The sequence below is a fragment of the Mycobacterium sp. D16R24 genome (assembly GCF_002013385.1).
Taxonomy (GTDB): domain Bacteria; phylum Actinomycetota; class Actinomycetes; order Mycobacteriales; family Mycobacteriaceae; genus Mycobacterium.
In genome coordinates this window covers 1-110,497 of the sequence record NZ_MAEV01000027.1, presented here as the reverse complement: position 1 = coordinate 110,497, position 110,497 = coordinate 1, and the positions used below count along the sequence as shown (strand labels likewise).

Sequence of the window (110,497 nt, the reverse complement as noted above, 5' to 3'; positions counted from 1 at the left end):
CGTATACGCCTTTTACTTCAAGCGTCAACACGCGCGGTCAGCCCCCACGCCGCAGAACGGAGGCCGCCTCACACACCGCCGAGGTAGTCGCGTTCAGTGTCGAGGACTCGAACTTCCAATGCTGCCAATACAACGGCACATCGAGATACCGCCCCAGCGCCAGGTCGACAAGGCCGTCGCGATCCAACTGCTCGGGCATCATTCCCCAACCCAGCCCCACCCGCAGCGCCTCGGTGTTTCCGCCGGCCGTCGGCACATAGCGCTCCGGCACCGTGACATCCCGGCGAAAGATCTTGCGCAAGAATTGGTCCTGGAGGGCATCGTGCCTGTCCATCGCATCATCGGGGCCCGCCGGACGGCCCAGATCCCCGAGTCGAGCAGCCCACCCGGAAGGTAGTCCGCGACGTACTCCGGTGATGCCATCCCGACGTACCGCATGGAACCCAGCGGTTCGCAGCGGCAGTTCCGACAGACTCAGCCGGTCTCTGTGGGCTCGTCGCCGTCGAGACGGCGCACCCGAACGGAGCGTCCCACGTACCGATCCCGGAACGGCTTGCTAGCAGCAGGACCCGCCGTGAAGACGAATTCAGGTCCATCGACCCGTCGTCCGGTCTCGCGATCAACCAATACCGGCTCGGCCTCCACCCCGGTGGCCGCGTCGACAAGGACCATGCTGCGCCGTTCCGGCTGCAACCGCGCATTACCCCAGGCGGCCAAGGTCACGATCACCGGACGCAACGAACGGCCAAGTTCGGTGAGAAGGTACTCGTGTCGCACGGGATTTGTCTGATAAGGCCGTTTCTCGAAGATTCCCACCTCGACCAGCCGCTTCAGCCGAGCGGTCAGCAGACTCGTTGAGACACCTAGGTTCTTCTGAAACTCGTCATAGCGGGTGTAGCCGTCGAACGCGTCGTGCAGGATCAGCAGCGTCCACCATTCCCCCACAAGGCCGATAGTTGCCGACAGCGGGCATTCTCGATCTTCAGACCGAATTCGTTCGCTCACTTTCAATCCTAACGGCTTGACTTCCATTTTAGAAGTAACTAACTTCTATTTCAGAAGTCATGCTACCTCCAGGAGAAGACGTGAACCGTATAACCCCCGCAGCAGCCGACAAGACAGAACTCTCGGCCGTCGTGTCCAACTATCTGGCCGCGTCGGAGGCGCGCGACATCGAGGCGATCGTCAAATGCTTCAGCCAGGACGCCGAGGTGCTCGATGAAGGCAACTTCATCGAGGGCCGAGACCAGATCCGGCGATGGCGTGAGGACGTCGCGGCGGCCTTCGAGTACACGGCAACCATGACGAGCGTAACGGCGCTTCGTGAGGAGAAGGGGACTCACCGCTACGCCGTGTGCATGCATCTGGAGGGCAATTTCCCCGGTGGCCAAGCCGACCTGAACCACACCTTCGCCGTCCGAGACGAGCACATCGTGAGCCTTCGCATCCTGCCCGCAAGTTCATGACCATGACATTTCGCTCGCAGATGGGTTCGTTCGGAACCTGGCTACACCCGCGCTACGGCGACGCGGCCCGCGCCGAATTCGCCTCCGAGGCAGAGGATCTGGGATATACCGTAGCTTGGTTGGGCCTCGGGCAGGCTTCGGTCACAGACCTGGAACCCGTCGAACGGGCCCTTCAGGCCACCTCAACGCTTATCGTGGCGACAGCGATCGTAAACATGTGGACCAATGACGCGGACGAGATCGCCGCGTCTTACCATCGAATCATTTCCAGCTACGGCGATCGGTTCCTGCTGGGCATAGGGATCGGACACCCAGAAGTGGTCTCGTCGTTCCAGAAGCCCTACACCAAGATGGTCGACTACCTGAACCGGCTGGAAGCCGCCGGCGTCCCGGCCGATCGGCGCATCCTGGCGGCGCTCGGGCCGCGCGCACTCCGACTGGCCGCCGACCGTACCCTCGGTACCCATCCATACCTGGCGGTTCCAGAACACACACGCGCGGCGCGTACAGCACTGGGATCCGGCGTAGTGATTGCGCCTGAACAAACGATCGTTCTGGACGACGACACTCAGGCGGCCCGCGGGATCGCCAGGGCATTCGTGTCCGATCCCTACCTATCGCTCAGTAACTACACCAACAACTGGCGGCGCCACGGTTTTGACGACTCCGATCTCGATGCGGACGGTAGCGACCGTCTCATCGATGCGTTGGTTCCACATGGGGCGGCCCAATCCGTTGCGGCTCGACTGCGCGAGCACCTCGGCTCCGGCGCTGACCACATCGGCATCCAATTGCTCACCTCGAACAGCGAGAGTCCAATGCCCGGATACGCAACCTTGGCGCGGGAACTCTTCAACGCCTGAGGACTGTCAGATCAGACATCCACCGCCAATTGCCAGAACTGCGCCCGTGAAGAACGATTCCACGTCGGAAGCCCCTACAGCGGACGCATGACCGCCCACGGCCCACCCGGCCATCGACTGTTGCGGTATCCCGCCAAGAACCGCACATTGGCCGACTCGACCTATAGGGCGTGTGTCCATGCTTCGAAGGACCAGCCCCGATCCTCAACTACCTGTCTCGCCCCACAACGCACGGCATTAGTTTCAGTTCTGTCACTGTGATGGTTCAACCATTCGCATTATCCAGACACAGCTCGTTAGTTTCCTGAGCAATCAGATACCGGCCCTGAAATTCATCTGAAGTGTTGAAATCGAGGCCGTGTTGAAAACTGTGTCGGCACTGGCCACACATAGCCAAAGTTTGAGGCGCTGGAACGCGGATAGGTCGATTCCGGAACGCCCAACGAGCGTACAATGCCAGCGCTTGAGTAATAGATCTAGCCGTAGAGAGTGCCGTGCCACATGGTTACTAACGGGCCCACGACCGCCTCTTCGTCCGGCCAGGAGGGTTCTATGCCCTGACCAGCAACATGCAGCACACGTTCGGTGCCCCAGAAGAGAAGAGATGCGAGTGTTCGCCCGGACTCCGCCGATGTGATCTTGCCTGCGGCACGCTCGCGCTCGATTTCATTCGCTCCGGCAGCAACGAATCGTTCCACGACGCCGAGCCATAAGTCACGCAATTCCGCGTCACTCTGCCAATGGTGATTGACCGCGTTGAGGACCGCACGGTGGCGGTGCCAAGCCTCGGTGACAGCGCGGATACTTCTCTCGAGGGCAGCTTCCGGCGAATCCTCTGCCGAACGAGCGAGAAACGGTTGCACAGTCTCGAAAATGTCGTCCATTACCTGCGTAAGTAGGCCGGCGAGCACTGAAAACTTCGATGAGAAATAGAAGTAAAACGTTGCCCGCGAGACCTTCGCCTCATCGAGGATCTGGGCGACGCTGATGTCACTAAAGGCCAACCGCTCCAGCAACCGTGCCAGGGCGGCAAAGATGCCCGACGCAGCGGCACCATCGGTGTCCACTGATCGAAATCTGCCCGCCGGTCGTCGCGTCTCTTTAGCCATCGCCATACACAGTATTCGATGATCGACACGCCGCCCCTCGGCAGTGGTCCACTGGTCGGCGACGAACAACACCCTGGATTATCCGAGCAATACTGCAAATCTCCAGTCGAGTACCGGTCTCGCCGAATCCATGTCGTCGCCGTCCGCGGCCACCCTCGATCTTAGGTGGACCACGCTGCCCCCGGACTTGTTGATCTCGATGCGTTCCAGTTCGACAACACTGCGCAGCGTGTCCCCCTCGCGAACCGGGCCGAGATGGTCGCAGCTATGCCAGCCAAGCACAGAAACCATGCCGGGGAATGCCCGCGTCGCCTGCGACAGAGCAAGTCCAATTGTGTGCCCGCCGTATACCAATCGCCGACCAGTTGCACGGTAGTCATGATGGAGGCTTGCGATGTTCAGAGTCAGGCGCGCCAACTCCGGAGCACTGCTGACAACATCACCACCAACTATTTCTATCGAGTCACCGACCTGCAGTGCCATGGGCTTCGATCGCACTGCGCCGAGATCGTAATCAGACACGCTCGTCCCCAGTCCGTGAGGCAAAGCCGATCCAATCGCACTCAGGTCATCAGATCTTCCTGTTGGTTCACTGCTCCGGAGTGGAAGCATTGCGCACCGGTAGAAGTCGAGCACGACACGCCTGTCTTGATCCTCGGTTGTCATACGCAGCGCCGCGAGTCCTGTCGGCTTGCGGCCCTCTCTGCGCCCGTTCTCCCGCAGGCCGACGACACGCGTAACCGTGCGCAGGGTGTCGCCCAGCAACGGGATTCTGTGAAACATCAGGTTGCGGTAGAACAGGTTCGCTTTGACATGATGCGTGGCGACAGTTGACTGCCCTATGGCGACGTCCCAAACGAGTGCAGGATGTGCGACCGGGCCACCCGCAACAGCCGTGGCCAACTCGTCGTCAAGGGGAAGCTGCAGCCGATCCCCCACGATCGCCTGGTGAACCGCCTGACGACCGGCCGTGAGCGTATAGCCCGGCGCATCATCGAACACCTGGCCCACCTCCAACTCCTCGAAGTACGGCCCCTCCGCCTGATGCTTCACCTCACACCTCCAGCAAACTTCCGGCTGTTCCACTCGGCCCTGTGCGAGCTGGGTCAGCGCCACAGTTTTTTATTCTATGTTAAATATTGCGAAGACTGCGCCTGCGGCCTCGCCAGCCCAACGGCAGACTGATTACCCAGATCTAATTGATATTACAGAGCCGGGCCCGTGCGCCGGATCTTCGTCAAACCGCATACAATTCTTGGAATGACCAGGCGAAATGTTCAAGACACGACATCGGGTGACAGCCTCGATGAGGACACCGCGGCGCTTGATTCGAAATCAGCGTTGACGCGATCCCGCATCCTGGACGCGGCAGCGCAAGTCCTCTCCACTCGCGGCTATGCGGGTCTACGACTGGTCGATGTCGCATCGGTGGCTGAACTGCAAGCCCCGGCGATCTACTACTACTTTCCATCGCGCGACGACCTGATCGAAGAGGTCATGTGGGCCGGAATCGCCGACATGCGAACATATGTCGGAAAGGTCTTGGACGATCTTCCTGACGGCACGCCCGCGCTCGAACGGCTGCTCGCGGCAGCCGAAGCACATCTGATCCACGAGCTGGAGCTCTCGGACTATACGACCGCCTCGATCCGCAACGCAGGTCAGATACCCCCCAAGATCCGCAAGCGTCAGATCCGTGAAGAGGAACAGTACGGCGATGTGTGGCGCAAGATCATCAATGATGTTGCGCGCGAAGGCCTTCTGCGGCCCGAGTTGGACCTTTACATTGCACAGATGCTGGTCCTCGGCGCCCTGAACTGGGCAGTCGAATGGTGGAATCCGCGCCGAGGCTCCGTTGAGGCGGTAGTGAGCACCGCCCAGTCAATGATCCGCCATGGGCTGGCCTCCGAGACGAGGATCCGGTGACCAGTCTTCAGGCGCGGATCCCGCGCCTGAGCCACGTGCCCGCCGCCGGGGCCGCTAAGAGAAGATGCACCATCGTGCAGTCACTCGCCACGTCGGCTGACACCGGAGCGCATGCCACGGCATGTATGGAAGCTCGTCCACGATGGCGGTAGCGCGGAGCGACTACTTCGCAGTGGGCTACGAGGTTCTGGCGGACGCTGGATATCTGGGCCTCAAGCTCGCTGAGGTATGCCGTCGACTCGGTGTCACGACGGGCTCGTTCTATCACTTTTTCCCAAGTTGGACTCACTATCGACGCGAACTCGTAGAGCATTGGAAGATGGAGGCCACGACTTCCCAGCTGACGCTGGCCAGAACCGAACCCGATCCGAGCCGTCGCATTGCGCAGCTCGCCCGTGTCGCCGCGGGTTTGAACCACCGCGCAGAGGCCGGCTTTCGCGCATGGAGCAGCACAGATGCCGAAGTCCGAGAGACTCAAGTTGAAGTAGACGCTCTTCGGCATCAAATCGTCCTTGACTCTGCCCTCGAGATAACCGCCGATCCACGGAAGGCCAAACAGTTCGCCGATACCGCTGTCTACCTGCTGGTGGGCTATGAGCAGGCAACCCTCGAACCCGATGTGGCCGGTTTGGAGTCGATTCTGGCCGAGTTGATCAGCACGCTCGACGCTCCCAGAACACCTGGCCCCGCCGTCGCCGAGGGGGCCCCGGCTCGCTCTCAGAAGTAGCCGCGAGCAACGGGCGCCCAGACGTTTTGCACCCCATGCAGAGTTAGGAGACATTCGCCTCCGGGCCCGGAATTTTAATATAAAATAAAAACAGGTATCGTCACCGGCATGACAACTCTCCTCAACAATGAAGAGACCATGCTGGTCGACACTGTCCGGGCGTTCGTCGACCGCGACGTGCGGCCCTCGGTCCGCGAAGTTGAGCACGCCAATGAATATCCCGAAGCGTGGATAGAGCAGATGAAACGCATCGGCATCTACGGGCTGGCCGTCCCCGAGGAGTACGGCGGCACGCCCGTATCGACTCGCTGCTACGTCCTTGTCACCCAGGAGCTTGCCCGCGGGTGGATGAGTCTGGCTGGCGCCATGGGCGGCCACACCGTCGTGGCCAAACTGTTGGACCTGTTCGGCACAGCCGAACAGAAACAGAAGTACCTGCCCGCAATGGCTTCGGGAGAGTTGCGTGCAACGATGGCACTCACCGAGCCCGGCGGCGGTTCGGACTTGCAGAACATGAGCACAGTGGCCCGGCGGGAGGGCGATCAGCTCATCGTCAACGGCTCGAAGACCTGGATATCCAACGCACGCCGCTCCAGACTGATCGCGTTACTCTGCAAGACGGATCCCACCGCGAATCCCCGGCATGCGGGTATCTCGGTGGTGCTGGTGGAGCCCGGCGCGGGCATGAACATATCTCGCGATCTGCCAAAATTGGGATACAAGGGTGTCGAGTCGTGCGAGCTGTCTTTCGACGACTACCGCGCCCCAGTTTCCGCCATTCTTGGGGGCGAACCGGGTCGCGGTTTCGCTCATATGATGAAGGGCCTGGAGACCGGTCGTATCCAGGTGGCTTCTCGCGCGCTGGGCGTTGCGACCGCAGCACTCAATGACGCGCTGGCCTATGCACAGGAGCGCGAGAGTTTTGGCAAGCCCATTTGGCGACACCAGGCTATCGGGCACTATCTGGCGGATATGGCGACCAAGCTGACCGCCGCTCGCCAGCTCACGCTGTATGCCGCTGACCGGTACGACAGCGGCGAGCGCGCCGACATGGAGGCGGGAATGGCGAAATTGTTCGCTTCCGAGGCTGCTATGGACATCGCGCTGAACGCGGTTCGCATCCATGGCGGCTACGGCTATTCAACAGAATTCGATGCCGAACGCTACTTCCGCGATGCACCCCTCATGATCGTCGGCGAGGGCACCAATGAGATACAGCGCAATGTCATCGCCGACCAACTGGTAGCCCGAGGCGGCATCTGAACCCGCGAAGCGCAACGGATGCTGGCGCCAGCACGGTCTGCGCCTCCAGATCTGGTGTCATTGCTCACCGCACGCTCTGCCACTCCTATCATCAATCAATGTCAAGGAAGCGCACACCACCCGAACTCAGCGACACCAAAGCGCAGCGCACCAGGTCGCGCATCCTCGATGCTGCAGCGCACGTCCTGAGCGTCAAGGGATATGCGGGCACACGGCTGACCGACGTTGCCGAATACGCCGAGTTGCAGGCGCCGGCGATCTATTACTACTTTCCCTCCCGCGAAGATCTCATCGAAGAAGTCATGTTCTGCGGCATCAGCGGTCTACGCCGATTCCTGCAAGACGAGCTGAAAGCGCTCCCGCGAAGCACGTCACCCATGGACCGAATCATGGCCGCGGTGCAGTCACATCTGCGCCATGAGCTGGAATTGTCAGATTACGCCAGAGCTTCAATCCGGAACTCCGGCCAGATACCGGAACACCTACGAGCGCGGCAGCGGAAAGAAGAAGCCGCATACACTCGCATCTGGCGCCAGCTGATGAATGATGCTGTAGCGGAGGGGCAGATCCGCAGCGACCTCAACGCGCCCCTGGCCCAAGCCCTCGTCATGGGCGCGCTCAACTGGACCGCCGAGTGGTGGGACCCCCGACGCAGTTCGATTGACACAATCGTCTCTAACGCACAAGTTTTCGTCCGACACGGCCTGAGCTCGCCTCGCCCGAAGTCGCGCCGCGAGTCAACGTAGAGCACCAAACAAGGCTCCACACAGTGTGGCATCAATACGCGGGGAAGATTTTTGATTCTATGTTAAATTAAGTACATGACTGAGGCTTACATTGTTGACGCCACCCGTACCCCGGTCGGAAAACGGGGCGGAGGTCTCGCCGGCAGACATCCGGCTGATACGGCAGCGCACGTGATCAAGACCGTGGTCGGTCGCCACGACATTGACCCGGCCGCCATCGATGACGTCATTCTTGGCTGCCTCGACAACATCGGGGCTCAGGCCGGCGATATCGCGCGTACTGCGGCCCTGGCGGCCGGCCTGCCCGAGTCAGTCCCCGGCGTGACCATTGACCGTCAATGCGGATCCGCCCAGCAAGCAGTGCACTTCGCCGCTCAGGCCGTGATGAGCGGTACCGCCGATCTCATCGTCGCGGGTGGTGTGCAGAAGATGAGCCAATTCCCCATTCTGTGCGCTTTCGGCGCTGGCGAAGCATACGGTTCGACGGACCCCTGGACCGGGTGCGAGGGCTGGCACGAACGCTACGGTGATCAGGAGATCTCTCAGTTCCGCGGGGCGGAATTGATTGCCAGCCAGTGGAATCTGACCCGTGAACAAAACGAACGTTTCGCGTTCGACAGCCATCAGAGGGCTCTTGCCGCCATTGCCGACGGACGGTTCACAAAGGAAATCACCCCGTACGCGGGAATCAGCGTTGACGAGGGACCTCGAGCAGACACGTCCCTGGAGAAGATGGCCGGCCTGCGCACACTCGTTGAAGGCGGCGTACTTACCGCCGCCGTCGCGAGTCAGATCTCGGACGGGGCCGCGGCGCTCCTGATCGCCTCTGAAGACGCCGTCAACAGGTTCGGGCTGACTCCGCGTGCGCGGATTCATCACTTGTCTGCACTCGGGGCAGATCCCGTCATGCTGCTGACAGCCCCCATTCCCGCCACACAGCACGCACTCAAGCGCACCGGTATGTCGATCGACGACATCGATGTCGTCGAGATCAACGAGGCGTTCGCTCCTGTCGTGCTTGCCTGGCTTGCCGAGTTGAAGGCCGATCCGGCGAAGGTCAACCCGAACGGCGGAGCTATCGCACTCGGCCACCCCATTGGATGCACGGGTGCCCGACTGATGACTTCCCTGCTGCACGAATTGGAGCGCACCGGAGGCCGATACGGCTTGCAGACCATGTGTGAAGGTGGCGGGCAGGCCAACGTCACCATCATCGAAAGGCTTTGAGCGATGCAACGCTCCCTGTATACGCCGGACCATGAGGCATACCGCGAGACGGTGAGAGAATTCCTGACGCGTGAGGTCGTCCCGAATCAACACAGTTGGGATCAGGAACGCTGGATCGATCGAACAGTCTTCTCGCGCGCCGCCAAGGCGGGGCTCTACGCCCTGCAGATTGGCGAGCAATACGGCGGCGCAGGAGAGCCTGACTATCGATACCGCATGGTGGTATGCGAGGAGGTCTCGCGCGTCAATGCGCTGTCGTTCGGCCTGACGTTGAGCCTGCAAGACGACCTCGTCCTGCATTACTTGCTCGATCTGACCAACGACGAGCAGAAGAACCGCTGGTTGCCGGGGTTCGCCTCAGGCGAGTTCATCGGAGCTCTCGCGATGACTGAGCCAGAGGCCGGAAGTGACCTACGCGGTATCCGCACAACGGCGCGCCGCTCGGGAGATACGTGGATCCTCAATGGGCAGAAGACCTTCATCTCCAGCGGGATCATGGCCGACGTCGTCGTGGTCGCGGCGCGGACCAAGCCGGAGGGCGGTTCGCATGCCTTCAGCTTGTTTGTCGTTGAACGTGACACCCCTGGTTTCGAGCGTGGCCGCAAGCTGGACAAGATCGGGCTGCCTGCACAAGACACCGCGGAACTGTACTTCCGTGACGCCACTGTGCCCGATGCGAATCTACTGGGCGAGGAAGGGTGCGGACTGCAGTATCTAATGAGCCATCTCCCCCGCGAACGCCTAGGGGTGACAGCCAAATCGATTGCAACGACGCGTGCGATATTCGATACAACCGTGGAATACTGCAAGCAGCGCAAAGCATTCGGTGGTCCGCTGACAGACAAACAACACATCAGATTCGAACTCGCCGAGATGTCCACGGAAATTGATATCGCGCAGACCTACGTCGATCGATCGGTATTGGCTTATAACGCAGGTGAACTCACCCCTGTCGACGCGGCTAAGGGCAAGTGGTACATGAGTGAGCTCCAGAAACGCGTGCTGGACCGATGCCTACAACTACACGGCGGCTATGGCTATATGACCGAATATCCTGTTGCCCGTGCGTATCTCGATACTCGGGTTCAAACCATATACGGCGGAACCACCGAGATCATGAAAGAAATCATTGGGCGCAGTATCGCAGCCGGTTCATGAGTTATGCCGACAATTTGTGAGACGCGTCCCGGCATCTCATAGATACCTACAGTCAGCAGCAGGGCAGTCTGACACTTCTTCGGGCCTGGACAGCACCACCTGATCCGCTCCGAGATCACGCAACAACGACGCATGAGACAAGCCGGATGCTATCGGAAGCGGACATTTGCGCGAGGAGCTCCTGGGCATCCGGTGTGCGGTGCTCGACCGATTCGAACAGATTGGAATCGCCACCTTCCGTGGTCTCCTCAACGAAATCGAAGGCAGCGCGATGCTCGAGGCGCTCGCTCGTGCAGTCGACCGTCAAGAAATCGGCATACCACCAGCCCCGATAGCCGCCATCGTGGCTGGGGAATAGTTCATCGGTGCTCTTGGGGCGCCGTCGATATGGGTGGTGCGCCCGGCTCGAGAGAATGGTGTTCACCGTCGCATTGTTCGTTGTTGCCTTACTGCCGCGCTCGCTACGAACCCCGCCCACTTGTCCACAATCCGCCCGCAGATCCAAACCGACCAGCCATTGGGACGACTACACCTCACCGACTACCAAGGCACCGTGCATGCAGCCATGATCTACGACCGCCAACCCGTCAGCGACTACTTCCGCACCATCGACGATATCGCCATCCTCTGCACGACCGAACCCCGCGGAGCCGCCGAGACCGCATACTGCATCCTGCAGCGGGCCTATGCTCGTGCAACCGAACCGTTCAGGGCGTCAGATTGAACAAGTCGGCGATCAACCTCCGCCGCTCAGACCAATCGGCACCGCGCAGATCGACATGGCCATGCTCGGTCACAACGACTTCGACATCGTGTGCAGGTGTTGACGCTGGCCGGCTCAGCGTCGACACCAACGGCGAGCGGCCACCGAATCGTGACGGCACCGCAATGATGGACAGACCTTTTGGGCTCAGCCGCGCCGCCGTGCAGTAGTCGGGGTGCCCACCAATACCACCCACCACCTTGTCGCCAACGCCTTCGACGTTGACCTGTCCTACCGCATCGATCTCGATAGCGGTGTTGACCGCAACGAACGGCGTACCCCGAGACAGCCGAGTCATATCATGACTGTGTTCTATACCGCGAAGAATAGGGCGTCCGTCGGACCAGTCATATAGCTCATCACTGCCCAGCAGATAAGTTGCAGACGGTTCGCCTAGCAGAAATCCCCTACGCTCCAAGGTAATCACGGCATCGGTGAGCAGCCCCGTGTCGATGCCGATGGGTCGATCCACACGTTCGAGCAGAGCGGTTCCCAGTTGGCCGGGGCCGTACTGCATCCGCGCCCCCTCTGGAACAAGACTCAGCACTCTGTCCGCCAACTCCTCGTGGATCGGATCCGGTGGTCGCGGTGGCACCTCGGCTGGCCGATCCCCCGCATACCCGATCACCGTCACCGCGTCCGAACTGATCGAGTTCTCGGCGCTGGCCGTATTCGCGGATCTGTCGAGCACCGCCCATATCTCGACTCCTGCTTCGAATAATGCTTGCTGCCAAGATACTTCGGTACAGAAATGCAGACCATCATGACGTTCAGTCATCCTGGCAATAAGAACATCGGGCCGCAGATGTCCCGATAAGAGTGCAGGAATTGCCGACATGCTGGTCGGCAGGGAACGCGTTGCCGAGTGGGTCAGCAGGCTTCGCACTCCCCACCCCGGCATCAAGGTGAATATCTGGGCGAAAGCATCCGGTCGTAGACCCGACGGCGCGACAGGAGTCCACCCAAGGATCAACGACACCTCGCCAACGTCATCGGCGTAGTAGCTCAATCTTTCACACAAAGATGTGCCATCTGCCAAGGTTCCTACCGCCCCGACCCCATCGCCTAAGGCGATGATCGTCGACGCTCCGGCGAGACGACGCAACGACATCGACAGATCCGTATCCGACATAGCGCTCTTCTATTGCGCCCGTGCGGCAGCCAACAACGCAGGAATCTCCACTACCTTGACTCGCGGACGGGCCGCAGCCGCTCCCTGCTCACGCTCGAAGGCATCGATGGCGCGCCAGCCGTCCCAATCGACGACACTGACGGCGCGCAAATCCAGAAGGCTTTCCAGAGACTTGTTGTCCGCCACCTCCCTGACCAACAAGCCTTTGCGGAAGTCGTCGAGAAGACCGCCGACCGTCTCATGGGCGCAGGTCCGGTTGGTGCCGATGACGCCGCGAGGGCCACGCTTGATCCAGCCTGTCACGTAAACGCCGGACACCACTTCGCCGTCGTCACTCACCACCCGGCCAGTCTCGTTGGGCACAGTTCCCGATTCTTGATCGAATGGCAGTCCATCGACAACCGCACCCCGATAGCCAATCGACCGCAGTACCAGTGACGTCTCGATGCTGCCTTCCCCGCTGCCATCGGCTGTCAACAGCCCGCGAACGGCCTGCTCGCCGACACATCTTACCGGTCTTGTGTTGAACTTCAATACAATTCGGCGATTTTTAGCGGTGGTCAACCGGTCGGCGTATCGACGGACAGTGTCGTATTTCAGCATTCGGTCGAATCCGTCCTTGGGCCGCTCTCCGATATCGCCCTCAATAATCACGTCGACATCACGAAGGTTCCCGAGCGCAAGCAATTCTCCTATCGAGAAGGCGGCATCGGCCGCACCCCTGCGCCCCAGAACCACCACTTCTTCAATCGAGCTCGCCTTCAACGCAGTCAACGCATGTTCTGCTATGTCGGTCGCGGCCAGATCGTCACGATTCATCACAAATATCCGTGCTGCGTCCAGCGCCACATTGCCGTTGCCCACGATCACCGCGCGACGGCCGGACAGGTCTATGTCGAGATCGGCGTAATCGGGGTGCCCGTTGTACCAACCCACTACATCGGCTGCCGCATGGTTGCCAGACAACTGCTCGCCGGGAATTCCCAAGTCTCGGCTCTTCGAAGCCCCAACCGCGTAGATCACCGCGTGGTGGTGATCGAGAAGTTCACGGTGGCTGAGGTCGTGGCCCACCCCGACGTTGAAGAAGCAACTCACGTCATGATTCTTGAGAGCTGTTTCGTAGCTTGCGACCACTCCCTTGGTGCGTTGGTGGTCAGGTGCGACGCCAAAACGGACTAAACCGTATGGGGTGGGCAGTTTCTCGAAGACATTCACCACAGCGCCCTTGACCCGCACCAGTTCAGATACGGCATAGCATGCGGCAGGGCCGGCACCGACCACGGCGACACGCAACGCGCCGCGGTCGATGGGGTCCGGCCTGTCAATCGGAGTTATCGGCCTGATCACCAGCGGTTGCCCCACAAAGTAATCTGCATTGATCTCGCGGTATAGCGTTTGGTTATCCGGCAACTCATCCTCGTGGTAGATCGCATCGACGGGGCATGCTTCGACGCATGCACCGCAATCGACGCAGGTCTCCGGGTCGATATAGAGCATCTGTGCGGGCTGGCCGTCCTTGCTCGGGATGGGACGAATGCAGTCGACCGGACAGACTGGAACGCAGCTGGCGTCCGTGCAGCAATTCTGGGTAATGACGAAAGCCATCGTTGACTCCTAGGTGGAACGAACAGGGGGCTCGTGGCGGTGAAGCGCCGTACAGCTCATTCTTCGATGGAAATCGCTCGAGCTGGGCAATTCGACTCGGCTTCAATGGCAGCCGCGTACTCACCATCCGCAGGGTCTTCGACCAGTACGTGAGATTGGCCGTCATCACCGATCACGAACACCGCGGGTGCGGTCATCTCGCACAGGCCGATCCCCGAGCATTTAGTCCGGTCTACATGCACGCTCATCAGAGCAACCGCCTCATGATCGCTATCGCTCGGTTCGAATAGGGTGGGTACATAACTGCTGGATCCGGCTTGGTTAATTTGGCCAGCACAGCACGGCGATGGCTCAGCGCCTCGAATCCCCAGCGGCCGTGGTAGGCCCCCATCCCGCTGGCTCCGACACCGCCAAACGGTAGCTGCGGGACCAAACAATGCATGGCGACGTGATTGATGACTGCACCGCCCGACGGAATTGTGTCGACAAGTGTGCGACCGGCACGCTGACTTCCCGCGAATACATAGAGTGCCAGTGGCTTTGGTCTTGAATTCACGAATTCTGCTGCAGCAATTGATGATTCAACACGTATAATAGGCAATACCGGGCCGAATATCTCCTGCGCCATCACATCGTCCGTAGGCGCAGGGTCCACGATTACGGTGGGCTCGATACTCAATCGCTCCTGATCCATACCACCGCCGTAAACCACAGTCCCGGAGGTCGTACTGATCAGCTTCTGTAGCCGCTCGAACTGTCTCCAGTTCACGATTCGCTGGGCCAAAGCAGGTTCCCCCGAGCGGAAATCGGCGATAGTCGATACGACCCTTTCAATGAAGCTGTCGGCAGCCTTGCTGTCGACCAGTACATAATCTGGGGCAATGCAGGTCTGGCCCGAATTGAGCAGTTTGACCCAGACAACCCGTCGCGCCGCGACATCGAGGTCCGCATCCGCAGTGACAATGACTGGACTCTTGCCACCGAGCTCAAGGGTCACGGGTGTCAGCGTTGGCGCGGCGGCAGCCATGATCTTGCTTCCGACCTCAGTTCCGCCGGTGAACAAGATATGGTCGAACCCTTCGGAAATCAGGCTCTGAGTCACCCGCACGTCACCCTCTACGACACGGATCGCTGCTGGATCCAGGTACTGCGGAATGAGTCTGCTCAGCAAGGCTGACGTAGCGGGAGCATATTCCGAAGGCTTGATCACTGCGCAGTTCCCTGCGGAGACTGCCGCTACCAACGGGCCCAGACTCAAGTAAACGGGATAGTTCCACGGCCCGATCACCAACACCGCGCCCAACGGGTCGTATTGCACCCAGCCGCGCGCCGGGAGCTGCGCGAGCGGGAGGGATTGACGCCGACGACGCATCCACCGTTTGAGATGCTTTCGTGCGTAGGTCGCCTCACCGATGGTTGAGGCGATATCGCCCATCCATGCCTCGAATGAGCCACGCCCAAGATCGTGTTCCAGGGCATGCGCGATTGCCGATTCCTCCTCCCGACATAGGTTTTCAATGCCTTCGAGCTGTCGAATCCGCCATTCGAACGACCGCGTGCGCCCGGTAGCGAAGACGCGCCGCAGATCGCCCAATACTCCGCCGCCAGCCATCACATCATCGGACCGGATCGGGAAAGGGGTAGTCACTGATTCTCCTCAGAAGTCCGGGGTAGGCACGACGCCTGTTGCCACTGCGCCGGTGATACCGCCATCCACCGCAATCGCTTGGCCGTTGACCCAGCGTGCGGCATCGGAGGCCAAGAACAAGACAGCTGCAGCGACGTCATCCGGATTGGCATGACGGCCAAGCAGTTCCTTAAGCCCGTCCAGTGTTTCTTTACCCATTGACTCTTCGAAGTCTGCCAAGATCGGTGTCTCTACCGGGCCGGGAAGGACTGCGTTGATACGCAGGCCCATCTGCGCCATAGCCAAGCCCATCGACATGGTGTAGACGGTCGTGACCTCCTTGGAGAAGTTGTAGGCATTGCCATCCTGAGGATGCGTTTTGAACCATTGCGCGCCTTCTTCGAAGGTGTCGGTGGCAAGCAGGTCACGGATGCCCTCAAGCCTTTCCGCCCAACCGAATCCAGCTGTCGAGGACACGATGGTCACCGACCCACCGGCGATGAGGCGTTCGAAGAATGCCTCGGTGAGGTGGCGCACCGCCAGGCTGTTCACGGAGAACACCACGTCGGCGGGCGCGGTCCCCGGGATACCTGCCACGTTGATCAGTCCGTCGTACAGACCGACCAAGGATTCAAGCGCAGCGTCGATACTGTGCGGGCTTGCCAGGTCAACCTCAATATGCTTGTCAACCAATATTTTCGGGGTATTCCGGTCCAGGCTGGTTACGTCGGCCCCAGCCGCAAGTAGTTGCTCCGCGACGGCTTGCCCGATGCCTGAGGCCGCGCCGGTGACCACATAGCGTTTCCCTGTGAATTCGAACATGGACACTCCGATCAGGTGAGGGTGTAGGGCAGCGATTTCACAGCCCTAACGAAGTTGCTTGTCATGTAGGTTGGTTCACCGACGCGCAGCGTCGGCGCCCGGAAGATCAACTGCCGGTACAGCGCCTCGAGTTGCATCCTGGCCAAGAAGGCCCCCATGCAGTAGTGCGGGCCACCGCCGCCGAATGCGACATGCGGGTTGGGGGAACGCGTGATATCGAAAACGCCGGGGTTGCCAAAGACGCGCTCGTCGCGATTGCCTGAGCCGTACATCATCACGACCCAGTCACCCTTCTTGATCTCCACTCCCTTGATCTCGGTGTCCTGAGTGGCGGTACGCCGGAAGGTTGAAATAGGACTCGACCAGCGGACGAACTCGTCCATGGCGACCTTGATTCGCCCTTCAAAGTCTTGCTCTAGCAGGGCGCGCTGCTGCGGAAACTGCTGAAATGCCATGGTAGTAAACGACACAGTGTTGCGAGTCGTATCGTTGCCGGCCACGGACAGCAGCACGAAGAAGGCCGCTATCTCCTCGTCGGTAAGCCGACGACCATCGATCTCAGCTTCGACCAGCAGACTGGCGATATCACCTTGAGGACGCGCCCGGCGCTCCTCCGTCAGCTCAAGGCTCAGCTCGAGCAGACCGACCAGAGTGTCGATCAACAGTTCGCCGGGCTCACGGCCGGCCGCCACGTCGGCGTCGTTCCATCCCATGATGGCGTCGGCCAGGTGCGCACCGCTCTCACGCTTTTCTGGTGCCAGCCCGATCATCTCGTAGATGGTCCACATGGGCAGTCGCTTGGAGACCTGCTCGACGAAGTCGCCTTCCTTGGTTTTGAGCAGGTCGTCGACGATCGTAACCGCCTGATTCTCGATCTGATCTTTAATCTTGGCGATCTGCCGCGGAGTGAAGACCGAGCTGATCAGCCGACGCGTGCTGGAGTGCTCCGCACCATCCATCGCCAGGAAGGACATGACTGCCTCCAAGACATCTTCGGGCAACGCCTCTATCATGACGCCTTCACCGGAGCAGAACAGCTCGGGATTCTTACTCACGTAGGCGATGTCCTCATGGCGGGTGACCGCCCACACACCGTCCACCTCGGGGGCAATCAATGCACCCTCGATCGGCGGATGCCAGCTGACGGGCCGCTCATCGCGCAGAATTTTGAAAGAAACCTCCCGCTCCTCGTTGGTCATCTCCCAAAAGCTCAGTGGTGAGATGCTCACGGGGTCGAATGTTCTTCCAAGAGCTTGTGCTTGAACCGTCATGTTCCTGCCTCCGCGTAGCGTTGCAATAGTTTTCCCTTGGCCAGCTTGCCGGTGGCAAGCCGGGGAAGTTCGTCTACGAAATCGACCGACCGTGGCGCCTTGTAGCGCGCAATGCGTTCGCGCACATAGTCGATCACCTCAGATGCAAGCTCGTCCGATCCGGTGAAACCGTCTCGAAGCTGAACAATGGCTTTGACTTGCTCACCCATCTCGGGATCAGGCACGCCAATAACGGCAACATCGGAGATCTTCGGATGCAACGCAAGAACATTCTCGATCTCCTGCGGGTAGATGTTCACCCCACCGGAGATGATCATGAAGGCCTTGCGATCCGTGAGGAACAAGTATCCGTCGCTGTCGACATAGCCGATATCTCCAACGGTCGACCAGTTTCTATGCCTCGGATGCCTTGCTTCGTCGGTCTTCTCAGGATCGTTGTGGTACTCGAACGGCGGAACATCGCGTTCAAAGTAGACGGTGCCGATTTCGCCGCGGGGAAGCTCTGCGCCGTCGTCTCCACAGATATGGAGCACGCCGAGCACGGCCATGCCAACTGAACCCCGCTTCGCCGTCCATTGCTCGCTGCTGATCATGGTGACGCCGTGCTGCTCGGTGGCTCCGTAGTACTCAACCACGATCTGTCCCCACCAGGTGATCATGGCCTCCTTGACGTCGGGAGGACACGGAGCGGCAGCGTGCACCGCAAGACGCAAGGACGAGGTATCGAATGCCTTCCGCAACCCCTCAGGCAGCTGCAGCATCCGGATGAACATCGTGGGAACCATTTGCGTGACAGTGATTTGGTAGCTCTCGATCGCCGCGAGCGCTTTGACGGGATCGAACTTCTCCATAAGCACCACGGTGCCACCCAGCGAGTGGACGCCACCACACCACTTCAGTGGGGCCGTGTGATAGATCGGAGCCGCAGACAAGTATCTGTCCTCGGCGGAAATCCCAAACGCGTGTTGCAGCATGTTCACCAACGGATCGCCCGGCTGATCGACCTGCCAGTCTGGCAGCGGCGGCTTGATTCCCTTAGGACGCCCCGTAGTTCCCGATGAGTAGAGCATCTCGGCGCCCCGGGGCTGGTCGGGCAGCGCGGCACCGGCCCCCTCGGCCAACACTTCGTACGGCTCGTGGCCAGCGATGTGACCACCGAACGAATACCGGCTGCCGACAGCGGACGTGAGCGGTCCAATCTCCTGTGCAAGCTCGCCAACCCCTGCGGAGGCGAACAGCACACGCGCGCCACTGTCATTGACAATGTAGGCAGCCTCCTCCGCCGCCAGGTGCCAATTCACAGCGGTTATGTATAGGCCTGACCGGATTGCCGCCCAGTAGATCTCGAAGGCTTCAAGAGTGTTGTCCGAAAGCAACGCCACCACGTCGCCCCTACGCAGCCCCATGCCGTGCAGTGCGGTCGCGATGGAGGCGGAACGGTGCTCAAGCTCGCCATAGGTGAGGGTCCGATCCGTGTCTGCCATGATCACAGCCGGCCGATCCGGCGCCGAGATCGCATGAAAACCAGGGAACATGAACTACACCAAGAGGTCGTCGCGACCGTCTGCCTTGAGACGTGCGATATAAGAGGGATAAAGCTTCTTGCCGAGCGGTGCCAGTTTGAGAAGGCTAGCGACATTACCCTCGACTTTGATCTTCTTCTTAGCCATCGCCAGCGGGAGATTGACCTTGCCCTGCCAATAGGCACTACCGAGATCCGCGGTCATAGACATCGTGGCGCTGGGCGCTGATCCGCCGTCAAGCCCTTCTCGCACAGACTTGTTAGCCATATCAATGACCACTACCGCATCGGGCTCCGTGAAATCGAAGGCCACAACCAGCCCCGTTCCCACCAGCTTGGGCCCAATCTCCGGATCATCAAAAGCGGTCTCGAAGATCCCACCGATGTATCGGGCAACTTCGGCCGAGTCACTGAACCCCATCATGCTCCTTAATTTATTTTCTATTCAAAACTATAGCCAGCCCAACGCCTGGACCTTTACCGCAGCCCCGCACTGCTATGAGCATCGTCACACCCGGCCGTCCATAAGTCAACTTATGGACAGCCGGGTGTGACGGCAAACTTCCTGCATCTTGTCGAAACTACATGCGTGGGCATTGGACGCCACAACAGGTCGCCGTTGCTCATCCGTTCTTCACTAGGCACATTCGGCGCCGCCGCCGGAGAATCTAACTTTGACTTAAATATGACCCATCACCTGCCGCAGGCCGAATGTCTTTCCAGCATTCGCACTGCGCGTTCGATCACGGGTCTGTCAATCATCTGCCCGGCGATGACGGATGCACCGCTGTCCGTTGCGGCCGTCACACGACGAGCCCAGGCGAGGTCTTCCGAAGACGGAGTGAACTGTAGGTTCACCGCGGAAACCTGACGTGGATGGATGCACAGCTTTCCGCCGAACCCCCACCGAGCCGCTCGGGCCGCATCGGAAACCAGCAGTGCCTCATCGTTCAGGGCGGTGGTGACGCCATCGAGCGGGGGCGCCTGTCTAGCAGCTGCCGCAGACATCACGAGCGCGCTTCGCGCGTACGCCAATGATTCATGCGCTTCGGGACTGATCCCGAGCTCGGCCGCGAGATCGATGCTGCCGAATGCCACCCTCGCCACGCCGGCTGTCGCGCATATCTCCGGAGCGGCCAACACTCCCGCCGCCGTCTCGATGAGTGCGATCAACTCGGTCCCGGGCGGAAGCTGGGCTGACACTGTGGAGATATGTGACGAGCCTCGCGCCTTGGGCAGCATCACCGGACATCCGTAGGCAGCAACCAAGGCAATATCCTCCGCATACCATTGGGTATCGCTGCCATTGACGCGCACAATCGCGTATTCGCCGGCGGCAAGCCAGCCTTTGGCCGCCTCGCGTGCAACATCTTTCGCGTGTGGAGCCACCGCATCCTCGAGATCGATCACTATCGCGTCGGCACCACTGCCGGCCGCCTTCGCGTAGCGCTCAGGCCGATCTCCAGGTACGAACAGCAGACTGCGAGCCCAGCCCAGTCGACGCCTGAGGCCGTTCATCACGACACGGTTCTCGAGACGATCTTGTCCACCACAAGCTTGGCCGTCTCAGCACACGCGGTCGTGCCTCCGTTGGCGTACTCCTTGACACCGTCTCCCACATTCCACAGTCCCCGAAATGGGGTCTCGTGTGAGAGGTCGAACCCTGCGACAGCACGCTGCGGAGGCCAGTCATCGCGGGTGATCGCAATGTTGAGAATACGTGCGCGCGTGTCGAAGTCTCTGATGTTGTCGCGCAGATCGTCTAACAGGTAGCCCGTCTCCGTCGCCTCGTCGAAACCTCCAATCGAGGGTTTGGGGACTGCCGTGCCGACGTACAGATGCCACCCCTGGGGAGCCATCTCCGGACAGAGATCGGTGAAATTGGCGATGTAGGCCAACCGGCGTGACTGCGCGAAGCTGAGCATCCCGGGCACATCGACGAGACGGTCACGACTTGCGAAATTCACCGAGATCATCGAGGTCGGCCGATCGGCGTTCTTGACCAGAGCCTGATACTCGGCAGGCACGGTCTCCTCGCCGAGCAGGGACACCGTCGCGGCCGGCCCGACATCACTGATCACCAACGGACTGTTGATGCGAACGGTGCCACCGTCACGCGTGGCTTCGACACCGGTCACGGCATCGCCCTCCACGAGGATCTTGTCCACCGCTGCAGAAAGCCATATTTGGCCACCTCCCTCCTCCACGACCTCGGCGAGGGATCGCCACAGTCCGATCGTGCCCTCGGGGTGGAACCCAAACCGTTTGAAAGCACTCTTGCGAGTGAAATAGGTGAGGAAGACACGCGCGGGCAGGTCCTCAGATCCCACTGCGAAGACCGACGCGCACATGTTGCGGAATATTCCGTGCACACCCTCGTTCTTCGTGTACTTCGACACCCATTCGGCCGTGGAAATCTCGTCCTCCGGCAACCCTGAATCGTTGCGGGCCGCACCAATTCCCTTGACCAACTTGGCTCCTTGCCGGGTCAGCCTGCTCAGCAGAAAGCCCCACCCGCCTCCCGTGACGTCGACATCCTTACCGCCGATCCGGTAAAGAATTGGGGGCTTCGGCTCACGGATGTCGAACCGCGCACCAACCTCACGACAGGTCTGTTCGGTGATCCCGCCGACCTCGATGACGATTGCACCGTTGTTGACCTTGAAGCCGTCAACCTCGTCCGTGGATGCGCGGCCACCCACTTTGTCGAGTCGCTCGATGACAAGTGTGCGATACCCCTGCCGCGTCAGGCGCGCCGCGGTGAACAAGCCGCCCGCTCCCGCGCCAATCACGACTGCATCGAAATCCTGTTCAGTCACCATATCGATCCTCTTCCTGATGTTTTGTGGGGAACTCAGTAAGAACGAGGCAAGCCCAGCGACGTCTGGGCCACATAATTCAGGACCATCTCCCGGCTCACCGGTGCGGTGCGCATAAGCCTTGTGACGAACCACAATTCCGATAGGCCGTACTCGTGGGACAGCCCGTTGCCGCCGTGCGTCTGGATGGCTTGGTCGAGTGCCACGAGCGCCGCCTCCGACGCGGCGAACTTGGCAATGTTGGCCGCCTCTCCGGCTGACAGACCCGTGTCGAACAGCTCGGCACTGTGTGCAGTCGCCAGACGGCCGAGCTCGACGGCGATGTGTGACTCGGCCAGGGGATGTGCGACGCCCTGGTGCGCGCCGATGGGTGTGGACCACACCACGCGCTGACGCGCGTAATCGGATGCTTTGTCTATCGCGTAACGGCCTATCCCACCGCAGATTGCGCCCACCAGGATACGTTCGGGGTTCAGCCCATCGAACACCTGCCGTAATCCGTTGCCAGCCCGTCCAATCAAGGCGTCGTCGCCCAGCTCGACCTCGTCCAAGAACACCGTGAACTGCTTGTCGGGTGAAACGATGGACGTTTCGATCTTCTGGTATGTCAGCCCACGAGAGTCTGTGGGCACCACAAACAGCGACAGTCGAGGTGCATCGGGTGTGGAAAGGTCGCCATCGCGCGCAACAACCAAGATCGCGTCGCACTGATCGACCGCGGATATGTAGTACTTCGAGCCGGTCAGTGCCCAGCCACTGCTGGTCTTGCGCGCCACTGTCTTGACATTGTGGCTGTTAGACCCGGCATCGGGTTCGGTCAGCCCGAAGGCCATCTTGCGGCTGCCTGCCGCTATGTCCGGGAGCCACCGCTGCTTCATTTCTTCAGATGCATGGTGCAGCAGGATGTTTCCGCAGATCGCAGGCGATATGACCCAGATGAGGAGCGGGAACCCATGAGCTGCCAGCTCCTCGACAACAACGACGGCCTCCCTCATCCCGCCGCCCCCGCCGCCATATTCTTCAGGCAGATGGACGCCCAGCAGCCCCGCAGCACCGAGATCCTTCCACAGCTCCTCGATGCCTTCACCACTGTGGCTGCGCTGTATGAAGTACTGCGCGCCATAACGATCGACGATTCCAGCGACGCTCTCCCGTATGGCGCGGTGCTCGTCGCCGTCTTGGATGAGGCTAGTCATGGGTCTACTGCCCTCCGTATGTGGGAACGGTCTTGTTGACAAACGCCTGCATGGCACTCACCGCGTCCCTACTGTCTCCGGTGAGTCTGACCCCACGCGTCTCTGCCGCCAGCTGAGTGGGCAGGTCATTACGCCAGCTGTCTCTCAACAGAGACCGCATGACCCCGTAGGCCACTGTGGGGCCGTTGGCCAGTTCGATTGCCAATTCTGTTGCACGGGAGCGAAGATCGCCCACAGGGACAACCTCGCTGACCAGCCCCCACTCGTAGGCCTGCATCGCGCTGATAGGTGTGTTACGCATATACGCCGCTGCGGCACGTCGAGGCCCGATCAGCCGCGGAAGATGCCAGGTCCCACCGCCATCACCGGAGAGCCCGATTCCAGAGAAGGCCGTCACAAATCTGGCGTCATCGGACGCCACCACGATGTCGGCCGCATACACGTACCCCAATCCCCCACCGGCAACTGCCCCCTGCGCTGCGGTGACAATCGGCGCGTTGATGCGGCTCAAGATGTCAAACGCCTGATGGAATGGCGCCGTCATCTTCGCGGAGAGATTTCCAAGACCTTGCGCACTGTTGTCGAGAAAGTATGCGATATCCCCGCCCACGGTGAGAGCCGGTCCGTTGCCACAGATGAGGACGGCACGAATGCTGTTGTCCGCGGCAACTCGACGCGCCACCTCCAGCGTCTCTTCCGCCATTCGCAGATCAATGGCGTTCCGCGCATCGGGCCGATTCAGGCACATCGTAGCCAGGCCAGAGTCGACCTGAAAATCAATGGTCTGCAGCCGATCTGGCCCATCCAACGCCGCACGCCAAGCCGCGGTGTCCGTCAGCTGATGAAGAGCGATGATTCGTTCGTCAGAAGCGAACTTCAGCACGTGGATGAACGCCGCGTCCAGGGGGTTTCCGCTGCCTCGGGCCGAACCACGGTAGGCGCCCGCAACCATGAGTCGGCCGTCGTCCATCAGCTGAAAATCCCCCGGCACCGCCCGTGCTCTGAAGTGCCTGCCAATGCGCCACCACAGGTTCTCGCACATAGCGTCGATGCCGATATGGTCACCGCCCATGTTCAACGGAAGACCTTCCGCAGCATGACCAGTGAAGCCGGGGTGCAGCAGCCCCTGCAATCCTTCACGGTCGCCAGCCGCCAACGTCCGGTAAAGGTCCCGAGCCACGGCAACCTTCGTCTCGCGCGACAGGTCAGCCGACATAGCGCACGATCGATTCGATTACAGCGGCAGGCTTTGATGCATCTTCGATCTCGATGGTGGTGACCAGGGTTGCCTGTACCGCAGAGTCTAGACGGGTCACGTGCTCGATACGGGAGCGAGCGCGGAGCCGACCACCCACCGGAACCGGAGTGATGAAGCGAACCTTGTTCAGCCCGTAGTTGATTGCCATGGATGTCCCTTCCACGCGGTACAGCTCATGCATGAATGTGGGCAGCAGCGACAGGGTCAGCAATCCGTGCGCGATGGTTCCCCCAAATGGCCCCTGTGCCGCGCGATCCGGGTCGACATGTATCCATTGATGGTCATCGGTCGCATCGGCAAAACCATTGACCCTGTCCTGTGTGACCTGCTTCCAGTCCGTCGGCCCCAGCTCACGACCGGCGGCCCCCTCGAACTCACTGATGCTGGAAAAGACCTCCATGCACACGACTCCTCAACTCGACATAAGGACCTCGCCGCCAACCCGTAGCGACGAGAGGAAACTCAATTTTGAACATGCTTTCAATACTTCAGACGGGCCCTAAAGCACCACCAGTTAGGCATGCTAACCTGATTTTCTATTTTAAGTTTAATTTTTCATAGGGCTGCAGGAGGCTGCCGATGGGGGCTCGGCCACACTCAGGAGACACCGACGCTGCCCACGAGGTCTCCGAGTACGTGCGCAGAGTTCCGCTGCCGTTGCCGCTGCCCGACCTCAAGGCCGTCAACGCCTATGTCATCACCGCACCGGACGGAATCACCCTCATCGACCCGGGGTGGGCGTATGAACCTTCGGAGACGGTGCTGCTGGCAGCGCTGCGCATGCTGGGCGCCACGCCTTCGGACGTGCGCAGGATCCTGGTCACCCATCAACACTGGGACCACTATTCCCTGGCCATCCAATGGCGCAACACGTTTGGCATAGAACTCATGCTGGGCCGAGAGGAGCGCCACAGCATCGAGGCGTTCACTGCTCTGGAGGGCGTCCACCCAAGCCAAGTCGCGCTGCTCGTTCGCGCCGGCGCAGGCCGACTGGCCGCGGATATCGAGGCACTGCATTGGGAACCTTACGAAGAGGGCGTTCCCTTTGAGCCGCCGGATCGATGGATCGACGACGGTGATCTGATCGATTGTGGAAGCACCACCATCCTTGCGCGGTCGACGCCCGGGCATACGCGCGGACACACCGTGTTTCAGGATTGTGCACGAGCAGCCGTCTTCACCGGCGACCACCTGCTGCCGCGCATCACACCGTCGATCGCCTTTGAACGTGCCCCCGAAGCCATGCCGCTGCAGTCATACATGTCATCGCTGAGGCTGTTTCTTGACCTTCCGGATGCACAGATGCTTCCGGCACACGGGCCCACCACCGGCAGGACACGAAGTCGGGCGCAGGAATTGCTGGATCATCATCGTGAGCGGCTCGAATCCATAGCCACGATTGTCTCCGCCGAGACATCATCCGCGTACGGAGTAGCGAAGCGACTGCGCTGGACCCGCCGGCGGAGACGGCTCGACGAGCTGGACGTGGTCCACCGCATGACGGCAGTCTTGGAAGTGCTCGCGCATCTGGATCTGCTGGCAGCTCAACACAGCCTCACCGCTCACGAGACCGATGAGGGCCAGGTGTTCACGCCTGCGTGACTTGTTTCGGGCTGGCCGCACTGAGAACTTCCACGAGACGGTACTTTTGGACCTTCCCGGTGGGCGTCGTCGGCAGATCCTCAGCGCGACAGAAGACTACTCTTTTGGGCACCTTGAAACGCGCCAGCCTGGCACGACATATCGCAAACACGTCCTCTTCGGTGATCACCGACCCGGGCGTGGGCACGACCACCACACAACCGATCTCGCCCCAACGGTCATCACGCAGACCAACTGCGAACACCTGGCTGATGCCCTCGTGACCGGCCAGCATGTCCTCGATCTCCTTGGGCATGACCAACTCGCCACCACTTTTGTAGAGCTCCTTACTGCGGCCTGCGAGCTGCAGATAGCCGTCGGTACGGATTCGCCCCAAGTCGCCCGAATGCAGCCACCCCGCCCGGACCGCGCGCTCAGTTTCACCCACCTGATTCCAGTAACCCAGCATCGTGGTGGGCCCGGTGGAGACCAATTCACCTTCGGCGCCGGAGGGAACATCACCGCCATCGTCCCGACTCACGACGCGGTAGTTCGTCAAAGCATCCGTGCCGGCAATACCGGCGGCACCGGCCAGTTTTGGACGCCCCACCGTCTCGGAAGTCAACTCAAGCGGATCCTCCGGCAGCGTCAGTGTCATCGCGCCCCCGCACTCGGTCATTCCGTAGCCGGTGACGATCTCACTCACGCCAAGTTCTCGCTCTATCTGTTGCCACAGCCATATCGGCGCCGGAGCCGAGCCGCACAGGATTGCAGTCAAGGTGCTGAGGTCGTAGTTGGCCCGATTCGGGCTCTCCAGCAGCGCCACCGCCATCGTGGGAACGCAGAGAATATCCGTGGCGCAATGCTTCTCGATCCCGCGAAAGTATCCTTCGGCACTGAATGTCGGCTGCAGCACCACCGCACCTCCAACGTACATCACCGACAGCAGGCCTTCGACGTAGCCGAACATGTGGTAGCACGGCAACGAATAGAGAATCCGGCGGCCGTCCTCGTAGGCTCTGGTCAGTGCGGACGCGTACGCGGTGCGAAGCACACCGTCATGGGAAACCAGCACACCTTTCGGGGAACCGGTGGTGCCTGACGTGTACAGCATGTCCCCCGGCCCATGCGGATTGAGCCTCGACGGCCGCACATCGTCATCGGTGCACTCGATGTACGTCAGATCCGAGACCGCCATCGTGCCCGGCCGCAACGGACGTCCGGTCTGCAACAGCACCACATGACGCAAGGCCGGTGCGGCGCCGTCACCGCGCGTCCGATCAGCGAATCCCGGCTCATCCCAGCCCGGCGCAATGCTGTCAAGCATCGACTGGTAGTCGAGCCCGCCGTACTCCGTCATCGCCACTAGGACGCTGCACCCGGAATCAGCAAGGACATGGGCTAGTTCCTCAGTGCGATACAGGTAATTGAACGGCACCGCAACGGCGCCCGTTCGGGCTATCGCGAACTTGACCGTGACAAACTCGGGATAGTTGGCCATGAGTATGCCCACGCGGTCGCCCGGGCATACTCCCAGGGCTCTCAGCCCTGCCGCGAGCCAACAGGACTGATCCGCGACGTCACGGTAGGTCATGGTCACGTCGTCGGTGATCACGAATGGATTCTGCCCAAAAGCGGTCACACACTTATCAAGCCAGTCCGACAGTGTGTAAGGACGCCATATCGGGAAGCGATCGCGCAGGACCTGCCGTCGAACATCAATATCGTTGCCGATAGTCATAATTCGGGCAGCTCTCCGTTCACGATGGCATCACGTATTGCAAACCGCTGCACTTTCCCCGTCGGGGTGACCGGAAAACTCTCTGCCACAAACCACCGTTGGGGGACCTTGAACGGAGACAAGCTTGCACGGGCATGCTCCACAAGGCTGTCCTTCAGACCACTCAACGGGCCGCCGGTCACTCGACAGACCACCACGGCAATCTCACCGAGGCGCTTGTCCGGCAATCCCACCGCAATCACCTCAGCGATGCGATCATGTTGGCTGACAACACTTTCAATATCAGCCGGAGCTATATTCTCGCCACCGCGAATGATAAGCTCTTTGAGTCTGCCCACAACGGTGAGGAATCCACGAGCATCCATGGCCCCGAGGTCGCCGGTCCGCACAAACCCTTCAGGGTCGAGTGCTCGCGCGCTGGCCTCGGGGTCGTGCAGATACTCGACAAGCTGTTGATACCCGCGCACGCAAATCTCCCCCACCTGATCCACCGCGAGCACCTCACCAGTGACTGGGTCGACTATCTTGCAATCCACATGGGGCAGTGGACGACCGACGGAGAACAGCTGATCGTGGCGAGCGTCGGTCGGTCGCGTTACGGTCACCACCGAGGCCAGCTCCGTCTGCCCATACACGTTGACCACATTGGCGTTGAATGTCGACGCTGCGCCGTCTATGAGATCTGGGGACACCGTCGAGGCACCGCCTAACATGATGCGCGGGCTGGGTGGCTCATGCCCACTGGCGCGCTGATGCATCAGCAGCGCATCAAGTACCGCGGGCACATAGAACAGCACCTCGGCACTCTCAACGCGAAGTGTCATCAGCAACGCCGCGGGCTCGAAACGCTCGCAGATCACCGCAGTACCACCCAGCCACAGCGGCCCGAGCGTAGCAATCACACACCCCGCGGTATGAAACAGGGGCAGCGGATTCACGCATACCGCGCTCTCTTGCACGCCAACGGCTTCCATCGTGAACTTTGCGACATTGACCAACGCCTGATGGGTGAGCAGGACAGCCTTCGGACGCCCCGATGTACCGGACGTGTATTGGAGCATGACCGGAAGCTGCGAGTTCTCTGGCGCGCGCCGCGCCGCCTCAGAGTCTGCGGTCGTGGATCGCCACATCTCGGTGTCCGAGAGTGAAACACAGAGCACTCCGGGAACGCGGGCGCAGACACGCGTGGCAACCTCGGCCATGTTGTAGTCGCGACAGGTGTCGGCGTGCAGCAGCAGCGCGGCCTTGCAGTGTCGCAAGGCATAGTCGAGCTCGGATTCGCGCAGGACGGGGTTCAACGCGACAAGGACGACGCCCGCCAATGCCGCTCCGTACTGAATGATCGTCCACTCGACTACATTGGGCGCCCACAGTGCCACGAAATCCCCGGGTTCGACCAGCCATGTCAAAGCAGTTGCGACTCTCAATGCCTCGTCAAGCAGCTCACCATAGGTGAGACGTATCAGAGCACCGTCGCCATGGCGAATGCCGATTACCGCCTCCCGGTTGGGGCACTCGACTGCCCTGAGGGTGAGCAGATCTCCCACCGTGCAGGCGATGAGGGGCACGCTGCGGTCAGCCGACCAATATGACTCGGTGAGCCGACACTCATGGGCTGACGGAAGGAGACTCATTTACCGCTCTCCCTCGTCACACCGGATTGGTGCCGAGCTTCGCTTCGGACATATCGCTGATTGTCGACCACTGCGCCGAGATTTCCGCGAGATCCGGCGGTGACGAGAAGGTCACTCCTGAGCTCTGGAACTGCGCGACTCGCTGAACCAGACCGCCGCCTACGACGAAAACCGATGCTGTGTCCTGGTTTTCGTCAGACACCAGGTAGCCCACCGCGGGGGCCACGAGCGCAGGATCAAGCTTGTCCAAGAGTTCTTGAGGCGCTATGTCCTCGGTCATACGGGTCGCGGCCAGCGGCGCCACCGCATTGGCAGTGATGCCGTACTTCGCGCCTTCGATGGCCAACGTGTTGATGAGACCAACCAAGCCTGCCTTGGCCGCGCCGTAGTTCGCCTGTCCGAAGTTTCCATACAGACCGCTCGTCGATGTCGCCACGACAATGCGGCCGAATTTCTGCTCTCGCAGGTGCGGCCAAGCGGCTCTGATGACCTGGTAGCCACCGTAGAGATGCACCTTGAGGACCGCATCCCAGTTGTCGTCGGTCATCTTGTGGAATGCGCCATCGCGCAGGATTCCTGCGTTACTGACCACGGCGTGCAGAGCACCGAACTCCGACAACGCCGTATCGATGATCGCCTGAGCCCCTTCGGCGTCGGCCACTGACGAATAGTTGGCCACAGCACGTCCGCCCTCGCTGCGAATCTCCTCGACCACTGCATCTGCCATGGTGGTGCCCGCCCCGACCCCATCACGGGCACCACCAAGGTCATTCACCACCACCAGAGCACCATGAGCCGCCAGAAAACGCGCGTAGGCCCGACCCAGGCCGCCGCCAGCCCCTGTGACGATGACGACTCTATCTTGCACTCCGGACACCTGAACTCCTCTGAATAGCCAAACTGAGCAATATATTTGAATGAAATCGACGGCACCACGCCGACAGCAGCCCGTCCTAGGACCGATTGCCGCCCGGTGTACGGGAGAGCACCGAAACAAAGGACACGCAACTGCCCGGACGACCACCGAGATTGTGTGTGAGGGCGGTATGCGGGTCGGACAGCTGCCGGGCTCCAGCTTCACCACGGAACTGCAGCCATACTTCGTACAGCATCCTCAGACCGCTGGCTCCGACAGGATGCCCGAACGACTTGAGCCCTCCGTCGGGATTCACGGGCAACCGACCTCCTGCATCAAACTCACCACTCAAGACGTCCTTCCAGGCATGGCCGCTTTCTGCAAAACCCAAGTCCTCCATCAGGACAATCTCAGTGGGCGTGAAGCAGTCATGAACCTCTGCCAGGGACAGCTGTTCGGCGGGCCGGTCGATGCCAGCCTGCGCATAAGCATCCTTGGCCGCCTTCACTACTTCGGGGAAGGTCGTGAAATCGAACTGCGGATCCATCGATCCGCGGGCGGAACCGGCAACCAGGGAAAGCGCGTCGACATACACCGGGGTGGCCGTGTATTCGTGTGCGCGGTCAGCGGGCACGATCAATGCGCATGCGGCACCGTCGGACACCCCCGAACAGTCAAAGACACCCAACCGGCCCGCCACTTTCGCGGCGCCATCGATGGTCTCGCGTGCCACGGATGATCGGAACTGCGCCTTGGGATTTCTGGTGCCATTGTCATGGTTCTTCCATGCGACATGAGTCATGGCCGCGCGCATCTCATCGGGGTGCACGCCGTGCCGCGCACAGTAGGCCGGGTCCAGAAGCGAGAAGGCCGCCGGAGCGGTCATCGAGATCTCCGGTGCCGTGCCGTCCCCGGGCGGGTCTTGCCGGAGCAGCCCCGAATAGCCGGAATCCTTGAGTTTCTCCACGCCCACAGCCATCACAACGTCATAGGCGCCCGCGGCCACCGCGTAGCAGGCATTGCGGAAGGCCTCCGACCCGGTTGCGCAGAAATTCTCGACGCGAGTGACGGGCTTGTCGTCACTGCCAATGGCACGACTGAGTGTCAGCCCGCCCAGCCCCGAGCTCAGCGTTCCCAGCCAATATGCATCCACATCGTCCTGTGTGACCCCCTGCGTGGAGTCAAGGCACTCACGGTATGCCTCCAAGATCAGGTCGTCAGTGGAGGCATCCCACCTCTCACCAAAGCGACTGCACCCCATAGCAACAATGGCCACCTTGCCGCCGATTCCGTTACTGGCCACGAGTTTGCACTGCCTTCCAGAAATAATCATGAATACCACCGACCGTGAAAAGACGCCGGAACGCAAAGCTCACACGAGTGCCCACTGCAAGCTCCGCGCTCTGCGCATCGGCGAGCTCCAGGGTGCATCGCCCGCCACCGTCGACATCGATGACCACCTGCACCATCGGCGGTGACGGAGAGAACGCCAATCGATCAACCGTGTACGTCACCACCGTGCCGCCCAGATATGCGGCCGGCGCCGCACTCATCTCGTCCGAGGACCCGCATGCACGGCACACCTGGACTGGTGGCAGATGCACGAAACCACATGCTCGGCAGCATGATCCGGAGAGTCCGAATTTCCAAGATCGACCACGCGCCGCCGGCGGTGCTGCCGCGCGGTCGGGCTCAGGGCGTCGTGGTAGCTCCGTCTCCACGAGGTTTCGTGAGGATAGGTAGGTCACATACGGCAAAATCATGCCTCCGGCGCGCTGATCGGACAACGGCACTCGTTGGCGGGCCTCGGGCAGGCGATCGGTCGCCTTCAGCACCACTGCGTCACATCCGTCGGTTGCCGACAGCACCAAAATCGTGTCCCCCGGTTGTGCGACGTCGAGCGCGCCACACAACCCGATGAGCGCATCCGACGAGCCGCTGAAGCCAATGGGCGAAGTAGCGACCGACTTCTGCCCCTTGACAAGGGTTGCCGCACGCTTCGACACTGCGGTGTTGGGGCAGGCGAGCACCACGTGATCGGCGTCGCCGACACCGGCGGCACTCAACGCACCTTCGGCGGCCGCCCGAATCAATGGAGCGTATCGCTCGAACCCGAAACGCTCCTCCCACTGAGCGCCGACAGCTGCCTGCGGATCGCGCCACCGATCCAAGAACTCCTCGGTAACCGAGTGCGAAGCAACATATTCCGCAATCGGATCGCCTTCGCCGAACAGCAGGGCAGCCGCCCCGTCACCGCCAAGCTTCTCATCGGCGGAACCGGGCCGCCCCACGCGCACGTCGGCCGCAACAGCCAATCCTCCGTGCCGGGCCGCCGTGGTCACCGCGGCAAAGGCGCTGCGGCCGGTACCACACATATCGACGGCAAATACGGTCGCAGGCAGGCCCAGGGCCGCATGGACGGCCGTGGCGTTGGTCTTGTCGGCGTATGCTGGTGTGCTGGTCACGAAGTAGACCGCCGCGGGTGTTGCCCCCTGCGGCACCACCGCCATGGCGGCCGCGACCGCCATGGTGGTGGAATCCTCATCATAGGAAGCGATTACGCGGTCACCTCGACGCAACCCGATGTCGTCACCACTGAGCCGATATCGAGGCAGGTAACTGGCATAAGAGAGCAGGCCCACGCTCATGACGCCCCCCGGAACACCGCAGCCAAACCCTGGCCTCCACCGATGCACATTGTCTCCAGCGCCAGACCTCCTCCGCTGCGCCGCAATTCGTGCAGCATCGTGGTGAGAATCCGCACGCCGGTGGCCCCAATCGGATGCCCGAGCGAAATGCCGGATCCATTCACGTTGAGACGGTCCTCGACGTCTTGAAGCTTCAGGCCCCAACCGGACAACACTGCGAGCACTTGAACCGCGAACGCCTCGTTGATCTCGATCAGATCGAAGTCATCAAAGGTGAGTTCTGCTTTCCTGAGCAGTTTTTCGACGGCCCCCACCGGACCGATGCCCATGCGCGAAGGCTCGCAGCCGACCGCCGCCCAGCCTTCGAGGTAGCCCATGGGCTCGAGCCCGAGCTCCTCGAGCCGCTCCTCTGCCACGACAAGGCACGCTGCCGCCGCATCGTTCTGTTGGCTGGAATTGCCAGCAGTGACAGTGCCGTCCGGAGAGATCGTGCGGAGTTTCGCCAGGCTCTCGATTGTCGTGTCCGGGCGTACACCCTCGTCGGCATCGAACAGAATGGGCGTACCGCGGCGCTGCGGCACTTCGACCGCAACTATCTCGCTGTTGAACACACCCGCGGTCTGAGCAGCGACGGCCCGCTGATGGCTGCGAGCGGCGAACGCATCCGCGGCGCCCCGGTCAATCCCGTAGTCAGCGGCCAGATTCTCCGCAGTCTCTATCATTCCGCTGATCGCTCCGAACCGCCAGATCGGCTGGGACAGCTCGCGACCTCGCTCCAACCGGTCGAAGAGCTTTTGATTGCCCGCACGTGACCCCCACCGTGCGGACGTGGTGTAGTACTCGATATTGCTCATGGATTCGACACCGCCGGCCAGCACCACGTCGGCAGCGCCGGTCTGAACCATCATCGCCGCGGTGATGACCGCCTGGAGTCCCCCTCCACAGCGGCGGTCGGTCTGCAGTCCGGGCACACCGATTGGCAGACCCGCGTGCAGCGCAGCCCACCGGCCGATGCATGGCGCTTCGGAGTTCGCATAAGACTGCGCGAAAGCGACATCTTCAATCAATTCTGGGTCGATACCGCTCGACGTCACAACGGCTTTGATGATGTGTGCGGCAAGATCCTCTGCTCGCAGCGCGCGCAGACTGCCCCCGAAAGCACCCACCGGGGTACGCAGAGGTGAAACGATTGCGGCTCGTCTCATGCTTCTCCTCGCCATCTGTGTGCCGACGGATCGAGCAGGCTGTCCAAGCCCGAGTCGGGAAGCCAGATAATCGTCTCCAGTTCGAGAGCGTCAAGAAACCGAACACGTCCGGTCCTGAGATCCTCCAGCCGAAGGCGTGGCGAGTTCCCTTGACTGTCAATGCTCACCGCCACTTCGGCGAATTCACTGCCTATCACCGGACCGATGCCGGGAATGGACACCGGTCCCTTACTGTCGAATTCAATTCCCATTCACCGCTCCGTCAGATCAGAAAGCCAAGGGTCGGCACCGGCTGATCGTTGTCGATCAGCACCACCTTCTTGTAGGACAAACACAGGTCGTCGCCCACCCGCCGAACCCGGTAGGTGGTACGCCCTCCCCACAGATGCGTGCCACGCGGACGTGCCTCCATCACAAGGAAATTGGCCTCAACTTCCAAGTCCAGACCCTCCTGGGGGTTGGCACGCATACCCAGGAATTCGATGTTCGAGATCAGGCGGCGCAATCGCGAAGGTGGCGCTTGCGCGTATCGCCGACCCGTTCTGGCCTGCTTCAGCCTGGTGGAGATGCGGCTGCGATTGTCGTAGATGATCGACATCTGTCGCAGCGGATCACCGGTGGCAGCAGGCACCCAATACAGCGCATCAGCGGTCCACAATGCCTCCCACGCGTCGTAGTCTGCCTCGTCGGCGTGGCGGGCCTCGCGGTAGAGGAACTGCCGAACCTCAGAGAGATCCACATTGTCCGGAATAGGCAGTAATTCCGTAGAAGTCGTTTGCGACGTCGGCATAGCTCCTAGTCCTTGTTCATCAGAGACTTGTAGTGAGTCCAGAATCCGCGCATACCGGTCTCATCCGTCGCCGATCCAATGGTGAACCCCTCGGCGTCCACAGACTCTCGGTTCAGCCCGCGTCGCACGTCAAGCCATTCTGGCGACAGTGAGGCGATGCCGTGCTGGTTGCGTTCATACATTTCCGTATCGTCGGCGAGCAACATGCCTGCTGGACCCACCGAGCCGACGCACTGAGACACCATCCGCCGGTTCAATTCCGGAGCACCGGCGAGCTGGACCGCCGTCGAATACTGCACGCATTCGTCGACGGCGACCGGTTGAATGTTGAACACCTGAATCTCGGCAATGAACAGATTAGGGAAGATCATCACATGCGGTGCGCCCTCGATGAGTATCTGCTCAGCCCGCTCCCCATGCAGCTTTCGTATCGCCGCCACATAGTCAGGCACCCTCGATTCGGTGGTGCCGAACCAACGCATGGGCTGAGCGAACTTGCGGAATTCTGGCCGCAGATCGTTCTCGCTGTGCCCCCCACCGAGATCTCGGGTGACGGCAGTTGACGAATCACTGTAGAGCGGGGCAATGGTGCTGCCGGTGACCCCGAATATCGATCCGTGCACAAACTGCGGATGATATCCATCAGTCTCGTTCTCCGCCAACAGTTTCCAGTTGGCGTGCGTGCGGTGCTGCAGCCAACCCGCGGTGAGCTCGACCCGCCCCTCGGGTGACAGACGGGTGAGGCGATCGATCTCTCCCGCAGCGGCGCCAAGATGCTCGATCAAACTAGGGCCTTCGGCGGCAAAGCTGCCGAAGACGAAGCCGCCATACGAATCCACGCGTGGAACCGTTCCCAGAGCCAGATCGAGCTTGCGGTCGCCGTACCCCTTGAAATACGGAAAACCAACGAGATCACCGGTATTACGGAATGTCCACCCGTGATACGGGCATCGGAATGTGCTCGAGTTGCCCTGATAGTCGTCACACACCTGGTTGCCGCGGTGCGCGCACCGGTTCAGCAGGAGACGAATCTCACCATCACGGTCACGTGCCATGATGATGTCCTGGGGCCCAAGCTTTTTCCGAACATAGTCGTTGGGTTCTGAAACCTCGCTCTCGTGCCCGACGAAGACCCATGTTCGGTACCAGATCTTCTCCAACTCTTCGGCGAAGATCGTCGGGTCTGTATAGAGAGCCCCGTGGACCTTGTCGGGCAGAATCAACTGGTCGTAGCGGCTGGATGTCCCCGGCGTGTGGGGCGCGATCGATGTCATGACTCAACTCCTGCTCGTTGACCGAATCCGGGACTACGCCCTTCACGGAAGGCGGCAACCCCCTCGGCGAAATCCTCACTGCCGAAAAGATTTGCCTGATAATCCGCTTCCCTATCGAGAACGTCGAACGGACTGAGCGAGGGCGCTACGGCAAGTAAAGTCTTGATGACGCCCAGCGCTTGCGCCGGCCTTTGGGTGAAGCGATCGGCGTCTTCTGTCGCTACCGTGAGAGACTCCCCGGAGTCGGCCAGCGCATCCACCAGCCCCCATTCAAAGGCCGTCGTCGCAATGACCGGCTCAGGCATCATCAGCATCTGACGGGCGCGTGCCAAACCAATCCTGCGCGGCAGTGAGACATATGCACCCATGTCACCGGCGAGCCCAACATTGGTGAATGTTGCCGCGAAGCGGGCATCACGCGCCGCGACCACCCGGTCACAGGCTGCGGCCAGTGCCGTACCCGCACCGAATGCGGCCCCTTCGACGGCCGCTATCACGGGCTTCGGCGTGTTCCAGATGGCTCGAATTACCCTCTGCGCCATCTGTGCCCGCTGCGCGGCCTCCTGCACTTCCATCACTTCCATGGTGGAAATGTCACCGCCGGAGCAAAAAACACTGCCGGCGCCGGTAAGTACGATGACGCGGATCGCCGCTTCGGCGTCGGCAGCTTCCAATGCCTCCGCAAGTTCCACGCGCAGCGGGATGTCGATGGCGTTGCGCCTTGTGGGCCTGTTCAAAGTGATGGTGCGGACGGCGCCTTCATCACGCGTGATGACGTTCACTAGCCAAACCTCGGCGACCGACGCTCGATCACAGCGCGCAGCCCTTCGAGGGCATCGGCTGTCCCGGATAGTTCGGAGACGATCCGCGCCTCTTCTGCCAGGCGCGCCTCCACCGGTGCGCCCAGGCCTGCCCAGACCAGCCGCTTGGTGGCTGAGAGCGCTTGCACGGGCAGCGCCCTGAGCTGTGTGGCAATGTCTTCGGTGCGCGCATTCAACGCGTCGTCATCGACCACCTCCGTGATCAGTCCGATACCTGCTGCTTCATCCGCACCCAAGGTCGGGTTGGTGAGCAGAATGCGCAACGCCTGCCGAAGCCCCACCAGCTGCGTCAGGGTCACTGATGAGCCGCCATCTGGCGCCATGCCCACCCGAACGGCGCCCGAGAAGAATTTCGCCGACCGGGCCGCCACGACGATGTCCGAGGCACAGACAAGCCCCAAGCCACCGCCGCCAGCCGCAAAACCTTGCACGGCGGTGACCACCGGAACTCTCAGTTGGATCAGCGCGGCCGTCGCGAGCTGAAGCCAGGCGGTGGCTTCCCGCAGATAGTCAGGCAACGCCGAGCCCTTTGATTCAAACGTGTGGATGTCGCCACCGGCGCAGAAGTTGCGGCCCGCTCCGGAGAGCAGCACCACCCGCACGGCGGGATCCGCGTGGCAGGCAAGCACCGCCTCATGCAGTGCCTTGAGCGTTTCAACGTTGAGCCCGTTCGATGTTTCGGGACGATTGAGCCGGATCCGGCCAATCCCCGCGGCGTCGACATCACTGACGACGGCTGCCTCAACTGTTGCGGTCATGCGCGAACCTCTCTGTGCTTGAAAGCCGCCACACTGTCACGGCCAACCGGGCCGCAGATGTGTTCCACGACGGCGTTTGTTTCGTCGGTTAGTGCCCGGCTCATCGAATAGGTCAGTCCTTCTCTGACCAAATGCTTGATTGTCATGACGGCGGCAGAGTTACGCTCCGCGAGCTTGACAAGAAATGCCTCGACATCGTCATCGAAACTTGTTGACGGGAAGGATCTGTACGCCAACCCACGTGCGACGGCATCCTTGCCAGAGAGTCGCTCTCCCGACAGCAGCATCGCCATGGCCATCTGCCTGCCGACGATCCGGGGGAGCCGAGCCGAACTGCCTCCTCCAGGGATCATGCCGAAGTTGATGTGATTGTCGGCGATTCTCGCGTCGTCATGGACTAACACGATGTCGGCGCACTGCATCAGTTCGAATCCCCCTGCCATGGCCACTCCCTCAACTGCGGCGACCACCGGCACCCGGGCGTTCTCGACGGCCTGACACGCACAGCGAAAGGCCGCGAACAGAGAGTGCAAAGCAGTCGGACCCTCAGCCTTCAATCGCTGCACCTCATCGAAATCTCCTCCAGCACAGAAGTTTCCGCCCGCTCCGCGAATAACCACCACCCGTACGTCAGGGTGATTGCCAGCGGCGCGAACGGCTTCTCCAAGTTGACGAGCGAATGAAACACTGATGGCATTCATCCGGTCGGGCCGGTTCAGCGTGATCCGCCCAATGGCGCCGTCGATCTCTTGGTCGATGTCGCTCACATGTACCTCCCGCCACCGACCTCGATCACCGAGCCGGTGATGTAACTCGAGAGTTCAGAGGCCAGAAACACTGCCGCGCCTGCCACTTCGGCGGGTTCACCCGCGCGCTTCATGGGAACTGCGGCTTCTCTCTCGGCGAAGACCTCTGGGGCCATGGCCGCGGTCATCGGCGTGCGGATCAAGCCCGGCTGGATGGCGTTGATCCGCACGTTGTAGTGGGCCACCTCTTTGGCGGCAGCCTTTGTCAGGCCGACGATGCCGGCTTTGGCAGCGCTGTAGTTGGTCTGGCCGGGGTTGCCAGACTTTCCCGATAGCGACGAGATATTCACGATGCTGCCGAATTTCTGTTCGCGCATCACAGTGGTGGCCTCACGGACACCCAACCAAGTTCCTCGTAGATGCACGGTGATCACGGCATCGAAATCCGCGACGGTCATCTTCCTCAATGACATATCCCGGGTGATACCAGCATTGTTGACGAACACATCCAGACGACCGTGCTTCAGGGCCGCACCCGAGACCAGTGAGCGCATCTGCTCTTCCGAGGTCACATCGCAGGCGACGCCCGAGCAGCTCCCATCCTGGCCGTTGATGTCGGCGGCCGCCCGCTGCGCCGCATCACCATCGAGATCGGCCAGTACAACCCTGGCGCCGTGATCATGCAGTACGCGAGCGATCTCCCGGCCGATGCCCTGGGCGGCACCGGTCACCACTGCAACCTTGTCGGCCAATAGCGGCTGCGTCATCGACTGGCAACTCCCGTCCGGTCAGGTGATAGACAAATTGAATATAAATTTCTAATCTAGGTTAAACCAACTTACCCTGTGGTCTCAACCACCTAGTCGGAAAGGTCGTCATGGATCTAGGACTGGCAGACGCCCGCGTGGTCGTGACGGGCGGTGCATCCAACATCGGGCGCGCGATCGTGCACGAGTTCGCCTCCGAAGGTGCACGAATCATGTTGAATGACATCGACGAACCTCAGGCCAACCGAGTCCAGGAGGAAGCCCTAGCACGGGGGGCAGCGGCCGTCGAGGTGTCGATCGCGGACCTCACCGTGCCCGGCGCCGCCGAGTCTGCCGTTGAGCGCGCACTCGAGTGTTGGGGCGGTATCGACGTGCTGGTCAACAACGCCGGGTGGAGTGTGCCCGGTTTTGTCGCAACCGATACCGACAGAGCCAAGTGGCAGCGCACCATCGAGATCAATCTCTTCAGCGCCATCGCGGCAACGCAAGCAGCAATTGGACCGATGAAGGACAACGGCGGTGGCGCGATCGTGTTCATCGCCAGTGAGGCCGCGTTCGGGCAGATCCGCCAAGCCATCTACGGTGCGTCGAAGGCAGCCATGGTCGCACTGGCCCGAACCACGGCTCGCGAGCACGGCCGACACGGGATCCGTTCGAACATCGTGTGTCCAGGCCTGGTGATACCGGACGGCCCTGATGCCGTCGGGCAGAGCAGCCTGTGGTCCGTAGGACAAGACAACGTCTTCAACGACAAGCAGATCGACTTCATGCTCAAAGACACCCCGATGCGCAGGCTCACAACCGCCGAGGACGTGGCGCGCGCCGTGCTCTGGTTCGCCTCCCCGTTGGCCTCGCGCCAAGTCACCGGCCAACTGATCTCGGTCAGCGGCGGGTACACCATGCCGTAATCCAGCCATTCCGGCACCAATCGATGGGAAACAGACATGATTTCGACGCCTGACAGAACCTCGACACTCGCTGGTACTCAATTGCCGCAACCGCTCTCGGACTTCTTCACAAGCTGGGGGGTGTCCTTCGACGAGCTGCTCGGCTCCTTCGATCTGCTCACCGACCGGTGCCAGTGGATTCAACGCCCCATCCCCACGCTGACCGGGCCGCACGCAGCGCGCCGCTTCCTTCGGCTTGCACATCGAATCCTGGGCCTGACGACTATTAATGTCGACATTCTGCGGACCTCGGTCAACGAACACGCCATATTCGTTGAGCGGATTGACCACCTGCGGCGCGCCGACGGCAGCACTATTGTGTCAGCGCCCGTTGTGGGGATCATCGAATTCGTCGACGGACGGATCATCCACTGGCGTGAGTACTTCGACAGCCTTGAATTCGCCGGCCGCGCGATACAAACCGGCACAGTGCGCGGTGCCGGAGGTCTCGTACGACGTGTCACCCCGCCGCGGAAGTGATGCTCGGCAACGTACCCATCCGAGCTCGTCGACGATCAATTGATCTGCGCATCAAGAAATCCGACTCACTTCCTAGGCCAGTGCCCGCCAACGCCACCCGCGGGCCGTCACAGTTTCAGCCTCTCGCCGGTTCCTAGCGTGGCCATTGGATGAATGGGTGGGGCAATGAGGTTCTGTTCGGTGTGCGTTCGGTGGTTGCGGTTTATCAATGCTCCAGCTTTTCAGGACGACACGGCGGACGCCGCACTCAGCGGTAGCACGGACCGCCGCCCGGCGGGCTACAGGATGCCGGGCCCAGCTCCCGCCAGCTCTGATCTGTCCAGGATGCCGACAGCCACGTCTTGGTGGGCTCGATGACGAATCGAAGGGGGCCGCGTTCGCAGTAGGTACGGCCATCCGGCGTTACCGCACAAGTCGTTCCTTCGTGGGTGATCTTGCTGCGCGGCGGCAGCGGCTGCTGACCTTGCGCCGCAGGGAATCTGGCCGCCACCGACCAGTCGTAGTGCACGGCGCGATCCCCGTCAATCCAGCCGATGTGACTGACTCCAGGTGGAGCTCCTGGGATGTCACCCACACAACCGAAACTGCCCAGGCCCCAGATGCCGCAATTTTGACCGGTCGAAGCCGTGAACCACACGCCACCGGGCTGCACGAAGGTGCCGGCATCCAGCTGGTCGTAATAGCGGATGTCGGGATACGGATTCACGGCCGCATCCGCGGGCGGCGGGTCTGTGTGCGCCGTCGCGGCGCCGCCCAGGGCCACCACCACAGAACTCGCTGCCGCTATCGCGCAGTGCAGAGGATTCATTGCCTATCTCTCCATCTCCAGCATTCACTCTGAATGATGTTGTACTGCTATGTGATACGTCGAGTGATGCCGTAGCACGTTGCGTTGCCCAAATCCAGGGTGTTTTGGCAGATGACTTTTCCCTGGTAGATGATCCGTACGGTCACCCACTTACTGGGGGCGGCGCGCGTGTGCCAGTCGGCGCGGATCTGGCTGCCTTCCGGTGGTGCGCCCCGCGCGCTGCTCACCACCGCGTCCATTCGCCACGGGAGCGGCACATCCTCAATCAGGCTCCGATTGGCAGTGCCCTGGTATTCGATACTGGCACTGTGGATATCGTCGGAGACGACTTCGTAGGTGACCAGGTCCTCTGCCCGCGCCACACTCGGATGAATCAGCGTCAACATGCAGGTCATACCCGCAGCAGCAACTGCCGTCACAATGGATCTCATCATGCCCCCGCCAGGACAACAACTATAAGGGTGAAGCCTGACTGCTCCTCATACAAAAGGCTGGAGCCGAACTCTGTGTAGGAGCAGTCCGGGATATCGTTACGGCCCTCCAGAAGTACGCCTTTCAGCGCGTCAGCCTCATTGTGCCCTGCTCCCTGCAACGAGGTGACCTTGCTGCCTGCAATGCCAAGGTCCTTGGCGATCGCCATGGGATGCGGCTCGTCGGCCGGCACGTTCTCGGCAGTGTGGTTGAGGAAGGCGTAGGTGGAACGGTTGACGATATCGGCCGCGCGTTCCACAGTCGGGTTGTGTTGCAGCGGGCCACACGGTGCCGCGCTACGTGCCGAGGACACCGCCTGCTCGACTACGGGAGCACGGTCAGCCACCGCCGCCGGCGCGAACAGAACACTCACCAGCGGCAACGCCACTGCAACACCTGTTACAGCATTCATCGCCCTCAGGCATCTCACCGAAGGTAGCCCCGCCATGAGCACATTCATCTCCTCGTTTTCTGTGGTGGCAGCGGTCTCAGCCGCACACGTGCGAACGGTGAATCTTGCTTCCCCAGTGCAGCATCCGCTGATACGACGGCCCGGTGAACCACGTTGGCTGACGGGCCTTGATGCCGTTGCCGACATTGGACATCTGCTGCCACAGACCGAAGAACGCTTCGCCCTGATATATAGGGAAATAGACGTCTCCGGCACGGTCACTGCTTTGAGTGAGCGCCTGCGCGCGTGGGGTCAAGAAGTCCAGTGACTGGTCGATATTGGCGGTGACAATATCGGTATTCCGCTGGACCTCGTCAGCACCGAAGTTGCCGTTGTTGCGTATCACAAGGTCGTTGAGCCCCTCGATCTGCCGCTTAAGGTCCTTGTATTGCGCGTTGTACCACTGGCACATCTCCCGCTCAGCGTTGATATCGGCGTCGGTGACCTCGCGGCGCAGCTGGTCATACGGGAAAGGAAATATCGGCTGCCAGTTGCTGGGCGAGGGTGCCACCATCGGGAGTCGTTGCGGGCGATCGTAGTGTGCAACCGGATCGTACGGCTCACGGTTACCATCGGGATCTGCACCCGCAGAACCGCTCACGGCCAACGCGCACATGAACAACGCGACTGCGCCAGCCATCGCCAAGACACTATGAAGGCGAAGCGAACTATGCCGCAGCTTCTTCAACATCGATATCTCCACCGCTGTGCACCTCTACTTGCCCAACGCGGAGTCGATACCGCCCACGTCGGTGATCTGCCAGTTGTTATTGCTGTCGATCGTGATGCTGTACGTGGCGGTCGACTGCAGGCCCTCGGGGGTTTGCATCGTCTTCGTCAACACGCTGACGAACGAGTCGACTACATAGACCCCACCGGCGTTCGATCGTGTCTTCGTGGCCAGTGGTTTGGCTGTCGATTTCCACTGCATCGGGGTCAGCACCTGTTCCATGGAGTCGGCCGCCTTCCCCAGCTTCTCCTTCAGTTCTGGCGACGTCCCCTTGACCAGCTTGACTTTCCACGCGTTGAAATCCTGGTAGTCCATCTCCGCGGCATGCACCGCGTAATCGGCTGCAATGCCCTCGGCCTGCTCACTGTAGCCCGCTTGCCTGGTCGCAGTATCCAACTGGCCCTGCGCATCCGCGTACAGCCATCCCAGCACCCCGGCTGCAACAGCCAACAGACATATCACCGCCGCCACAACCACAGTGCGCAGGGAAAATGTCATCTGCCGGCGTACCTTAGACGAATCTCGATCCGAATCTTCGGATTTCGACTTTGAGTCGGCGTTCTCGGACGCCGCCCCGTCGTCGTCACCCACCACTTCTTCAACCAAGTCTTCTGTGTCGATCGCAGTCATCGAACTTCCTCTCTACAGGTGGTCAGGGCGCATCCCCGGCCTAACGATCGGGGATGCGGACATGCAGTGTGATCGCGCCCTCCTCCGGTATGCCAGACAGTGCGTTCGACAGAATTTGTGCGGTGTCAAAGTTCATCAACGCGCCACCGATACCTTGGAATTGCGGCAACAGAGCCTGCGTGATGACCTTGATATCAGGCCCCCTAGTATCCAAGAAATTCTGTATACGAACCAGAAAATTTCCAAAGAGCTTGATATTTTTGGGATTATCCCAAGCAATGGTGTTCATCATTCCCATGAAGATGTGGGATATGTTGGGGCCAGCGTCCCTGAGTGGCTGATCCGTCGCCGCAAGTGTAGGTCCGACCCAGCCCGCGTTCTGCAGCAGAACTTGGAAGTTGTCGAGTACTTCTCGTCCCTTTCCATTCATGCCCGCCACCATGTTTCGCGACAGCAGACTTGCCCGCGACAGGTTCGGCAGCACTTGCCCAGGGTCGGGCAGACCTGCATCAGCCTCGTTGAGGATCCGTTTGAGTTGTCCGGGGTCCATCTGGTTGAGCACTCGCACCACCGTGGTGGCCAACTGCGAAATCGACGGTGGCACAATGACCAATTCCGCTGCAATGTGCTGGCCATCAGTCAACATCGGCCCCTGATCGGTGCGTGGCAGAAATCCGACATACGTCTCCCCGAGGGCCGACAGGTTGTCCAGCCGCACATCACTGTCGACAGGGACACGCTGATCGGCGTCCACGTAGAAGCGGATGTTCGCATCGCTCAACGATGCCGAGACACCGGTGACCTTACCGATCGGTACACCTCGCAAGAGGACACTCGAGCCGACCACAAGACCTTTGACATCGGGAACTGCCATCGAGAGATTGATGCGGTGCTCGGGCGGGCCAGCGTGCAGACCGAAGGATCCGATGTATACCGCAGCGACCGCAATGATCGCCGCGAATGCCCCGAACGATAAGACATTCTTCGTCGTCCTCATGGCGTCGCTCCCAAGATCCGCAGTACGTCCTGCACGTTGTTGACCATTTCTCGGCCATCGGGTCCGGTGATGGACGTGATGTTGATCGCCGGGTTCTTGTCCACTGGAAAGAAGTCCTCCAGGAACAGTTTTCGCCACTTGGGCGCCTCAGCTTCGACATCCCATTTAGTCTGCTGCACCGCGCCCACCGCGTCGGCGAGCGAGTTGAGCAACGGAACCAACCAGAACCCGCCACTGTAGATGCTTCCGATCGAGGGCAATACCGTGCCGATGTAGCCCCCGGTGATGGTCGCCCGGTCGAAACCCGTCATACCTGCCGGCGAGAACCAGTACCGATACACATCAAGGTTGCGATGCACGACGTCCACGGTGCCCGATACTCCGTCAAGCCACGTATCGACGGTGTCTATACCGTTGGACAAGTCCGACAGATCGGTTGTGACCTGACTGACCATTGCTCGCAAGTCTTCTCGTTTTCCCGGCGTGACGTTGTTGATGCCGATGATGGTGTTCTGCGCACGCTGGACCGCACCGCTGCCCGCGAAGTTCGCAAGGTTGGCAAGCGTGTCCTCCAGTTGAGGTGGAGATGTCGTCTGCGCCAAAGGAATTCTGCCCCCAGCACCCACCGTCGCCACATCGGCCGCAGTCGGACGTTCCATGGACAGATAGGTGTCTCCGAGCACGGTGGATTGCTGCAGCGTGGCGCGCGCATTCGCCGGCACTGACACCGACGAATCGATCTGCGACGTGACATCGACATGATCGTTTCTCAAATCTATGCGTGTCACAGTGCCAACTGCGGTGCCGTCCATGACCACCTTCGCGCGGTCGGGCAGGTTCAGGACATTCGCAAATTCCAGCACAATCTCGTAGCTCTCCGCGGAGCCGCGGCCAGGTTGGGGCAGCGAGTTCACCGATATCGAGGCGCATGACGAAACCAGCGTGACCATTGCGAGGCTCACTGCCAGGAATATGCTGCGGTTCATCTGCGGCTCGCTTCCTGGAGCACGTACTGCAGCAGCGCAACATCGACCGCGTAGGGCTGGCCGTTCACATCGGCGCAGCTGCCCGGCATCGATGCATTCATCATGCCGCACAAGGCAAGTCCGTTGTGTGTCGGGACCCGGAACAGAGGTGGCCGATACGCGATGTTGAAAATATCGAAGTGCTTGTTGTTGTCACGATTCGCCATACCGTTGATCCACCAGGGCACTCCGTCGAACAGGCCGGCCAGAGCGTTCGCGTGCGGGGCCACCTTCCTGACCGCGGCACTCACGGAATCCAACGTGATCTGTGTTTCGTCCCCCAGTCTGGTCTCCAATACGGCAACCGTCTCAATCAGCGGGCCCAACGTTCCATACCCGAACGGGCCAGCAAGTCGCGAAGCACCATTGATGGCGTCCACCAGATCGGGGGTGGTGGTCGGCATGTCTTGAAGAATCTCTTTCATCGGCCCCCGCATTTCCTTCAAGGCAGTGGTGAGCTGTGCGGTGTTCTGGACGATGGAGCCAATATCGCTGACTGCTTGATCAGGGCTGTCAAGCAGGGCCGACGACACCGACAGCAGATCTCCTGCACGCCGGCCGTTATTGTGCGCCAACTGATCCAGCCCACGAACGGTGTCGGCGACATTGGCCGATCCGCTGGAGTTGATGGCATTGAGGAAGGTGTCCGCCGACCCGATCACCTCCGACAGCGATTTCGGCGACATCGAGCGAGCCAGCGGGATACACCCGCCCCGTTCCAGCCGTGGGCCATCGGAGTAGTTGCCCACCAGTTCGAGGGACCGGTCGGCCAGGATCGTGGGCGAGCGGATGACCGCTTTGACGCTGTCGGGCAGTTCGCGCTGCTCGGTGACCGAGAAGTCAACTCGGACATGCATCGGGGCCGACCGGATCTCGGTGATCTTGCCAATGGGATAACCCATCTGGGTGACAGGGTTACCGATATACAGTCCGACGGTGTCGGGCATGAATGCGCAATAGGAAGCGTCCTGGCGACTCGCGGGCGCGCAGGACGAACCGATACCCATCACCGTTACGGCCATGACGACAGTGATGCCGGAACGAAGAATATGGTCAGCGATACGTGTGGCCATCAGCAGGGGCTCCCCGGCATCGGGATGCACAGGTCGGTGGCGAGCAGTTCCGGACGGGCGTTCTGCGCATCCAGAACCCGTTCGATCTTGTTGCGTACGCTGCGCAGGCGGGGCACCAGCCGGCTGTTGTTGTCCACCCACCGGCGGACGCGGTTCTGCCATTCACGCACCCGCTGGATGAACTCCTCGCGGTGGTTCACCCAGAACTTGCCAAACGGCTCCAGGAATGCCTCACCGATATCGCCCATGCCGCCGAGCGCACCCGCGAATCCCTTGCCGTAGAGAACAAGAGTCTGCTCGAACACCGAAATCTTCGAGACCAGCTCTCTGAGTTTGCCTCGGTAGTTCGCCAACGATTCGATGTATTCGTCAGAGAGATTGAGGATCTCGGAGATCTGGCCGCGTTGTCTGTCAATGGTGGATGTGAGCGCGTTGCCGGCATCGATGGCAGCGGTCAGGGTGTCCACGTTGGTCCCGTTAAGACCGGCTTGAATCTGATCCAGCGATTCGCGGATCGGCTTCGCGTTGATGCGCTCAGTGATCTTTGTCGAGTCAGCCAACGTTTTCATCAAGTTGTAGGGCATGGTCACCCGCTCTATCGGTATGGCCTTCGATCCCAAGGGTTTATCGCCAAGAGACACCAGGTTCACGTAGTACCCCCCGACCACGGTGAGCATCCGCACCTGGATCTGTGACTGGTCTCCAACGAATGCATCGTCGTTCACAGTCGCACGAACTTTCACCTGATTCTGCTCGATTGCAAGGCTTTCCACCTTTCCTATCGTGATGCCCGCGATGCGCACGCCGTCACCGGGCTTCACCGCCGCGGCGTCGTCCGTGAGGAAGACGACTGCTCGCTGCCCGGGCGGCCGTACATAGACGGCAGCAGCTGTAAGTGCCAGTGCACCTACCAGCGCCAGCACCGCCACACCCCAGAACATTTCACTTCTCAGCATCTTCATCGGTTGCACAGAATCACCCGCTGTCCATTGAGTAACACGTCCATGGATTGAGGCAGCTGCGCCCGCCCCCGTGAACAGGGCAGCGGCGTCCCCGGTTCAGCGGGAGGTTCAACGTTATCCCAGAACACCGGCACGCGTTTGAACGCATCACTGTTGTCATCGAACACGGTGATCGCGCGGTCGATGCCTTTGTCCATGTCTGCCTTGCCCGGCACAAAACCGGCGTTGTGCAGCAGCCGCACCGCAGCGGCGGTGAATCCGGGCCCATACAGTTCCGACTTCCGGAATTCGTCCATCACCGAGATTGCCGCATCGATCGGCCTGTTCATCCAGTCCAACACTTGCACAAGATCTTTGGAATGACCGCCGAAAACATCGGCGATCGCCGACAGGTTGTTCATCAATGTCGCGATCACCTGTTGGCGATCAGCGACGAACTCTGTCAGCTTGTGAATGCTCTCGAGCATCGGCCCCAGGCCTCCGCCGTCACCCTGAAAGAACGACGCAGCGTTCTCGGTGAACGTGTCGATATCGTTGGGGCTCAAGGTCGCAAGAACGGGCTGAAGACCATTGAACAGTGTCGTGATGTCGAAGGACGGCTGCGTCATGCTCAACGGAATATGAGCCACCGGATCCGTCCCGGACGCCTGTTCAGTAGGATTGGACACATCGAGGTAGCGCAACCCAGTCAATGCCTGATACTTGATGGCCAACCGTGTAGCCGGCACCACCGTATAGCGCCTGTCCAGGCTCAGATCGACCTCCGCGAGGCTCTGACCTCCTCGGCGCACCAACCGCAACTCCTTGACCTTGCCCACCCGCACCCCGCGGACGCGGACGTCAGCGTCGATATGCAGACCTGAGACGTCAGTAAACTCTGCTGTGTAGGAACGTGTTTCGGCAGCAACCGGCTGCTGCAACACATTGACTATCAATACAAGAACCAGCACGCCAAACACGCTGGCCGCCGTGAAGCGCCACAACGCAGCTCTAGGCTTGATCACGGTGTGCCCCCCATCGCCAGCACCGGCGCCTGCACACCCGGAATCTGATCGAGTACGAGGTGCACCTGCAGTGCCCGCTGCTCCGGCGACCCTCCGTACAGTTTTTCAAAACGAGAACGCAATTCCCCCATCATGTCGTTGATGCCCACCGGCGTGACCAGCCCGGGGACCGTGTCGCTGATGGTCTGAACCAGGTTCACCGCCGGAAGCAGATCACTAGTGTGGGAGGACAACACCTTGCCCAGAGCGCCAAAGAATGAGTTAGCAAGCACATCCAACGTTGCCCGCGACCGGTTCTCCCAGAAATCCTCGGTGTGTGGTTGTCCTGGCTCCGGGACAACATCTTGTCCAGGCATGGCATCCTTTCCGGACACATTGAACGTCACAAATCCAGAACCTTGGTTAAAGCCATATCCCGCAGTTGTCGCAGCATCGACGAATCCAGGGAACGCCACGCTGATCCCGGTGGCGTTCCTCATCAGTTGGTCAGTGCTGACCCTCTGCACCGCCGCCACCGACTCCGAAGTGGTGACCATCGTTTCGATCAACGGGTTGAGGCCATCGGTGTACTGCGTGGCCCGGTTCATCACATCAACCAGCTGAGGTGTCACAACCCCACCGGTGATCTCCCCCATACGGGACAGCAACGCCTGGAGTGTGAAGTTTCCGCTCGGTGTCGTGGTGATCTGCGTGCCATTGCGCAACGGTTGCCCGCCCTGCCCCGCAGTCAGATTGATACCGGTGACACCAAAGTAGTTGGCTGGCCGGAAGTCCACTCCCAGTGTGTCAGTGAGCCCTGCGGTGGGAGCGGACTCGAGATCGGCATTGAGCCGAACCGTGCCGTTGGCGAGGCTCGCCACCGACGTCACCTTTCCCACTGTCACACCGTGCATCACCAGCGGCGAACCGACGGAGACTCCCTGTCCGACGTAGGGCATGTCCATGACGACCGAAAGTCGGTTAACTTGTTTATCAGCGAATGGATTGAAGAATATGAGCAGAGCTGCCACGGCGAAGCACAGCATCACCGACAGCCCAATGATGGTCAGCCTGCGTGCCTCGGCTTCGGCCGACATTCGGAATAACAGCACTGCTCTCCTACCCTCTGAACACGAACTGTGGCCGCAGGCCCCACAGCATGATCGTGGTTGCCAAGTCCAAAACCATGATCGTCACCAGACTGGATCGAATGGCGCGGCCCGACGCCTCGCCGACACCCACCGGCCCACCGGAGGCGAAATAGCCGTAATAGCAATGGATCACCGTCACCGCGGTGCAATACACCGTCGCCTTCAGCAGCGATGCTCCGATATCGGCGGGGGTCAGAAACTGAACAAAATAGTGGTTATAGGTGCCCGCCGGCTGATGATAGAAGGTTCGGATCACGATGTCGCATGTCAGAAAGCTCACTACCAGGGTCAGCAAGAATCCCGGTATCACGCACATCAACCCGCCAACGAGTCTGGTACCGACCACGAACGGTATCGACCGCAAGCCCATCGCCTCGGTGGCATCAATCTCGTCGGCAATCCGCATCGAGCCAATCTCGGCAGTCATGCGGCACCCAGCCTGTGAAGCGAAGGCAACCCCAGCCACTAGCGGCGCCATTTCTCGAACATTGCCCCATCCGCTGATGATCGAGGACAGTGCTCCCAACCCAATGAGGTCCAGCGTTGCGAAGGCCTCGATAGCGACGATCGCCCCCACCGTGACACCCAGAATTGCCAGCACACTGATCGAACCACCGTCGACGATGAGCGATCCTCGACCCCAAGCCAGGTTGTTCATCACCTGCAGCGTTTCCCGGCGGTAGCGGCGCACCGTGATGGGCAGCAGCCAAAAGGTCTGCCCAATGAACGCCGCCCATTGCCCTGCCGCCCGAAACGGCTCGCGCAGAAATCTCACGGCCTTCGACACGGTGCTGAAATATGTTGAGGGAACCGCGCTTCGATGTGACTTGGTCGTCATCACGCCACCGCCATCGGGAAGAACATCGTCTGCAGCTGGGTCACCGCAAGATTGACAACAATGATGAAAATGACGTTCAGCACCACCGATGCGTTCACCGCATCGGCCACACCCCGCGGTCCACCCTTGGCTTCCATACCGCGCTGGGCAGAAATCACCGCCACGATCGCTGCGAAAAGAAAGCCCTTCCCCATGGTGAACCAGAGATCAATCAACTTCGCAAACGACCCAAACGACAGCCAGAAACTACCCGGCGTCACGTCGTTCACCAGGGTGGCAATGAGGAATGCGGCGCCCACCCCCATCGCGATGACAATCACCACCAAGATCGGGGTGATCAGCAACAACGCCAGGAAGCGCGGCACCACCAACCGCCGCACCGGATCAATCCCCAACGCCCGCAGCGCATCCAGCTCCTCGCGAATCGCCCGAGCCCCAAAGTCCGATGCGATCGCCGCCGCCGCCGCGCCACCCATCAATAGACCCGCGGTCACCGGCGCACCCTGCCTGAGCACAGCCACACCTGTCACCGAACCCACCAGTGAGTTGGCTCCGACCTCGTTGACAAGGCCGGAAATCTGCACGGCTACCATCGCACCGAAGGGAATCGCCATCAGCACCGCCGGCAGCGCCGTCACCTTGAGCAGGGACCACGCCTGCACAATGAGCTCGCCGAACGCCAACCGCAACGTCAGCGTGTCAATCACCGCATATCTGAACACCGATGCCGCGAGAATCGCCGCGCGCCCCGCCGTACCTGCGCTGCGTGTTGGAATGGACACAACCTTCGAGACGGCCTTCGTTCCTGCGGCGACGGCCCTAGCCGGGATGGCCCGCACCCCATCGCGTTGCGTCTTGTTGTCGACAACACGACGACGGTCTTCGCTTCCGTCGTCAGGATTCACAGGAAGCGAGGAGCTATCCCACACATTCTCATCATCGGAGACGCAGGCACGCCCGCCGACTCGAGTTGATTCGTCGAGCCCTTGTTCGATGCGCCTCGTCAAGATCCAACCTCCGAACGGCACACCAGCGCCATCCGTTGGCGGCAACACGCGGCCGAGGCCTGGAGCGGGAGAACACAATCGTCATACATTGTCATAGCGGCAGACCCATACCAACGCTCTGCGCTATGGCTGAGATGTTGATAGTCAAAACCTTCTCCTCTTGACACCAGACCGCACGACCGCCCGCCGATCGGCCAGTCCGTCCTGGACATCATGGACCATCCGACACCCGCCCGGGCCGATTTATGAAAATTGATTCAAAAAAATTGGTTAATCGCGATCACCGCCCGAAATCCGGCCGGTCACCTCCCTGAACAATCGACCCACTGGCCGACATATCCCGTTGTTAAGCTCAATTCAACAAACATCTGGAGTATCGCCGTGCACCACAACCTCGTATCGTGCGGCTATTTATCGGACGTTCGAAATATCGATATCGCGGTCCGACACGCGCACCAGACACGCCGTCCGTGACTCCGTACGAACGCCCGAGCGCGATCCACATCCCGAGCCCGCCAGCCCACCCGCGCACTCATCTCTGCGTCCTCTAACGACGCCCACCAAAGTCCGAGGGCAGGCCCATGACGGGACTGCCCTCGGAGTCTTCCCTGACCGCTTCCTCAAAGCCTCAGTGAAACAGCCACGTACATGGCTACTTTGCGTTCACGTCAACGATTTCCGATGAACGAAGTGGTGGCCCCCTGCGGAGCAGCCAGGCCGAGCAGCTTGGCCAGCAACTGACTAGCCGGATTGCTCAGAGCCATCGGCGCATCCGCGGGCAGCAGTCCCGCAGCGATCATCATGTGTGCGGCGCGCACCATGATCGCCGAGAGCTTCGTGGCGGCAAGAACCTCGTAGTAGTCAAGATTCTCGGGTGCATGGCCGGTCACCGACTCGTAATAAGCGACTGTGGCAGCGCGGTCGGGGACACCTTCGGGAAGCGGCAGCCCAATGCCCTCGGTGTGGTGCCTCATCAGGAACAGCCACCACCCCAAATCAACCTCGGGACTGGCTAACGTCACCATCTCCCAGTCAAGCACAGCCGACGCACTGAGATCCTCGGCAAAGAGGATGTTACCGACCCGAGCGTCACCCCAATTGAGCACCTTCTTGCCCTCACTGGCTGGCCGGTTGGCCAACAACCAGTCGAATGCACGCTCAATGGTTGGATTGGGCTCACCCTCGGACGCCCAATCAAAGGTCTTTCGCCAGTTGACAATCTGCGCATCGAGCCCGCTGTGGTTGGCATCGGTGTCCAGGAAGTCCAGACCCAACGAATTCCAGTCCACGGCGTGAATCCTGGCTAGAACGTCGATACTGTTCTGCCACATCAGCTTCCGCTGTTCTGATGTCAGATCCAGAACCCAGCCGCCCGCCGTGAACGGAGGGTCGTCGGAAGGCACACGGCCGTCGACGCGAGACATCACCAGGAAGGGTGAACCAAAGACAGTCAAATCCGTTTCATAGAAGTAGATCTCAGGAACGGGCACGGTGGAGTGCTCATGCAGTGCGCTGATCACGCGCGCTTCCTTGCCGAGGTCATATGAGGGGAACACACCGGGACCATCCGGCTGCACGCGCGCGACCATCGCCCGCGTCTGCCGCTGCCCATCGTGTTGCCACGCGGCACTGAACAGCACCGTCTCATTGGAAAGACCGGCAGATGCGGGCGCCAGCAGGTCTGTCACCTCAACCTGCTGGGCGCCATCGATTTTCGATTCGAGCCACGCGGCCAGCCGAACAGCTGCGGCATCCGTGTCGATCTGATTCTGCAACGCCATGTGTTTCTCTCTCTATTGTCTCGGTGCCGAAGTTGATCGGTCGGCCATCGCACGTTGATAGGTGTCGAACCAGATCTCCTGGTAAGTACTGTGAGCCACTCGCCCCTGCTCGTCCTCCCAGCGGTAAACACTGTCGCGGAAAGACGCATTGGGCCACGAGGGAATGGACGCGGTTGCGATGGCATCTCCCCTGAATCGATAGGTCTCGCCCTGGTCGTCACGCGCGGTGATCTCTTGGCGTATCGCCATATGCAGGCGCGGGTGGTACTCGAGCACATTCCGTTCGACCGCGGTTATCGACCTGGTCTCGTCGCCTCGCTGGATCCACGCGAAATGGTGCGAAGGGCGGTCCCCCACCTCGTACAGGCCAGCCCAGCGCGGACCGGTGCCAAGAGATTCGAAACTGATCTGGTTGAAGATGAGATCAGGGCCAAAGTACATGGGCGACCAGCCAACTGGAGGACTCTGCACCACCCCACGCTGCTCCACTCGAATCTGCCGCCATGATCGGTCTCTCGGTGCGTAGCAGTCGATGTCGTACGTTGCACCATCCAGCTTCAGCTTCCCGGTGACGTGCATGAACTGCTCACTGCCCCCCGGCTTCAGGGACTTGCCATGGTGGTCCTCTTCCCCTGGCATGACATGCCCACGCGCCAACAAGGGCGTGACGCCTTCGGCAAGAATGTCGAAGGACATCCGCCCGTCAGATGCCGCGTACGAGAGCTTCGCCGTTTTTCCAGGTTCGAGGAACTCCACTGACATACCGTTGTCCGTGGTGATGAGGTTGCCGTCAACACGCGGCCAGGGCATCGTGATCTCGTAGTCCAGATACGCCATGTCCGTGTACTCGACATTGTCGTTGCCCTGGAACAGGCACACCCCGCCCTGCGACAACGGGAACGCGGGCTGGTATCGGATGTATAAGAACGCACCAATAGCCGCTTCCGGGACTGAAAATCCGAAGTAGTGGGTGTGGATCAAATGTGGATCCCACTGCTCCCCGGGTTCCGGCAGCGGCAGCAGCAGGTCGGTGTCACCGTCATGGACACCCAGATGGGCAGCGACGGGATTCGAAGTCACTAGTACCTCCATATCGTGAGCCAGCTCACTGCCGGCGGTTTCAACGTAACGCGACATGAATGCGAGATCAAGTCTGAAAATACTTTCATTTTGAGATAATGGTTCAGTGACTCCAGACGAGAAACAGATGACCCGTACCGAGCGCCAGCGTCGGCGCACCCGACGCCAATTGTTGGACGCCGGCCGCACCCTTATCGCCGCAAAAGGCGTGCCAGGACTTCGCATCCAGGAGATCACCGACGAAGCCGACATAGCCCTGGGCTCGTTCTACAACTACTTCGACTCCAAGGAAACCTTCCTGGAGGCCGTGATCACCGAGAGCCTTTCCGAGTTAGCGTCAGCCATCATCGGCAACGCCGACAACGAGACAGATCCGGCAGAAGTCGTGGCATTAGCCTGCCTGCGAGTGGTCCGTTTGGCCCATATCGAACCCGACTTCGCCCGGCTGATCGTCAACATCAGCCACTCCGAAGCTGTATTCGGCGGCGCCCTGCATCCCCACGCACGCGTAGCCGTTGAGCGCGGCATCGACAGCGGCCGATTCATCGTCGCCGATGTCGAAGTTCTGTTGACCACCGTGATTGGAGGTGCATTCGCCTTGATCGGCCAGATCCTTGACGGGAAACACGGCGCGCGTGCCGAGCAGTCCTTCACCCGGCACGCGCTCGCCTCTCTTGGAGTAAATCCTCAGGAAGCTGAAGCCGTTGTCACCAAACTGGTTGATTCCGAACAGCTTTGAGGCTTTTCACGGACCTAACTGCGTGAACCCGCCATCGCCACCGGACTCTGTGCGCCCGTACCGAAGATAGCGGCCTTGAGCACCCCAACTTTGGACTTGATGAACACCTCGTCGTCGGGCCGCGATACAACAAACGAGAGGATCCACACGGACGTCAGCGCCAAGCCCAACGTGACAAGCCATGCCACGTGTGTGACGAACAACGACGCGTTGAGATTCAGGGCCGTCCACACCGGCCACGCCGTCGCGCCATTGGCGATACCGTCCGCCATCGGGATGAATGCAATGACCATTGCCAGCCTCCAACCCGGAAGATGCGGGCTCAGACGATAAATCAGGGCTCCCGCAGTCATCGGCATCACCGGGTTGACACACACCCACCACAACGGCAGCCCCCAGAAGTTCAATGGCTGCGGCCCGTAGTACTCGTAGGCACCCATCAGCACACCCGGACTCTCGAGCCAGATGTTGATGAACACGTCGATCACATAGAGCTGAAATACCGCCTTGCGCGTCACGCCGGTTGAGTAGATCCGATATGCAAGGTAGGCCAAGCCGCCGACGTACCAGATGTAGACGAAGTTGATGAAGAGCGGGAAGTCGCGGCCCATGGACGAGAAAGTCGTAGTGACCGCCCCTTCCCGGATATAGCAGAGGCCCAACGTGTCAACGATTGGCTCGAACAGGCACGCGACACCACCGCCTATAAGGCAATAGGCCAGCAGCGGACCGCGCCCTGTGATCAGGTGCTTGATCGCAAAGAACACACCGATCACGACCGGGATCCCCAGGAAGATCGTGAACAGCACCTCGGGCATGAACGGCATGGGTGTCGTCGGATGCGCCGGTATGTGCGGCGCCGCCAACACATGGTCGAGTGTGGTCATACTTCCCCTTCATCATCGTGGTTTCCGCCCTCGGACATGAGCAAGCGGTCTCACTCCAGGCGGGAGCATGGCGTGAGTCAGATCACTTGCACGCTACTCCACGATGAAAAGATGCTCAAGTATGAAATATCATTCACTCACGGACGAAGGCGGACAGCCTTGCGGCGTACGTGCATTCCGACTGCGACAGAACAGCTCTCATGCTGACCGCGATCCAGCCCCACCGATCACCAGCCAAGCAACAACGGCACGTCGAGGGCCACATTGGGCCCGCAACCGTGAATGGGGATTCATCTCGCATGCACGCGGGGACGCGCCCTACATCTGGAGTCACCGGAGAACGACTGCGCGGCAAGACTCGCCACGGTCTGCGAGCCCTGCCCGGCAGCCGCCTCGCCGAAGAGACTTTCGCCCCAACAGATACCAGAAACTCGATTAGTCAATCGATATTGATTTTTAATTCAGTTTAGGTAACCATCACGGTATGACTTCTAACACATCGACACTTCCGAGCCCCATCCCAGACGCTCCCGACTACGTGGTCATCGGCGCCGGTCATAACGGGCTCACCGCTGCTTGTTATCTGGCACGCGCCGGCCACAGGGTGGCGGTCCTGGAGGCTTCGCCGTCGATCGGCGGGATGACCACCACCAATGCGATTCTGCCGAAGGCTCCTCAACATCTGTTCAATGAGGGCGCAATTCAAGCAACGGGCATCTTCGGGCTCTCCGGCGTGGCCGAGGACCTCGAACTGCACAAATACGGGCTGCAGATGATCCCCGTCGATCCCGCGCACGTTCAGCTTGCTCCCGACGGGAGTTCACTAGCGATTTGGAAGGACGCGAGAAGGACCGCAGACGAACTGCGCAGATTCTCACCGAACGACGCACGCGCGTGGCTGGACTTGGCCAACGCGTTAGATCCGGCAATGGATTTGGTTGTGGCATACATGAAGGCGCATCCCCTGCGCCCGTGGACCAAGGAGATGGCTTCCGCCGTAGCCAGAGCGGTACGCCACCCCAAGCGACTGTGGTCGTTGCGGCACTTCGCCACCGCATCGCACACCGAATTCCTCGAAGAAACATTCGAATCAGAGCTTCCCAAGGGCGCACTGGCCGCGATGGCGGCGTTCTCACAGATGCGCCTGGACATGACCGCATGGGCGATGATCTACCTCGGAATCGTCCAGAAGACACCGAATCTCATGCCCGTGGGCGGCACCGGTTCGCTACCCGCTGCAATGCACCGATGCCTCATCGCGCAAGGGGGCACCGTGCACACCAACAGCCGCGTCGCGGAGATCGTCGTCTCCAACGATCGGGTCACCGCATTGCGTCTCGACAACGACAAAGTCATCCGTCCACGCCTCGGGGTGATCAGCACGTGCAACCCGGTCATCACTCTCAACGAACTGTTGCCCGAAGGCACACTCGACCGGAAACTGGCCATCCGTGCCAAAGACATTCCGATTCGCAAGACTCACGCCACCTCGCTGAAGATCAACGTCGCACTCAAGGGTCACGTCTCGATGGCCCGCCATGAAAAATGGCGGGGCAACGACATTGACCTGCGACGCCACCTGGTCGCGTGGCACACGTTGAAAGAACAGGACGCGGCGTGGAACGCGGTCGTGCGAGGCGAGTGGCCCGATCCAGTTCCGGTGAGCTGCTCGATGATCCCGTCAGCGGTCGATCCTTCTCAAGCACCCGAGGGCGGCAGCACGTTCTACCTTTGGTCCGGAGTCATTCCCGTGACTCCGAACGAACCCTGGGAAGACGTGCGTGACAAGGTCGGTGACTCTGTCCTGCGCAATTGCGCGGAGTATTACGAAGGCATCGACAGCCTCGAGATTGACCGCGCAATCCTCGGCGGACCCGACATTGAGGAGCGCTTCAACGCACCTGCCGGCAACGTATACCACGTCGATCCCCTGATCACCCGATTCGGCCCACTGAAGCCCGCCCCGGGGCTCGGCGCGTACAAAACCCCCATCGACGGCCTCTACCTCAGCGGAGCCGGCACGCACCCGGTAGGCGGCGTATGTGCCCTGCCCGGAAAGTTGGCAGCCCAGACAGCATTGCGCGTGCAGCAGTCGCAGAAACGGTGAAATCTCCCCGTCCCCATGATAAGTGATCCTTTCATCGTGTGTGGGGGGCCCGGAGGAACTCGCAGCGGGCGATGCGGGCTCTCGCCCGCTGCGAGGAACGTTAAGGTCTACGGGTCAAGCGCGGCAGACATCTCACGATGAGCAATCTGGTGGGCTTCCTCGGCATCGAGCCCGAACGAACGCAGCATCATCTCCGCGCCAGCGCTCTCGGTATGGGCCCCCGGCTCGATCCGGCCTGACAAGATCGCCCTGATTGCCGACATGGCCGACGCCTCCAAGGTCGTCAGACAGAGTTCGATGTCGGGAATGGTGAACCGACCAGATTCATTGCCGCGCAACAATGTATCGCGAGCCCATGGCTGTATCGCCGCGTCGAACCTACCTTGCGCGCCGTCGACGGCGACCAGAACGCTGGCGAGTTCCGGCTCATCCTGCCCGAAGCGCAGGAACCTTCGGTACGACGTCGCCGCACCCTCGGCCGGATCGTATTCCTCCTGCGCTGCAACGCCGATCGACGCAGCAAGCGTCTTCAGCACTTCGCCCACGACCGCTTCCACCAACGCATCTTTGGTGTCGAAATATGTATAGAACGTCCCGAATCCCAGATCAGCACGGGCAGTGACGTCACTGATGCGCAAACTGCGCAGTCCGGTGTCCGCAATCACCTCGCGTGCAGCAGACATCAGTCGCTCTCGCGCTTCAGCTTTCCTGCGCTCACGCCTGCCCAAGGGGGCTGATTCTGCACTCATCGCCCGAGTATCCCATCACCGCAGCTGAGATCACCACGATGTCTAGGCCAGGCTGCTGAATACTGTTAGAGCATTGCAATTTTGGCTCACTTCCACCGTCTCCTCAAACAGCACAAGGTCGATGACCCCTGCAGGAGCCACCGACCCTGTGCTGCCGAGACTAGACAGCCGCCGGTTGCGAGGCCCGGGTCTGATTGGCGTTGTTGCCGACGAACGTGGGCCCAACGATCAGAGCCTGCGACGGGTCCTCAGGGTCCGTCGCCAGCCCATCACCGGCCTTGACCCCGCCTTCCTCACACATCTTCTGCCACATGGCCGCACGCACCGCACGAGACGGTGTGAACTTGCCGTAGACGAAGACACGCCAGACCGTCCATTTAGGAGCTGCCAACGAAGCGGGGCGTCCAACGAGCCGGTGCAGGATCACCATCCACCCGATCATCATTGCCATCATGACCGCGGTCGCCACCCAGCGCATCCAGACCGGAATGGTCGAGTTGAGCGCAAGGATATGGACCGAGCCGACACCGAAGTAGGCAACCATCATCCCGAACGGTGCGGCCAAGAGAAGCAGCAGCTTCTGGGCACCCTTCAATCGCGGAACCGCATATGCCAAGACGGCGCCGACCGTGACGAACGAGCCGCCGTTGATGAAGCCCCACCAATACGGGAAGCCAAAGAACTCAAACGGCTGCACGCCGTAGTACAGGTAGACACCCAGGTTGATCCCGATGGTCTCCATCAAGGCATCGGTGGCGATGCCCAAGCCCAGCAGCATGAAGAAGACGTTCTGGTGCGCACCGTTACGGATCACGAAATAGCAGAAGTATGACTCGAGGCCCAGAAACGCGACGTAACAGAGCGGAATCAACGCGGGCACCGTAATACCGAAGTTCGTGAAGGCCGGGACCAGGTTGTGAGCCCAATGCAGGTGTCCGAGGAGGTCGAGCATCGGCTCAAGGAGGCTGCAGAGCAGTCCACTGCCCAGCACGATCAGCGGGACGTAGTTCCGGCTGCGGACGGCGGCGCGGATCGCCCAGGGCAGGGCGAAGACCACAACCGCAGCACCGGCCACGAAGAAGAAGATGACCTCTGCGGTGGTGCTGGCAGCGAATTCGCCTGGCGCAGGCTGCATCTGCGGCGGCCACCCCTGGTCGTCACTCACTAAGGGCCACCAGCCGGTGGCGAGCATTTGATTCATCGCGTTTGACCTCCTCAAGAGTCGGTGGCTAGGCAGGTTGCACTGCACAAGCGCAGGCTTGCGGCAACCGCCGCCACAACCACAGCCACATGTGGACCAGCTCACACTAACACTATGACCATACATTGTGTATACCAATCAGAATCTCAGTTAAATTAAGGAGTACGCGGGCGCCAAGAGAGGAGATCAACAGGCTCCGAGGAGCATCGGTGCCGCGACCACAAAGAGTTCCGACAGGGATTCACTGCGTCGGCAGATAGCCGGTAACAAGCCGCTCGAACGCCTCGCGAAACACGCTGTCATCCTCACTCGCCGCCGAGAGGCGATCTCTCAGCCGCACTACGGTCGGCGCTTGGACCCCAGCCTGAGGCCACCGAGAAGGCGCGCTCAGTCCACGGCGCGAAGCGCGGTAGAGCGCGCATCCCAGCGCAAGGCTGAATGCCGACACCAGCAGGTGCGCCGCCTCGCTCTCACCAATTCCATTGCGCTCCAACAGCGTCAGCACCTGGTCGCCGAGTCGGGTCGCCACCGGGCCTTCCATCGGGCGTTCACCGACTGCACGCGCCAAACTCGGGTGGTCCAACAGCAGCTCGTAGAGACTCCCGAAACAGCGAAGCAGCTCGGCGGACATCGGTGCAGATGGATCAGGCACCGGAACATCACGCAACGACTCGTCCACGACCACGTCTATGAGCGAGTCCTTGTCCGGGAGATACCGATACAGGGCCATCGGCGTGACGCCAAGGGCTCGTGAGACGTTGCGCATGCTGATCTTCTCAATGCCCTCGGTGTCGGCAATCCGCAATGCGGCCCGCACCACCACCTCAAGCTTCAAACCCGCGCGGGCCATTGACCATCCCCTCGTTGCGGCTAACTTCCACCGAAACCTTGCACCCGGGCAAATATACACCGTAGACTTCCGTTTCTATTCAGTATTCAAAAAGGACGGGAGCCGCAGTGCACGCTCACCCGGCACACCAACTCTCCGAGGACAACGCGCTGCACGCGGCCTCACCACCGGGAGCGACATGGAGCTCGATCAACCTCGCCGAGGCCGTACCCGGCGTCATGACCCCTCTCTGCGCGAGCGTTTGGGTGCCCGCCAGCGAGCTGGGCCTGCGCGAGCCGTTCGTCGCGATGGGCGCCTTGCCCGCCAAGCGAGGCATCATCCCGTCCGACCCCTTCGAACGCATCACCAATGCGTTCTTCGGACGCATGGCAGTGCGCGTGGACTTTCTTTGCGAGATGGGTGACCTCATCCCCGGCCAGTCCGGCGAGGCGCTCTCCCGCGACTTCTTCGGATTCGTCCCACCGCACTTTCACAGCAAGCCTTCGGCCCGACGGTTACCATCCATAATCAGCCGCTATCCACGGACCGTCGCCACGATAGGTCGGCGAATCGTACAGCTGCGCATCAGCACAGACCTCTGGTGGCGACGTGAAACCTCGCGCGCCGCCAACCTCGATCTCGCCAGCGCCCAGCAGATGGCCGCCGGAGCGCGCGACCGGTTTTTCACCACTCTGGCGGCGCAAGCTGTCATCAGTGCCACCGTGATACAGCCTGTCCAAGAGCAATTCTCCAACCTCTGCGCAGCCACCGGCGCGGACCCGGCAGTGCTGCTGCGTGGATCGCCACACGAAGAAAGCTCCGTGCTCGACGACCTCTGGGCCACATCTCGTGGATCCCTCGATGTGGAGGAGTTCGTGCGACGGCACGGGTATCACGGACCCGGCGAGGGCGAATTGGAGACCCGCGTCTGGCGGGAAGACCTGGCCGCCGTTCACGGCTTAGTCCGTCGATACCAAGCGAAACCTGATACCGCGTCGCCGCGCGCGCATGCCGCCGAGCATCGACACCATAGACAACAGGCCGAGCGTCGGCTGATGTCCGCGCTGGGCCCGGCGAGTAGGCTACGGGCACATATCATTCTGCGTCTGGCTAGGCACTGCATCCCATTACGCGGGACCGGCAAGGTCGCCTATCTGCAAAGCCTTGACGTACTGCGGGCAGCCGCGCGACGCATCGGTTCACTGCTGTTCTCCGCCGGGCGGCTGGCGGCGACAGAAGATGTCTTTTACCTCACCATCGATGAATTGACGGGTGCCGCAGCAACCGACTCCACCGTAGACCTACGCAGCGTCGTCGCTAGCAGGCGCGAAATACGTTCTCAATACCAATCATTGGCAGTTCCCAGGGTATGGACCGGACAGCCCGAACCCGAATCGATATGTGAGCCTACTGCGATGCGCGGCACGTTGTCAGGCATCGGTGCATGTACGGGCGTCGTCGAGGGGCGTGCCGTCGTAGTCACAGATCCCCTCGACACAGACATCACCGACGGCGATGTTCTCGTCGCTCACACCACCGATCCGTCGTGGGTCTCCTTGATGTTCCTCAGCTCAGCCCTCGTTGTCGATATCGGGGGAATGATGAGCCACGCCGCTGTCGTGGCTCGCGAACTGGGCATCCCGTGCGTGATGAACACGGGCACCGGCACAACGACGTTGCGCACTGGCGACCGTATCCGTGTCGATGGCACCGCCGGAACCATCGAAATCATCAGTCGAGATCTCCAACCGTCCCCCACCAACGAAAGGACTTCCTTGTGACCAGTTCCGTCCGAACCATCTCACCGCATGCGGGCGGCGCCGAAGTGTGGGGGCCATTGGCCACACCCATACACACCGACTCAGCCGGACCCAACGACCCGATATGGAAGGACAACGGCTACCTGTCATTCTGGGATGTCACATCGAATATCTATGGCACAGTCCACGTCTCGACATCGCCCAATGACGATCAGGCACGCCGAGCCCGTTTCTCGGTGTACCTCGACGGCCAGATCATCGAGCTCATCGAAACGCTCCCTCCCGGTTCCTTCACAAGCGATTCGATTTCCTTCGGGCTGGACGGAACCATCGCCGTCGATCACCCAAACCTGAAGGTGCTCATCGGCAACACCGCGCTGTGGGTACCGGCCGACTTCAGCCTCAACGAACTCATCCCACCGCTGGTTCCCGGGAAGCCACTGCAGCACTTTCAACAAGCGTGCGATGTACAGGGAACCATCGCGCACGGCGGCCGCACCTGGTCCCTTGCGGCCACCGGAATGCGCGACCGCACATGGGGTTTCCGTGATGAGGCCGCACAGTGGATCGAATATGCCGGCCTGGTGTGCGTAGTCGACGGCGCCTTCGTCTCCGCCATGAAGTTCCTGGGGACGGACGGAACCCTGCGATCGGATGGGTACTGGGTCGACGGCACAGGTGCAGTGCTGATCACCGACATCGCCTTCCGACGCAACGCGGCCGCACAGTTCTTGGCCGGCACCCTCACCCTTGCCGATGGCCGGATCAAGACTGTCGCGATGATGGCGCGACAAGCTGGATTCTTTGTACCGATGGGCCGCGAGACCGACGGTCCGGCGTTCGGAACGTACGACGACTTCATGACACTGCGCTGCGGCGAGCACGAGGGCGCAGGGTTTGTCGAGCAGGGCATCGTTCACCGAGTGCACTGACGGTCACCCACGCGAAATCCTCAACGACACAGGAGATGACAATGGAAATCAATCGGCTCCGCATACTCCGGGCACTGCGATTGAAGGGCAGGATTCCTGGCAACGAAGTGCCAGGGGCCGCCGGCATGAGCGAAAGCCAAGCCGCCGAACTGGTCCAAGAGCTGACCATCGACGGCCACATCGAGGAAGTGCGCGGCAGGTTCAAACTCTCGATCCGTGGTCGCGAACATCTCGACGAGCAGCTCGCCCTTGAGCGACTGACCCTTGACGAGGCACGCATGATCGGCCTCTACGAGGAGTTCGACGCGCACAACAGTGCGCTGAAGTCGTTGATGACACGCTGGCAGCTCAAGACCGACAACACGCCGAACGACCACAACGACCCCGACTACGACCAGGCTGTCATCGACGATCTGGCGTCGGTGGACGCGGACTTTCAGCCCTTGCTCACACGCATGATCGAGACCGCGCCGCGCCTCGGGCATTACCCGGAACGGTTGAGCGGCGCACTCGAACGCATCATGGCGGGCGATCACAGCTGGTTCGCCAAGCCTCTGGCTGACAGCTACCACACGGTCTGGTTCGAGCTGCACGAAGAGTTGATCGGCCTCGCCGGCCTGTCCCGCACCGAAGAGGCCGCCGCAGGACGCGCCGAATGAGCGCCCCCTGCCCACCTGGAATCGGATATGTACAGGCACTGTCCGGTGTCGGTCAGCTGACTCGTGACCAGATCGGCGGCAAGGCCTGGAGCATCCAGCAGATGCTGTCTCTGAACATCCCAGTACCGCCCGCATTCGTCCTGACCACGGCCGTCTGCCGCGAGTACCACGAGAACGGCCTGGAGATCCCCACGGGCCTAAGCGCCGAAGTGGCCAGTGCGATGGAGCATTTGGAGCAGCGCACCGGACGGCACTTCGGCCAGATCGACCGCCCCCTGCTGGTGTCGGTGCGTTCCGGGGCATCCGTCTCGATGCCCGGAATGATGGATACCGTTCTCAACCTCGGAATGAACACTGATATCGAGAACGCACTGGGCGCCGAAACCTCCGATCCCGCATACGCCGCCGACACCCGCAGTAGATTCATCGATCAGTTCGAGAAGATCGTCGGCATCGTCCCGCCTGAAAACCCTTGGCAACAGCTTGATCTGGCAATACGAGCGGTCCTGGACTCCTGGCATTGCACGCGTGCACGCCAGTACCGCAGCTCCCGCGGCATCTCTGACGAGGGCGGCACCGCGGTGACCATACAAGCGATGGTCTTCGGGAATCTCGACGACCATTCTGGAACCGGTGTGCTCTTCTCCCGAAATCCACTGACCGGGGCCTCCCAGCCGTACGGTGAATGGCTGCCACGCGGCCAGGGCGAGGATGTGGTCTCCGGACGTAAGGACGCCCAGCACCTTGACGCTCTTGCAACAACCATGCCGGCAGTGCACCGCGAGCTACTCGCCGCCACAGCCGTACTTGAGCATCACGGTCGCGATATGCAGGACATCGAATTCACCGTGCAGTCGGGGGCCCTGTGGCTGCTGCAATCCAGAGCAGCTAAGCGTTCTCCTCAGGCAGCTCTCCGATGTGCGGTGCAAATGCGCCACGAGGGCCTCATCAACACCGATGAAGCATTGAATCGCGTGACGCCCGAACATGTCCGGGCCCTACAGCGCCCCCGCCTGGATCCCGCGGCCATCACTGGCTCTGTGCCCGCGGCTTCCGGGAAACCTGCTTCGCCGGGCATCGCCGTGGGAACCGTTGTCACCGACGCCGACGAGGCTGAGCACCTCGCCGATGAGGGGCAGGACGTGATCCTGGCGCGGCCCACCACCGATCCAGACGACGTTGCCGCGATGTCCATGTCGGTGGCTGTTCTCACCGAGTTGGGCGGCTCGACCTCGCACGCCGCCGTTGTGTGCCGCGAGATGGCGGTCCCATGCATCGTCGGATGCGGCCTCGACACGGTGACATCCCTTGCTGGCGAGGTCGTCACCGTCGACGCCGACAACGGCACGGTGTACATGGGCGCGCTGCCCGTCGACCCCCCGGTATCGACGCAGGACGAGGATCTGCAGACCGTGGAACGGTGGCTGCGCGAGGAACTTTCAGACCACGGGCCTTCCGACATCATCGCGTTGATCGAAGGACGTCAACAACGCGGAGGAACTCAGTGACAACCGTAAATTCCATGTTGGACGCATTGGACACCCTTGACGCCCGGCCCGGCGTCATGTGGACGACCGGCAATGTTGCCGAGGCATTTCCGGGGGTGTTCACCGCGCTGGGGCTGAGCTTCGGCTTCGCCCCCATGGAGATGGCATTCCGGCGAATGTTCCACGACCTGGGCGTCTACTCCGCTGCCGAACTGGCGGTGCCCGACCAAGCCGAAGACTGTTTTTGGTCGGTGTTCAATGGAAGGGGCGCCGGCAACATCGACAAGTTCCGCGAGATTGCCAACCGCATGCCCGGCACTACTGCTAGCGCCGTCGAACAACAGTTGTTCGGCTTTACGCGCCCCGAAACGGTCAATGAAAACACCTACAGGCGATACCCGTTCATCTTTTCCAAAGCATCACGCTGGCTGACGCTGACGCCGCACCGTCATGACGCGATGTTTGCGACGCTGCGCCGATGGCGGCTGCAGCAGCTCCCCCGCGTCAACACGCTCGACGAACAAGGTTGTCTCGCGGTACTGGCCGATGCGCGAGCGCGGTTCGAGGACATTATGAGCTTGCATATGGGTGTTGCGATGATCAGCTCATCCCTGGCCGAGAAGGTCGCCGAAACTGCGCGAAAGGCGGGGCATGACGGCCTGGAAGCCGCCCTGTTGTCCGGTGTCGGCTCCGACGAGAACGAGGTTGCCCACGATCTGTGGGCACTGGCTCACGAACGAATCACCCTGCGTGAGTTCACCAGTCGCCATGGATACCATGGCCCTAACGAAGGCCAGCTCTCCGGCGTCACCTGGCGCGAAGACCCAGCGCCGGTGATCGCCCGTCTAGCCGACTACCGTGCAATCGGTCCCGACAGCCCACGCACTCCGCGTGCGCGCAGCGCAGCGCAGGCCCGAATCCGCGACGATGCACTGCAACAACTGCTGGATAGCATGCCAAAGACCAAGCGCGCCATAGTCAGATCCCTTGTCAGGCTGACGGCCCGCTACCTGGCACTGCGCGAGCAAGGTAAATCCGGATACCTGCTGACCTACGATGTCGCGCGGGCTGCCGCCCGCCGCATAGGCACTGTTCTGGTTGAACGCGGAGTCATGGATGACGTCGAGGACGTCTTCCACCTCGACTACGAAACGCTGGCAACCGGAATCCAGACCGATCAACGCGCCACCATAGTCGAACGTAAAGCGCGCTACCGCCGACAGCAGCAGCTTCGTCTACCGAAGTCTTGGAGCGGTCTGCCCCAAGCGATCTCATCCACCGAAATGGACCAGGCCCGCCTCGCCGTAGGAGACACACTCACTGGTGTCGCCGCCAGCGGCGGTGTGGTCACCGGACGCGCGCGCGTGGTTCTAGACCCGGACGAGATCGACCTCGACGAAGGCGACATCCTCGTCTGCGAGACCACGGACCCCGCCTGGGTTCCACTGTTCCTGGTTGCCGGAGGCGTAGTCACCGACCACGGCGGGCTCCTCAGTCACGGCCCCATCGTGGCCCGTGAACTCGGAATCCCTTGTGTATGCGGCACCGAAAGCGGCAGTCGACGGATCGTCGACGGTGATCTCATCACCGTCGACGGAGATCTCGGGACGGTCCGAGTGGTAAGCGTGAGTCCGCTCGGGTGAGCGGTCCTCACCTCAGTCCGCGTCGGACCATCCGGTCCATCATCGATCAAGCACGGTGACGACCCCGGCGTTGGCGTCCACCCGCACTCTCAGTCCGTTGCGGAGCATCGAGGTGCCGCTGCGAGTATTGGCGATACACGGCAACCCCAACTCCCGGCAGACGATTGCGGCGTGACTCATCTGGCTGCCCACATCCGTCACCACCGCCACCGCGAGCGGGAAAAGAGACGCCCAGGAAGGGTCGGTTGCCCTACACACCAAGACAATGGGCTCGTTCCCATCGAAGCAATCAGCCTCATCAAGATCCAACACAACGTGAACAACACCCTCAACTACTCCGGCGCTGACACCAATCCCCGCGATTTCCCGGCAATCCCGGAGACTTTCACCGCCGTCGCGCCCAGGCACCTCGGCCGGAGGAACGCCGCGCCACACGTGAGGCAGGTCTATCGAGGAGTACGCCCGATGATCCTGCCGGCTACCGCGCCAGTACCGTCGAAGTTCAAGCACCACAAACGAAGTGGCTCCACGCACGTGACCCGCAAGTTACCGGTGGCCGGACCTCGATCATCAGCGGCCCTACCCCACGAGCGATCCACCAGGAGCTCTCCGTCAGGGAGCAGCGCTATGGTCTGCGCCCACCACAAGTCGAGATCCCCCGGCCACCTGCCGGTGTGCACAAACACGCCAACACCTTCTTCGGGCGACCACACATGGAAATACATCGTCTCGCTCCAGCCGGTTTATGTCGCGGCACAGAGCACAGAAGATCGCCAGCAGGCTCAACCTCGAAGGGGTCGTCTCCCTCCCTCATGTCGTTATCGACCTCACCAGCCATCGGCTGCATCCTCTCTGAACATTCATGAGGGGAACACGTGCTCTCGGGATTGTCTGATCAGGCCGGGAAAGGGTCGTTCTGCCCCGACGCGTAAGGATCGCGGGCGTTCCTGCGGTTGGTCACCAGGTCTTTGAAAGCCCCCAACCGGCCGCCCTTGTCTTCCAGCCGAAGGTGCTTGAGCATGATGCGCGCCGCATTCTGACCCGGCATACCGCTGATGCCAGCGACCGGATGCGTACCCGAGCCCGTCAGGTAGAGACCGTCCACCGGGGTCTTGTACCCGGCGAATCCGGCGACCGGCTTATTGGGCCCAAACCGGGTGATTGTCGGGTCAACGTGGTACACCGAGCCGTCAATGGCCCAAAAACGCTCCTCGATATCGGGAAGGACCAACGGCCGCACCGCAACCTGCAGATCCTCGACACCCTTGTAGTAGTCGTCGGCGTCCTTGATGATGCTGTCCGTGATCTTCTTGCGGGCGACGTCCCAGCCCTCCTCGGGATAGGAGGGAGTGAGCCCGGTCCAGAACCACCAGAGATCCTTTCCGGGAGGCGACATCGACGGATCGAACGAGTTGGTCACCTGCGCCAGACCTGGAATCGCGTCAGGCACCTGCCCCCGCACGCATGCCCGCGCAGCCTCCAGGGCTTGCTCATAGGTGTGGTAGCAGTTGCACGCCTGGCGCAGGTCGATCCCGTCACCACGCCACTTCTCATGCTTCGACATATCCACTCGGCCCGACAGCGCGACGTTGACCTTGGCGTCGGCGATACCTCTTTTGCGCGTGGGGATGTGGTCGGCCGCATTCTGCTTCTTGGGCTCCAGAACGCCCCGCGGCAACAACCTCGTCAACGTCGTCTTCGGGCTGCAGGCCGTCAGCACCCCCCGGCGTGCCCGGATCTCACCACCTCCGGAGATTCGCACACCTGTGCACCGGTTGTTGGTGATGATCAACTCCTCCACCGGCGAGTTGGTGATCACATCACCTCGGTGATCCTTGATGACCCCGATCAACGCTTCAGGCAGCGAACCGGTGCCTCCGTGGAACATCGCCACGCCATACTTGCTGAGCACGCCCAAGTAGATCAGCGACCACCCTGACATATCAGCGTCAAATGGCATGAAGGGCAAGGACGTTAACAACGGCGCCCGGATCATGTCGTGCTCGAAGCTCTCCTCAACCGCCTCCGCCTGCGAGGAGGACATCCATCGGCCCAACGCGATCAGCTGCTTGCGATTCTTCGCGAGGGCGCGCGCCGATTTGAGGATGTTTTTGACCTCGGGCTCAGTGACACTGGTCTGCATCATCGGCAGCCCGATCTCCACCGCCGCATCAATCACCTCGTAGAGCTCGATCAGTGCGCGCGCGTCCTTCTTAGAAAAATATGCCAGCTCTGCGGCCGTCTTCCGGGGATCGCGCCACAGCCCAAGCGATGCACCGTCGGCTGCCAACTGAAAGTGCGCCGGGTCAATGACGGTCTGGCGCAGCCCGTAATTGCGCGAGAGCCCAAGATCCCGGTCGATCGTGGTGGTGCGGAACAACGAAGCCTGAATCGACGCCTCATTGATCATGTACTCCGGCGCTTCTGGGGCAAATGGATTCGTCGACGTCATCCCGCCAGCGGTCGCCGCCGCCTCCACCACCAGGACATCCAGCCCGGCCTTAGCCAAATAGGCCGCGGCCACCAGCCCGTTATGCCCGGAGCCGACAACGACAACATCAACCTCACGCGGGAGCAGATTTGCGCTCATTCACCATTCCTTAGCAATCAAACCGATCGGACCGGAGACTGATTTGAATGTAAATTAAAACAGTCTGACTAGACAGACTGTACGCGGACGTGACTTAGCGCACAACCCCTTCGAGAATCATCGAAACGCTCTTGTGCGCGTGGACCGTTGCGCAGCCCTGAAGTCGCGCCACCATGGATAGGATCAACCCATGTCAGCCCTGCTCCCCGCGCCACAGCAGCCGGCTGATCGCTTCCCTGGAAGGGATGAAGCGGCCGCCCGGTCATTCCGGCTGAGACTCTCGACAGCAATCGAGCGCTTGGCCGGAGAGGGAACCACATACGCCGAACTCAGCGTCGAACGCCTCATCCGCGAAGCCGGAGTATCCCGCTCCACGTTCTATAAGTACTTCGGCGACAAGACCCGGCTGCTATCGAGTTTGGCCGAGACGGTACAAGTAGAATTCCTACGGGCAGCGAATTCATGGCTTGAGCTCCCCAGTGCCGCTGAACAATCCGATTACAGGGCGGCGTTCGCCACGATCTTCCACACCTATCGATCACACAGAGTTGTCATGCGCAGCATATCTGAGCAGGCCAATCATGATCCCGTGATACGTGATCATTTCGCTCGGATGATGGACGCCTTCGTCACCGCAGTCGAACAACACATCCGCCAGGGACAGAACGCCGGCTCCATCGTCGGTGAGCACTCCGCACATGATTTGGCGGTGTGGATCACGTGGATGCTCGAGCACGGCCAGCTGCTGTTCGTTGGCCCAGCGACCGAATTAGAGTTGGAGCAATACACCTCAGCGGCGACCGAAATCGTGTGGCGAGCGCTATATTCGCTCCCCGAACGATGAGCAGGCCGGCCAGGCGTCGGCTTCCCAACAGGACCGCCAGACGCAACGACACCCTGGCCGCCTTGGCGGTGGCCGCGGCATCATGTGCCGACGGGAACCAGTCGAGCTTCGCCAACCTGACCGTCGACCGGCTCGCACGCCATGCAGGGATTTCCCGAGCGAGTTTCTACATCTACTTCGAGGACAAGGCCGAGCTGGTCCGCGCCTGGAACCGCGACCTCGATGAACGGGCGCACATCGTTCTGGCGCAGTGGTGGCCGGCAGGACCACCCACACCTTCTGCCATCCGGCAGATGCTCAACCAGCTGACGGATATCTACAGCGGAAACCGCGTGGTGCTCAACGCGATTCATGAAATGACCGCACACGATCCGCTGCTGCGCCAGACTCGCGCCGACAGCTTCGCCGCAATCTGCGGGGCACTCCGTCAACATATCGTGCGCGGGCAGCAAGAAGGCTGGGCTTCGAACGGTCTCCAGCCCGCAACAACGGCCGCGTGGATAGTCTCCATGCTGGAGCGAGTCCTTCAGCAGGTGGTTCCCGCACGCCAGAGCGCCATGTCACTCTTGGACACTGGAGCAGACGTCATCTGGAGAACGCTCTACCAGCTGTAGACGCCACGCCCCTCCAGACCGCCGTCCGCTGCAGCGGCTGCGACATCAACTACACCTCTCCCTAGACCGCAGGCTCGCACACAGCAGTTTGCGTTCCAGCCGTTGCATCATTCGCGGAAATGCCCTTATAGCAAGCGAAGAGACCTCCGACCAGACCAAGGACTGCCGCTTCCACCACGCCGATGACAACATTGGACGGCTGTGCCAACAACATCAAGTTACCGATGAATTGACTTATCGGCGTGTGCTGGCCAAAGACCGAGAAGAAGAAGACCCCGGTCGCTGCAACCACTATGAACGACAACAGCACCGCGGCCACCGCACCTGCCAGCACCCGCGGTACAACCAGCGCCTGCATGGGATCTACGCCCACCGCCCGCAGTACCTCGATTTCCCTCTGTATCGCGCACGAACTCACGTCCACGCAGACCGCCGTTGCACCTACTGCCGCCATCACCAAGACGGTGTCCGGCGAAAGGTGCGCTATTTCAAGCAACATGACCTCAAAGATCACCATCACCGCGAAGGGTATCGCCAACATGACCGTCGGCAGGGCCGCCAGTCGCACGATCGAGGTCACCTGCAGGAAGAACTCTCGCCACACAATAGGACGACGCACCATGACGGCAAGCGTGTCTAGTGTCAAGACAATGAAGCCACCAAGGGTACGGCCTGGCTTACTCGCAAGCTGAGCGATCTCGTCTTCTCGATCAGTGGCGTAATCAGCAGATTCCGCCGCATCCCTAGCCACTACCCGCCCAACCTTGACAGCATCACAGCTCTCCCTTCGGCCCCACGCCTTACGATCACAGACAGTGACTTACTCTAGATTAAATTATTTCATCGCTCCAGTGAGGCGCAGCTCTTCCACGCCAAATGGGCTTCGAGTTCAACCGGCGCGTACTTGATTTCCCATGGGCTCCCACTCGAGAGCCTGCACGGCCCGCCTTGGGCATGCCATACCCACAAGCGTCAAGGTTTTCTAATTTGTATTTATCCGAGGATCGGACGGCTCATCCCTACGACCTGGACAATTCATCTAGGGCAGATTCGATCTTCTCCTTAGAGCTGTTAGGGCTCATCGGTGGTGCTCCCGGCAATCGTAGATAACCAATCGGACTTACCAAACAGGACGTCGGCATCCTTCCAAGACTCGTCTGTCTTGCCTTTGGTGAGCCCGGCTTGCTCACCGAACACTGCACTGGACAGCCCTCGGGCCCTGGCTTCGGCCGCTCGCTTCGCCAACTTCAGCCGCCTCGGGTCTTCGCCAGGTGTGGCGTAGAACTTCCCGTCCCGCAGTAGGATTTTCACCGTCTCCTCGCTCACACCAAGGCGCTCACCGATCTGTCTACGGGTAGCACCGTTGTGCTGGAGTTCGACGGCCTGTTGGCAGCGTTCTAGGCGCTCCATACGCACGACGTTGTTGGCGGTGTTTCGACCGTCGTTTGGGCCGGCCGGTGGTTTCGCTTCTTGCCGGCAGTCTCCACAAACAGGCCCAGTAATGCGCCGGGCCGCCATCCAGGAGTGGCCGCAAGTCGTGCACACTAGCCCTATCCCCTTGGCTGGAAGCCGATTAACGGTCAATGGCGACCGTGTGTACAGGGCTGCCAGGTAGTCCGTCGCCGACGCAATGGGGATACCGAACTTTTGCGCGTTTTTGGTTTTGCCGGACATCGAGGCAGGGTCTGCCGCCACTAGCAGCTGGCAGTTCATCTTGGTAACTGACGTGACCGGCTCGAGCCCGTGTTGGAGAGCAAGAGCTTCGAGTTCCTCACGTTCGGCGGGCTCACCGTTCAGCCATTGCGCGGCTCCTGTGAAGCAAACCTGAACGCCTGCATGAAGTTCGAAGGTCTCGGTCATGATTCGGTATGGGTTGGTGCGCGTGCAGACCACGGTGTCGTCAAGTTCCAATAGAGCCGTGATGCGGCGGAGCTGCTCGAATTCCTCATCGGTCACAACCCCGTCGTCGAGGGCCGCGTCGATGAGCCCGTTCAGGAATTCTTTGTGTGCTCGTGCACGGCTCTGTTCGTTGAGACCGAGATGCTCGGCAAGCAGCGCCAGCTCGCGGCGCTCTTCGGTGTCGAACTTGAGGTCAGCCACGGCGTAGTCCACCGAAGCGGCGTACGTATCACGTTGCGGGCGGGTTGATCACGAATGCGAGGCTAGCTGTTCTATGCAGGCCAGGCCCGATCATGTTCTTCAACATGCCCCAAGCCCTACACCAACGCGCGAGCGGCCGCGACTACTGCGTCCGAAACACAGCGAGCCACAACACTATCCAATTTCCAGGACTGCCAGAACAACGGCACGTCGAGATACATGTCCGCTGCACGAACGAACTCGCCGTCAGACAGCACCTGTTCGGCCAACAATTCCGGATACATACCCCACCCCAGCCCGGAACTTACTGCGGTGGCGAATCCCTCGGTCGAGGGTATGTAGTGAACCCGCCTGGCGATAGCGCGGCGAAAGGCCTTTCGCACAAGCTGGTCTTGAAGGCCGTCATCCCGGCTCCATGCGAGCGAAGGCGCGGCCGCTACGGCATCTGCGGTGAACCCGCCTGCCAGATAGCGGTTGAAATATGCGGGGGATGCCACAGGTACGTAGCGCATTGCCCCAAGGCGCCGCACCCGACATCCCGGTACTGCCACTCGCTCAGTCGTCACTGCGCCCATCACAACACCCTCGCGCAAGAGCCGTGACGAAAGGTCTTGATCCTCAATGCGGATGTCGAACAACACATCAAGACCAGCACCAAGCACAGAAGGAAACCATGTCGCCATGGAATCTGCATTCACGGCAACTGCTACTCGTCTGTCAGTCGAGATTTCGACGCCGGCCTCGGACAGTGCCTCGGACTCCAATATCGCCGTCTGCGCGGCCAGACGCACCAATGGAATCCCAGCAGCTGTTGCTTTGCATGGCTTTTCACGCACAACCAAGATCTGGCCAACATGTTTTTCAAGTGCCTTGATCCGCTGACTCACCGCAGACGGCGTCAACTTCAGCGCGCTGGCAGCCATGTCGAAGCTACCGAATTCGATGACGGCCGCCAACGCCGCGAGTTGGCCCGCGTCCAATCGAGTCTCAGTTTTTTGGCGCATATGCCAAACCTGCGCCAACCGTTGTGAGTATGCGCCACGTGCGAAGAGTTTTCGCAGCGGCGAAGGCGATCAGCTGCTGCGAGTTCCTCACATTAGAAATGTTAATGCATAGTAAGAATCATTAGCTGGACTGCATATTGCCGCGACCCTAGCGTCGACGTTGTGACCGTTGTCTTTCTCGGCTTTCTCACCGGAATCTCCCTCATCGCCGCCATCGGCGCCCAGAACGCCTTCGTGCTCAGGCAGGGGATTCGCAGTGAACACGTACTGCCGGTGGTCGCCGTGTGTATCACCGGCGACTTCCTCCTCATCGCCGCGGGCATCGGCGGCCTCGGCGGCCTCATCGCCGCCACGCCGAGCCTGCTCACCGTGGCCAAGGTGGGTGGCGCCGCGTTTCTGATCGGCTACGGATTGTTGGCCGCCCGCCGCGCATTACGCCCCGGAACCCTGGTCCCTGCCGAATACAATCCGGCCCGCCTCGGCGCGGTGCTGACGACCGCGCTGGCCATCACCTTCCTGAACCCGCATGTCTACCTCGACACCGTGGTGCTGCTCGGCTCCCTGGCCAACGCACACCAGGACGCACGCTGGCTGTTCGGTGCGGGCGCCCTGACCGCGAGTGTCACCTGGTTTGTGGCACTCGGATTCGGCGCACGGCATCTTGCCGGACTGTTCCAGCGCCCGGGAACCTGGCGCGTGCTTGATGCCGGGATCGCCGTCGTGATGATCGCACTGGGCATCTCACTGGTTAGCTGATCGCCCTTGCCGAACCATTTGGTTCGGTGTTAGCGTCCCTCCCGAACCAACTGACTTGGGAGAGACATGGACGTCGACAGGGCCCGCACTCGTTTCGCCGAACTTCGCAGCCAGAGGGACGTCAGCCCCGCCGATCTCGACGAGATCTGGGCCGCGCTCGACACCGTCCGACCCGATGACATGCTGGGCAGCTGGAAGGGCGACGAGTTCCACACCGGGCACAAGATGAACGGTCAACTGGCTGCCGCCCGCTGGTACGGCAAGATCTTCACGTCCATCAACGATGTCGAACCCATCGTCTGTTACGACGACGACGGAAAGCTGTTTTCCAATAACGCGTTGAGCCTGGGCGGTGCGACCCTGTGGGATATCGAGTTCCGCGGCGAGGTCACCGGCACCATGGTCTACGACGGCCAGCCCACCTTCGATCACTTCAAGTGGGTCGATGAGAACACGCTGATGGGCATCATGAACGGCAAGCGCCAGCGTGCCAGCGGCAACTACCTCTACTTCCTGCTCGAACGCGATCAGTGAAAGTCACTGCAGTACTGAGCCGCTCAGCAGAGTCTCCATTCACGCTGGAAGAAGTCGAACTCGACGGACCGCGCCCCGATGAGGTGCTCGTCAAGATTCACGCCACCGGCCTGTGCCATACCGATCTGACCTTCAAGGCACAGGTACCGATCCCTGCGGTGCTGGGCCACGAGGGCGCCGGGATTGTCGAGGCGGTGGGCGATGAGGTGACCAGCATCCGTCCCGGAGACCACGTGGTCTTGAGCTACCGCAGCTGCGGCGAATGCCGACAATGCGGTTCGGGTGGGCGGGCTTACTGCTCCCGTGCCGCCCGGCTCAACCTCTCCGGCACCCGGCTCGATGGCTCATCGACACTGTCCCAGAACGGGAACGGCTTGTTCGGCTCGTTCTTCGGGCAATCCAGTTTCGCGCAGTACGCACTGGCCGCGGCCGACAACACCGTCGTGGTCGATGCGTCGACCGATCTCGCAACGGCCGCACCGCTCGGATGCGGTCTGCAGACGGGCGCCGGTGCGGTGCTCAATGTACTGACACCCGAACCGGATTCGCGTCTTGTGATATTCGGCGCGGGCGGTGTCGGCCTGGCCGCGGTGATGGCCGCCAAGGCGATCGGGGTGCACACGATCATCGCGGTGGACCCGGTGGCCTCACGACGCGACAAGGCCGTCGCGTTAGGCGCGACCCGCACCGTGGACCCGACGGCGGAGGACGTGTCCTCCGTGGCACGCGGGGCCACCCATGCGCTTGACACCACGGCGAACACCGACGTCATCGCCACGGCGCTCGGCCTGCTGCGGCAACGCGGTGTGCTGGTTCTGGTGGGGCTGGGGGCCTCCCGCGGAACGATCGACCTCACCGACCTCATGTTCGGCGGCAAGGTGATTCGCGGATGTATCGAGGGCGACGCGAACCCACAGGAATTCATTCCGGAACTACTGCGCATGCACGCAGAGGGCCGCTTTCCGATTGAATCGCTGATCAGTAGGTACCCGGCGCGCGCGATCGATCAGGCCGTGGCGGACGCGCGGTCCGGTGCCGCGATCAAACCCGTGCTGCTCTGGTGAGTGCCATGCGCGCTGCGGGTCAGGCCACACACGATCGGATCTTGGCCGGCGCCAAGGCCGAATTCACCGAGTACGGGTTCGCCGGTGCACGGCTGAACCGGATTGCCACCACGGCGAATGCCAGTAAGGAGCGGCTGTACAGCTACTTCGAAAGCAAGGAACAGCTGTTTGAAGCCGTTGTGGCGCAATGGATCAATGACGCGCCGTACAAGGTGCCGTTCAATGCCGGTGACGTGCCGGGGTACGTCGCCGGGCTGTTCGACAACATCGTCGCCGATCCGCAGGGCGCTCGGTTGCAGCGCTGGATCGAGCTGGAGGCCCCCGACGGGATGTTCGACAACCACATGCTGCGCCGCATCTTCCAGGCGAAACTCGATGAGGTACGCCGGGGACAGCAGACCGGGCTCATCGACCCGACGTGGGATCCCATGAGTCTGCTCACGATGCTGATCGATATCGCCTATTCGATGGCGGCCAGCGGGTTCGGTATCGACCGGATTGTCGGTGAGCCGCTCGCCGAGCACACGCTCGCGGATCGCCGCGCCGCGGCCGCTGAGGCAGCACGGCGGCTGGTGGGCGGTCCGTAAGACGTCGCCGCGACGTGCAAAGCCCCCTCGTGTGCTCGTGGCAGCTACCCTCGATACGTGCCCTCCGCGATTCTGACCCGCCGCGGGTTTCTGGCTGCCGGTGCCACGCTCGCCGCAGGCACCGCGCTGGCCGCCTGCACCAAGGACTCTGCTCCCACCTCCGAGCGCAACGGCGTCGCCGTCATTAAGCACGCCTTCGGTACCACCGAGGTCAAGACTCCGCCACAGCGCGTTGTCAGCGCCGGGTACACCGAACATGACTACCTGCTGGCGTTGGGCATCGTCCCTACCGCGGTCACCGAGTGGTACGGCGGATTCCCCTTCGCCACCTGGCCGTGGGCCACCGATCGCCTCGGTGCCGCCACACCCGAGGTGCTCACCCTTACCGACGGACTGATGGTCGACAAGATCGCATCCCTAAAACCCGACCTCATCCTGGCCACCGACGCCGGGCTGGACCAGGACACCTACAACAAGTTGTCTGGTATCGCGCCGACCATCGCGCAGTCGGGCAAGTACGCGTTCTTCGAGCCGTGGAAGGACCAGGCCAAGGCCATCGGACAGGCCGTGTTTAAGCCATCGGAGATGGGCGCCGTGGTGCAAGCCGTCGACGGCAGATTCGCTTCGGCCACGTCGGCACACCCCAGCTTCAAGGATAAAAAGGTCATCTACCTGCAGGGTGAACTGCTCGACGGACAGGCCATCGCGTACCGATCCGGACCGCGCACCGGATTCCTCAGCTCCCTCGGGTTGGTCATTCCCACCGAGTTGGAGAGCTACGGCAATGCCGACCAGCTCGCACATCTTCCAGCGGATCAGCTTGCCAGCGTGCTCGGGCAGGCCGATGTGCTGCTGTGGGGCACCGAATCCGATGAGCAGAGCACCGCACTGCAGGCAGACCCGGTGATCACCAAGCTGGGCTCCGCGCTGCTGAACCGCAGCATCTTCGCCGGCAAGGAGTTGGCCGGCGCCATCAACTTCAGCTCGCCGCTGAGCCTGACCTACGTGGTGGACAACCTGGTCCCCCAGCTGGCGCGAGTATTGGGGTGATGAACTACCCGCCCGCCCGTCCAGCACAGCCGTACTGGGTTGACGTTGTAGTTCGCGTGGTCGGGGGCCTCGTGGGCGCGACCGCGCTTGGCATCTTCGGACTGGCGGCATACATGGTGTTGTCGCCGCGGCTGTCGTCGAATCCGTTCGCCGACCCGCACGGCTACGGGCTGATCATCGGAATGGCGCTTGCCGTGCCCTTCGGACTGCTGGCCGCAGGCACCTTGCCGTTGGCGCTCCCCCGCGGACAATGGCTTCGCGCCTTCACCATCGGCTTCGTCGTGTATCTCGCGTCAGTCGCACTGTTGATCTACTCGGCCGCCACCATGCCCAACCGCCCTCCGCCCTGCGCGACAAATCCACCCGCGCCCCACTGCAAGCACGCACCCTAGACTTCGCGGAATGGCGACAAGCGAGGTCGAGACAAGCCCCCAGGATCAGGTGGTCTTCGCTGAGGTCGGCCGCAGCTACTATCCGCTGCTGTCGGCTGTCTTTGTCGGAGTCGTACTCATCTCGAACGTGGCTGCCACCAAGGCAATTGGATTCGGGCCCGTTGTCGGCGATTGGTCGCTGATCACCGACGGAGCGTTCGTGCTGTTCCCGCTGAGCTACGTGATCGGTGACGTGCTCAGCGAGGTCTATGGATATCGCGCCACCAACCGGGTGATCCTGCTCGGATTCGCGATGGAGCTGTTGGCCTGCGTGGTGCTCTGGACCGCAATGATGCTGCCCGCCGCCGACTTCTACCCCAACCAGGAGGCGTTCGCCACCATCGTCCGGAGTATCACCACACTGATGGTCGCCGGACTCGCGGGATACCTTGTTGGGCAGACACTTAACGCACTTGTCGTGGTGCGTATGAAGAAGCGTTCCAAGGAGCGTCACCTGTGGGCACGACTGGTGGGTTCGACGGTCGTCGGCGAGTTTGCCGATTCGCTGGTCTTCTGCTCGATCGCGGCCACCGCGCTGGGTATTCACACCCTCGGCCAATTAGCGACGTACACCGCTTTGGGCTGGATCTTCAAGTCCGTGGTGGAGATCGTGATGCTGCCGATCACCTATCGGGTGATCGCCTACATCAAGAAGCACGAGCCTACTTATACACAGGCGGGATAAATGCGCCCTTAGGTGCGGCCACGGGAGTACCGTCGAAGTATGAGTACCGCAACGGATTTGAAGGTGCGGGATCACGGGGATCGGGCGTTGTTGCTCGAATGCGCATCCGTGCAGGAAGTGCTGGCGTGGACGTCAGCACTGAATGTCGACCCTATCGACGGCGTCACCGATATCGTTCCCGCCTCCCGCACCGTCCTGCTCAAGCTCCGCGGCCCCGCCGACCAGCCCATCGTTCGGCACCGACTGACTCAGCGCGCGGCGCCGCCCGGCACGCTCGAGGGCACCACATCACCACCGGTGACCATCCCGGTCCGGTACAACGGCCTCGATCTCGAAGAGGTCGCAGAGCACACCGGCCTCGGCGTGGACGGTGTCATCGCCGCACACACCGGAACGATCTGGACGGTCGGATTCTGCGGATTCGCACCGGGATTCGCCTACCTGGTCGAAGGCGACCCGCGCCTGGCCATCCCTCGCCGCGCCGACCCGCGCACCAAGGTACCCGCCGGCGCGGTCGCGCTCGCCGGCGAGTTCAGCGGCATCTACCCGCGCGAGTCTCCCGGTGGCTGGCAGCTGATCGGCAGCACCGATGCCGTCGTCTGGGACCTCGACCGCAACCCACCGGCGCTGCTCACTCCCGGTACACGCGTCCAGTTCCAGGAGGTGACCGCATGAGACCCGCGCTGGAAGTCATGCGCACCGGCCCGCTGGCGCTGGTACAGGACCTCGGTCGCGCCGGCAAGGCGGCCATGGGCGTCGGTCGTTCGGGGGCGGCAGACCGCGGATCGCATTCCCTGGCCAACCGGCTGGTGGCCAATCCCGACAATCTGGCCACCATCGAGGTAACCCTCGGCGGTATGTCGTTCCGGGTATCCGGCGGTGACGCTGTGGTGGCCGTCACCGGCGCCGACACCGATCCGTCCATCAACGGGATTCCCTTTGGCACCAACAGCATTGCCCAGGTTCAGGACGGCGACGTAGTGTCACTCGGCGCACCGCGCAGCGGGCTACGCAGCTATGTGGCGGTGCGCGGCGGGGTCAGCGTGGCACCGGTGATGGGCTCACGCAGCTTCGACATCCTGTCCTGCATCGGTCCCAGGCCGCTGCAGGCCGGGGACAGATTGCCGGTCGGACCGCGGTCCCCCTCGTTCCCCGAGGTCGAACTGGCGCCGGTGGCCCCCATCTCCGATGACACCGTCGAGCTCAAGGTGGTACCCGGTCCACGCGACGACTGGTTCATCGATCCCGCCGCACTGACCCACAGAGCCTGGATCGTCTCGGACCGCAGTGACCGGGTGGGCACCCGACTCATAGGCAAACCGTTGGAGCTGCGCGACCCGGCCAGGCAGCTGCCGAGCGAGGGTGTGGTCCGCGGCGCCATTCAGGTGCCGCCCGGCGGCCAGCCCGTTATCCTGGGCCCTGACCATCCGGTCACCGGAGGCTATCCGGTGATCGGGGTGATCACCGATCACGATGTCGATCTGGCTGCCCAGGTGCGGCCAGGACAAACCGTTCGGTTCCATTGGTCACGACCGCGCCTGAGCTAGGAGCATCCCGTGTCTACGATGCCGACCGTCCCCGTCATCCGGACCCATACCGCGCGGCTCATCCACACCGCCGATCTGGATAGCGAAACACGCTGCGCAGCAAGGGAATTACTGACAGAAGCATTCGAGGGCGACTTCACCGAAGCGGACTGGGAACACTGCCTGGGGGGTATGCACGCGCTCATCTGGTATCACGGAACACTCATCGCCCACGCCGCGGTGATCCAGCGCCGGCTACTGCATCAAGGACGGCCACTACGCACCGGATATGTGGAAGGTGTTGCGGTAGATAGCGATTGGCGCGGAAATGGCCTCGGTAAAGCCATCATGGATGCGGCCGAACAGGTCTTGCGGGGTGCCTACGAACTCGGCGCGCTCAGCGCCGGCGACGACGTCGCCCCGTTTTATCAGGCCCGCGACTGGGTGCCCTGGCTTGGAACCACTCCCGTAATGACGGCAGAAGGCATCGTGCCCGCCGAGGATGAGGGTGTGTACGTGCTGCCGATGAGTTCCGGGGTTGACCCATCCGGCTCGCTGACCTGCGATTGGCGCGGCGGCGACGCGTGGTGATGCCCGCGACGGCGCAAGAAGACCCAAATCACGGCGATGACAAACGCCAGCCGTGCGGCGCTACCGACCGTCGCCAATAGCCCGTTGACCACCTGCGCGATATCAACGGAGTTCCGCAGGATGATGCCCGTCATCACCGCGGCCTGCACCAACTCCAGCATGCCGACAATCACGCATAGCCGCACATGCATCCGGTGATAGGCGCGCAGATCCGCATCAGCCCAGTGATGTCGTGCCACCCAGCCCGGGCGGATCAGGTCGATGACAATTTCGGTGAGTGGTCGTTTGGTCAGGCAGCTGCCGATATAGAACAAACCAAACAGCACCACCGGGACGACATGGGTGAGCTGAGCCAGCTGCGGTGAACTGGTCAGCAGCGCAACCACAAGGGTCGCGCCATGCATCAGCATGATGAATCCCGCGACAATGTCGAAGCGCTTGTCCCGTACGGCGGTGTAGATGACGCGCAACGCCGAGACCACTGCCGCGGCCATCAGTGCGTGCAACTCCGAGGCACCCAGCAGACGCATGCCGTAGTACGTTCCCAAGCCAAGTGCGGCACTGACCAAGGCGTGCCCGAGCGTGAATTTCCCTGCACCCTTACCCAACCCACTCACCACAGCGACGGTACCGACGCAATCTGAGAGAGCCTGAGAAAGTGGATCTACCGGCCGGAGAGCGCCCGTTCCTTGCGGCGCAGGTACATCCGGATGGCAACCACAACACCGACGATGAGTCCGCCCGTGGTGAGCATCGACACCACCGGGTTGACGGCCTGCACGACGTCGACGGAGAAGGTGTAGATGATCACCACCATCAGCGCGCAGAACAACAGACTGAAGATCCCGCACCAGAAGCTGACGTAGACGTGCAGCCGGTGATATGAGCGCTGGTCCTCATCGGTCCAGCCCTGTTCCTCGGCCAGTTTCTCCACGCCGCCGGGCCACAACTTGGTGACCAACAGCTCCGTCAGCGGTTTACCGATGAAAGCGCTGACCAGGAAGTAGGTGGCCAGCAGCATGCCGGGCACCTCGTTGGTGACCTGCGACAAGCGCGGGTCGCGGGTCAACCACGCCATGATGAGGCTGACCCCGAAGATCGGCACCACCAACAGCGAAACCGGGTCAAGAGCACGTTTCCACGCCATCTTGACCAATGCCTGGGTGGCAGAGACCGCGGTAGCGGCCATGAGCGCGTGCAGCTCCGAGAATCCGGCCAGGCGCAGCCCAAAGTAGGCGCACAGCGCGGGTCCGACATTGAGCAATCCCTCGATCACGAGCTGGCGGGGCGAGATCCCGCTCTCGGTTTCGGACTGTTCGGTGGTCAGGGACACCGCGCGACTGTATCCGCTCGTCAGGCCGCGGGCGAGTCGTACGTCATGCGCTGCAGGTAACGCCGGATGACCACAATGATGCCGATGATCAGGCCCATTGTGGTGACCAGAGAGAAGATTTGGTTGACGGCCTGGGCGATGTCCACCGAGAAGCTGTAAATGATGACGATCGATATCGCCGCGAGCAGCAGGCTGATGACTCCGCACCAGAAACTCACGTGCACATGCATCCGGTGATACGAACGGAAGTTGTCCTCGGTCCAATGGTGCTCGGCCGCGAGCTCTTCGATGCGTCCGGGCCGGGCCTTCGCGATCATCAGTTCGGTGAGCGGCTTGCCGATCAGCGCGCTTCCGACGAAGAACAGCGAAAGCAAGATGCCGGGAATGGTGTTGGACACCTGAGCCGTGCGCGCATCGGACGTGACGAGCGCGATCACCAGGCTCAGCCCGAAGTTGAACATCAGAAAGCCCGACAGGACGTCGAACTTACGGTTCTTCACCACCTTGACGAGCACCTGGAGGCCGGAAACCACCGTGGCAGCAATCAGCGCATCAATCTCGGGCTGCCCCAACGCGCGCAGTGCGTAGTAGGTGCCCAACGAAGGCCCGACACTGACCAGGACCTGTCGCAACACCTCACGCGCGGACGACTTCTGGGTTTCGCCGGTCTGCTCGGGCACGGCGCGAGGCTACGTGACCAAACTGGGAACCCCGGGCTGGCACACAACACCGGCGCTCCGCCTAGCCGGGCGAGAGCGTTCGCCGTGGGCGTACGGAAATCGGAACTTTAGCGCGAGCCACTCAAGTTTGTACCAGTGACGGCCGGTTGAGACTCCGGCCCTGTATGAGGAGAGAGCTATGAGCAATCTGGTGTGGACACGACGCAGCCCGTTCGCCGAGTTCGACGCGCTGGTACGCCAGTCCTTCGGCCCGGCCACCAGCTGGCCGACCCCCGGTTTCGTTCCGGCCGCTGAGGTCGCGAAGGACGGGGATGACGCCCTGGTCCGTCTCGATCTTCCCGGCGTCGACGTCGACAGGGACGTCACGGTCGAGGTGGAGCGCGGCACGTTGGTGGTATCCGGTGAGCGTCGAGATGGACGCGCCGAGCAGAACGGCGACGAGCCGGCTTCTCAGGGAGCATCCAACACAGGACGCGTGCTGCGTGAGGTCCGTTACGGCAAGTTCCGCCGTACCTTCACCCTGCCAACCCATGTGACAGGTGACACGATCTCGGCGAGCTACGACGCGGGCGTCCTGACTATCAAGATCGCTGGCGCGTACGCCAATGCCGAGGCACAGAAGATCGAGATCACCAAGTAACCGGTAGATCGAGACGAGGGGCCCGCGCTATCCGGCGCGGGCCTCTCTCTTCTTCGCCTCACGAGCCAGCATTCGGTCGCGCTGTTCTTCGAACTTAACCACTTGGCACTTAAGGTCTTCTACATACGCGGCGAGCTGCTCGCGTCGTTGTTCGCCCTTGGCGCTGAAATCATTGCGATCGAAGATCTGCCACTTGCGGAGATTCGGCGTCACAACCTCTTCGAGATGCTGACGCGGGTCGTAGATGCCGTGCTTGGCCATCAATACGCCGTTACGTCGGAAGTTGGGCATGCCCTGCCCGGGCATCCGGAAGTTCTCGATCACCGCGGCAATGGCATCCAAGGCCTGATCGGGCACAAGATCCAGCGCGGCACTACACATGTTGCGGTAGAAGATCATGTGCAGGTTCTCGTCGGCGGCGACGCGCTGCAGCATTCGATCCGCGACCGGGTCTTCGCACACCTTGCCGGTGTTGCGGTGGCTGACGCGGGTCGCCAGTTCCTGCAATGTGGTGTACGCGACCGACAGCAGGAAGTCGGTCTTGTGCACCGACTCCTCTTCATCGGTGGTGTCGAAGCCTGCCGTCATGTGCTCCATGCGCGCGCGTTCCAATGCCACCGGGTCCACGCCGCGCGTGACGACGAGGTAGTCGCGGATCACGATGCCGTGCCGGTTCTCCTCGGCGGTCCAGCGGCCCACCCAGGTGCCCCAGGCACCGTCAAGACCGAAGTACTTGGCGGCCTGACGGTGATAGGACGGCAGGTTGTCCTCGGTGAGGAGGTTGGTGATCATCGCCGCCTTGGCGACCTCGCTTAGCTCCGACTGCTCCGGATCCCAGTCTTCCCCGCCCATTTGCGCGAAATTGCGGCCCCGATCCCAGGGAACGTAGTCATGCGGGTGCCACTCCGTCGCGACCGACAAATGCCGGTTGAGGTTGGCTTCAGCAATCGGTTCCAAATCGCTGAGCATCTCAAGGTCGGTCAGCTCTCTAGACATTTCACCTTGTCTTTCGCTTGGAACCCCGAGCTCACGGACAGGGTAACTTAATCTGAGCAATGCTTGATGTGCTCGTCAGTCACGACTGATTGCCTGCAACGTCCGCCCCGACCACACAACCGGACGGGCCACCATGCCTGTTTGGGCCCCACAACTGGGCAACGGCTTGCTACAGACCCGATATTCGAACCGGCTTCACAGCACCTTAACCCGGTGAGAGCAACATCACTAATTCGGCCGTGTCGCAGCCCACCGCCAAATCCAGGTAGCGCGGCGTATCGGTGCAGTCGGTAGCTTGGGTGATTCAACGACCAGTCGCGATAGCCGCGGCCGTCACGAAAGGTGCAGTAATGCGAACTGCAATGTGTCGCGCAGCGGCCGCGGCGGCCGCCTTCCTGATGCTGTTCGGTGGGTACGGGCTGCAGTCGCCGCAGACGGCCCATGCGTCGAGCTGCGCCGATATCGACCTGTCTTTCGCGCGCGGCACCAATGAGCCTGCGGGCCTGGGCGACGTCGGCAAGCTGTTCACCGACGCCGTGAAGAAGCGACTCCAAGGCGCCAAGGGGATGAGCATCTCCACCTATGGCGTGGACTACCCGGCGAGCATCGACTTCCTCCAGGCCGGCAAGGGATCGGACGACCTGAGCAAGCACATCCAGAAAACGGCCGCCGACTGCCCGAAGATGAAGTTCGTGGTCGGCGGGTACGCGCAGGGCGCGGCGGTCGTGGATGTGCTGTTGGGGAACATCCTGCCGGGGACCTACGCCCTGACCAATCCCCTGCCCGCCGGACTCGAGCAGCGCATCGTCTCCATCGTTCTGTTCGGCGATCCCAAGAACATCCGACCGCCCGGTGTGGAGGCGAACCTAACGGTCCGCGAAGACCTGCTGCCCAAGGTGATTGACGTCTGCAACCCCGGAGACTTCTTCTGCGATCCGCAGGGCGGAGACATCATCTCGCACACCACCTACGCCAAGGACAAGCTCACTGACGGCGCGGCGGACACGGTGGTCCAGCGACTGGTCGCCGTACTGGGAAACCGTTGTGTGAGCAGCGAATCATCCGACTCCTCCACAACCTGCTCCCCCAGCGCGTAACCGAACGCCCCCCGCATCGGGGTAATCATTTCGCCCGTTGCCAGGTGCGCTCACGCCCCGACGCAGGACAATCAGGCCACCCCAACCACGGCATTACCTGGGCTGTAGTCGCATGTGTACAGTCGTGGGTGGCCAAGGTGTAGACGACCGACTACACCTACGGGAGTGAAGGGGAAGCGCATATGAGCGGCGATGTTCGCGTGGTGGAGCCGGGCGAATACACGTCCCCTGCACGTCCGCCGGAGATCAAAGGCATTCCCTGCGCCGACGGACACCCGCTGCCACCCGGTCCGCTACCCGGGCGTCCCTATGCCCTGCCCGCCGATCTGCTTGTCGAAGAGCTCGGGCCACTCTTCTATGCGGACTTCGGGGTTTCGCGTCGGCTCTACGCCTGCTCACTGGCCCTCGTCGAGGAGCTATGCGACGAGACCCGGTTCATCAAGGGCATTACCGATCGGCTGGACCGGTTCCGCCCGCTGGCGGGCGACGGACTGTTCACCGCCTATCCGGGTGAGCCGAACTGGCAGAAAGCCCACGATGTTCTGCTGCCCGGCTTCAGCTTTAGTGGCCTGCGCAACTACCACCCCGCCATGCTCGACATCAACCGTCAGCTCCTGGCCCGGTGGGACGAAAGCGCCGGCGAGCGCCTCGTGGACGTGGCTGAAGATCTGGGCAAGCTCGCCATGGACACGGTCGGGCTGGCCGGGTTCGGGGCGAGGTTCGACTCCTACCAGCGCGACGGCCTTGCGGCGGTTCCGGCTAGCTTCGCCGTTGCGCTACAACAACTGCTGGCTCCGGGAGGCGGCAAGCAGGATCTGTTCAGAGCCGAGCAGGACAAGCTGCATACCTTCATCGATGAGCTCATCGCCCAGCAGGGCGACGGTGCCGACGAGCATGAGAACCTTCTCCGACTCATGCTCGCGCCCGGTACCCCCGAGACTCCGGCACTGGAGCTGAGTAGCGTTCATTCTCAGGTCCTGACGTTCTTGATCGCCGGGCAGGACACCACCTCCACCGTGATGCCGACCGCGCTCTACAGCCTGGTAAAAAACCCTGCCGTACTCCACCGGGCGCAGGCCGAAGTTGACGCGCTGTTCGGGCCGGAAGACGCACACACCCCGACGTTCGACGAGATCGGCAAGCTCCGCTACATCCGCCAGATCGTGGACGAGACGTTGCGGCTCTCACCCCCGGTCCGCGAATTCGACCGGATGGCCACGGAAGACACCCTGCTCGCGGGGCGCTACCCCGTGCAGAAGGGCGAGGTGGTCACCGTCCTCACCACCGCGCTGCACCGGCAGCCGCAATGGGGTGACAACGTGGAGATCTTCGACCCGGACCGGTTCTCACCAGAACAGTCGACCGGACGGCCGGTGAACCTGTTCAAACCCTTCGGCACCGGTGCCCGGTCCTGCATCGGGCGACAGTTCGCGCTGCACGAGGCGACGATGGCTCTCGCAACGCTGGTACACCGATACCGCTTTATCGACTCGGAGCATTACCAGCTGCGCACCCACAGCGATCTCCTCCGGAAACCTGTCGGCTTTCGGATTGGCTTGGCGCGGCGTACTTCCCAGGACCGCCAGCATGAACCGGCCGCGACAACCGCCCTCACACCGCAGGAGACGCGACACCCGGCGGCCACCGCCGCACCGGGGTCGGCGCTGGCCGTCTTCCATGGCTCCAATCTCGGCACCTGTCGAGCACTGGCGCATCAGCTGGCCGAGGAAGCCTCCGATCTTGGCTACCGCACGACCGTCGCCCCGCTGAACGAAGCGATACGAGCCCTGCCCAGCGAGGGCGCCATGGTCGTGGTCGCCGCGTCCTACAACGGTCAACCGACTGACGACGCCCGGCAGTTTCTCGCGTGGCTCGATAGCGCAGATGCTCGCGCGGACAGCGGGCTGCGCTACGCGGTATTAGGTGTCGGGGACCGGAACTGGGCTGAGACATACCAGGCGGTGCCGCGGAAAATCGATGAGCACCTCGCCGTGCTCGGCGGTACGTCGATTCTTCCCTGTGGTGAGGCAGACACTTCTGGTGATTTCGCGGGCAGTGTCGAAGCCTTCTCGCAAGCCCTCTGGGCGTCATTGGGCGGGGTCAGGGGCACCGATGCTCTCACCGACTCGGCCGAGGGTCCCCTCTACGAACTGCGTGCCATCGACGGGCCGGTGACGGCGGCCATCGATACCCGGTTCGAGGTGATGCCCATGACCGTCCTGGAAAACCGGGAATTGGTCAGCGCCAACAACACACTGGGACAAGCCAAGCGGCTGGTACGTGTCGCATTGCCTGACGGTGTCGACTACCGCACCGGGGACCATCTCACGGTCCTCGCCGATAACCAGCCCGAGATCGTGGACAAGGCCGCAGAACTGCTCGGTCTCATCCTGGACCGGCGTATCTCGATCAACACCCGGCGCAAGACCCGCCGGGCCATCGCCCTGGACCGCGAAGTAAGCGTGCGCGAGCTACTCACCCACTTCCTCGAACTCCGCAAGACGGCCACCAAAACCCAGCTGCTCCGGCTGGCGGCGGCCAACCCCTGCCCACCGGAACGGTCCGCGCTGGAGACACTCGCCGAGCATCCGGAGACCCGCTCTCTCGGTATCGCAGGCTGTCTCCTGGAATTCCCCGCCACCACGCTGTCCCGCGCCGAGCTGCTGGAACTGTTCGAGCCGATGACGCCGCGACACTACTCCATAGCCTCCTCGGCCCGGCAGAGTCCGGGGATCGTCGAGTTGGTGGTCAGCGTGCTCGACGCCCCCGCCCGATCTGGATTCGGCGATTTTCAGGGAGTGGCATCCAACTACCTCGCCAACGTCACACCGGGACAACAAATCCGGGCACGCGTCGACCCGGCGCGGCAAGCATTCCGCGCCGGGGCCGACCCCTCCCGGAATGTCATCCTGGTCAGCGCCGGTACCGGAGTGGCACCGTTCCGGGGATTCGTCGGTGACCGGCTAGCCGCTCAGCGCGCTGGTGAGCCCTTTGCCCCGGCACTCTGCTTCTTCGGCGTCCGGCACCCAGAAGTGGACTACCTCTTCCGGGACGAGTTCGCGGCCGCCGAACAATCAGGTGTGGTCCAGATGCGCCCGGCGTTCTCCCGCGCCGCCGAGAACGGCGTCAAGTACGTGCAAGACCGGATTGCCGCCGACGCGCGCGACATCTGGGATCTGCTGGGCGACCCGACCAAGCAGACGCACGTCTATGTCTGCGGCGATGGGGGCAAAATGGCCCCTGCCGTTCGCGATGCCTTCTTGCACATCTACCGGGAACACACCGGCGCCAACGAGTCCCAGGCCCGGGACTGGCTTATCGAGCTCGTCGAGGCCGATCGCTATGTCGAGGATGTCTGGACGGAGTGAGGCTTACCACGGCCAAGCCCGCCCTCCATTCCGTTGCCCGCGGTCAAGTGGGAGAGTAGCCCGATGCGTAGACGCACCTTCCTTCGTTCCGGCTCGGTGGCCCTGCCGGCCGCAGCCCTGGGCCTAACCGCCGCCGGGAGCGCCACGGCCGACGTTCGCCCCACCGGCTCGATTACCTACCCGTTCAGCACCATTGACATACCTGCGAAAAGCGCACCCTGGAATCTGGAAACGAGCCGCGCCGTCCTGCTGGTCCACGACATGCAGCACTACTTCGTGAAGGCCTATACGCCGCAAGCTGATCCCATCGCGACCGTGCTGAAGAACATCAAGAGCCTGCTCGACACCGCACATGCCCACGGTGTGCCAGTGCTCTACTCTGCGCAGCCGGGGGGCATGACACCGGAACAGCGTGGACTCTTCAGCCAGCTCTACGGACCCGGCATGCCAGACGATGACGCCGAGCGGGCGATCGTCGATCCCGTCGGGCCGGTGGCGACGGATACCGTTCTGACGAAATGGAAGTACAGCGAGTTCTTCCGCTCGGAACTGTTAGAGATTCTGCGCAATGCCAATCGGGATCAGCTGATCATCGTCGGCGTCTACGCCTTCTCGGGGATCACCGCGACATCCACCGATGCGGTCCAGAACGACATCCAGACATTCATCGTCTCCGATGCCGTCGCGGACTACGCCTCCACAGGGCACAACCAGGCGCTTGCCTGGTGTGCGGAGCGCACCGCGCGAATACTGAACACCCGGTCAGCGCTAGCGGCACTGGATAATTCGTAACAGTTGACGGCACGACAAAGGCCGCCCGCAGCACATGCGGGCGGCCTTATGTCTTGTGCTTAGACCAGCGCGGGCACCGTGGCCAGCGCCTGGGCGACGCCCGAGACGATCGCCGCGATCTTGAGCGCTTCGAGTATCTGCTCGCGGGTCAGTCCGGCCTCACGCAGCACCTTCTCATGTGAGCCGACGCAGAAATGACAGCCGTTGATGGTCGACACCGCGAAGGACCACAGCTCGAACTCCGCCTTGTCGACGCCGGGGTTACCGATGATGTTCATCCGCAGACCCGGGCGCAGATCGTCATAGGCACCGTCGAGGAAGCCCCGTCCGCGGTAGAACACGTTGGTCATCGCCATGATCGAGGCGGCGCCGAGCGCGGCGTCGAGTGCCTCGGGCGACAGGACGGTCGCGGCCTCTTCGCGAATCTCCTTGAACACCTGGTCGTTCCGGGTGGCCGCCGCTGTCGCGACGAGAGTGCCCCAGAGCTGAGCCGGTGAGAGTACGGTGCCACGGGCGACCGTGCCCAGGTTGAGCTTGAGATCCTTGGCGTACTCGGGCAGCGCCTCTTTCAGGTTGTCAACACCCATGTCAGACGCCCGCGCTCATCAGCTCGCCCGCGTCGATCGTCGGGTCGCCCTTGCGCCAGTTGCAGGCGCACAGCTCATCGGACTGCAGTGCGTCGAGCACACGGAGCACCTCGTCGACGTTACGGCCCACCGAACCCGCTGTGACGGAGACGAACTGGATGATGTTGTCGGGGTCGACGATGAAGGTCGCGCGGTCGGCGACACCATCCGAGTTCAGCACGCCCGACGCCTCGGCCAGCTCGCGCTTGAGGTCGCTGAGGATCGGGAACGGCAGGGTCTTGAGGTCCTCGTGCTGTGCCCGCCACTGGAAGTGCACGAACTCGTTATCCACCGACGCGCCCAGCACCTGGGTGTCGCGATCGGCGAACTCGTCGTTCAGACGGCCGAAGGCGGCGATCTCGGTGGGACACACGAAGGTGAAGTCCTTCGGCCAGAAGAAGATCACACGCCACTTGCCGGGGTGGTCCTCGCTGGTGACGGTGGTGAAGTAGTCGTCCGGCTGCTGGGCGTTCACCTTCGACAGATCGCCGCCGATGACCGCAGTCAGGTTGTAGGCCGGGAATTCATCGCCGATGGTCCGCAGAGTCACGATTCTCCTTCACGTATTCGCTGAATGCTTACTGGCACCATCGTGCCGGAAATCTTTCAAAAACAAAACGTGATTGTTGGCACTATATTAATAGGTATGTCCGATCGTAGTTATCAGCCGACAGTGGTCGGCCTGCGCGCATTTGTGGCTATCGCCCGTAAACGCCACTTCGGCAACGCTGCGGCCGAGCTCGGCGTGAGTCAGCCCTCCCTCTCGCAGGCCCTGTCGATGCTCGAAGAGGGGCTGGGCGTGCGGCTCGTCGAACGCAACACCCGCAAGGTGTTACTCACCCCCGAGGGCGAGACATTGCTGGAAAGGGCCACCGCGGCGTTGGACGCGGTGGACGAATTTACCGCTGCCGCAAGCGGCGTGCGCGACCCCTTCGCGCAGACGCTGCGGCTCGGCCTGATCCCCACGGTGGCTCCTTATGTGCTGCCGATGGTGCTCAGCGGCCTGTCCCGCGAGTTCCCGGAGATGTCCCTGCGGGTCACCGAGGACCAGACCGTGCGGCTCTTGCGATCCCTGGCCGACGGGTCACTGGACGTCGCGGTCATGGCACTGCCCGCGCAAACTCCCGGGATGGCGGAGATTCCCATGTACCGGGAGGACTTCGTGTTGGCCCTACCGGCAGGACATCCGCTCGCCGGTAGCCATGCGGTCGATCCTGCGGTGCTTGCCGAGATGCCGCTGCTGTTGCTGGATGAGGGACATTGCCTGCGCGATCAAGCCCTGGAGGTATGCCAACTCGCCGGGGTACGGCCCGACCTCGGCCACACCCGCGCGGCCTCACTGGCCACCGCGGTGCAGTGCGTCGAGGGCGGTCTTGGGGTCACGCTCATCCCGGGCACCGCCGTCACCGTCGAGACCGCCAGCGGCGGATTGGCCACCGCCACCTTCGCGGCACCCGTCCCGGGACGGCGGATCGGCCTGGTGTACCGCGCGATCAGTGGCCGCGAGGATGCCTACCGACAGCTGGCCGAGCTGTTGACCCGTCTCGTCGCGGCGGTACACCCGGTCGCTGCGGAGGCCGCCTAACGCCAGCGCGCGAGGATCTCCTCGGCCCGTGTCGACAGTGCCCGCTGCAGGAAGGGACCGAAACTGATCCGCCCCACACCGAGGGGCCCGAACGAGGCCGGGTCATCCACATCGGGCACCGCGATCGCGTTCACCGGAAGCGGAAGCTCGGATGTCAAGCGCCGCTGCACCTCAGGAGCGTGACGGCCCACCGGATACAGCGAGTCGGCACCCGCCTCGGCGGCCAGGGCGAGACGCGCGATAGCCCGCTCGACCCGATCCGACTCGTCCCCGATCTGCCGCAAGAGGATGTCGGTACGTGCATTGATCACCACCGGCACACCCGCCGCGTCGGCCGCAACACGAAGTGCACCAACAAGATCGGCGTGTTCCTGCGGCTCACGGATCCGCCCGCCCTCGCTATGCACCGAGTCCTCGATGTTCAGACCGGCCGCGCCCGCTTCGATCAGTCCCTCGATGAGTCGCTGGGGTGTCTGCGCATAGCCTGACTCGATGTCCACCGACACCGGCAGGTCGACTGCGGCGGTGATCTGCGAGACCCGGTCCAGCACGTCCTCGTAGGACATCCCCTCCGCATCGGGCTTGCCCACCGAATCGGCAAGCGGATGCGAACCCACTGTCAGCGCGGCAAAACCGGCATCCGCCGCGAGCCGCGCGGACCACGCATCCCACACCGTCGGCAGAAATACCGGGTCGCCCGGCACGTGCAGTGACTTCAGCAGGGTGGCCTTGGCAGCGAGGTCGTTGGTCATGCCTACATCCAACCCTGCCCGGTGCGGATTTACTCCGCCGATGCGCCCGCGGAACCACGGCGTGCCATGAGACGCGCGACCGCGTCGTGCATGTGCTCCTCAATGAGTCGATAGGCAGCGGGCGCGTCACCGGCCCCGATCGCCGCGCAGAGCACCTCGTGTTCCCGAACCTGCTCCCGCAGGTCCGGGTAGGTGCCCTGCAACTCGCCCAGCAGCATCCGCGTCTCCAGCAGCAGCGTACGCATCGCCCGGCGCAATCGCGGACTTCCCGAGCAGTCGACCAGCACCTCGTGGAAGTCCTGATCGGCATCGGTCACGGCGACGATATCGCCGCGAGTGGCGGCCTCCGTCATCACCGCCACCGGCACGAGCAGCCGCCGGTAGGCGGTGACAGTATCGCCGGACATGATGCACTCCAAGGCCGCTCGCTCGATGGCGGCCCGCGACCGGTAGACGTCGAGGACATCTTCATCGGTCAGCTCGATGACGAAGATGCCGCGATTACGCTCGCTGCGCAGCAGGCCCTCCGACACCAAGCGCTGCATGGCTTCGCGCAGCGGTCCGCGGGACACCGCGAACTGTGCCGCCAGCGAAGCCTCCCCCAACTGAGCACCCGGTGGCAGGACCCCGCGCATGATCGCGATCCGCAGCCGCTCCGCGATCAGCTCGGCGGTCGATTGCCGCTCCAGCGGAGCGAACTCCTCAGGTACCAGCGTGGTCATTGTCGTCTCCTGAAAAGCCGCCCCAAACCCGGAGCTGTGCCAGCCTCGGGCACCTCGTCGATTAATCGCAAACCTTCCCACACCGTCACCTGGTTCGCCGTCAATACCGCCTTGTCCAGCCGCGATTCGAGCCGCTCGACGTGTGCGATGGTGTGCATGGCGGTATCGGGGATCAACAGTGCTTGGGCGTCCGGGTGGTCATTGACAGCCGCCAGCTCGTCGACCTGGTCCGCCGTGAGACGGCCCACCTCCGCGGCGGTATCGATGCCCGCATCCCCCATCGCCACTACCTCAACATCGTGGGCAGCCAGGAACGTGACAAACAGCTCGGCGATATCGCGCGGATAGCTCGCCGCCACCGCCACCTTCGAAATTCCCAGTGCAGCGGCCGCATTGACGAAGGCGAAGGATGTGCTGGATGCCGGGGTGCCGCTGCGCTCCGACAGGCCCGCCACCTGCTCGGCGGCACCCTGCGGGCCATACACGAAGCTGCCCGAGGTGCACGCCCATACAACAGCACCCGGCTCGTGCGGGCGCAGCAGCCGCACGCCCTCCGCAAGTTTGTCCGGGCTGCCCAGATCCAGCAGCTCGGGAACCGCGTGCAGGTCGGTGCCGTAGATATGCACGACGGGGAAGTTCATATCCAGCTGACGCGCCACCAGCGGGTAGTCCGATTCGGCCGCGTGGTCTGGGTAGATGAACCCCACCGTTGGACGCGTATTACTCACTCGAACCTCCTCCGAACACGCCGCGGAGCCACCTGCCGGGCCCCATCATGGGAAGACTCATCCGGTCAAGACAGGCCCAGATGGTCAGTTGGTTGGCCGTCAGCACCGGCTTACCGAGCAGGCGCTCCAACGGGTCGATCACGTCGTAGGTGCGCAGATTGGTACAACTGACGAAGATCGCCTCGGCATCGTCGGTATCGGCGGCCAGGATCCGCTCGGCGACGGTGCGGTAGTTGACCTTCCAGATGCCCCCGCCCAGGCCCAAATGGTCGGTGCGCACCACCGTGACGCCCAACTCCCCCAAGAACTTCGCGAGTAGTTCGGTCAGCTCGGCGTCGTACGGGGTGATGACGCTGATCCGGTTGATGTTCAGCGCGGTCACCGCCTCGGCCAACGCCCCCGAGGTGGTGACGGCCGACTTGGCGCCGGCCGCCATGATGGCCTCAACCAGTTCCCGCTCATGCTCGACGCCACGGATGAAGCTTCCCGAAGTACACAGGTATGCAACGACTTCCGGCTCTACATGCAACACGTCGCGGGTGGCCGCCTGCAGGTGACCGGTGTTGGACACCAGCTCCGCCATGGCCCGGCTCACCGGCACCGGCTCGTATGGCGTGCGGGCGAGATGTAGAGACACCTCAGCAGGAATCCACCGCCAGAGCTCACGCTCCAGCGCGAGATCAAAGGGGGCGATGATGCCGATACCTCGCTGATCGGCCGACTCCGCGAAGTCGGGAAGTGACGAAAGATCCACCGGCAGGGCCTAACACTCGCAGCATCGCTTCGCGCCTGAGCCAGAGCTGATCATCGCTCAGATTGTTGACAATCATACGATATCTCCTTACGGTGTCAACGTGAGTGCCCGCCGGATTGTCGCGGATGAGCCGCTTGCGCGAAGACCAGTAATAGTGGTGCAGCACGCCGCCGCGGTTCCGGACCGTCTCGGTCCTATCGCTGAGATCGCCGAACTACGACTGGTGAAATCGGGCCAACTCGCCACGGCACTGCCCGGAGCCGAGATCCTCTTCGTCTACGACTTCCGTTCCCCTGCACTGCGCGAAAACTGGTATGCCGCAGACTCGCTACGCTGGGTACAGATCGCGTCTACGGGCGTCGATCCTGTGCTCTTCGGCGAGCTTGTCACGAGCGACGTCGTGCTCACGAATTCACGCGGGATCTTCGAACGCCCCATCGCTGAATACGTGCTTGCGCAGATCCTGGCCTTCGCCAAGGACATTCGCCGATCCACCCACGCACAAGCGGCGCTGAGCTGGCGGCACTTCGAATCAGAGCCCATTGAGGGCGTCGCCGTCGCGGTGCTCGGCACCGGGCCGATAGGGCAGGCCATCGCCACACTGTTGAGCGCCGTCGGCATGCGGGTCACCGTGATCGGTCGGGCCGAGTCCACCGAATTGGCCTCGCACGTCGGCGATGTCGAGTATCTGGTGCTCGCGGCGCCGTTGACGGTACAGACGACGGGCCTCGTCAACGCGCATGTCCTGTCTGCCATGCGCCCCACCGCCCGTCTGATCAATGTGGGTCGTGGTGAACTGGTGGGAACCTGGGATCTGGTGTCCGCACTGCATCAGGGATCCATCGCCGGTGCCGCGCTGGACGTCACCGATCCCGAGCCGCTGCCCATTGGACATCCGTTGTGGCGCGCACCGAATACGCATATCACTCCGCACAACAGCGGTGACGTCCACGGCTGGTCCGATCGGTTACAGGACCAATTCATCGCCAATGTCGAGCGCTACCTCCGGGACGAGGAACTTCTGAACATCGTCGACAAGGACAGGATGCACGGCAATGCGTGAACCGACCGACCCCACCGAGATGACGGCGCTGGAGCTGGTGGCCGCCTACACCTCGGGCGAGCTTTCGCCGGTGGAGGCGACGGCGGCGGTGCTGTCTCGGATAGCCCAAACCGACAGTGCCATCAATGCGTACTGTCTCGTCGACGAGGAAGCGGCACTGGCGGCCGCCACCAAATCCGAAGAACGCTGGCGCGGCCACTACACCCGCGGGCTGCTCGACGGTGTGCCGATCTCGATCAAGGATGTCTTCCTGACCCGAAACTGGCCCACTCTGCGCGGCTCCGGACTGGTGGACACCGCCGGCCCCTGGGAGGTGGACTGCCCTGCCGTCCAGCGCATCCGGGCCGATGGCATGGTCATGGTCGGTAAGACCACCACGCCCGAGCTCGCCTGGAAGGGGGTCACCGACAGCCGACAGCGGGGAATCACCCACAACCCGGCCGACCCGCGCCGCACGGCCGGCGGGTCCTCGGGCGGCAGCGCCGCCGCGGTGGCCGCGGGCATGGCTCCGATGTCGATTGGCACCGACGGCGGAGGCAGCATCCGGATACCCGCCAGCTTCTGCGGGGTCGTCGGATTCAAACCCACTCATGGCCGGGTACCGATGTATCCGATCAGCCCCTTTGGCCCACTGGCACATGGCGGTCCGATCACCCGAACGGTCGAGGACGCCGCGCTGCTGATGGACATCATCAGTCTGCCGGACCACCGCGACCCCACCTCGCTGTCGCCCACGCTTACCACTTACCGCTCACAGGTGTACCGGGATATGACCGGTCTGGACATCGCGTACTCGCCCACGCTGGGATATGTCGACGTCGATCCCGAGGTGGCCGCCCTGGTGGAGAATGCGGTGAACGCCCTCGACGAGGCCGGGCTGCCCGTGACCCACGCCGATCCGGGATTCACCGATCCTGTCGATGCCTTCGAAACATTATGGGCCGCAGGAGCAGCCGCCAGCCTGAACACCTACGGGGTCCGCACCGAGGTACGCGACGGCATCGATCCGGGGCTGGCGCAGATGTGGGATACCGGTGCCGGGGCCTCTGCCACCGAATATCTGGCGGCGCGCAACACCTGCGTGCAACTGGGTATCGCCATGGGCGGTTTCCACGAGGTGCACAACGTCCTCATCACCCCGACCGTGCCGATCCCCGCCTTCCCGCTGGGCGCTGACGTTCCCCCGGACTCCGGGATGCGATGGTGGGCCCAGTGGACGCCATTCACATACCCGTTCAACATGACTCAGCAGCCGGCGCTCTCAATTCCGGTGGGCAAAACCGCACAGGGGCTGCCGGTGGGCATGCAGATCATCGGCCCGCGCCACAGCGACGACCTAGTGCTGGCGGTGGGCCATTTCGCCGAGCGGGTGCTCGCGGGCTAGGAACAGGCTATGCCCGCGCGAAGGCCAGCTGCTCACCCTGAACCCCGGTAAGCCACAGGTCCTGGCAGGCCGCCGCGATATCGGCCAGACCCTCTTCGATGGTCGCGAAGACATTTCCGGGCACCCAGCCGGCATCACCGTTGATCAGGAGATTGTTCCGGCCGTAGAAGATCGCCAGATCGGTGGCGCCTTGCGCCGAATGCGCCTCCGATCCCGGCTCGTATCCGTAAGCGGGATTACCGATCTCCCACGGTTCGAAACCGAAGAAGCACACGTCGCCGGGGATGGGGGTGACGGTCGGGTTCTCGCGGCCTGGTGCGGGCAGCAAGGGGGGCAGCAGGGTGTACACCTCATTGCGTGCGTACTTGGCGTGATAGGCCTGACCGACGACCGGTAATGAACTCCACACCGCGTCGCAGGTTCTCGGTGCCTCGGCGTCCAGGAGCCGCGCACGACAGGTGATGTCCCGCTTGGTCAGCGTGATCGAGATATAGCGGTCCATCACAGCCCTGCCAATACGGTGCTCCAGATGCCGAGCGCATCGGATATCTGGTCGGTCGTCACCACCAACGGCGGAATCATGCGCACCACATTCATGTGCGGTCCGCACATGAGCAGGAGCAATCCGTTCTCGGCGGCGGCGGCCTGCGCGCGGGCAGCCAGCTGCGGCGCGGGACGGCCATCCTGACTGAACTCCGCGCCAACCATCAAGCCCATTCCTCGCACGTCGCCGCCAATACCCTTCTCGGCCGCGATCTTCCGCGCACCATCGAGAAGCTCCCCGCCCCGCACTCGCGAGTTCGCGACGAGCTGTTCCTCGTCGATCACGTCGAGGGTGGCCACCGCTGCCGCACATGCGACGGCGTTGGCGCCGTAGGTACCCCCTTGTGAGCCGGGCCAGGCGCGCCCCATCAACTCGGCAGATGCCGCGATACCCGAGATGGGGAAACCGCTGGCGATGCCCTTGGCCATCACCAAGATATCCGGCGTTACGCCGAAATGCTGATGCCCGAAATACTCTCCGGTGCGGCCGAATCCGGTCTGGACCTCGTCGAGCACCAACAGGATGCCGTGCTCGCGGGCGCGCTCGGCAACGCCGACGAGGAACTCGGTGTTGGCGGGGATGTACCCGCCCTCTCCGAGCACCGGTTCGATGACCATCGCCGCCACCTGATTCGGCGCCGTCGCGGTGGCGAACAGGTAGTCGAGCTCTTGCAACGCGAACCGGGTAGCCTCGGTCTCGCTCCAGCCGTATCGATACGCCGTCGGGAACGGTGCGGTGTACACACCCGCCATCAAAGGCCCGATTCCCGAGGAGAATCGCGGTCCCGATGTCGTCATGGTTGCCGCGGCCAGCGTGCGGCCGTGAAATCCGCCCTGAAAGACAACAATATTCGGGCGACCGGTGGCCTGCCGCGCCAGCCTCACAGAGGCCTCGATGGCCTCACTGCCGGAATTGGCGAAGAACAACGAGTCCAGATCCGCAGGCAGCACGTCGCCAAGGCGGCGCACCAGGTTCTGCAGCGGACGGTGCATCACGGTGGTGTATTGCCCGTGGATCAGCGTGGCCACCTGCCGTTGCGCAGCCTCTACCACGCGCGGGTGGCAGTGACCGGTGCTCACTACGCCGATACCGGCGGTGAAATCCAGGTATTCACGATCACTTTCGTCGTATAGATAACAACCCTGGCCTCGCGCCGCCACCACCGAGGTGGCCTGCTTGAGCACGGGCGATAACGCGGTTGCGGATGAGCCGCTTGCGCGAAGACCCACAGTCACGGCGCCCCTTCCCTTGATACATCCGGAATTATTGTCGATTGTTGACAATCTCTCTAGCATGGTGGCATGCAGCCCGGCACAGTGTCTACCCCCCTGTCCACCGAGACCGCGGTGATCGCCACCGCACTCGCCCAGCAGGTCGGCCACGGCCCCACCTTCCCTGTCCTCGACCCTGCCACCGAGGAAGTGCTCGCCGACGTCGCCAACATGGATGGCCCCAGAGCCCTCGCCGCCTTGGACAATACCGTTGCGGTACAACGCTCTTGGGCCTCGACATCACCGCAGCAGCGTTCCGATGTGCTGATGCGCGCGTACACGCTGATGATCGAGAGCACCGAAGACCTGGCCCTGCTGATGACCCTGGAAATGGGCAAGCCCCTGGCTGAGTCGCGCGGTGAGGTCGCCTATGCGGCGGAGTTTCTCCGCTGGTTCGCCGGCGAGGCGGTGCGCCAGGACGGGGGCGTGATGCTGGCACCCGATGGCGGATCACGCTTGATCGTGACGCACCGACCGGTGGGACCGTGCCTGCTGATCACTCCGTGGAACTTCCCGTTGGCCATGGGGACACGAAAGATCGGTCCCGCACTGGCCGCGGGCTGTACCTGCCTGGTCAAACCCGCCGAGCAGACACCACTGTCGATGCTGGCCCTGCTCGGCATCCTGCGCCGGGCCGGAGTTCCCGATGGGGTGGTCTCCGTCATCACCACCGCCGACCCCGGATCGGCCATGGCTCCCCTGCTGGCCGATCCCCGGGTCCGCAAGCTCTCGTTCACCGGATCTACCGAAGTCGGTCGCTACCTCCTCGCGCAGTGCGCCCCCACCGTCAAGCGCACCTCCATGGAGCTGGGCGGAAACGCACCCTTCATCGTTTTCGACGATGCCGACCCCGAAGAGGCTGCCGCAGGCGCGCTGATCGCAAAGATGCGCAACATCGGGCAGGCCTGCACCGCCGCCAACAGGATCTACGTACAGCGCGCTATCGCGGGACCGTTCACCGACGCACTCACCGAACGACTCTCCGCGTTGCGCATGGGACGCGGTACCGAACCAGGGGTGGACGTGGGTCCACTGATTGACCCCGACGCCGTGGCCAAGGCCGACCGGCTGGTCAAGGACGCCCAGAATCGGGGAGCCACCGTGCGATTGGGAGGCGAGGCGCCCGGCGGCAGCGGCTACTTCTATCCCCCGTCGGTGCTGACGGACGTGCCCGATGACAGCGACATGATGCGCACCGAGATCTTCGCACCGGTTGCCGCGATAGCGAGCTTCGACACCGAGGAGGAAGTGATCGCCCGCGCCAATGACTCCGAATTCGGCTTGGTGGCATACCTATACACCAACGACACCCGTCGCGGATGGCGTGTGTCGGAAGCACTGGAGACCGGCATGGTGGGCCTGAATCGGCCCGTCGGGTCGACTCCCGCCGCGCCATTCGGCGGCGTCAAACAATCCGGGATCGGGCGCGAAGGAGGTTTCGCGGGCATCGAAGAGTTCCTGGAGACCAAGTACATCGGTGCGGCCGTATGAGCGCCCGGATGAGAGTAGCGACCATTCCGGGTGACGGGATCGGCGTCGACGTGACCCGGGAGGCGGCCAAGGTGATGGACGCCGCCACCGGCGGAGGCATCGAATGGACCGAATTCGACTACTCCTGCGAGAGATACGCCAAGACCGGCGCCATGATGCCCGAGAACGCGCCCGCGATATTGTCCGGGTTCGACGCGATTCTGCTTGGCGCCGTGGGGTATCCGGGCGTTCCCGATGACGTGTCGCTATGGGGCCTGCTGATCCCGTTGCGGCGGGCCTTCAACCAGTACGTGAACCTGCGACCCGTCCGCATGCTGCCCGGACTCGCCTCGCCCCTTGCCGGAGTGTCCGCGGATGACCTGTCGATGGTGATCGTCCGCGAGAACTCCGAGGGCGAATACTCCACCATTGGCGGCGTGCACAATCGCGGCAGCCAGCACGAATTCGCACTACAGGAATCAGTTTTCACTCGCATTGGATGTGAGCGGATCATCCGATACGCATTTGAACTGGCCACCTCGACAGGATTGCGGGTCTGTTCGGCGACAAAGTCCAACGGCATCATTCATTCAATGCCGTACTGGGACAGCATCTTCAATCAGGTAGCGGCCGAGTATCCACAGATACCGTCCATGTCGATGCATGTCGACGCCCTCGCCGCACGCATGGTCAGCGACCCGGGAAGCCTGGACGTCATCGTCGCTTCCAACCTCTTTGGCGACATCCTGTCCGACTTGGCGGCGGCCATCACCGGCGGACTCGGGCTCGCGGCGTCGGGAAACATCAACCCGGAACGCACGGCCATCTCCATGTTCGAGTCGGTACACGGCTCCGCGCCCGATATCGCCGGACAGGGCATCGCGAATCCCGTCGCGCAGATACTCGCCGGGGCAATGCTCCTGGATCATCTCGGCGAGACCGGCGCGGCGAACAAGATCCGCCGTGCCGTCGACCAAGTACTGGCAGAAGGTCGCGTCCGCACCCCCGATCTCGGCGGCACCGCCACCACCGAACAGCTCGGCACAGCAATCGCAGAATCCGCTCGGTGATCCTGAATTAACCAAAGACATCAGTGACTTGTGTCACCTCCCGTTCGGCTGTCCTGGCAAGATGGGTGTCGTAGCCTGTGATCCACGACACCTTCAGCCCAAGGAGTCCGATGTCGACGAAGACGGAGCTCACCGAGCTCAACCAAGCACTTGGCAGCCTGCGCCGCTGTGTCCATTCCCTGGAGTCTCGGTACGGCGACCTGCCGGCCGTGCGCCGCATCGTCAATGACGTGGAGCGGCTGGATATCGATGCCGCCGACCTGGACCTCTCACCGCATGAACACCGCCATGGCAACGACGAGAAGATCCAGATCCCCGACACCGAATACGACCGGGAGTTCTGGGGCGATATCGACGACGAAGGCGTGGGGGGCTATCGATGAGGCCCCCGCTAGCGGGAGGTACCCCCCGCTTGCGCGAAGAGCAAGGAATCAGATGAGCCAAGCCACCGGGGTCTTCTCGCCTTCGCGTGCCCAGATTCAGCAGCGCACGCTACGCACCGATAAGTGGTGGCTAGCACCATTACTCACCAACCTCGGCCTGGCGACCTTCGTCATCTATGCCACCGTGCGGGCATTTTGGGGTAGCGCGTACTGGGTACCGCAGTATCACTACCTGACGCCGTTCTATTCGCCATGCGTCAGCACCGCCTGCGCCCCCGGGGCCAGTCACTTCGGGCATTGGGTAGGCGATCTGCCCTGGTTCATTCCCATGGCATTCGTCTCACTGCCATTCCTTTTGGCCTTCCGGCTGACCTGCTACTACTACCGCAAGGCCTACTACCGATCGGTCTGGCAATCGCCCACCGCCTGCGCCGTCGCGGAGCCGCACGCAAAGTACTCCGGCGAGACCAAGCTGCCACTGATCATGCAGAACCTTCACCGGTACTTCTTCTATGCCGCCGCGATCATCTCGATCGTCAACACCTACGACGCCATCGTCGCCTTCCATTCGGAGAAGACCGGCGGCTTCGGATTCGGCTTAGGCAACGTGATCTTGGTGACCAACGTCGTCCTGTTATGGGTGTACACGGTGTCCTGCCACTCCTGCCGGCACGTCACCGGCGGGCGGCTCAAGCACTTCTCCAAACACCCTGTCCGATATTGGATCTGGACACAGGTCAGCAAGCTCAACACCAGGCACATGCTGTTCGCCTGGATCACGCTGTGCACGCTGATTCTCACCGACCTGTACGTCATGCTGGTAGCCAGCGGCACCATCTCCGACCTGAGATTTGTTGGTTAGCAACCACATCCATTCGCAACCAAATGGGGTTAATTAATGGCTGAACTCGAACGGCACCAATACGACGTCGTCGTGATCGGTGCCGGTGGCGCCGGCCTGCGTGCCGTCATCGAGGCCCGTGAGCAGGGGTTCAAGGTCGCGGTGATCTGTAAGTCTCTGTTCGGCAAGGCACATACCGTGATGGCCGAGGGCGGCTGTGCGGCCTCGATGGGTAACGCCAACGACAAGGACAGCTGGCAGGTGCACTTCGGCGACACCATGCGCGGCGGCAAGTTCCTGAACAACTGGCGGATGGCCGAGTTGCACGCCAAGGAGGCTCCAGACCGGGTCTGGGAGCTGGAAACCTATGGCGCGTTGTTCGACCGCACCAAGGACGGCAGGATCAGCCAGCGCAACTTCGGCGGCCACACCTATCCGCGGCTTGCACACGTCGGTGACCGCACCGGCCTGGAGATCATCCGCACCATGCAACAGAAGATCGTCTCGCTGCAGCAGGAGGACTTCGCCGAAACCGGTGACTACGAGGCCCGTATCAAGATTTTCGCCGAGTGCACTGTCACCGACTTGCTCTTGGACAGCAGCGATGGCGGATCCAGAATCTCGGGCGCCTTCGCATATTGGCGCGAATCGGGACGGTTCATCCTCTTCGAAGCACCCGCAGTGGTTTTGGCCACGGGCGGTATCGGTAAGTCATTCAAGGTGTCGTCGAACTCCTGGGAGTACACCGGCGACGGGCATGCCCTGGCGCTGCGCGCCGGAGGAACGCTGATCAACATGGAGTTCATTCAGTTTCACCCGACCGGCATGGTCTGGCCGCCCTCGGTCAAGGGCATCTTGGTCACCGAAGGTGTGCGCGGTGATGGTGGAGTACTCAAGAACTCCGAGGGCAAGCGGTTCATGTTCGACTACATTCCCGCGGTGTTCAAGGGTCAGTACGCCGAGACCGAGGAAGAAGCCGATCAATGGCTCAAGGACAACGACTCGGCGCGGCGCACCCCTGATCTGCTGCCCCGCGATGAGGTCGCCCGGGCCATCAACTCCGAAGTCAAGGCAGGCCGCGGCACTCCGCACGGAGGCGTCTACCTGGACATCGCTTCGCGCATCCCCACCGAGGAGATCAAGAGGCGGCTGCCGTCGATGTACCACCAGTTCAAGGAACTGGCCGAGGTAGACATCACCAAAGACGATATGGAAGTCGGACCGACCTGTCACTACGTGATGGGCGGTATCGAGGTCGATCCCGATTCCGGTGCCGCGACGGTGCCGGGGCTCTTCGCCGCAGGCGAATGCTCCGGCGGCATGCACGGCTCAAATCGGTTGGGCGGCAATTCCCTATCGGACCTGCTCGTGTTCGGGCGCCGCGCCGGCCTGGGCGCCGCGGAATACGTCAAGGGGCTCACGTCTCGTCCTCAGATCTCCGAGTCCGACGTCGACAAGGCCGCCGTCCTTGCTTTGGCACCCTTCGGCGACCCCGCGGCCGAGGGTGCCGAGAATCCCTACACCCTGCACACCGACTTGCAGCAGGCGATGAACGACCTGGTCGGCATCATCCGCAAGGAGGAAGAGGTCGAGCAGGCCCTGGTCAGGCTGAACGAGCTCAAGGAGCGCTTCAAACGCGTTGCGGTAGAGGGGCATCGGCAGTTCAACCCGGGATGGCACCTGGCGATCGACATGCGCAACATGCTGCTGGTCAGTGAATGCGTGGCCAAGGCGGCCCTGCTGCGCACCGAGAGCCGCGGCGGACACACCCGCGACGATCACCCGAACATGGATGCCACCTGGCGCAAGACGCTCCTGGTGTGCAGCACCACCGGAGGCGACCCGACCGTCCCCGACGTGCTTGTCACCCCGGAACCCCAGATCCCATTGCGCCCAGATCTTTTGGAACTGTTCGAGATCGGCGAGCTGGAGAAGTACTTCACGCCGGAAGAACTGGCAGAACATTCGGGAAGGAAATCCTGACGTGAACTACGACGCACAACTCCGGGTCTGGCGAGGCGATGATGACGGCGGTGAGCTCGTCGATTACACCGTTCCGGTGAGCGAGGGCGAGGTGGTGCTCGACATCATCCATCGCATCCAAGCCACCCAGGCCTCAGATCTGGCGGTGCGCTGGAACTGCAAGGCCGGCAAGTGTGGGTCCTGCTCGGCCGAGATCAACGGCCGTCCACGGCTAATGTGCATGACCCGGATGTCGACTTTCGATGAGTCCGACACCATCACCGTGACCCCCTTACGCGCCTTCCCGGTGATTCGCGACCTGGTCACAGACGTGTCGTTCAACTACCAAAAGGCCAGGGAAGTCCAATCATTCACCCCGCCTAAAGACTTGAAGCCCGGCGAGTACCGGATGCAGCAGGAGGACGTGGAACGGTCACAGGAGTTCCGCAAGTGCATCGAATGCTTCCTCTGCCAGAACACCTGCCACGCGGTGCGCGATCATGAGGAGAACAAGAAGGCCTTCGCCGGCCCGCGCTATCTGATGCGCGTAGCCGAGCTGGAGATGCACCCGCTCGACGTCGCCGACCGCCGCGAGGCGGCACAGGAGGAACTCGGCCTCGGCTACTGCAACATCACCAAATGCTGCACCGAGGTGTGCCCGGAGGGCATCCACATCACCGATAACGCGCTGATCCCCATGAAGGAACGCGTTGCCGACAGCAAGTACGACCCGATTGTCTGGTTGGGTAACAAGTTGTTCCGTCGTTAGCCAGGTTTGGTATAGGAGAAACGCATGGAAACCTGGCTCGTCATCGTCATCGCCGCTGTCTGCCTGGCAGCCGCAGGTGCCGTCGCGGGCTTGATCCTGCTGGCAATCCTTGCCGCGGGGGGTATCTCCGCCGCGCGATTCAACCTCACCCCCGTGGCCGCCGATCAGCTGCGCGAGTACCTGGACTCCGAGGCCTCCTTCGCGCTCTCCGTCCAGCGCGACTTCTTCAATCCGCCCGATCAGGTGTTCAAGGCCCTGCTTGACGAGCGGTTCATGAGCTGGACCCCGTTCACCACCGGCGTGGACTACGCCGGCACAGCACTGCGCGAGGTGGGAACCAAACGCGCGTTCGTCAACACCTTCGTCGTACTGGCCGAACAGATCGTCGTCAATGAGCCCAGCCGCATTCTGGGTGTCACCATCACCGCGTGTTCCATTCCGCTGGTTCTGGATTCGGCCGCAGAGATATTCGAGGTAGCCGACAACGGTACGGGCGGCACTCGGCTGACCTGGCACGTGGGTGGCACCCCGAAGTGGATCGGTTGGCTGCCGCTGCGCCTGGCCGCCCCCTTCGTTCGCCCCATCGCCCGATGGCAGATCGGCAAGCTCCGAGCCATCATCGGGCGCCGCTGAACTCCAAGTTGTTGGCCCGGACTTTGTGGCTGGTTGCCAATGCCCATTTCACGCAATGCGGGCAGCATCGGAATATGGGTGACACCGTGAGCGTGGCCGATATCCGCACTGCCATCAAAGAGCTGTCGTTGCGCGCCGATCTTGCCGATCGCGAAGGTCGCGCCGATGATGCACGCGAACTCCGCGATCGCATCCGCGGATACCAAGAAGAACTCGCCAAACGTCCCTAGGCAACGCTGCCACGAGGGACGGACCAGGAGCGGATTTCTTATATCGCATTGTATCTATATAGATGAAATGCGATACTCGATGCATGGACGCTTTCGAGGCCGTCGCAGAGCCAAGCCGCCGGATTCTGCTCGATGCCCTGGCCGGCGGCGAATGGACCGCCGGGGAACTCGTCGCGACACTGCCTGGCCTGACCCAGCCCACCGTCTCGCGACATCTACGCGTGCTGCGCGAGGCGGGTCTCGTCGAGGTCAAACCGGACGCGCAACGCCGGATCTATGCGCTGCGCGCCGACGGCCTGGTCCAGATCGACCAGTGGATCGACCCATACCGACACTTCTGGAGTGACCGGCTGAACGCGATGGAGCGCCACTTGCCCTAGTGGCGAGACGACTGGCGGCAGTGACCTAACGGCCCGCCCACCGAACCTCAATACCTTCCGCACCCACCTGCTGACCCGGGCGGGACGTCACCTGTACCTCGACTTCCCGCCCGGTCGTCTTGTCGATCAGTTCTAGCGGCTTGCGCCCGTCCTGCAGGTACTCGTCCCCCCACTTGAGCAAAGACAGCAACACCGGAAGCAGATCCTCGCCCATCCGGGTCAACACGTACCCGTCTCGCTCCCGCTGGCCGGGCTCGCGATAGGGCACCTTCTCGATGACGCCCGCCGCCTCCAATTGCTTGAGTGCACGCGACACCGCCGGCGCCGATACCCCGACGCGCTCGGAAAACTCGTCGAACCGGGTTGAACCGTAGAAGCATTCGCGGACGATCAGGAATGCGGTCTTGGTACCCAGTAAGTCCAGGGCCTTCCCGATCGAACACGCATCGGTGTTCCAGCGGGACCGGTCCTGCAACAGCCGCTCGAACCCCATGGTCACCAGCCCATTATAACTAATGCTTGCGTTATTCAGCTAGTGTCGCTAGCGTTCTAACTAACGTAATCGTTAGTTAGGAGATAGGGATGCTGGAAAACAAGGTCGTACTGATCACCGGAGGACGCCGCGGGTTGGGCGCCGCCATCGTCGACGAGGTGCTGAGCCGCGGAGCCCGCAAGGTCTACAGCACCGCCCGCCAACCATTCGAGGATCCGCGCGAGCAGGTGGCGACCAAACAGCTCGAGGTAGCCTCCGAGTCCTCGGTGCAGGCCCTGGCCAGCGAGCTCACCGACGTCGACGTCGTGGTCAACAACGCCGGTGTGCTGCATCCCGATTCCCTGCTCACCGGCGACCTCGAGCGAGTCGACGCGACGTTCCAGACCAACGTGTTCGGCCCGCTGCGGGTCATCCGGGCATTCGCGCCGATCCTCAAGGCCAATGGCGGCGGAGCGATCGTCAACATCCACTCGGTGCTCTCGTGGCTGGGTGGCGCCGGCGCCTACGGCGCGTCGAAGGCAGCCATCTGGTCGGTGACCAACACGCTGCGCCTGGAGCTGGAACCTCAGCACACACACGTGCTGGGCGTGCACGCCGGATTCATCGACACGGACATGGTGTCCGCCCTTGACGTTCCGAAGACACCACCCGGCGTGATCGCGGCACGCATCATCGATGCGCTGGAGAAGGGCGATAACGAGGTGCTGACCGACGATCTCACCGCCCAGGTCAAGTCCCAGCTGTCCGGGCCGGTCGAGAACCTCGCCTACCGCCCCGGTCACTAGTCCGCGCACCTACCAGGAGACCACCGAGATGCCCCTCTGGACGATCTACCACACACCACATGTGTTTTCCGACAACGAGAAATCCGAACTGGCCAAGAGCATCACCGAGGTGTACGTCACCGTGGGGCTCCCACGGTTCTACGTGGTCACGGTGTTCAAGGAGATTGAACCGTCCGACTTCTACGTCGGCGGCGAACAAACTGGGACCGCCGTCCGGATCGTCGTGGAACACATCGCTCGCACCCTGCCCGATAAGGCAGGGCGCGAGCGCATCACCCAGTACCTCGGCCGGGTCCTGGCCCCGCACCTGGACAGGGCGGACCTGCACTGGGAGTTCCACATCGACGAGACCAGCGAGGAACTCTGGATGATCAACGGGCTGGTGCCGCCCCCGATGAGTTCGGACGCCGAACGCGAATGGGCACGAACAAACCGCAGCAGCCCCTACCCGGCACCCGTCTAACCGATCAGCTTACGGAACTTGCTGCGGTGGAACACGATCGGCGCGACCGCGGAATGCACGGTCAACCCGTGAATGTTGAGGATGACAATCGCGTGATCACCGGCGGGCACCTCCGACTGGATGGAGGTCTCGATCCAGGCGGTGGTGCCACCGACGAATACGGCGCCGCTCTCCGTGGTCGAGGTGTCCAGCCCGGCGAACCGGTCACCGGTCTTGGCGGCCAGGGTGCGGGCGGCGTCGTCGTGCGCCTCCCCCAACACACTGATACCCAGGCGTGGGGCCACCCGCAAGTTGGGCCACGTTGTCGAAGAGTTCTGGACGCAGAACGCCACAAGCGGCGGATCCAGCGACACCGGCACAAATGTGCTGACAGCCAATCCGGTTCGCGTTCCACCGATCTCGGCGGCAATGGCCACCACGCCGGTCGGGAAGTGCCCGAACGCCTCCCGCAGCGTCGCCGCATCCAAAGTGGTATCGCTCGTCATAACTGGATGTCACCTCTAGTCTTGCTACATGACGTCACATGTGACCCTACGCGTCGACGGCGAGGTAGCTCGCGTCACCTTGTCCCGGCCCGAG

116 protein-coding genes and 2 pseudogenes are annotated in these 110,497 nt (G+C 62.0%); 49 read left to right on the top strand and 69 right to left on the bottom strand.

What is annotated here, in order from left to right; genetic code table 11:
• Positions 1-37: 37 nt before the first annotated feature.
• A pseudogene (locus B4383_RS21895) lies at positions 38-462 on the bottom strand (LysR family transcriptional regulator ArgP); the annotation flags it as partial.
• Between the two features lie 12 nt (positions 463-474).
• Positions 475-1,005: a helix-turn-helix domain-containing protein gene (locus B4383_RS21890; protein ID WP_078293298.1), complete on the bottom strand. Its 531-nt coding sequence runs from the start codon at positions 1,003-1,005 to the stop codon at positions 475-477.
• A gap of 80 nt (positions 1,006-1,085) precedes the next feature.
• On the opposite strand from B4383_RS21890, the gene B4383_RS21885 reads away from it, so the two are divergent.
• Together B4383_RS21885 and B4383_RS21880 are read left to right on the top strand one after the other, a co-directional pair.
• Positions 1,086-1,466: a nuclear transport factor 2 family protein gene (locus B4383_RS21885; protein ID WP_176138417.1), complete on the top strand. Its 381-nt coding sequence runs from the start codon at positions 1,086-1,088 to the stop codon at positions 1,464-1,466.
• Positions 1,467-1,468: 2 nt separating this feature from the next.
• A complete protein-coding gene (locus B4383_RS21880; RefSeq protein WP_286144078.1) occupies positions 1,469-2,329 on the top strand; it encodes a TIGR03620 family F420-dependent LLM class oxidoreductase in 861 nt (286 codons plus the stop codon).
• A 476-nt stretch (positions 2,330-2,805) separates the two neighbouring features.
• Here B4383_RS21880 and B4383_RS21875 read toward each other — a convergent pair whose 3' ends face one another.
• On the bottom strand, positions 2,806-3,438 hold the full coding sequence (locus tag B4383_RS21875) for a TetR/AcrR family transcriptional regulator (protein ID WP_078293332.1): 633 nt from the start codon (positions 3,436-3,438) through the stop codon (positions 2,806-2,808).
• A gap of 78 nt (positions 3,439-3,516) precedes the next feature.
• Complete coding sequence (locus tag B4383_RS21870) at positions 3,517-4,491, bottom strand: MaoC family dehydratase (RefSeq protein ID WP_078293292.1); 975 nt, start codon at positions 4,489-4,491, stop codon at positions 3,517-3,519.
• A gap of 207 nt (positions 4,492-4,698) precedes the next feature.
• Here B4383_RS21870 and B4383_RS21865 point away from each other — a divergent pair, with 207 nt between their 5' ends.
• From B4383_RS21865 to B4383_RS21840, 6 genes are all read left to right on the top strand, one after another.
• Positions 4,699-5,364, top strand: coding sequence for a TetR/AcrR family transcriptional regulator (locus B4383_RS21865; protein ID WP_078293330.1), 666 nt, complete (start codon positions 4,699-4,701; stop codon positions 5,362-5,364).
• Positions 5,365-5,506: 142 nt separating this feature from the next.
• Positions 5,507-6,091, top strand: a complete 585-nt coding sequence (locus tag B4383_RS21860; RefSeq protein WP_078293328.1) for a TetR family transcriptional regulator — start codon at positions 5,507-5,509, stop codon at positions 6,089-6,091.
• A 108-nt stretch (positions 6,092-6,199) separates the two neighbouring features.
• Positions 6,200-7,354: an acyl-CoA dehydrogenase family protein gene (locus tag B4383_RS21855; RefSeq protein ID WP_078293289.1), complete on the top strand. Its 1,155-nt coding sequence runs from the start codon at positions 6,200-6,202 to the stop codon at positions 7,352-7,354.
• A 98-nt stretch (positions 7,355-7,452) separates the two neighbouring features.
• Positions 7,453-8,100 (top strand): TetR/AcrR family transcriptional regulator, encoded by a 648-nt coding sequence (locus B4383_RS21850; protein ID WP_286144076.1) that lies wholly within the window; start codon positions 7,453-7,455, stop codon positions 8,098-8,100.
• Between the two features lie 75 nt (positions 8,101-8,175).
• Positions 8,176-9,327, top strand: a complete 1,152-nt coding sequence (locus tag B4383_RS21845) for an acetyl-CoA C-acetyltransferase (protein ID WP_078293287.1) — start codon at positions 8,176-8,178, stop codon at positions 9,325-9,327.
• A gap of 3 nt (positions 9,328-9,330) precedes the next feature.
• A complete protein-coding gene (locus tag B4383_RS21840) occupies positions 9,331-10,485 on the top strand; it encodes an acyl-CoA dehydrogenase family protein (protein WP_078293284.1) in 1,155 nt (384 codons plus the stop codon).
• A 115-nt stretch (positions 10,486-10,600) separates the two neighbouring features.
• On the opposite strand, the gene B4383_RS21835 is transcribed toward B4383_RS21840, so the two are convergent.
• Positions 10,601-10,909 (bottom strand): hypothetical protein, encoded by a 309-nt coding sequence (locus tag B4383_RS21835; RefSeq protein WP_139360967.1) that lies wholly within the window; start codon positions 10,907-10,909, stop codon positions 10,601-10,603.
• 54 nt (positions 10,910-10,963) lie between these two features.
• On the opposite strand from B4383_RS21835, the gene B4383_RS21830 reads away from it, so the two are divergent.
• Positions 10,964-11,209 carry a DUF4334 domain-containing protein gene (locus B4383_RS21830; RefSeq protein ID WP_078293280.1) on the top strand — a complete coding sequence of 82 codons (246 nt, stop codon included), beginning with the start codon at positions 10,964-10,966 and terminating at the stop codon, positions 11,207-11,209.
• Here the strand turns inward: B4383_RS21830 and B4383_RS21825 are convergent.
• The 13 genes from B4383_RS21825 to B4383_RS21765 form a co-directional block, all read right to left on the bottom strand.
• A complete protein-coding gene (locus tag B4383_RS21825) occupies positions 11,193-12,380 on the bottom strand; it encodes an acetyl-CoA hydrolase/transferase C-terminal domain-containing protein (protein ID WP_078293277.1) in 1,188 nt (395 codons plus the stop codon). The two genes, B4383_RS21830 and B4383_RS21825, sit on opposite strands and share 17 nt — an antisense overlap.
• A 9-nt stretch (positions 12,381-12,389) precedes the next feature.
• Complete coding sequence (locus B4383_RS21820) at positions 12,390-13,985, bottom strand: FAD-dependent oxidoreductase (protein ID WP_078293276.1); 1,596 nt, start codon at positions 13,983-13,985, stop codon at positions 12,390-12,392.
• Between the two features lie 56 nt (positions 13,986-14,041).
• Positions 14,042-14,233 (bottom strand): ferredoxin, encoded by a 192-nt coding sequence (locus B4383_RS21815; RefSeq protein ID WP_078293275.1) that lies wholly within the window; start codon positions 14,231-14,233, stop codon positions 14,042-14,044.
• Positions 14,233-15,597 carry an aldehyde dehydrogenase family protein gene (locus tag B4383_RS21810; RefSeq protein ID WP_078293274.1) on the bottom strand — a complete coding sequence of 455 codons (1,365 nt, stop codon included), beginning with the start codon at positions 15,595-15,597 and terminating at the stop codon, positions 14,233-14,235. The genes B4383_RS21815 and B4383_RS21810 overlap by 1 nt, the downstream gene beginning before the upstream one ends.
• A gap of 45 nt (positions 15,598-15,642) precedes the next feature.
• Positions 15,643-16,434, bottom strand: coding sequence for a coniferyl-alcohol dehydrogenase (locus B4383_RS21805; RefSeq protein ID WP_078293324.1), 792 nt, complete (start codon positions 16,432-16,434; stop codon positions 15,643-15,645).
• Positions 16,435-16,445: 11 nt separating this feature from the next.
• Positions 16,446-17,705, bottom strand: coding sequence for a cytochrome P450 (locus B4383_RS21800; protein WP_078293273.1), 1,260 nt, complete (start codon positions 17,703-17,705; stop codon positions 16,446-16,448).
• Positions 17,702-19,240, bottom strand: coding sequence for an acyl-CoA synthetase (locus tag B4383_RS21795; protein WP_078293272.1), 1,539 nt, complete (start codon positions 19,238-19,240; stop codon positions 17,702-17,704). Before B4383_RS21795 ends, B4383_RS21800 begins: the two co-directional genes overlap by 4 nt.
• 3 nt (positions 19,241-19,243) lie before the next feature.
• Positions 19,244-19,648: an SCP2 sterol-binding domain-containing protein gene (locus tag B4383_RS21790; RefSeq protein ID WP_078293322.1), complete on the bottom strand. Its 405-nt coding sequence runs from the start codon at positions 19,646-19,648 to the stop codon at positions 19,244-19,246.
• A 272-nt stretch (positions 19,649-19,920) separates the two neighbouring features.
• Positions 19,921-20,745, bottom strand: a complete 825-nt coding sequence (locus B4383_RS21785; RefSeq protein WP_078293271.1) for a CoA ester lyase — start codon at positions 20,743-20,745, stop codon at positions 19,921-19,923.
• Positions 20,745-22,046 (bottom strand): FAD-dependent oxidoreductase, encoded by a 1,302-nt coding sequence (locus B4383_RS21780; RefSeq protein WP_078293320.1) that lies wholly within the window; start codon positions 22,044-22,046, stop codon positions 20,745-20,747. Before B4383_RS21780 ends, B4383_RS21785 begins: the two co-directional genes overlap by 1 nt.
• Positions 22,047-22,081: 35 nt before the next feature.
• On the bottom strand, positions 22,082-23,242 hold the full coding sequence (locus tag B4383_RS21775; RefSeq protein WP_078293270.1) for an acyl-CoA dehydrogenase family protein: 1,161 nt from the start codon (positions 23,240-23,242) through the stop codon (positions 22,082-22,084).
• 4 nt (positions 23,243-23,246) lie between these two features.
• The gene (locus B4383_RS21770; protein WP_078293269.1) at positions 23,247-24,458 is read right to left on the bottom strand and encodes an enoyl-CoA hydratase-related protein; all 1,212 of its coding nucleotides are present in this window, start codon (positions 24,456-24,458) and stop codon (positions 23,247-23,249) included.
• The gene (locus B4383_RS21765) at positions 24,448-24,900 is read right to left on the bottom strand and encodes a MaoC family dehydratase (protein ID WP_078293268.1); all 453 of its coding nucleotides are present in this window, start codon (positions 24,898-24,900) and stop codon (positions 24,448-24,450) included. The genes B4383_RS21770 and B4383_RS21765 overlap by 11 nt, the downstream gene beginning before the upstream one ends.
• Before the next feature lie 179 nt (positions 24,901-25,079).
• Between B4383_RS21765 and B4383_RS21760 the strand changes: the two genes are divergently transcribed.
• On the top strand, positions 25,080-26,102 hold the full coding sequence (locus B4383_RS21760; protein WP_078293267.1) for an MBL fold metallo-hydrolase: 1,023 nt from the start codon (positions 25,080-25,082) through the stop codon (positions 26,100-26,102).
• Here the strand turns inward: B4383_RS21760 and B4383_RS21755 are convergent.
• The 13 genes from B4383_RS21755 to fabG all read right to left on the bottom strand — a co-directional run bounded on the left by B4383_RS21755 (position 26,089) and on the right by fabG (position 39,321).
• The gene (locus B4383_RS21755) at positions 26,089-27,822 is read right to left on the bottom strand and encodes a class I adenylate-forming enzyme family protein (RefSeq protein WP_139360965.1); all 1,734 of its coding nucleotides are present in this window, start codon (positions 27,820-27,822) and stop codon (positions 26,089-26,091) included. The genes B4383_RS21760 and B4383_RS21755 overlap by 14 nt on opposite strands.
• Positions 27,819-29,456: a class I adenylate-forming enzyme family protein gene (locus B4383_RS21750; RefSeq protein WP_078293266.1), complete on the bottom strand. Its 1,638-nt coding sequence runs from the start codon at positions 29,454-29,456 to the stop codon at positions 27,819-27,821. The genes B4383_RS21755 and B4383_RS21750 overlap by 4 nt, the downstream gene beginning before the upstream one ends.
• A 16-nt stretch (positions 29,457-29,472) precedes the next feature.
• Complete coding sequence (locus B4383_RS21745; RefSeq protein ID WP_078293265.1) at positions 29,473-30,333, bottom strand: SDR family oxidoreductase; 861 nt, start codon at positions 30,331-30,333, stop codon at positions 29,473-29,475.
• Between the two features lie 76 nt (positions 30,334-30,409).
• Complete coding sequence (locus tag B4383_RS21740; protein ID WP_078293264.1) at positions 30,410-31,615, bottom strand: acetyl-CoA acetyltransferase; 1,206 nt, start codon at positions 31,613-31,615, stop codon at positions 30,410-30,412.
• Positions 31,605-32,960, bottom strand: a complete 1,356-nt coding sequence (locus tag B4383_RS21735) for an OB-fold domain-containing protein (protein ID WP_078293263.1) — start codon at positions 32,958-32,960, stop codon at positions 31,605-31,607. Before B4383_RS21735 ends, B4383_RS21740 begins: the two co-directional genes overlap by 11 nt.
• A complete protein-coding gene (locus B4383_RS21730) occupies positions 32,957-34,165 on the bottom strand; it encodes an acetyl-CoA C-acetyltransferase (protein ID WP_078293262.1) in 1,209 nt (402 codons plus the stop codon). Before B4383_RS21730 ends, B4383_RS21735 begins: the two co-directional genes overlap by 4 nt.
• Positions 34,162-34,416: a hypothetical protein gene (locus B4383_RS21725; protein WP_078293261.1), complete on the bottom strand. Its 255-nt coding sequence runs from the start codon at positions 34,414-34,416 to the stop codon at positions 34,162-34,164. The genes B4383_RS21730 and B4383_RS21725 overlap by 4 nt, the downstream gene beginning before the upstream one ends.
• Positions 34,417-34,427: 11 nt before the next feature.
• A complete protein-coding gene (locus B4383_RS21720) occupies positions 34,428-34,955 on the bottom strand; it encodes an aromatic-ring-hydroxylating dioxygenase subunit beta (protein ID WP_078293260.1) in 528 nt (175 codons plus the stop codon).
• Between the two features lie 5 nt (positions 34,956-34,960).
• Positions 34,961-36,229, bottom strand: a complete 1,269-nt coding sequence (locus tag B4383_RS21715; protein ID WP_078293259.1) for an aromatic ring-hydroxylating dioxygenase subunit alpha — start codon at positions 36,227-36,229, stop codon at positions 34,961-34,963.
• The gene (locus B4383_RS21710; RefSeq protein WP_078293258.1) at positions 36,226-37,011 is read right to left on the bottom strand and encodes an enoyl-CoA hydratase-related protein; all 786 of its coding nucleotides are present in this window, start codon (positions 37,009-37,011) and stop codon (positions 36,226-36,228) included. Before B4383_RS21710 ends, B4383_RS21715 begins: the two co-directional genes overlap by 4 nt.
• Positions 37,011-37,808 (bottom strand): enoyl-CoA hydratase-related protein, encoded by a 798-nt coding sequence (locus B4383_RS21705; protein ID WP_078293257.1) that lies wholly within the window; start codon positions 37,806-37,808, stop codon positions 37,011-37,013. The genes B4383_RS21710 and B4383_RS21705 overlap by 1 nt, the downstream gene beginning before the upstream one ends.
• Entirely contained in the window at positions 37,805-38,575 is a 771-nt protein-coding gene (locus B4383_RS21700; protein ID WP_078293256.1) for an enoyl-CoA hydratase/isomerase family protein, read from the bottom strand. The genes B4383_RS21705 and B4383_RS21700 overlap by 4 nt, the downstream gene beginning before the upstream one ends.
• The gene (gene fabG / locus B4383_RS21695) at positions 38,572-39,321 is read right to left on the bottom strand and encodes a 3-oxoacyl-ACP reductase FabG (protein ID WP_078293255.1); all 750 of its coding nucleotides are present in this window, start codon (positions 39,319-39,321) and stop codon (positions 38,572-38,574) included. Before fabG ends, B4383_RS21700 begins: the two co-directional genes overlap by 4 nt.
• Positions 39,322-39,431: 110 nt before the next feature.
• Between fabG and B4383_RS21690 the strand changes: the two genes are divergently transcribed.
• Together B4383_RS21690 and B4383_RS21685 are read left to right on the top strand one after the other, a co-directional pair.
• The gene (locus tag B4383_RS21690) at positions 39,432-40,229 is read left to right on the top strand and encodes an SDR family oxidoreductase (RefSeq protein ID WP_078293254.1); all 798 of its coding nucleotides are present in this window, start codon (positions 39,432-39,434) and stop codon (positions 40,227-40,229) included.
• A 36-nt stretch (positions 40,230-40,265) separates the two neighbouring features.
• Complete coding sequence (locus tag B4383_RS21685; protein WP_078293253.1) at positions 40,266-40,748, top strand: limonene-1,2-epoxide hydrolase family protein; 483 nt, start codon at positions 40,266-40,268, stop codon at positions 40,746-40,748.
• A gap of 247 nt (positions 40,749-40,995) precedes the next feature.
• Here B4383_RS21685 and B4383_RS21680 read toward each other — a convergent pair whose 3' ends face one another.
• From B4383_RS21680 to B4383_RS21610, 15 genes are all read right to left on the bottom strand, one after another.
• Positions 40,996-41,556 (bottom strand): hypothetical protein, encoded by a 561-nt coding sequence (locus tag B4383_RS21680; RefSeq protein WP_078293252.1) that lies wholly within the window; start codon positions 41,554-41,556, stop codon positions 40,996-40,998.
• A 47-nt stretch (positions 41,557-41,603) separates the two neighbouring features.
• A complete protein-coding gene (locus B4383_RS21675) occupies positions 41,604-41,951 on the bottom strand; it encodes a hypothetical protein (RefSeq protein ID WP_078293251.1) in 348 nt (115 codons plus the stop codon).
• 35 nt (positions 41,952-41,986) lie between these two features.
• Positions 41,987-42,439 (bottom strand): hypothetical protein, encoded by a 453-nt coding sequence (locus tag B4383_RS21670; RefSeq protein ID WP_078293250.1) that lies wholly within the window; start codon positions 42,437-42,439, stop codon positions 41,987-41,989.
• A gap of 76 nt (positions 42,440-42,515) precedes the next feature.
• A complete protein-coding gene (locus B4383_RS21665; protein ID WP_078293319.1) occupies positions 42,516-43,118 on the bottom strand; it encodes a hypothetical protein in 603 nt (200 codons plus the stop codon).
• A gap of 75 nt (positions 43,119-43,193) precedes the next feature.
• Positions 43,194-43,838, bottom strand: a complete 645-nt coding sequence (locus tag B4383_RS21660; protein ID WP_078293249.1) for a hypothetical protein — start codon at positions 43,836-43,838, stop codon at positions 43,194-43,196.
• A gap of 40 nt (positions 43,839-43,878) precedes the next feature.
• Entirely contained in the window at positions 43,879-44,835 is a 957-nt protein-coding gene (locus B4383_RS21655) for an MlaD family protein (protein ID WP_078293248.1), read from the bottom strand.
• Complete coding sequence (locus B4383_RS21650) at positions 44,832-45,821, bottom strand: MlaD family protein (protein WP_078293247.1); 990 nt, start codon at positions 45,819-45,821, stop codon at positions 44,832-44,834. Before B4383_RS21650 ends, B4383_RS21655 begins: the two co-directional genes overlap by 4 nt.
• Positions 45,818-46,933, bottom strand: coding sequence for an MlaD family protein (locus B4383_RS21645; RefSeq protein WP_078293316.1), 1,116 nt, complete (start codon positions 46,931-46,933; stop codon positions 45,818-45,820). The genes B4383_RS21650 and B4383_RS21645 overlap by 4 nt, the downstream gene beginning before the upstream one ends.
• The gene (locus tag B4383_RS21640) at positions 46,933-47,895 is read right to left on the bottom strand and encodes an MlaD family protein (protein WP_078293246.1); all 963 of its coding nucleotides are present in this window, start codon (positions 47,893-47,895) and stop codon (positions 46,933-46,935) included. The genes B4383_RS21645 and B4383_RS21640 overlap by 1 nt, the downstream gene beginning before the upstream one ends.
• Positions 47,892-48,899 carry an MlaD family protein gene (locus B4383_RS21635; protein WP_078293245.1) on the bottom strand — a complete coding sequence of 336 codons (1,008 nt, stop codon included), beginning with the start codon at positions 48,897-48,899 and terminating at the stop codon, positions 47,892-47,894. Before B4383_RS21635 ends, B4383_RS21640 begins: the two co-directional genes overlap by 4 nt.
• Entirely contained in the window at positions 48,896-49,990 is a 1,095-nt protein-coding gene (locus tag B4383_RS21630; RefSeq protein WP_286144075.1) for an MlaD family protein, read from the bottom strand. Before B4383_RS21630 ends, B4383_RS21635 begins: the two co-directional genes overlap by 4 nt.
• 7 nt (positions 49,991-49,997) lie before the next feature.
• Entirely contained in the window at positions 49,998-50,867 is an 870-nt protein-coding gene (locus B4383_RS21625) for an ABC transporter permease (protein ID WP_078293243.1), read from the bottom strand.
• Positions 50,867-51,895: an ABC transporter permease gene (locus B4383_RS21620; RefSeq protein WP_139360964.1), complete on the bottom strand. Its 1,029-nt coding sequence runs from the start codon at positions 51,893-51,895 to the stop codon at positions 50,867-50,869. The genes B4383_RS21625 and B4383_RS21620 overlap by 1 nt, the downstream gene beginning before the upstream one ends.
• 647 nt (positions 51,896-52,542) lie before the next feature.
• Complete coding sequence (locus B4383_RS21615) at positions 52,543-53,655, bottom strand: phosphotransferase family protein (RefSeq protein WP_078293241.1); 1,113 nt, start codon at positions 53,653-53,655, stop codon at positions 52,543-52,545.
• A gap of 12 nt (positions 53,656-53,667) precedes the next feature.
• The gene (locus tag B4383_RS21610; protein ID WP_078293240.1) at positions 53,668-54,792 is read right to left on the bottom strand and encodes a tyrosine protein kinase; all 1,125 of its coding nucleotides are present in this window, start codon (positions 54,790-54,792) and stop codon (positions 53,668-53,670) included.
• Between the two features lie 49 nt (positions 54,793-54,841).
• On the opposite strand from B4383_RS21610, the gene B4383_RS21605 reads away from it, so the two are divergent.
• Positions 54,842-55,474, top strand: a complete 633-nt coding sequence (locus B4383_RS21605; protein ID WP_078293239.1) for a TetR/AcrR family transcriptional regulator — start codon at positions 54,842-54,844, stop codon at positions 55,472-55,474.
• A gap of 14 nt (positions 55,475-55,488) precedes the next feature.
• Here B4383_RS21605 and B4383_RS21600 read toward each other — a convergent pair whose 3' ends face one another.
• Entirely contained in the window at positions 55,489-56,361 is an 873-nt protein-coding gene (locus B4383_RS21600) for a hypothetical protein (RefSeq protein WP_078293238.1), read from the bottom strand.
• 484 nt (positions 56,362-56,845) lie between these two features.
• Here B4383_RS21600 and B4383_RS21595 point away from each other — a divergent pair, with 484 nt between their 5' ends.
• Positions 56,846-58,468, top strand: coding sequence for an NAD(P)/FAD-dependent oxidoreductase (locus B4383_RS21595; protein WP_078293237.1), 1,623 nt, complete (start codon positions 56,846-56,848; stop codon positions 58,466-58,468).
• 107 nt (positions 58,469-58,575) lie between these two features.
• Here the strand turns inward: B4383_RS21595 and B4383_RS21590 are convergent, their stop codons facing one another.
• From B4383_RS21590 to B4383_RS21580, 3 genes are all read right to left on the bottom strand, one after another.
• The gene (locus B4383_RS21590; RefSeq protein ID WP_078293236.1) at positions 58,576-59,151 is read right to left on the bottom strand and encodes a TetR/AcrR family transcriptional regulator; all 576 of its coding nucleotides are present in this window, start codon (positions 59,149-59,151) and stop codon (positions 58,576-58,578) included.
• A gap of 226 nt (positions 59,152-59,377) precedes the next feature.
• Positions 59,378-60,418 carry a hypothetical protein gene (locus B4383_RS21585; RefSeq protein WP_078293235.1) on the bottom strand — a complete coding sequence of 347 codons (1,041 nt, stop codon included), beginning with the start codon at positions 60,416-60,418 and terminating at the stop codon, positions 59,378-59,380.
• Between the two features lie 241 nt (positions 60,419-60,659).
• On the bottom strand, positions 60,660-61,268 hold the full coding sequence (locus B4383_RS21580) for a TetR/AcrR family transcriptional regulator (protein WP_078293234.1): 609 nt from the start codon (positions 61,266-61,268) through the stop codon (positions 60,660-60,662).
• A gap of 245 nt (positions 61,269-61,513) precedes the next feature.
• Between B4383_RS21580 and B4383_RS21575 the strand changes: the two genes are divergently transcribed.
• The 5 genes from B4383_RS21575 (at position 61,514) to B4383_RS21555 (ending at position 67,728) form a co-directional block, all read left to right on the top strand.
• On the top strand, positions 61,514-63,028 hold the full coding sequence (locus B4383_RS21575; protein WP_078293314.1) for a PEP-utilizing enzyme: 1,515 nt from the start codon (positions 61,514-61,516) through the stop codon (positions 63,026-63,028).
• The gene (locus B4383_RS21570; protein WP_078293233.1) at positions 63,025-63,939 is read left to right on the top strand and encodes a hypothetical protein; all 915 of its coding nucleotides are present in this window, start codon (positions 63,025-63,027) and stop codon (positions 63,937-63,939) included. Before B4383_RS21575 ends, B4383_RS21570 begins: the two co-directional genes overlap by 4 nt.
• Positions 63,940-64,064: 125 nt before the next feature.
• Positions 64,065-64,598, top strand: a complete 534-nt coding sequence (locus tag B4383_RS21565; RefSeq protein WP_286150713.1) for a hypothetical protein — start codon at positions 64,065-64,067, stop codon at positions 64,596-64,598.
• On the top strand, positions 64,595-66,106 hold the full coding sequence (locus tag B4383_RS21560) for a pyruvate, phosphate dikinase (RefSeq protein ID WP_078293231.1): 1,512 nt from the start codon (positions 64,595-64,597) through the stop codon (positions 66,104-66,106). The genes B4383_RS21565 and B4383_RS21560 overlap by 4 nt, the downstream gene beginning before the upstream one ends.
• Before the next feature lie 14 nt (positions 66,107-66,120).
• Positions 66,121-67,728 (top strand): PEP-utilizing enzyme, encoded by a 1,608-nt coding sequence (locus B4383_RS21555; RefSeq protein ID WP_078293230.1) that lies wholly within the window; start codon positions 66,121-66,123, stop codon positions 67,726-67,728.
• Positions 67,729-67,767: 39 nt separating this feature from the next.
• Here B4383_RS21555 and B4383_RS21550 read toward each other — a convergent pair whose 3' ends face one another.
• The gene (locus B4383_RS21550; RefSeq protein WP_078293229.1) at positions 67,768-68,262 is read right to left on the bottom strand and encodes a PEP-utilizing enzyme; all 495 of its coding nucleotides are present in this window, start codon (positions 68,260-68,262) and stop codon (positions 67,768-67,770) included.
• A 361-nt stretch (positions 68,263-68,623) separates the two neighbouring features.
• Positions 68,624-70,318, bottom strand: coding sequence for an NAD(P)/FAD-dependent oxidoreductase (locus B4383_RS21540; RefSeq protein ID WP_078293228.1), 1,695 nt, complete (start codon positions 70,316-70,318; stop codon positions 68,624-68,626).
• 190 nt (positions 70,319-70,508) lie between these two features.
• On the opposite strand from B4383_RS21540, the gene B4383_RS21535 reads away from it, so the two are divergent.
• Both B4383_RS21535 and B4383_RS21530 read left to right on the top strand, forming a co-directional pair.
• On the top strand, positions 70,509-71,162 hold the full coding sequence (locus B4383_RS21535) for a TetR/AcrR family transcriptional regulator (RefSeq protein ID WP_078293227.1): 654 nt from the start codon (positions 70,509-70,511) through the stop codon (positions 71,160-71,162).
• Entirely contained in the window at positions 71,159-71,776 is a 618-nt protein-coding gene (locus B4383_RS21530; RefSeq protein ID WP_286144125.1) for a TetR/AcrR family transcriptional regulator, read from the top strand. The genes B4383_RS21535 and B4383_RS21530 overlap by 4 nt, the downstream gene beginning before the upstream one ends.
• A 61-nt stretch (positions 71,777-71,837) precedes the next feature.
• On the opposite strand, the gene B4383_RS21525 is transcribed toward B4383_RS21530, so the two are convergent.
• From B4383_RS21525 to B4383_RS21515, 3 genes are all read right to left on the bottom strand, one after another.
• A complete protein-coding gene (locus tag B4383_RS21525; protein WP_353615632.1) occupies positions 71,838-72,473 on the bottom strand; it encodes an ABC transporter permease in 636 nt (211 codons plus the stop codon).
• A gap of 374 nt (positions 72,474-72,847) precedes the next feature.
• A complete protein-coding gene (locus B4383_RS21520) occupies positions 72,848-73,888 on the bottom strand; it encodes a hypothetical protein (RefSeq protein ID WP_078293226.1) in 1,041 nt (346 codons plus the stop codon).
• Between the two features lie 104 nt (positions 73,889-73,992).
• Positions 73,993-74,880, bottom strand: a complete 888-nt coding sequence (locus tag B4383_RS21515; protein WP_078293225.1) for a LysR family transcriptional regulator ArgP — start codon at positions 74,878-74,880, stop codon at positions 73,993-73,995.
• Between the two features lie 162 nt (positions 74,881-75,042).
• Here B4383_RS21515 and B4383_RS21510 point away from each other — a divergent pair, with 162 nt between their 5' ends.
• From B4383_RS21510 to B4383_RS21465, 10 genes are all read left to right on the top strand, one after another.
• On the top strand, positions 75,043-75,636 hold the full coding sequence (locus tag B4383_RS21510) for a LysE/ArgO family amino acid transporter (RefSeq protein ID WP_078293224.1): 594 nt from the start codon (positions 75,043-75,045) through the stop codon (positions 75,634-75,636).
• 66 nt (positions 75,637-75,702) lie between these two features.
• On the top strand, positions 75,703-76,170 hold the full coding sequence (locus B4383_RS21505; protein WP_078293223.1) for a DUF4334 domain-containing protein: 468 nt from the start codon (positions 75,703-75,705) through the stop codon (positions 76,168-76,170).
• Positions 76,167-77,234 carry an NAD(P)-dependent alcohol dehydrogenase gene (locus tag B4383_RS21500; RefSeq protein ID WP_078293222.1) on the top strand — a complete coding sequence of 356 codons (1,068 nt, stop codon included), beginning with the start codon at positions 76,167-76,169 and terminating at the stop codon, positions 77,232-77,234. Before B4383_RS21505 ends, B4383_RS21500 begins: the two co-directional genes overlap by 4 nt.
• Before the next feature lie 5 nt (positions 77,235-77,239).
• Positions 77,240-77,821, top strand: a complete 582-nt coding sequence (locus tag B4383_RS21495) for a TetR family transcriptional regulator (protein ID WP_078293308.1) — start codon at positions 77,240-77,242, stop codon at positions 77,819-77,821.
• Positions 77,822-77,890: 69 nt separating this feature from the next.
• On the top strand, positions 77,891-78,871 hold the full coding sequence (locus tag B4383_RS21490; RefSeq protein WP_078293305.1) for an ABC transporter substrate-binding protein: 981 nt from the start codon (positions 77,891-77,893) through the stop codon (positions 78,869-78,871).
• Positions 78,871-79,263 carry a hypothetical protein gene (locus B4383_RS21485; protein WP_078293221.1) on the top strand — a complete coding sequence of 131 codons (393 nt, stop codon included), beginning with the start codon at positions 78,871-78,873 and terminating at the stop codon, positions 79,261-79,263. The genes B4383_RS21490 and B4383_RS21485 overlap by 1 nt, the downstream gene beginning before the upstream one ends.
• 10 nt (positions 79,264-79,273) lie before the next feature.
• Entirely contained in the window at positions 79,274-79,987 is a 714-nt protein-coding gene (locus tag B4383_RS21480) for a queuosine precursor transporter (RefSeq protein WP_078293220.1), read from the top strand.
• A 39-nt stretch (positions 79,988-80,026) separates the two neighbouring features.
• Complete coding sequence (locus B4383_RS21475; protein WP_078293219.1) at positions 80,027-80,662, top strand: allophanate hydrolase subunit 1; 636 nt, start codon at positions 80,027-80,029, stop codon at positions 80,660-80,662.
• Positions 80,659-81,534: a biotin-dependent carboxyltransferase family protein gene (locus B4383_RS21470; protein ID WP_078293218.1), complete on the top strand. Its 876-nt coding sequence runs from the start codon at positions 80,659-80,661 to the stop codon at positions 81,532-81,534. Before B4383_RS21475 ends, B4383_RS21470 begins: the two co-directional genes overlap by 4 nt.
• Positions 81,535-81,552: 18 nt before the next feature.
• A complete protein-coding gene (locus tag B4383_RS21465) occupies positions 81,553-82,104 on the top strand; it encodes a GNAT family N-acetyltransferase (RefSeq protein ID WP_078293217.1) in 552 nt (183 codons plus the stop codon).
• 56 nt (positions 82,105-82,160) lie between these two features.
• Here the strand turns inward: B4383_RS21465 and B4383_RS27260 are convergent.
• From B4383_RS27260 to B4383_RS21455, 3 genes and pseudogenes are all read right to left on the bottom strand, one after another.
• Positions 82,161-82,721, bottom strand: a pseudogene (locus tag B4383_RS27260) (VC0807 family protein); the annotation flags it as partial.
• 47 nt (positions 82,722-82,768) lie between these two features.
• Positions 82,769-83,437 (bottom strand): VC0807 family protein, encoded by a 669-nt coding sequence (locus tag B4383_RS21460; protein WP_078293216.1) that lies wholly within the window; start codon positions 83,435-83,437, stop codon positions 82,769-82,771.
• A 20-nt stretch (positions 83,438-83,457) separates the two neighbouring features.
• Complete coding sequence (locus tag B4383_RS21455; protein ID WP_078293215.1) at positions 83,458-84,117, bottom strand: VC0807 family protein; 660 nt, start codon at positions 84,115-84,117, stop codon at positions 83,458-83,460.
• A 178-nt stretch (positions 84,118-84,295) separates the two neighbouring features.
• Here B4383_RS21455 and B4383_RS21450 point away from each other — a divergent pair, with 178 nt between their 5' ends.
• On the top strand, positions 84,296-84,757 hold the full coding sequence (locus B4383_RS21450) for an Hsp20/alpha crystallin family protein (RefSeq protein WP_078293214.1): 462 nt from the start codon (positions 84,296-84,298) through the stop codon (positions 84,755-84,757).
• A gap of 27 nt (positions 84,758-84,784) precedes the next feature.
• Here the strand turns inward: B4383_RS21450 and B4383_RS21445 are convergent, their stop codons facing one another.
• Positions 84,785-85,753, bottom strand: a complete 969-nt coding sequence (locus tag B4383_RS21445; protein ID WP_078293213.1) for an acyl-ACP desaturase — start codon at positions 85,751-85,753, stop codon at positions 84,785-84,787.
• Positions 85,754-86,103: 350 nt separating this feature from the next.
• On the opposite strand from B4383_RS21445, the gene B4383_RS21440 reads away from it, so the two are divergent.
• The 3 genes from B4383_RS21440 (at position 86,104) to B4383_RS21430 (ending at position 91,010) form a co-directional block, all read left to right on the top strand.
• Positions 86,104-86,850, top strand: a complete 747-nt coding sequence (locus tag B4383_RS21440) for a cutinase family protein (RefSeq protein WP_078293212.1) — start codon at positions 86,104-86,106, stop codon at positions 86,848-86,850.
• A gap of 182 nt (positions 86,851-87,032) precedes the next feature.
• Positions 87,033-90,218 carry a cytochrome P450 gene (locus tag B4383_RS21435; RefSeq protein ID WP_078293211.1) on the top strand — a complete coding sequence of 1,062 codons (3,186 nt, stop codon included), beginning with the start codon at positions 87,033-87,035 and terminating at the stop codon, positions 90,216-90,218.
• A gap of 63 nt (positions 90,219-90,281) precedes the next feature.
• Positions 90,282-91,010 (top strand): isochorismatase family protein, encoded by a 729-nt coding sequence (locus tag B4383_RS21430; RefSeq protein WP_078293210.1) that lies wholly within the window; start codon positions 90,282-90,284, stop codon positions 91,008-91,010.
• Positions 91,011-91,069: 59 nt separating this feature from the next.
• Here B4383_RS21430 and B4383_RS21425 read toward each other — a convergent pair whose 3' ends face one another.
• Together B4383_RS21425 and B4383_RS21420 are read right to left on the bottom strand one after the other, a co-directional pair.
• On the bottom strand, positions 91,070-91,597 hold the full coding sequence (locus B4383_RS21425) for an alkyl hydroperoxide reductase (protein WP_046255068.1): 528 nt from the start codon (positions 91,595-91,597) through the stop codon (positions 91,070-91,072).
• A 1-nt stretch (position 91,598) separates the two neighbouring features.
• Positions 91,599-92,186 (bottom strand): peroxiredoxin, encoded by a 588-nt coding sequence (locus tag B4383_RS21420; RefSeq protein WP_030097266.1) that lies wholly within the window; start codon positions 92,184-92,186, stop codon positions 91,599-91,601.
• Between the two features lie 96 nt (positions 92,187-92,282).
• Between B4383_RS21420 and B4383_RS21415 the strand changes: the two genes are divergently transcribed.
• Complete coding sequence (locus B4383_RS21415) at positions 92,283-93,221, top strand: hydrogen peroxide-inducible genes activator (RefSeq protein ID WP_078293209.1); 939 nt, start codon at positions 92,283-92,285, stop codon at positions 93,219-93,221.
• On the opposite strand, the gene B4383_RS21410 is transcribed toward B4383_RS21415, so the two are convergent.
• Genes B4383_RS21410 through B4383_RS21395 form a run of 4 tightly spaced genes read right to left on the bottom strand, consistent with a single transcriptional unit; the run spans position 93,218 to position 96,177 of the window.
• On the bottom strand, positions 93,218-93,973 hold the full coding sequence (locus tag B4383_RS21410; protein WP_078293208.1) for an isocitrate lyase/phosphoenolpyruvate mutase family protein: 756 nt from the start codon (positions 93,971-93,973) through the stop codon (positions 93,218-93,220). The two genes, B4383_RS21415 and B4383_RS21410, sit on opposite strands and share 4 nt — an antisense overlap.
• A 29-nt stretch (positions 93,974-94,002) precedes the next feature.
• The gene (locus tag B4383_RS21405) at positions 94,003-94,695 is read right to left on the bottom strand and encodes a GntR family transcriptional regulator (protein ID WP_078293207.1); all 693 of its coding nucleotides are present in this window, start codon (positions 94,693-94,695) and stop codon (positions 94,003-94,005) included.
• Entirely contained in the window at positions 94,692-95,423 is a 732-nt protein-coding gene (locus B4383_RS21400) for a maleate cis-trans isomerase (RefSeq protein WP_078293206.1), read from the bottom strand. The genes B4383_RS21405 and B4383_RS21400 overlap by 4 nt, the downstream gene beginning before the upstream one ends.
• A complete protein-coding gene (locus B4383_RS21395; RefSeq protein WP_078293205.1) occupies positions 95,416-96,177 on the bottom strand; it encodes an Asp/Glu/hydantoin racemase in 762 nt (253 codons plus the stop codon). Before B4383_RS21395 ends, B4383_RS21400 begins: the two co-directional genes overlap by 8 nt.
• A 100-nt stretch (positions 96,178-96,277) precedes the next feature.
• Here B4383_RS21395 and B4383_RS21390 point away from each other — a divergent pair, with 100 nt between their 5' ends.
• Positions 96,278-97,240 carry a D-2-hydroxyacid dehydrogenase gene (locus tag B4383_RS21390; RefSeq protein WP_286144089.1) on the top strand — a complete coding sequence of 321 codons (963 nt, stop codon included), beginning with the start codon at positions 96,278-96,280 and terminating at the stop codon, positions 97,238-97,240.
• Positions 97,233-98,624: an amidase gene (locus tag B4383_RS21385; protein ID WP_078293204.1), complete on the top strand. Its 1,392-nt coding sequence runs from the start codon at positions 97,233-97,235 to the stop codon at positions 98,622-98,624. The genes B4383_RS21390 and B4383_RS21385 overlap by 8 nt, the downstream gene beginning before the upstream one ends.
• Before the next feature lie 7 nt (positions 98,625-98,631).
• On the opposite strand, the gene B4383_RS21380 is transcribed toward B4383_RS21385, so the two are convergent.
• Together B4383_RS21380 and B4383_RS21375 are read right to left on the bottom strand one after the other, a co-directional pair.
• The gene (locus tag B4383_RS21380; RefSeq protein WP_078293203.1) at positions 98,632-99,126 is read right to left on the bottom strand and encodes a DUF3830 family protein; all 495 of its coding nucleotides are present in this window, start codon (positions 99,124-99,126) and stop codon (positions 98,632-98,634) included.
• Positions 99,126-100,403 carry an aminotransferase class III-fold pyridoxal phosphate-dependent enzyme gene (locus tag B4383_RS21375; RefSeq protein ID WP_078293202.1) on the bottom strand — a complete coding sequence of 426 codons (1,278 nt, stop codon included), beginning with the start codon at positions 100,401-100,403 and terminating at the stop codon, positions 99,126-99,128. Before B4383_RS21375 ends, B4383_RS21380 begins: the two co-directional genes overlap by 1 nt.
• Positions 100,404-100,469: 66 nt before the next feature.
• Here B4383_RS21375 and B4383_RS21370 point away from each other — a divergent pair, with 66 nt between their 5' ends.
• The 9 genes from B4383_RS21370 (at position 100,470) to B4383_RS21335 (ending at position 108,177) form a co-directional block, all read left to right on the top strand.
• A complete protein-coding gene (locus tag B4383_RS21370) occupies positions 100,470-101,930 on the top strand; it encodes an NAD-dependent succinate-semialdehyde dehydrogenase (RefSeq protein ID WP_078293201.1) in 1,461 nt (486 codons plus the stop codon).
• Positions 101,927-102,979 (top strand): isocitrate/isopropylmalate family dehydrogenase, encoded by a 1,053-nt coding sequence (locus tag B4383_RS21365; RefSeq protein ID WP_078293200.1) that lies wholly within the window; start codon positions 101,927-101,929, stop codon positions 102,977-102,979. Before B4383_RS21370 ends, B4383_RS21365 begins: the two co-directional genes overlap by 4 nt.
• A gap of 110 nt (positions 102,980-103,089) precedes the next feature.
• Positions 103,090-103,362, top strand: a complete 273-nt coding sequence (locus B4383_RS21360) for a hypothetical protein (RefSeq protein WP_078293199.1) — start codon at positions 103,090-103,092, stop codon at positions 103,360-103,362.
• A gap of 52 nt (positions 103,363-103,414) precedes the next feature.
• On the top strand, positions 103,415-104,224 hold the full coding sequence (locus B4383_RS21355; RefSeq protein ID WP_078293198.1) for a hypothetical protein: 810 nt from the start codon (positions 103,415-103,417) through the stop codon (positions 104,222-104,224).
• A 36-nt stretch (positions 104,225-104,260) separates the two neighbouring features.
• A complete protein-coding gene (locus B4383_RS21350) occupies positions 104,261-106,186 on the top strand; it encodes a fumarate reductase/succinate dehydrogenase flavoprotein subunit (protein WP_078293197.1) in 1,926 nt (641 codons plus the stop codon).
• 1 nt (position 106,187) lies between these two features.
• Positions 106,188-106,934, top strand: coding sequence for a succinate dehydrogenase/fumarate reductase iron-sulfur subunit (locus B4383_RS21345; protein ID WP_078293196.1), 747 nt, complete (start codon positions 106,188-106,190; stop codon positions 106,932-106,934).
• A gap of 24 nt (positions 106,935-106,958) precedes the next feature.
• Positions 106,959-107,567 carry an SRPBCC family protein gene (locus B4383_RS21340; protein WP_078293195.1) on the top strand — a complete coding sequence of 203 codons (609 nt, stop codon included), beginning with the start codon at positions 106,959-106,961 and terminating at the stop codon, positions 107,565-107,567.
• Between the two features lie 74 nt (positions 107,568-107,641).
• Positions 107,642-107,797 (top strand): hypothetical protein, encoded by a 156-nt coding sequence (locus B4383_RS26450; RefSeq protein WP_099051656.1) that lies wholly within the window; start codon positions 107,642-107,644, stop codon positions 107,795-107,797.
• 83 nt (positions 107,798-107,880) lie between these two features.
• Positions 107,881-108,177: a metalloregulator ArsR/SmtB family transcription factor gene (locus tag B4383_RS21335; RefSeq protein WP_078293194.1), complete on the top strand. Its 297-nt coding sequence runs from the start codon at positions 107,881-107,883 to the stop codon at positions 108,175-108,177.
• Between the two features lie 25 nt (positions 108,178-108,202).
• Here the strand turns inward: B4383_RS21335 and B4383_RS21330 are convergent, their stop codons facing one another.
• The gene (locus B4383_RS21330; protein ID WP_078293301.1) at positions 108,203-108,670 is read right to left on the bottom strand and encodes a helix-turn-helix domain-containing protein; all 468 of its coding nucleotides are present in this window, start codon (positions 108,668-108,670) and stop codon (positions 108,203-108,205) included.
• 89 nt (positions 108,671-108,759) lie between these two features.
• Between B4383_RS21330 and B4383_RS21325 the strand changes: the two genes are divergently transcribed.
• Positions 108,760-109,455, top strand: coding sequence for an SDR family oxidoreductase (locus B4383_RS21325; RefSeq protein WP_078293193.1), 696 nt, complete (start codon positions 108,760-108,762; stop codon positions 109,453-109,455).
• 28 nt (positions 109,456-109,483) lie between these two features.
• Positions 109,484-109,918 (top strand): tautomerase family protein, encoded by a 435-nt coding sequence (locus B4383_RS21320; protein WP_078293192.1) that lies wholly within the window; start codon positions 109,484-109,486, stop codon positions 109,916-109,918.
• On the opposite strand, the gene B4383_RS21315 is transcribed toward B4383_RS21320, so the two are convergent.
• Positions 109,915-110,403, bottom strand: a complete 489-nt coding sequence (locus tag B4383_RS21315; protein WP_078293191.1) for a flavin reductase family protein — start codon at positions 110,401-110,403, stop codon at positions 109,915-109,917. The genes B4383_RS21320 and B4383_RS21315 overlap by 4 nt on opposite strands.
• Positions 110,404-110,497: the final 94 nt, after the last annotated feature.

Excerpts from the sequence above, each read along its gene's own strand:
- B4383_RS21880 (WP_286144078.1), top strand. The coding sequence starts at position 1,469 with ATGACATTTCGCTCGCAGATGGGTTCGTTCGGAACCTGGCTACACCCG.
- B4383_RS21875 (WP_078293332.1), bottom strand. The coding sequence starts at position 3,438 with ATGGCTAAAGAGACGCGACGACCGGCGGGCAGATTTCGATCAGTGGAC.
- B4383_RS21865 (WP_078293330.1), top strand. The coding sequence starts at position 4,699 with ATGACCAGGCGAAATGTTCAAGACACGACATCGGGTGACAGCCTCGAT.
- B4383_RS21860 (WP_078293328.1), top strand. The coding sequence starts at position 5,507 with ATGGCGGTAGCGCGGAGCGACTACTTCGCAGTGGGCTACGAGGTTCTG.
- B4383_RS21855 (WP_078293289.1), top strand. The coding sequence starts at position 6,200 with ATGACAACTCTCCTCAACAATGAAGAGACCATGCTGGTCGACACTGTC.
- B4383_RS21850 (WP_286144076.1), top strand. The coding sequence starts at position 7,453 with ATGTCAAGGAAGCGCACACCACCCGAACTCAGCGACACCAAAGCGCAG.
- B4383_RS21845 (WP_078293287.1), top strand. The coding sequence starts at position 8,176 with ATGACTGAGGCTTACATTGTTGACGCCACCCGTACCCCGGTCGGAAAA.
- B4383_RS21840 (WP_078293284.1), top strand. The coding sequence starts at position 9,331 with ATGCAACGCTCCCTGTATACGCCGGACCATGAGGCATACCGCGAGACG.
- B4383_RS21825 (WP_078293277.1), bottom strand. The coding sequence starts at position 12,380 with ATGTCGGATACGGATCTGTCGATGTCGTTGCGTCGTCTCGCCGGAGCG.
- B4383_RS21820 (WP_078293276.1), bottom strand. The coding sequence starts at position 13,985 with ATGGCTTTCGTCATTACCCAGAATTGCTGCACGGACGCCAGCTGCGTT.
- B4383_RS21815 (WP_078293275.1), bottom strand. The coding sequence starts at position 14,233 with ATGAGCGTGCATGTAGACCGGACTAAATGCTCGGGGATCGGCCTGTGC.
- B4383_RS21810 (WP_078293274.1), bottom strand. The coding sequence starts at position 15,597 with ATGGCTGGCGGCGGAGTATTGGGCGATCTGCGGCGCGTCTTCGCTACC.
- B4383_RS21805 (WP_078293324.1), bottom strand. The coding sequence starts at position 16,434 with ATGTTCGAATTCACAGGGAAACGCTATGTGGTCACCGGCGCGGCCTCA.
- B4383_RS21800 (WP_078293273.1), bottom strand. The coding sequence starts at position 17,705 with ATGACGGTTCAAGCACAAGCTCTTGGAAGAACATTCGACCCCGTGAGC.
- B4383_RS21795 (WP_078293272.1), bottom strand. The coding sequence starts at position 19,240 with ATGTTCCCTGGTTTTCATGCGATCTCGGCGCCGGATCGGCCGGCTGTG.
- B4383_RS21790 (WP_078293322.1), bottom strand. The coding sequence starts at position 19,648 with ATGGGGTTCAGTGACTCGGCCGAAGTTGCCCGATACATCGGTGGGATC.
- B4383_RS21785 (WP_078293271.1), bottom strand. The coding sequence starts at position 20,745 with ATGAACGGCCTCAGGCGTCGACTGGGCTGGGCTCGCAGTCTGCTGTTC.
- B4383_RS21775 (WP_078293270.1), bottom strand. The coding sequence starts at position 23,242 with ATGACTAGCCTCATCCAAGACGGCGACGAGCACCGCGCCATACGGGAG.
- B4383_RS21770 (WP_078293269.1), bottom strand. The coding sequence starts at position 24,458 with ATGTCGGCTGACCTGTCGCGCGAGACGAAGGTTGCCGTGGCTCGGGAC.
- B4383_RS21765 (WP_078293268.1), bottom strand. The coding sequence starts at position 24,900 with ATGGAGGTCTTTTCCAGCATCAGTGAGTTCGAGGGGGCCGCCGGTCGT.
- B4383_RS21760 (WP_078293267.1), top strand. The coding sequence starts at position 25,080 with ATGGGGGCTCGGCCACACTCAGGAGACACCGACGCTGCCCACGAGGTC.
- B4383_RS21755 (WP_139360965.1), bottom strand. The coding sequence starts at position 27,822 with ATGACTATCGGCAACGATATTGATGTTCGACGGCAGGTCCTGCGCGAT.
- B4383_RS21750 (WP_078293266.1), bottom strand. The coding sequence starts at position 29,456 with ATGAGTCTCCTTCCGTCAGCCCATGAGTGTCGGCTCACCGAGTCATAT.
- B4383_RS21735 (WP_078293263.1), bottom strand. The coding sequence starts at position 32,960 with ATGAGCGTGGGCCTGCTCTCTTATGCCAGTTACCTGCCTCGATATCGG.
- B4383_RS21730 (WP_078293262.1), bottom strand. The coding sequence starts at position 34,165 with ATGAGACGAGCCGCAATCGTTTCACCTCTGCGTACCCCGGTGGGTGCT.
- B4383_RS21725 (WP_078293261.1), bottom strand. The coding sequence starts at position 34,416 with ATGGGAATTGAATTCGACAGTAAGGGACCGGTGTCCATTCCCGGCATC.
- B4383_RS21720 (WP_078293260.1), bottom strand. The coding sequence starts at position 34,955 with ATGCCGACGTCGCAAACGACTTCTACGGAATTACTGCCTATTCCGGAC.
- B4383_RS21715 (WP_078293259.1), bottom strand. The coding sequence starts at position 36,229 with ATGACATCGATCGCGCCCCACACGCCGGGGACATCCAGCCGCTACGAC.
- B4383_RS21705 (WP_078293257.1), bottom strand. The coding sequence starts at position 37,808 with ATGACCGCAACAGTTGAGGCAGCCGTCGTCAGTGATGTCGACGCCGCG.
- fabG (WP_078293255.1), bottom strand. The coding sequence starts at position 39,321 with ATGACGCAGCCGCTATTGGCCGACAAGGTTGCAGTGGTGACCGGTGCC.
- B4383_RS21690 (WP_078293254.1), top strand. The coding sequence starts at position 39,432 with ATGGATCTAGGACTGGCAGACGCCCGCGTGGTCGTGACGGGCGGTGCA.
- B4383_RS21685 (WP_078293253.1), top strand. The coding sequence starts at position 40,266 with ATGATTTCGACGCCTGACAGAACCTCGACACTCGCTGGTACTCAATTG.
- B4383_RS21680 (WP_078293252.1), bottom strand. The coding sequence starts at position 41,556 with ATGAATCCTCTGCACTGCGCGATAGCGGCAGCGAGTTCTGTGGTGGTG.
- B4383_RS21675 (WP_078293251.1), bottom strand. The coding sequence starts at position 41,951 with ATGACCTGCATGTTGACGCTGATTCATCCGAGTGTGGCGCGGGCAGAG.
- B4383_RS21670 (WP_078293250.1), bottom strand. The coding sequence starts at position 42,439 with ATGAATGCTGTAACAGGTGTTGCAGTGGCGTTGCCGCTGGTGAGTGTT.
- B4383_RS21665 (WP_078293319.1), bottom strand. The coding sequence starts at position 43,118 with ATGGCTGGCGCAGTCGCGTTGTTCATGTGCGCGTTGGCCGTGAGCGGT.
- B4383_RS21660 (WP_078293249.1), bottom strand. The coding sequence starts at position 43,838 with ATGACTGCGATCGACACAGAAGACTTGGTTGAAGAAGTGGTGGGTGAC.
- B4383_RS21655 (WP_078293248.1), bottom strand. The coding sequence starts at position 44,835 with ATGAGGACGACGAAGAATGTCTTATCGTTCGGGGCATTCGCGGCGATC.
- B4383_RS21650 (WP_078293247.1), bottom strand. The coding sequence starts at position 45,821 with ATGAACCGCAGCATATTCCTGGCAGTGAGCCTCGCAATGGTCACGCTG.
- B4383_RS21645 (WP_078293316.1), bottom strand. The coding sequence starts at position 46,933 with ATGGCCACACGTATCGCTGACCATATTCTTCGTTCCGGCATCACTGTC.
- B4383_RS21640 (WP_078293246.1), bottom strand. The coding sequence starts at position 47,895 with ATGAAGATGCTGAGAAGTGAAATGTTCTGGGGTGTGGCGGTGCTGGCG.
- B4383_RS21625 (WP_078293243.1), bottom strand. The coding sequence starts at position 50,867 with ATGACGACCAAGTCACATCGAAGCGCGGTTCCCTCAACATATTTCAGC.
- B4383_RS21615 (WP_078293241.1), bottom strand. The coding sequence starts at position 53,655 with ATGGCGTTGCAGAATCAGATCGACACGGATGCCGCAGCTGTTCGGCTG.
- B4383_RS21610 (WP_078293240.1), bottom strand. The coding sequence starts at position 54,792 with ATGTCGCGTTACGTTGAAACCGCCGGCAGTGAGCTGGCTCACGATATG.
- B4383_RS21600 (WP_078293238.1), bottom strand. The coding sequence starts at position 56,361 with ATGACCACACTCGACCATGTGTTGGCGGCGCCGCACATACCGGCGCAT.
- B4383_RS21595 (WP_078293237.1), top strand. The coding sequence starts at position 56,846 with ATGACTTCTAACACATCGACACTTCCGAGCCCCATCCCAGACGCTCCC.
- B4383_RS21590 (WP_078293236.1), bottom strand. The coding sequence starts at position 59,151 with ATGTCTGCTGCACGCGAGGTGATTGCGGACACCGGACTGCGCAGTTTG.
- B4383_RS21585 (WP_078293235.1), bottom strand. The coding sequence starts at position 60,418 with ATGAATCAAATGCTCGCCACCGGCTGGTGGCCCTTAGTGAGTGACGAC.
- B4383_RS21580 (WP_078293234.1), bottom strand. The coding sequence starts at position 61,268 with ATGGCCCGCGCGGGTTTGAAGCTTGAGGTGGTGGTGCGGGCCGCATTG.
- B4383_RS21565 (WP_286150713.1), top strand. The coding sequence starts at position 64,065 with ATGAGCGAAAGCCAAGCCGCCGAACTGGTCCAAGAGCTGACCATCGAC.
- B4383_RS21560 (WP_078293231.1), top strand. The coding sequence starts at position 64,595 with ATGAGCGCCCCCTGCCCACCTGGAATCGGATATGTACAGGCACTGTCC.
- B4383_RS21555 (WP_078293230.1), top strand. The coding sequence starts at position 66,121 with ATGTTGGACGCATTGGACACCCTTGACGCCCGGCCCGGCGTCATGTGG.
- B4383_RS21540 (WP_078293228.1), bottom strand. The coding sequence starts at position 70,318 with ATGAGCGCAAATCTGCTCCCGCGTGAGGTTGATGTTGTCGTTGTCGGC.
- B4383_RS21535 (WP_078293227.1), top strand. The coding sequence starts at position 70,509 with ATGTCAGCCCTGCTCCCCGCGCCACAGCAGCCGGCTGATCGCTTCCCT.
- B4383_RS21530 (WP_286144125.1), top strand. The coding sequence starts at position 71,159 with ATGAGCAGGCCGGCCAGGCGTCGGCTTCCCAACAGGACCGCCAGACGC.
- B4383_RS21515 (WP_078293225.1), bottom strand. The coding sequence starts at position 74,880 with ATGCGCCAAAAAACTGAGACTCGATTGGACGCGGGCCAACTCGCGGCG.
- B4383_RS21505 (WP_078293223.1), top strand. The coding sequence starts at position 75,703 with ATGGACGTCGACAGGGCCCGCACTCGTTTCGCCGAACTTCGCAGCCAG.
- B4383_RS21495 (WP_078293308.1), top strand. The coding sequence starts at position 77,240 with ATGCGCGCTGCGGGTCAGGCCACACACGATCGGATCTTGGCCGGCGCC.
- B4383_RS21485 (WP_078293221.1), top strand. The coding sequence starts at position 78,871 with ATGAACTACCCGCCCGCCCGTCCAGCACAGCCGTACTGGGTTGACGTT.
- B4383_RS21480 (WP_078293220.1), top strand. The coding sequence starts at position 79,274 with ATGGCGACAAGCGAGGTCGAGACAAGCCCCCAGGATCAGGTGGTCTTC.
- B4383_RS21475 (WP_078293219.1), top strand. The coding sequence starts at position 80,027 with ATGAGTACCGCAACGGATTTGAAGGTGCGGGATCACGGGGATCGGGCG.
- B4383_RS21470 (WP_078293218.1), top strand. The coding sequence starts at position 80,659 with ATGAGACCCGCGCTGGAAGTCATGCGCACCGGCCCGCTGGCGCTGGTA.
- B4383_RS21465 (WP_078293217.1), top strand. The coding sequence starts at position 81,553 with ATGCCGACCGTCCCCGTCATCCGGACCCATACCGCGCGGCTCATCCAC.
- B4383_RS21450 (WP_078293214.1), top strand. The coding sequence starts at position 84,296 with ATGAGCAATCTGGTGTGGACACGACGCAGCCCGTTCGCCGAGTTCGAC.
- B4383_RS21445 (WP_078293213.1), bottom strand. The coding sequence starts at position 85,753 with ATGTCTAGAGAGCTGACCGACCTTGAGATGCTCAGCGATTTGGAACCG.
- B4383_RS21440 (WP_078293212.1), top strand. The coding sequence starts at position 86,104 with ATGCGAACTGCAATGTGTCGCGCAGCGGCCGCGGCGGCCGCCTTCCTG.
- B4383_RS21435 (WP_078293211.1), top strand. The coding sequence starts at position 87,033 with ATGAGCGGCGATGTTCGCGTGGTGGAGCCGGGCGAATACACGTCCCCT.
- B4383_RS21430 (WP_078293210.1), top strand. The coding sequence starts at position 90,282 with ATGCGTAGACGCACCTTCCTTCGTTCCGGCTCGGTGGCCCTGCCGGCC.
- B4383_RS21425 (WP_046255068.1), bottom strand. The coding sequence starts at position 91,597 with ATGGGTGTTGACAACCTGAAAGAGGCGCTGCCCGAGTACGCCAAGGAT.
- B4383_RS21415 (WP_078293209.1), top strand. The coding sequence starts at position 92,283 with ATGTCCGATCGTAGTTATCAGCCGACAGTGGTCGGCCTGCGCGCATTT.
- B4383_RS21410 (WP_078293208.1), bottom strand. The coding sequence starts at position 93,973 with ATGACCAACGACCTCGCTGCCAAGGCCACCCTGCTGAAGTCACTGCAC.
- B4383_RS21405 (WP_078293207.1), bottom strand. The coding sequence starts at position 94,695 with ATGACCACGCTGGTACCTGAGGAGTTCGCTCCGCTGGAGCGGCAATCG.
- B4383_RS21385 (WP_078293204.1), top strand. The coding sequence starts at position 97,233 with ATGCGTGAACCGACCGACCCCACCGAGATGACGGCGCTGGAGCTGGTG.
- B4383_RS21380 (WP_078293203.1), bottom strand. The coding sequence starts at position 99,126 with ATGGACCGCTATATCTCGATCACGCTGACCAAGCGGGACATCACCTGT.
- B4383_RS21370 (WP_078293201.1), top strand. The coding sequence starts at position 100,470 with ATGCAGCCCGGCACAGTGTCTACCCCCCTGTCCACCGAGACCGCGGTG.
- B4383_RS21365 (WP_078293200.1), top strand. The coding sequence starts at position 101,927 with ATGAGCGCCCGGATGAGAGTAGCGACCATTCCGGGTGACGGGATCGGC.
- B4383_RS21360 (WP_078293199.1), top strand. The coding sequence starts at position 103,090 with ATGTCGACGAAGACGGAGCTCACCGAGCTCAACCAAGCACTTGGCAGC.
- B4383_RS21355 (WP_078293198.1), top strand. The coding sequence starts at position 103,415 with ATGAGCCAAGCCACCGGGGTCTTCTCGCCTTCGCGTGCCCAGATTCAG.
- B4383_RS21350 (WP_078293197.1), top strand. The coding sequence starts at position 104,261 with ATGGCTGAACTCGAACGGCACCAATACGACGTCGTCGTGATCGGTGCC.
- B4383_RS21340 (WP_078293195.1), top strand. The coding sequence starts at position 106,959 with ATGGAAACCTGGCTCGTCATCGTCATCGCCGCTGTCTGCCTGGCAGCC.
- B4383_RS26450 (WP_099051656.1), top strand. The coding sequence starts at position 107,642 with ATGGGTGACACCGTGAGCGTGGCCGATATCCGCACTGCCATCAAAGAG.
- B4383_RS21335 (WP_078293194.1), top strand. The coding sequence starts at position 107,881 with ATGGACGCTTTCGAGGCCGTCGCAGAGCCAAGCCGCCGGATTCTGCTC.
- B4383_RS21330 (WP_078293301.1), bottom strand. The coding sequence starts at position 108,670 with ATGGGGTTCGAGCGGCTGTTGCAGGACCGGTCCCGCTGGAACACCGAT.
- B4383_RS21325 (WP_078293193.1), top strand. The coding sequence starts at position 108,760 with ATGCTGGAAAACAAGGTCGTACTGATCACCGGAGGACGCCGCGGGTTG.
- B4383_RS21320 (WP_078293192.1), top strand. The coding sequence starts at position 109,484 with ATGCCCCTCTGGACGATCTACCACACACCACATGTGTTTTCCGACAAC.
- B4383_RS21315 (WP_078293191.1), bottom strand. The coding sequence starts at position 110,403 with ATGACGAGCGATACCACTTTGGATGCGGCGACGCTGCGGGAGGCGTTC.